At 60.5% G+C, this 115,343-nt stretch carries 102 protein-coding genes, 2 pseudogenes and 1 other annotated feature (1 of these 105 running past the window's edge); of the genes and pseudogenes, 77 read left to right on the top strand and 27 right to left on the bottom strand.

All coding sequences use genetic code 11. The features are described from left to right. A protein-coding gene (locus tag H9Q75_RS05290) for a hypothetical protein (RefSeq protein ID WP_186565140.1) crosses the window boundary here: on the top strand, positions 1–103 show its 3' portion. The gene continues 644 nt to the left of window position 1, outside the view; only the last 103 of its 747 coding nucleotides appear in the window; the start codon falls outside the window, past its left edge; it ends in the stop codon at positions 101–103. Positions 104–134: 31 nt separating this feature from the next. Further along, complete coding sequence (uvrA, locus tag H9Q75_RS05285) at positions 135–2,957, top strand: excinuclease ABC subunit UvrA (protein ID WP_186565139.1); 2,823 nt, start codon at positions 135–137, stop codon at positions 2,955–2,957. Positions 2,958–3,062: 105 nt separating this feature from the next. Here the strand turns inward: uvrA and murC are convergent, their stop codons facing one another. Next, on the bottom strand, positions 3,063–4,439 hold the full coding sequence (murC, locus tag H9Q75_RS05280) for a UDP-N-acetylmuramate--L-alanine ligase (protein ID WP_186565138.1): 1,377 nt from the start codon (positions 4,437–4,439) through the stop codon (positions 3,063–3,065). A 225-nt stretch (positions 4,440–4,664) separates the two neighbouring features. Between murC and H9Q75_RS05275 the strand changes: the two are divergent. The 5 genes and pseudogenes from H9Q75_RS05275 to ybeY all read left to right on the top strand — a co-directional run bounded on the left by H9Q75_RS05275 (position 4,665) and on the right by ybeY (position 8,071). Further along, positions 4,665–4,932: pseudogene (locus H9Q75_RS05275) on the top strand (DUF1905 domain-containing protein). A gap of 129 nt (positions 4,933–5,061) precedes the next feature. Next, positions 5,062–5,331, top strand: a complete 270-nt coding sequence (locus H9Q75_RS05270) for a YabP/YqfC family sporulation protein (RefSeq protein ID WP_186565137.1) — start codon at positions 5,062–5,064, stop codon at positions 5,329–5,331. A gap of 14 nt (positions 5,332–5,345) precedes the next feature. Further along, on the top strand, positions 5,346–6,563 hold the full coding sequence (locus H9Q75_RS05265; RefSeq protein ID WP_186565136.1) for a sporulation protein YqfD: 1,218 nt from the start codon (positions 5,346–5,348) through the stop codon (positions 6,561–6,563). Positions 6,564–6,605: 42 nt separating this feature from the next. Continuing rightward, positions 6,606–7,577, top strand: a complete 972-nt coding sequence (locus H9Q75_RS05260) for a PhoH family protein (protein WP_186565135.1) — start codon at positions 6,606–6,608, stop codon at positions 7,575–7,577. Then, positions 7,577–8,071 carry an rRNA maturation RNase YbeY gene (gene ybeY / locus H9Q75_RS05255; RefSeq protein WP_186565134.1) on the top strand — a complete coding sequence of 165 codons (495 nt, stop codon included), beginning with the start codon at positions 7,577–7,579 and terminating at the stop codon, positions 8,069–8,071. Before H9Q75_RS05260 ends, ybeY begins: the two co-directional genes overlap by 1 nt. Positions 8,072–8,339: 268 nt before the next feature. Here the strand turns inward: ybeY and H9Q75_RS05250 are convergent, their stop codons facing one another. Continuing rightward, positions 8,340–9,344 (bottom strand): electron transfer flavoprotein subunit alpha/FixB family protein, encoded by a 1,005-nt coding sequence (locus tag H9Q75_RS05250; RefSeq protein WP_186565133.1) that lies wholly within the window; start codon positions 9,342–9,344, stop codon positions 8,340–8,342. A gap of 14 nt (positions 9,345–9,358) precedes the next feature. Next, the gene (locus H9Q75_RS05245) at positions 9,359–10,162 is read right to left on the bottom strand and encodes an electron transfer flavoprotein subunit beta/FixA family protein (RefSeq protein WP_186565132.1); all 804 of its coding nucleotides are present in this window, start codon (positions 10,160–10,162) and stop codon (positions 9,359–9,361) included. 425 nt (positions 10,163–10,587) lie between these two features. Between H9Q75_RS05245 and H9Q75_RS05240 the strand changes: the two genes are divergently transcribed. The 9 genes from H9Q75_RS05240 (at position 10,588) to H9Q75_RS05200 (ending at position 21,696) form a co-directional block, all read left to right on the top strand. Then, positions 10,588–12,339 (top strand): acyl-CoA dehydrogenase family protein, encoded by a 1,752-nt coding sequence (locus H9Q75_RS05240; protein WP_186565131.1) that lies wholly within the window; start codon positions 10,588–10,590, stop codon positions 12,337–12,339. 18 nt (positions 12,340–12,357) lie between these two features. After that, positions 12,358–13,335 (top strand): enoyl-CoA hydratase/isomerase family protein, encoded by a 978-nt coding sequence (locus H9Q75_RS05235; protein WP_186565130.1) that lies wholly within the window; start codon positions 12,358–12,360, stop codon positions 13,333–13,335. A gap of 29 nt (positions 13,336–13,364) precedes the next feature. Further along, entirely contained in the window at positions 13,365–14,504 is a 1,140-nt protein-coding gene (locus tag H9Q75_RS05230; RefSeq protein ID WP_186565129.1) for an acyl-CoA dehydrogenase family protein, read from the top strand. Positions 14,505–14,531: 27 nt separating this feature from the next. After that, positions 14,532–15,317, top strand: coding sequence for an enoyl-CoA hydratase/isomerase family protein (locus H9Q75_RS05225; protein WP_186565128.1), 786 nt, complete (start codon positions 14,532–14,534; stop codon positions 15,315–15,317). A 48-nt stretch (positions 15,318–15,365) separates the two neighbouring features. Then, entirely contained in the window at positions 15,366–16,577 is a 1,212-nt protein-coding gene (locus tag H9Q75_RS05220; protein WP_186565127.1) for a CaiB/BaiF CoA transferase family protein, read from the top strand. 107 nt (positions 16,578–16,684) lie between these two features. Further along, the gene (locus H9Q75_RS05215) at positions 16,685–17,545 is read left to right on the top strand and encodes a 3-hydroxyacyl-CoA dehydrogenase family protein (RefSeq protein ID WP_186565126.1); all 861 of its coding nucleotides are present in this window, start codon (positions 16,685–16,687) and stop codon (positions 17,543–17,545) included. Between the two features lie 17 nt (positions 17,546–17,562). Next, positions 17,563–18,789 carry a thiolase family protein gene (locus H9Q75_RS05210; protein WP_186565125.1) on the top strand — a complete coding sequence of 409 codons (1,227 nt, stop codon included), beginning with the start codon at positions 17,563–17,565 and terminating at the stop codon, positions 18,787–18,789. A gap of 54 nt (positions 18,790–18,843) precedes the next feature. Then, a complete protein-coding gene (locus tag H9Q75_RS05205; RefSeq protein WP_186565124.1) occupies positions 18,844–20,154 on the top strand; it encodes a GntP family permease in 1,311 nt (436 codons plus the stop codon). 102 nt (positions 20,155–20,256) lie between these two features. After that, positions 20,257–21,696 (top strand): sodium:solute symporter family protein, encoded by a 1,440-nt coding sequence (locus H9Q75_RS05200; RefSeq protein WP_186565123.1) that lies wholly within the window; start codon positions 20,257–20,259, stop codon positions 21,694–21,696. 55 nt (positions 21,697–21,751) lie between these two features. Here H9Q75_RS05200 and H9Q75_RS05195 read toward each other — a convergent pair whose 3' ends face one another. After that, positions 21,752–23,128, bottom strand: a complete 1,377-nt coding sequence (locus H9Q75_RS05195) for a sigma-54-dependent transcriptional regulator (protein ID WP_186565122.1) — start codon at positions 23,126–23,128, stop codon at positions 21,752–21,754. Positions 23,129–23,177: 49 nt separating this feature from the next. Beyond that, positions 23,178–24,629 carry an ATP-binding protein gene (locus tag H9Q75_RS05190; protein WP_186565121.1) on the bottom strand — a complete coding sequence of 484 codons (1,452 nt, stop codon included), beginning with the start codon at positions 24,627–24,629 and terminating at the stop codon, positions 23,178–23,180. Positions 24,630–24,783: 154 nt separating this feature from the next. Here H9Q75_RS05190 and H9Q75_RS05185 point away from each other — a divergent pair, with 154 nt between their 5' ends. The 13 genes from H9Q75_RS05185 (at position 24,784) to H9Q75_RS05125 (ending at position 35,842) form a co-directional block, all read left to right on the top strand. Beyond that, on the top strand, positions 24,784–25,140 hold the full coding sequence (locus tag H9Q75_RS05185) for a helix-turn-helix domain-containing protein (RefSeq protein WP_186565120.1): 357 nt from the start codon (positions 24,784–24,786) through the stop codon (positions 25,138–25,140). A 178-nt stretch (positions 25,141–25,318) separates the two neighbouring features. After that, positions 25,319–26,212: a GTPase Era gene (era, locus tag H9Q75_RS05180; RefSeq protein ID WP_186565119.1), complete on the top strand. Its 894-nt coding sequence runs from the start codon at positions 25,319–25,321 to the stop codon at positions 26,210–26,212. 12 nt (positions 26,213–26,224) lie between these two features. Further along, positions 26,225–26,782 carry a hypothetical protein gene (locus H9Q75_RS05175; RefSeq protein WP_186565118.1) on the top strand — a complete coding sequence of 186 codons (558 nt, stop codon included), beginning with the start codon at positions 26,225–26,227 and terminating at the stop codon, positions 26,780–26,782. Positions 26,783–27,022: 240 nt separating this feature from the next. Continuing rightward, the gene (gene recO / locus H9Q75_RS05170) at positions 27,023–27,775 is read left to right on the top strand and encodes a DNA repair protein RecO (RefSeq protein ID WP_186565117.1); all 753 of its coding nucleotides are present in this window, start codon (positions 27,023–27,025) and stop codon (positions 27,773–27,775) included. Positions 27,776–27,923: 148 nt separating this feature from the next. After that, a complete protein-coding gene (locus H9Q75_RS05165; RefSeq protein WP_186565116.1) occupies positions 27,924–28,370 on the top strand; it encodes a GNAT family N-acetyltransferase in 447 nt (148 codons plus the stop codon). Between the two features lie 161 nt (positions 28,371–28,531). Then, positions 28,532–28,740 (top strand) — a binding site (T-box leader). 46 nt (positions 28,741–28,786) lie between these two features. Next, complete coding sequence (locus H9Q75_RS05160) at positions 28,787–31,435, top strand: valine--tRNA ligase (protein ID WP_186565115.1); 2,649 nt, start codon at positions 28,787–28,789, stop codon at positions 31,433–31,435. A gap of 170 nt (positions 31,436–31,605) precedes the next feature. Next, the gene (locus H9Q75_RS05155) at positions 31,606–32,355 is read left to right on the top strand and encodes a hypothetical protein (RefSeq protein WP_186565114.1); all 750 of its coding nucleotides are present in this window, start codon (positions 31,606–31,608) and stop codon (positions 32,353–32,355) included. 97 nt (positions 32,356–32,452) lie between these two features. Continuing rightward, a complete protein-coding gene (locus tag H9Q75_RS05150; RefSeq protein ID WP_186565113.1) occupies positions 32,453–32,758 on the top strand; it encodes an STAS domain-containing protein in 306 nt (101 codons plus the stop codon). Between the two features lie 16 nt (positions 32,759–32,774). After that, positions 32,775–33,218: an anti-sigma F factor gene (gene spoIIAB, locus H9Q75_RS05145; RefSeq protein ID WP_186565112.1), complete on the top strand. Its 444-nt coding sequence runs from the start codon at positions 32,775–32,777 to the stop codon at positions 33,216–33,218. Beyond that, positions 33,215–33,928 (top strand): sigma-70 family RNA polymerase sigma factor, encoded by a 714-nt coding sequence (locus H9Q75_RS05140; RefSeq protein WP_186565111.1) that lies wholly within the window; start codon positions 33,215–33,217, stop codon positions 33,926–33,928. The genes spoIIAB and H9Q75_RS05140 overlap by 4 nt, the downstream gene beginning before the upstream one ends. 250 nt (positions 33,929–34,178) lie before the next feature. Further along, positions 34,179–34,529 carry a hypothetical protein gene (locus H9Q75_RS05135; protein WP_186565110.1) on the top strand — a complete coding sequence of 117 codons (351 nt, stop codon included), beginning with the start codon at positions 34,179–34,181 and terminating at the stop codon, positions 34,527–34,529. Next, positions 34,492–35,457: a glycosyltransferase family 2 protein gene (locus tag H9Q75_RS05130; RefSeq protein WP_186565109.1), complete on the top strand. Its 966-nt coding sequence runs from the start codon at positions 34,492–34,494 to the stop codon at positions 35,455–35,457. Before H9Q75_RS05135 ends, H9Q75_RS05130 begins: the two co-directional genes overlap by 38 nt. Then, positions 35,441–35,842 (top strand): GtrA family protein, encoded by a 402-nt coding sequence (locus H9Q75_RS05125; RefSeq protein WP_186565108.1) that lies wholly within the window; start codon positions 35,441–35,443, stop codon positions 35,840–35,842. Before H9Q75_RS05130 ends, H9Q75_RS05125 begins: the two co-directional genes overlap by 17 nt. A gap of 557 nt (positions 35,843–36,399) precedes the next feature. Here the strand turns inward: H9Q75_RS05125 and H9Q75_RS12960 are convergent. The 9 genes and pseudogenes from H9Q75_RS12960 to H9Q75_RS05080 form a co-directional block, all read right to left on the bottom strand. Continuing rightward, positions 36,400–36,873: pseudogene (locus H9Q75_RS12960) on the bottom strand (collagen-like domain-containing protein); the annotation flags it as partial. 224 nt (positions 36,874–37,097) lie between these two features. After that, complete coding sequence (locus H9Q75_RS05115) at positions 37,098–38,057, bottom strand: branched-chain amino acid ABC transporter permease (RefSeq protein ID WP_186565107.1); 960 nt, start codon at positions 38,055–38,057, stop codon at positions 37,098–37,100. Continuing rightward, positions 38,054–38,917: an ABC transporter permease subunit gene (locus tag H9Q75_RS05110; protein WP_186565106.1), complete on the bottom strand. Its 864-nt coding sequence runs from the start codon at positions 38,915–38,917 to the stop codon at positions 38,054–38,056. Before H9Q75_RS05110 ends, H9Q75_RS05115 begins: the two co-directional genes overlap by 4 nt. After that, positions 38,914–39,747, bottom strand: a complete 834-nt coding sequence (locus H9Q75_RS05105; RefSeq protein ID WP_186565105.1) for a phosphoenolpyruvate hydrolase family protein — start codon at positions 39,745–39,747, stop codon at positions 38,914–38,916. The genes H9Q75_RS05110 and H9Q75_RS05105 overlap by 4 nt, the downstream gene beginning before the upstream one ends. Before the next feature lies 1 nt (position 39,748). Then, positions 39,749–41,002, bottom strand: coding sequence for a Tm-1-like ATP-binding domain-containing protein (locus H9Q75_RS05100; protein WP_186565104.1), 1,254 nt, complete (start codon positions 41,000–41,002; stop codon positions 39,749–39,751). A gap of 106 nt (positions 41,003–41,108) precedes the next feature. After that, on the bottom strand, positions 41,109–41,942 hold the full coding sequence (locus H9Q75_RS05095; RefSeq protein WP_186565103.1) for a phosphoenolpyruvate hydrolase family protein: 834 nt from the start codon (positions 41,940–41,942) through the stop codon (positions 41,109–41,111). Positions 41,943–41,995: 53 nt separating this feature from the next. After that, positions 41,996–42,697 (bottom strand): ABC transporter ATP-binding protein, encoded by a 702-nt coding sequence (locus H9Q75_RS05090; RefSeq protein ID WP_186565102.1) that lies wholly within the window; start codon positions 42,695–42,697, stop codon positions 41,996–41,998. Next, positions 42,694–43,404 (bottom strand): ATP-binding cassette domain-containing protein, encoded by a 711-nt coding sequence (locus tag H9Q75_RS05085; protein ID WP_207720772.1) that lies wholly within the window; start codon positions 43,402–43,404, stop codon positions 42,694–42,696. The genes H9Q75_RS05090 and H9Q75_RS05085 overlap by 4 nt, the downstream gene beginning before the upstream one ends. Before the next feature lie 103 nt (positions 43,405–43,507). Continuing rightward, on the bottom strand, positions 43,508–44,842 hold the full coding sequence (locus H9Q75_RS05080; protein WP_186565100.1) for an ABC transporter substrate-binding protein: 1,335 nt from the start codon (positions 44,840–44,842) through the stop codon (positions 43,508–43,510). A gap of 484 nt (positions 44,843–45,326) precedes the next feature. Between H9Q75_RS05080 and H9Q75_RS12855 the strand changes: the two genes are divergently transcribed. The 5 genes from H9Q75_RS12855 to H9Q75_RS05055 all read left to right on the top strand — a co-directional run bounded on the left by H9Q75_RS12855 (position 45,327) and on the right by H9Q75_RS05055 (position 50,260). Then, positions 45,327–47,513 carry a LacI family DNA-binding transcriptional regulator gene (locus H9Q75_RS12855; protein ID WP_186565099.1) on the top strand — a complete coding sequence of 729 codons (2,187 nt, stop codon included), beginning with the start codon at positions 45,327–45,329 and terminating at the stop codon, positions 47,511–47,513. Beyond that, on the top strand, positions 47,510–48,319 hold the full coding sequence (locus H9Q75_RS05070; protein WP_186565098.1) for an MBL fold metallo-hydrolase: 810 nt from the start codon (positions 47,510–47,512) through the stop codon (positions 48,317–48,319). The genes H9Q75_RS12855 and H9Q75_RS05070 overlap by 4 nt, the downstream gene beginning before the upstream one ends. A 58-nt stretch (positions 48,320–48,377) precedes the next feature. Next, positions 48,378–48,833, top strand: a complete 456-nt coding sequence (gene rpiB / locus H9Q75_RS05065) for a ribose 5-phosphate isomerase B (RefSeq protein WP_207720771.1) — start codon at positions 48,378–48,380, stop codon at positions 48,831–48,833. A 12-nt stretch (positions 48,834–48,845) separates the two neighbouring features. After that, positions 48,846–49,628, top strand: coding sequence for a triose-phosphate isomerase (locus tag H9Q75_RS05060; protein WP_186565097.1), 783 nt, complete (start codon positions 48,846–48,848; stop codon positions 49,626–49,628). A gap of 227 nt (positions 49,629–49,855) precedes the next feature. Further along, positions 49,856–50,260 (top strand): serine proteinase, encoded by a 405-nt coding sequence (locus H9Q75_RS05055; RefSeq protein WP_243200699.1) that lies wholly within the window; start codon positions 49,856–49,858, stop codon positions 50,258–50,260. A 122-nt stretch (positions 50,261–50,382) separates the two neighbouring features. Here H9Q75_RS05055 and H9Q75_RS05050 read toward each other — a convergent pair whose 3' ends face one another. The 5 genes from H9Q75_RS05050 to rpoB all read right to left on the bottom strand — a co-directional run bounded on the left by H9Q75_RS05050 (position 50,383) and on the right by rpoB (position 60,817). After that, positions 50,383–51,291: a C40 family peptidase gene (locus tag H9Q75_RS05050; protein ID WP_186565096.1), complete on the bottom strand. Its 909-nt coding sequence runs from the start codon at positions 51,289–51,291 to the stop codon at positions 50,383–50,385. Between the two features lie 51 nt (positions 51,292–51,342). Beyond that, the gene (locus H9Q75_RS05045) at positions 51,343–51,633 is read right to left on the bottom strand and encodes a hypothetical protein (protein ID WP_186565095.1); all 291 of its coding nucleotides are present in this window, start codon (positions 51,631–51,633) and stop codon (positions 51,343–51,345) included. 222 nt (positions 51,634–51,855) lie between these two features. Then, positions 51,856–53,226, bottom strand: a complete 1,371-nt coding sequence (locus H9Q75_RS05040) for a conjugal transfer protein TraL (protein WP_186565094.1) — start codon at positions 53,224–53,226, stop codon at positions 51,856–51,858. A 90-nt stretch (positions 53,227–53,316) separates the two neighbouring features. Continuing rightward, positions 53,317–57,090 (bottom strand): DNA-directed RNA polymerase subunit beta', encoded by a 3,774-nt coding sequence (gene rpoC, locus H9Q75_RS05035; protein ID WP_186565093.1) that lies wholly within the window; start codon positions 57,088–57,090, stop codon positions 53,317–53,319. 22 nt (positions 57,091–57,112) lie between these two features. Beyond that, complete coding sequence (gene rpoB, locus H9Q75_RS05030; RefSeq protein WP_186565092.1) at positions 57,113–60,817, bottom strand: DNA-directed RNA polymerase subunit beta; 3,705 nt, start codon at positions 60,815–60,817, stop codon at positions 57,113–57,115. Between the two features lie 538 nt (positions 60,818–61,355). Between rpoB and H9Q75_RS05025 the strand changes: the two genes are divergently transcribed. From H9Q75_RS05025 to H9Q75_RS05000, 6 genes are all read left to right on the top strand, one after another. After that, complete coding sequence (locus H9Q75_RS05025; RefSeq protein ID WP_186565091.1) at positions 61,356–61,601, top strand: ribosomal L7Ae/L30e/S12e/Gadd45 family protein; 246 nt, start codon at positions 61,356–61,358, stop codon at positions 61,599–61,601. Between the two features lie 240 nt (positions 61,602–61,841). After that, on the top strand, positions 61,842–62,264 hold the full coding sequence (gene rpsL / locus H9Q75_RS05020; protein WP_186565090.1) for a 30S ribosomal protein S12: 423 nt from the start codon (positions 61,842–61,844) through the stop codon (positions 62,262–62,264). 196 nt (positions 62,265–62,460) lie between these two features. Then, positions 62,461–62,931 carry a 30S ribosomal protein S7 gene (gene rpsG, locus H9Q75_RS05015; RefSeq protein ID WP_186565089.1) on the top strand — a complete coding sequence of 157 codons (471 nt, stop codon included), beginning with the start codon at positions 62,461–62,463 and terminating at the stop codon, positions 62,929–62,931. A gap of 15 nt (positions 62,932–62,946) precedes the next feature. Next, positions 62,947–65,052: an elongation factor G gene (gene fusA, locus H9Q75_RS05010; RefSeq protein WP_186565088.1), complete on the top strand. Its 2,106-nt coding sequence runs from the start codon at positions 62,947–62,949 to the stop codon at positions 65,050–65,052. Positions 65,053–65,204: 152 nt separating this feature from the next. Then, on the top strand, positions 65,205–66,407 hold the full coding sequence (gene tuf / locus H9Q75_RS05005) for an elongation factor Tu (protein WP_186565087.1): 1,203 nt from the start codon (positions 65,205–65,207) through the stop codon (positions 66,405–66,407). 68 nt (positions 66,408–66,475) lie between these two features. Further along, a complete protein-coding gene (locus tag H9Q75_RS05000; RefSeq protein WP_186565086.1) occupies positions 66,476–67,354 on the top strand; it encodes a mechanosensitive ion channel domain-containing protein in 879 nt (292 codons plus the stop codon). 49 nt (positions 67,355–67,403) lie between these two features. On the opposite strand, the gene H9Q75_RS04995 is transcribed toward H9Q75_RS05000, so the two are convergent. Beyond that, entirely contained in the window at positions 67,404–67,880 is a 477-nt protein-coding gene (locus H9Q75_RS04995) for a DUF4830 domain-containing protein (protein WP_186565085.1), read from the bottom strand. Positions 67,881–67,977: 97 nt separating this feature from the next. Here H9Q75_RS04995 and H9Q75_RS04990 point away from each other — a divergent pair, with 97 nt between their 5' ends. The 7 genes from H9Q75_RS04990 (at position 67,978) to H9Q75_RS04960 (ending at position 75,667) form a co-directional block, all read left to right on the top strand. Further along, positions 67,978–68,688: a pseudouridine synthase gene (locus H9Q75_RS04990; protein ID WP_186565084.1), complete on the top strand. Its 711-nt coding sequence runs from the start codon at positions 67,978–67,980 to the stop codon at positions 68,686–68,688. A gap of 173 nt (positions 68,689–68,861) precedes the next feature. After that, a complete protein-coding gene (locus H9Q75_RS04985; protein ID WP_186565083.1) occupies positions 68,862–69,953 on the top strand; it encodes a PucR family transcriptional regulator in 1,092 nt (363 codons plus the stop codon). 72 nt (positions 69,954–70,025) lie between these two features. After that, positions 70,026–70,718 carry a cell division ATP-binding protein FtsE gene (ftsE, locus tag H9Q75_RS04980; RefSeq protein ID WP_186565082.1) on the top strand — a complete coding sequence of 231 codons (693 nt, stop codon included), beginning with the start codon at positions 70,026–70,028 and terminating at the stop codon, positions 70,716–70,718. Then, positions 70,702–71,592: a permease-like cell division protein FtsX gene (gene ftsX, locus H9Q75_RS04975; protein WP_186565081.1), complete on the top strand. Its 891-nt coding sequence runs from the start codon at positions 70,702–70,704 to the stop codon at positions 71,590–71,592. Before ftsE ends, ftsX begins: the two co-directional genes overlap by 17 nt. A gap of 19 nt (positions 71,593–71,611) precedes the next feature. Beyond that, positions 71,612–72,874, top strand: coding sequence for a murein hydrolase activator EnvC family protein (locus H9Q75_RS04970; protein WP_341480904.1), 1,263 nt, complete (start codon positions 71,612–71,614; stop codon positions 72,872–72,874). Positions 72,875–73,030: 156 nt separating this feature from the next. Continuing rightward, a complete protein-coding gene (locus H9Q75_RS04965) occupies positions 73,031–74,167 on the top strand; it encodes a S41 family peptidase (protein WP_186565080.1) in 1,137 nt (378 codons plus the stop codon). A gap of 57 nt (positions 74,168–74,224) precedes the next feature. After that, positions 74,225–75,667 carry a MerR family transcriptional regulator gene (locus H9Q75_RS04960; RefSeq protein WP_186565079.1) on the top strand — a complete coding sequence of 481 codons (1,443 nt, stop codon included), beginning with the start codon at positions 74,225–74,227 and terminating at the stop codon, positions 75,665–75,667. A 13-nt stretch (positions 75,668–75,680) separates the two neighbouring features. Here the strand turns inward: H9Q75_RS04960 and H9Q75_RS04955 are convergent, their stop codons facing one another. The 4 genes from H9Q75_RS04955 to H9Q75_RS04940 form a co-directional block, all read right to left on the bottom strand. Further along, positions 75,681–76,829, bottom strand: coding sequence for a YibE/F family protein (locus H9Q75_RS04955; RefSeq protein ID WP_423788633.1), 1,149 nt, complete (start codon positions 76,827–76,829; stop codon positions 75,681–75,683). A 96-nt stretch (positions 76,830–76,925) separates the two neighbouring features. Next, positions 76,926–78,497, bottom strand: coding sequence for an alkaline phosphatase (locus H9Q75_RS04950; protein WP_186565077.1), 1,572 nt, complete (start codon positions 78,495–78,497; stop codon positions 76,926–76,928). A gap of 206 nt (positions 78,498–78,703) precedes the next feature. Next, the gene (locus tag H9Q75_RS04945) at positions 78,704–79,354 is read right to left on the bottom strand and encodes a hypothetical protein (RefSeq protein ID WP_186565076.1); all 651 of its coding nucleotides are present in this window, start codon (positions 79,352–79,354) and stop codon (positions 78,704–78,706) included. Further along, positions 79,351–79,887: a zinc dependent phospholipase C family protein gene (locus tag H9Q75_RS04940; RefSeq protein WP_186565075.1), complete on the bottom strand. Its 537-nt coding sequence runs from the start codon at positions 79,885–79,887 to the stop codon at positions 79,351–79,353. Before H9Q75_RS04940 ends, H9Q75_RS04945 begins: the two co-directional genes overlap by 4 nt. A 119-nt stretch (positions 79,888–80,006) precedes the next feature. On the opposite strand from H9Q75_RS04940, the gene H9Q75_RS04935 reads away from it, so the two are divergent. The 13 genes from H9Q75_RS04935 to rnc all read left to right on the top strand — a co-directional run bounded on the left by H9Q75_RS04935 (position 80,007) and on the right by rnc (position 93,976). Further along, on the top strand, positions 80,007–80,759 hold the full coding sequence (locus H9Q75_RS04935; protein ID WP_186565074.1) for a hypothetical protein: 753 nt from the start codon (positions 80,007–80,009) through the stop codon (positions 80,757–80,759). Between the two features lie 116 nt (positions 80,760–80,875). After that, positions 80,876–81,349 carry a transcription elongation factor GreA gene (gene greA, locus H9Q75_RS04930; protein ID WP_186565073.1) on the top strand — a complete coding sequence of 158 codons (474 nt, stop codon included), beginning with the start codon at positions 80,876–80,878 and terminating at the stop codon, positions 81,347–81,349. 57 nt (positions 81,350–81,406) lie between these two features. Next, positions 81,407–82,906: a lysine--tRNA ligase gene (gene lysS, locus H9Q75_RS04925; protein WP_186565072.1), complete on the top strand. Its 1,500-nt coding sequence runs from the start codon at positions 81,407–81,409 to the stop codon at positions 82,904–82,906. Between the two features lie 73 nt (positions 82,907–82,979). Next, entirely contained in the window at positions 82,980–84,362 is a 1,383-nt protein-coding gene (locus tag H9Q75_RS04920) for a TrkH family potassium uptake protein (protein WP_186565071.1), read from the top strand. A gap of 16 nt (positions 84,363–84,378) precedes the next feature. After that, positions 84,379–85,032, top strand: a complete 654-nt coding sequence (locus tag H9Q75_RS04915) for a potassium channel family protein (RefSeq protein ID WP_186565070.1) — start codon at positions 84,379–84,381, stop codon at positions 85,030–85,032. Between the two features lie 9 nt (positions 85,033–85,041). Next, the gene (locus H9Q75_RS04910; RefSeq protein WP_186565069.1) at positions 85,042–85,800 is read left to right on the top strand and encodes a TrmH family RNA methyltransferase; all 759 of its coding nucleotides are present in this window, start codon (positions 85,042–85,044) and stop codon (positions 85,798–85,800) included. 19 nt (positions 85,801–85,819) lie between these two features. After that, a complete protein-coding gene (dprA, locus tag H9Q75_RS04905; RefSeq protein WP_186565068.1) occupies positions 85,820–87,046 on the top strand; it encodes a DNA-processing protein DprA in 1,227 nt (408 codons plus the stop codon). A 23-nt stretch (positions 87,047–87,069) separates the two neighbouring features. After that, a complete protein-coding gene (topA, locus tag H9Q75_RS04900; RefSeq protein WP_186565067.1) occupies positions 87,070–89,403 on the top strand; it encodes a type I DNA topoisomerase in 2,334 nt (777 codons plus the stop codon). Next, entirely contained in the window at positions 89,400–90,017 is a 618-nt protein-coding gene (locus tag H9Q75_RS04895; RefSeq protein WP_186565066.1) for a flavodoxin family protein, read from the top strand. The genes topA and H9Q75_RS04895 overlap by 4 nt, the downstream gene beginning before the upstream one ends. Before the next feature lie 19 nt (positions 90,018–90,036). Next, a complete protein-coding gene (gene trmFO, locus H9Q75_RS04890; RefSeq protein ID WP_186565065.1) occupies positions 90,037–91,353 on the top strand; it encodes a methylenetetrahydrofolate--tRNA-(uracil(54)-C(5))-methyltransferase (FADH(2)-oxidizing) TrmFO in 1,317 nt (438 codons plus the stop codon). A 516-nt stretch (positions 91,354–91,869) separates the two neighbouring features. Further along, complete coding sequence (gene plsX / locus H9Q75_RS04885) at positions 91,870–92,907, top strand: phosphate acyltransferase PlsX (protein ID WP_186565064.1); 1,038 nt, start codon at positions 91,870–91,872, stop codon at positions 92,905–92,907. Between the two features lie 91 nt (positions 92,908–92,998). Then, positions 92,999–93,232: an acyl carrier protein gene (gene acpP, locus H9Q75_RS04880; protein WP_186565063.1), complete on the top strand. Its 234-nt coding sequence runs from the start codon at positions 92,999–93,001 to the stop codon at positions 93,230–93,232. Between the two features lie 72 nt (positions 93,233–93,304). Further along, positions 93,305–93,976 carry a ribonuclease III gene (rnc, locus tag H9Q75_RS04875; protein WP_186565062.1) on the top strand — a complete coding sequence of 224 codons (672 nt, stop codon included), beginning with the start codon at positions 93,305–93,307 and terminating at the stop codon, positions 93,974–93,976. Positions 93,977–94,268: 292 nt separating this feature from the next. Here rnc and H9Q75_RS04870 read toward each other — a convergent pair whose 3' ends face one another. Continuing rightward, positions 94,269–95,102, bottom strand: a complete 834-nt coding sequence (locus H9Q75_RS04870) for a 4Fe-4S binding protein (RefSeq protein WP_186565061.1) — start codon at positions 95,100–95,102, stop codon at positions 94,269–94,271. A 162-nt stretch (positions 95,103–95,264) separates the two neighbouring features. Between H9Q75_RS04870 and H9Q75_RS04865 the strand changes: the two genes are divergently transcribed. The 10 genes from H9Q75_RS04865 to rsfS all read left to right on the top strand — a co-directional run bounded on the left by H9Q75_RS04865 (position 95,265) and on the right by rsfS (position 107,889). Further along, on the top strand, positions 95,265–96,671 hold the full coding sequence (locus H9Q75_RS04865) for a transglutaminase domain-containing protein (protein WP_186565060.1): 1,407 nt from the start codon (positions 95,265–95,267) through the stop codon (positions 96,669–96,671). Positions 96,672–96,789: 118 nt separating this feature from the next. Next, positions 96,790–98,154 carry an MATE family efflux transporter gene (locus tag H9Q75_RS04860; protein WP_186565059.1) on the top strand — a complete coding sequence of 455 codons (1,365 nt, stop codon included), beginning with the start codon at positions 96,790–96,792 and terminating at the stop codon, positions 98,152–98,154. Between the two features lie 150 nt (positions 98,155–98,304). Next, positions 98,305–101,874 (top strand): chromosome segregation protein SMC, encoded by a 3,570-nt coding sequence (gene smc, locus H9Q75_RS04855; protein ID WP_423788632.1) that lies wholly within the window; start codon positions 98,305–98,307, stop codon positions 101,872–101,874. Positions 101,875–102,168: 294 nt separating this feature from the next. Continuing rightward, on the top strand, positions 102,169–103,068 hold the full coding sequence (gene ftsY / locus H9Q75_RS04850) for a signal recognition particle-docking protein FtsY (protein WP_186565057.1): 900 nt from the start codon (positions 102,169–102,171) through the stop codon (positions 103,066–103,068). Between the two features lie 170 nt (positions 103,069–103,238). Further along, the gene (gene rph, locus H9Q75_RS04845) at positions 103,239–103,961 is read left to right on the top strand and encodes a ribonuclease PH (protein WP_186565056.1); all 723 of its coding nucleotides are present in this window, start codon (positions 103,239–103,241) and stop codon (positions 103,959–103,961) included. Further along, positions 103,958–104,557, top strand: a complete 600-nt coding sequence (locus tag H9Q75_RS04840) for an XTP/dITP diphosphatase (RefSeq protein WP_186565055.1) — start codon at positions 103,958–103,960, stop codon at positions 104,555–104,557. The genes rph and H9Q75_RS04840 overlap by 4 nt, the downstream gene beginning before the upstream one ends. Next, positions 104,541–104,864, top strand: coding sequence for a ribosome assembly RNA-binding protein YhbY (gene yhbY, locus H9Q75_RS04835; protein ID WP_186565054.1), 324 nt, complete (start codon positions 104,541–104,543; stop codon positions 104,862–104,864). Before H9Q75_RS04840 ends, yhbY begins: the two co-directional genes overlap by 17 nt. 24 nt (positions 104,865–104,888) lie before the next feature. Further along, positions 104,889–106,085, top strand: coding sequence for a nicotinate (nicotinamide) nucleotide adenylyltransferase (nadD, locus tag H9Q75_RS04830; protein ID WP_186565053.1), 1,197 nt, complete (start codon positions 104,889–104,891; stop codon positions 106,083–106,085). 3 nt (positions 106,086–106,088) lie between these two features. Then, positions 106,089–107,510 (top strand): LCP family protein, encoded by a 1,422-nt coding sequence (locus tag H9Q75_RS04825; RefSeq protein ID WP_186565052.1) that lies wholly within the window; start codon positions 106,089–106,091, stop codon positions 107,508–107,510. A gap of 19 nt (positions 107,511–107,529) precedes the next feature. After that, complete coding sequence (gene rsfS / locus H9Q75_RS04820) at positions 107,530–107,889, top strand: ribosome silencing factor (protein ID WP_186565051.1); 360 nt, start codon at positions 107,530–107,532, stop codon at positions 107,887–107,889. Between the two features lie 62 nt (positions 107,890–107,951). On the opposite strand, the gene H9Q75_RS04815 is transcribed toward rsfS, so the two are convergent. Beyond that, on the bottom strand, positions 107,952–109,337 hold the full coding sequence (locus H9Q75_RS04815; RefSeq protein ID WP_186565050.1) for an alanine/glycine:cation symporter family protein: 1,386 nt from the start codon (positions 109,335–109,337) through the stop codon (positions 107,952–107,954). A gap of 208 nt (positions 109,338–109,545) precedes the next feature. Here H9Q75_RS04815 and H9Q75_RS04810 point away from each other — a divergent pair, with 208 nt between their 5' ends. From H9Q75_RS04810 to H9Q75_RS04780, 7 genes are all read left to right on the top strand, one after another. Further along, positions 109,546–109,764: a helix-turn-helix domain-containing protein gene (locus H9Q75_RS04810; RefSeq protein WP_186565049.1), complete on the top strand. Its 219-nt coding sequence runs from the start codon at positions 109,546–109,548 to the stop codon at positions 109,762–109,764. Then, positions 109,757–112,090: a DNA internalization-related competence protein ComEC/Rec2 gene (locus tag H9Q75_RS04805; protein WP_186565048.1), complete on the top strand. Its 2,334-nt coding sequence runs from the start codon at positions 109,757–109,759 to the stop codon at positions 112,088–112,090. The genes H9Q75_RS04810 and H9Q75_RS04805 overlap by 8 nt, the downstream gene beginning before the upstream one ends. After that, positions 112,065–113,102, top strand: a complete 1,038-nt coding sequence (holA, locus tag H9Q75_RS04800) for a DNA polymerase III subunit delta (protein WP_186565047.1) — start codon at positions 112,065–112,067, stop codon at positions 113,100–113,102. The genes H9Q75_RS04805 and holA overlap by 26 nt, the downstream gene beginning before the upstream one ends. Positions 113,103–113,106: 4 nt before the next feature. Continuing rightward, positions 113,107–113,700, top strand: a complete 594-nt coding sequence (locus H9Q75_RS04795) for a DUF4093 domain-containing protein (RefSeq protein ID WP_186565046.1) — start codon at positions 113,107–113,109, stop codon at positions 113,698–113,700. 94 nt (positions 113,701–113,794) lie between these two features. Next, entirely contained in the window at positions 113,795–114,175 is a 381-nt protein-coding gene (locus H9Q75_RS04790) for a helix-turn-helix domain-containing protein (protein WP_186565045.1), read from the top strand. 22 nt (positions 114,176–114,197) lie between these two features. Continuing rightward, positions 114,198–114,335 carry a hypothetical protein gene (locus H9Q75_RS04785; protein WP_186565044.1) on the top strand — a complete coding sequence of 46 codons (138 nt, stop codon included), beginning with the start codon at positions 114,198–114,200 and terminating at the stop codon, positions 114,333–114,335. 189 nt (positions 114,336–114,524) lie between these two features. Further along, positions 114,525–115,070 (top strand): NADH peroxidase, encoded by a 546-nt coding sequence (locus H9Q75_RS04780; RefSeq protein WP_186565043.1) that lies wholly within the window; start codon positions 114,525–114,527, stop codon positions 115,068–115,070. Between the two features lie 142 nt (positions 115,071–115,212). On the opposite strand, the gene H9Q75_RS04775 is transcribed toward H9Q75_RS04780, so the two are convergent. Further along, entirely contained in the window at positions 115,213–115,341 is a 129-nt protein-coding gene (locus tag H9Q75_RS04775; RefSeq protein WP_186565042.1) for a 3-keto-5-aminohexanoate cleavage protein, read from the bottom strand. Positions 115,342–115,343 lie beyond the last annotated feature (2 nt).

Genomic DNA, 115,343 nt, shown 5'->3' with positions numbered 1-115,343 from the left:
CGAGCCCTCGGAGTGGGAGCTGTTCGGACGCAGGGCGGGGTGGATTTTTCTGACTGCCCTGACGTTTCTTATCTATCTCTACGGCGCAAGCTTCCTTTTTTAAGCGCCGCTGAATTTCAAAGGAGTCAAACGCGATGCTCGACCATATTTCCGTCAAAGGCGCCCGCGCCAACAACCTGAAGAACATTGATGTGGATATCCCACGGGATAAGCTGGTGGTGCTTACCGGCCTGTCCGGCTCGGGTAAGTCCAGCCTGGCCTTTGACACCATCTACGCCGAGGGACAGCGCCGGTATGTGGAATCTCTGTCCTCCTATGCCCGGATGTTCCTGGGCCAGATGGAAAAGCCCGATGTGGACTACATTGACGGCCTTTCCCCCGCCATCTCCATCGACCAGAAGACCACCAGCAAGAATCCCCGCTCTACCGTGGGCACGGTGACGGAGATCTACGACTACCTGCGCCTGCTCTGGGCCCGGGTGGGCACCCCCCACTGCCCCATCTGCGGCAAGGAGATCAAGCAGCAGACCATCGACCAGATTATCGACCAGGTGCTCACCCTGCCTGAGGCCACACGCATCCAGGTGATGGCCCCGATCATCCGGGGCAAGAAGGGGGAGCACCAGAAGATCTTTGAGGACGCCCGTAAGTCCGGCTATGTCCGGGTGCGGGCGGACGGCTCTTTGTACGACCTGTCCGAGGAGATCAAGCTGGACAAGAACAAAAAGCACAACATTGAGGTGGTGGTGGACCGGCTGGTCATCCGGGAGGACATCGCCCGCCGCCTCACCGACAGCGTGGAGACCGCCTCCGCCCTGGCCGGGGGCCTGGTGGTGATCAATATTGTGGGGGAGGACCGGGATATCCTTTTCTCCCAGAACTATGCCTGCGAGGACTGCGGCATCTCCATTGAGGAGCTCACCCCCCGCATGTTCTCCTTCAACAACCCCTTCGGCGCCTGTCCCACCTGTACCGGTCTGGGCAGCCAGCTCAAGGTGGACCCGGCCCTCATCATTCCCAATAAAAAGCTGTCCATCCTGGACGGGGCCATTACCGCCTCCGGGTGGAGCAACATCAAGGGGGACGGTATCTCCCGGATGTACTTCGAGGCCCTGGCCAAGCGCTATGGCTTTAAGCTCAACACCCCGGTGGAGGACCTGCCCCCGGAGGTGCTGGATATCATCCTCTACGGCACCAAGGGGGAAAAGCTCAAGCTCACCTACGAGCGGGGGGAGGGCCACGGCACCCTGTACCAGGCCTTTGAGGGCGTGGTCAACAACCTGGAGCGCCGTTATCGGGAGACCCAGTCCGATGGGGTGCGGCGGGAGCTGGAGGAGTGCATGGCCGAGCGCCCCTGCCCGGACTGCGGCGGCAAGCGCCTGCGGAAGGAGTCCTTGGCGGTCACCGTGGGGGGCATCAACATCGACGAATTCTGCCGTAAGTCGGTCACCGACGCCCTGGCGTTTGTGGAACATCTGGAGCTCTCTCCCCAGAAGATGCTCATTGCAGAGCGCATTTTGAAGGAGATCAAAGAGCGGCTGGGCTTCCTCCAGTCCGTGGGACTCCAGTATCTGACCCTGAGCCGGGCCGCCGCCACCCTCTCCGGCGGCGAGAGCCAGCGCATCCGCCTGGCCACCCAGATCGGCTCCTCCCTGATGGGGGTGCTCTATATCCTGGACGAGCCCTCCATCGGCCTGCACCAGCGGGACAACGACATGCTGCTGGAGACCATGAAGCACCTGCGGGATCTGGGCAACACCCTGCTGGTGGTGGAGCATGACGAGGACACCATGCGCGCGGCGGACTATATTGTGGACATCGGCCCCGGCGCCGGGGTCCATGGCGGACAGGTGGTGGCCTGCGGCACCGCCGAAGAGGTGATGAACACCCCCGGCTCCATCACCGGCGACTACCTGTCCGGCCGGAAAAAGATCCCCGTGCCCGCTCAGCGGCGGAAGGGGAATGGGAAGGTCCTTACGGTCCGCGGGGCGGAGGAGAACAACCTGCGCCGGGTGGACGTGTCCTTCCCCCTGGGGACCTTCACCTGCGTCACCGGCGTGTCCGGTTCGGGCAAGTCCTCCCTGGTCAACGAGATCCTCTACAAGCGCCTGGCCGCCGACCTGAACCGGGCCAAGACCCGGGCGGGAAAGCACGAGGCCATTGAGGGCGAGGAATATCTGGATAAGATCATCGCCATCGACCAGTCCCCCATCGGCCGCACCCCCCGGTCCAACCCGGCCACCTACACTGGACTGTTCAACGACATCCGGGACCTGTTCGCCTCCACCCAGGACGCCAAGACCCGGGGCTACGGTCCGGGACGCTTCTCTTTCAACGTCCGGGGCGGCCGGTGCGAGGCATGTCAGGGCGACGGCCTTTTGAAGATTGAAATGCACTTCCTGCCCGACATCTATGTGCCCTGCGAGGTGTGCAAGGGCAAGCGCTACAACCGGGAGACCCTGGAGGTGCGCTATAAGGGCAGGAACATCTATGAGGTGCTGGACATGACGGTGGAGGAGTCCCTGCCCTTCTTTGAGCACCTGCCCCGGCTGTACAATAAGCTCCACACCCTCTACGAGGTAGGGCTGGGCTATGTGAAGCTGGGCCAGCCCTCCACGGAGCTCTCCGGAGGCGAGGCCCAGCGGGTCAAGCTGGCCACCGAACTGGCCAAGCGCTCCACCGGCCAGACCATCTATATCCTGGACGAGCCCACCACCGGCCTGCATACCGCGGACGTGCACAAGCTGATCGAGGTGCTGCAGAAGCTGGTGGATGCGGGGAATACGGTGGTGGTCATTGAGCACAACCTGGATGTGATCAAGACCGCCGACCACGTGATCGACCTGGGCCCCGAGGGGGGCGACGGAGGCGGCAATGTCGTGGTCACCGGTACCCCGGAGGAGGTGGCTGCCTGTCCGCAGTCGTATACGGGGCAGTATCTGAAGCGGATGCTTTGAAAGAATGGAAAATGTCCCCCTGTGGGAGGCCCCCTAAAAAACCAATCCCCCTGTGGAGCAGCTCACTACTCCACAGGGGGATTTTTCAAAGACAACGATGGCCCCTCACACCTGGCTCCCGACCAGAGCCTCGCCCACGGTATAGATGTCGCCGGCGCCTACGGTGAGGATCAGATCGCCGGGCCGGGCAAGTTCCTTCAGATACGCGGTCAGCTCCTCCAGAGAGGCAAAGTAGCGGGAGCCAGGGATCTCCCGGGCCAGGTCCCTGGAGGATATGCCGATTTCATTGGTCTCCCGGGCGGCGAAGATCTCGGCCAGCAGCGTCACATCCGGCTTTTGCAGCACCTGCACAAAGTCGTCAAAGAGGGCCTTGGTGCGGGAATAGGTGTGGGGCTGGAACGCGCAGATCACCCGCTGGTAGCCCAGGCTCGCAGCGGTGTCCAGCAGGGCGCGCAGCTCACCCGGATGGTGGGCATAGTCGTCGTAGACCTCCGCGCCGTGGAAGGAGCCCTTGTGCTCAAAGCGCCGGCCCGCGCCCCGGAAGGCGGCCAGACCCTCCTCCACCGCGTGGGGGGGCACTGCCAGGGCGATGGAGGCTGCTGCTGCGGCCAGGGCGTTGCGCACATTGTGCTCGCCGGGCACGCTCAGCCTTATATGGGCAAATTGGGCGTCACGATAGATGATGTCAAAGGAGGGCAGCCCTTTCTCCCAGGTGAGATTAGCCGCATGCACGTCGCCCTCGCTGAGGCCGAAGGTGAGGATGGGGCGGGTCTCCCCACGGAGGGTATCCATGGTGTTGGCGTCGTCCCGGTCGGCTACGATGAGGCCGCCCTCGGGCACCAGGTCGGCAAAGGCGCGGAAGGAGTGCTCCACGTCCTGCAGATCCCGGAAAAAGTCCAGGTGGTCAGCCTCAATATTGAGAATTACCGCCACGGTGGGGAAGAAGGAGAGGAAGGAATTGCAGTACTCGCAGCTCTCCAGGATGATGGTGTCCCCGTGACCTACCCGGTGGCCCGCCCCAAGCAGGGGCAGGGTGCCGCCGATCATGACCGTGGGGTCCAGCCCGGCGGCCATAATGATGTGGGTGCACATGGAGGTGGTTGTGGTTTTGCCGTGGGTGCCCGAGATGCACAGGGCATTTTTGTAGCTGCGCATAATAGAGCCCCAGGCCTGGGCACGCTCAAAGACCGGAATGTCCAGGGCGCGGGCGGCGGCGATCTCCGGGTTGGAGTCATGGACGGCGGCGGTGCGGATCACCAGGTCCGCACCCTGTACGCTCTCAGGCACATGGCCGATCACCACCGGGATTCCGAGGGAGCGCAGATGGGCCACCGCGGCGCTCTCATGCTGGTCAGAGCCAGTGATCTCCATCCCCATCCCCTTGAGTACCTCGGCCAGGGGAGACATGGACACGCCGCCGATGCCAACCAGGTGGGCGCGGCGTCCGGGGACGATATAGTCATGGATATTGGTAACCTCCATGGGAGTCAATCACCCTTTTATGAAAGAATTAAGATTTCGTCCTATTTCAGAGACGCTTTAAGGCATTTGGCTACGAAATTATAATACGGACCGGCAGAAATAGCAAGAGCCGTTTTGCCCATCCGGTGCTTACGTACGGTGTGCCGCTGGGGGGATATATGGTGTCTGATGCTATTATAGCTTCCAAATCCGGGAAAGATACCAAAAAGGGAGGAGAAAGCGCATATGAATACCCGTATCTATGAATTTGAGGCAGTACTCCGAAAAGTGCCGGATATTGATGGAGCGTATGTGGAGTTCCCTTATGACGTACAGCGTGAATTTGGGAAGGGCAGGGTAAAGGCATGCCACCTTTGATGGGGAGCCCTATGACGGCAGCTTGGTACGGATGGGGACGCTCGGGCATATCATCGGCGTACGCAAGGACCTGCGTGCAAAACTGGGAAAGGGTCCCGGAGAGCGCATCCGGGTAACCATCCGGGAGCGAAGCTAGGCGTTTTCCGCCGGGACAGGCAAACATCGGCCCTTCGCCGCATAGGCATTAGGGAGCCGCTGGCGGACATTCCGCGGGATCTCCCGCAGGGGGTCTGACCAGTGCTTTCCTGGACGAGGAGGGCGGACCATGGAACGAAAAGGATTTTTGGAAAAGACAGCCGAGGTGTTTGACCTGCCGGGCGATGTGGTGGCTGGACTGCCCCGGATCGAACTGACCGGCAGCCGGGAGCTGCGCATGGAAAACCACAAGGGCATTCTGGCCTATGGCAGTCAGGAAATCCATATCTCCGGAGGCAAGCTCATTATCAAGGTGCGCGGTGAGGGGCTGGAGCTGAAGTCCATGAACGCCAGTCAGCTGCTGATCACCGGCAGCATCACCGGCGTGGATCTGACCTGAAGGGGGGCGGAGGAATGCTGCGGAGAACCGTCAATTTCTTTCGGGGCAGCGTGCGCCTGGAGGTGTCCGGTGCCTTTCCGGAGCGCTTTTTGAACCTCTGTGCCCAAAACGGCGTGGTGTTCTGGGCGGTAGAGTGGCAGGACGAGCACTGCCTGCGCTTGACCGTCACCCGCAGCGGGGCGCGCCGGGCAGCCCCGTTGGCCGAAAAGGTGATGTGCACCGCCGTGCCCGCCCGGACATCGGGGGTGCCTTTCTTTTTGGGGCGCTTTCGAAGACGCTATGCCCTTCTGGCAGGGCTGGCGCTCTCTCTGCTGGCGGTATGCGTGTTTTCCCGTTTTGTGCTCACCGTGGATGTACAGGGAAATCAGAACGTGTCCACGGCGGAGATTCTCACGGCCCTGCGCAGGCAGGGCCTGCGCCCCGGGGTATACGGGCCCGGACTGGACGAACAGCAGATTATCAATGAGACCCTGCTTCAGCTGCCGGAGCTGTCCTGGATGAGCGTCAACCTGTATGGTACCCGTGCGGAGGTGCTGGTGCGGGAGGCGGTGCCCAAGCCGGAGCTGGTGGATGAGACGGTTCTGGGGGATGTGGTGGCCGAGTCGGGCGGCATCATCACCCATATGGAGGTGCTGGAGGGTGAGGCCGCCCGGGCGGAGGGAGACACGGTGGTGGCTGGCGAGGTGCTCATCTCCGGAAATGTGAAGCTGGAGGGGCCCAAATATGGGGGTGGCGTGGATCTGGGCTGGCAGCAGGTCAGGGCGGCCGGACGGATCTGGGCACGGACCTGGCGCACTCTGACGGCTGAAATTCCCCTGCAGGTCCAGGTGAAGGAGCTCACCGGCGAGGAACAGAGCCGTTGGAGTCTCATTTTCCTGGGACAACGGCTGAATTTTTGGGGAAAGAGTGGAATTTCCTATGAACAGTATGATAAAATAAACACGACCTGGACCGCGCGGCTGCCTAGCGGGCGGGAGATGCCCCTGGCCTTAAGCCGGGAGACGCTGCGGGAATATACCACGGCTGCTGCGCAGGTGGACCGGGCGGCTGCGGAACAGCTGCTCCGCGACCGGCTGGCCGAGGCCCTTGCGCTGCAGCTGGGGGATGGGGAAGCGGTGCGTACCGATTATACGGTCCGGGAGCGGAACGGCGTGCTGGAAGTAACCCTCCTGGCGGAGTGCCGGGAGGAGATCGGCCGCTTTGTCCCATGGGAGGGCGTGCAGCCCCAGTGACCGGCCGGCGCCCGTCACCAAGGATAAAAGGAGCGTTTGCATTTGACGGAACAGACGATCAGCGTGGAGCGCATGGAGGACGCCATCGACGTCTTTGGGTCCTTTGACGAGAACATTAAGCTCATCGAGCATGAGCTGGGCGTGAGCGTGGTCAGCCGCGGCTCGGATTTGAAGATCTCCGGCGAGGCGGAACAGGTGCTCTACGCGGTGAAGGCCTTGGAGGGCCTGCACTCCCTGGCCGCGCGGAAGGAGAGCATTACCGAGCAGAACGTGCGCTACATCATCAACCTGGTGCGCGCCGGGAACGAGGCGCACATCAACGATATTGCCCGGGATGTGCTGTGTGTGACGGCCAAGGGAAAGCCCATTAAGGCCAAGACCCTGGGGCAGAAAAAATACGTGGAGGCCATCCAGAAGAACACGGTCACCCTGGGGGTGGGGCCGGCGGGCACCGGCAAGACCTACCTGGCGGTGGCCGCGGCGGTGTCGGCGTTCCGGGCGAAGGAGGTCAACCGCATTATCCTCACCCGCCCGGCCGTGGAGGCGGGGGAGCGGCTGGGCTTCCTGCCCGGCGACCTGCAGAGCAAGGTGGACCCCTATCTGCGGCCCCTGTATGACGCTCTCTTTGAAATGCTGGGGGCCGAGACCTACCAGAAGTATTTGGAGCGGGGAAATATTGAGGTGGCCCCCCTGGCCTATATGCGGGGGCGTACCCTGGACGACTCCTTTATCATTCTGGACGAGGCCCAGAATACCAGCCGGGAACAGATGAAGATGTTTCTCACCCGGCTGGGCTTTGGCTCGAAAATTGTCATCACCGGCGACATCACACAGATTGACCTGCCCCGGGACACGGTGTCCGGCCTGAAGGAGGCCATGCGGGTGCTCCAGAATGTGGAGGACATCGCCATCTGCCGCCTGGGGGAGGCCGACGTGGTCCGGCATGTGATCGTCCAGCGTATTATCAAGGCCTACGAGGCCGATGAGGACCGGCGGAACAGGGGGAAAAAGTGATGGCAAAAACACACTATATTCCGATTACCGCCGACGTGCCGGGGGTGTCTGGTAAGGAGAACTGTGCCTTGATCCGCAGGGTGATCCGCACAGCCCTGGAGGCGGAAGGAATGGCGCTTCCGTGCGAGGTAGATGTGCTTCTGACCGGAGACAGCGGCATTCAGGCGATCAACCGGGAGATGCGGAATGTGGACGCAGCCACGGATGTTCTGAGCTTCCCAGAGTTCGAACTCAAGCCGGGAGAACTGCCCGGACCAGAGGTTGCGGACCCGGCCACCGGCCTGATTCCGCTGGGGGATATGGCCATCTCGATGGAGCATGTGGCGGCACAGGCCAGAGATTACAACCATCCAAAGCGGCGGGAACTGGCCTATCTGGTGACCCACTCGGTGCTCCACCTGCTGGGATACGACCATCTGGACGAGGGGCCCCAAAAGGCCCGGATGCGCGCCCGGGAGGAGGCCATCCTGGGGAAGCTGGGAATTGAGCGGTAAGGACAGCTTGAGCAATACAGAAAAGGGTTCAAAGAAGTCCTGTCACACATAAAGTGTGACAGGACTTCTTGTGCATAGAAAGGGCAGGGGCCCCGGACGCAAAGCGTCCGGGGCCCCTGCCCTTTCTAAACCTCTCCGGCTGGGGGCGGCCTCTTTGCCACGAAGGGAGGAGACGGCCCGGCGACCCTGTCCGTCGCCATGCAGCGCATAGGGCGGCCGTTTCCGGTCCCATAGGAGCGGAGGCGGCAGCGGGGAGAGCGGAAAGGACCTATCCCTTCGTTTTGCGAAGCATCTCAATGAGGGCAGGGACCACCTCAAAGATATCTCCCACAATACCGTAATCAGCCACATCGAAGATGGGGGCTTCCGGGTCCTTGTTGATGGCTACGATGACCTCGGAACTGCTCATACCCGCCAAGTGCTGGATCGCACCGGAGATACCGCAGGCGATGTACAGCTTGGGGCCCACAGTCTTTCCGGTCTGTCCCACCTGGTGGGCATGGGCAATCCAGCCCGCATCTACAGCGGCACGGGATGCGCCGACAGTAGCGCCCAGAATGTCTGCCAGTTCACGGATGGGAGCAAAGCCCTCCGGGCTGCCCACGCCCCGTCCGCCGGACACGACGATTTCTGCACCCTCCAGGTCCACCAATTCACTGGCCGTCTCCTGGATGACCTTCAGCAGACGGGTGTGGATCTCTTCGGGACACACGTGAAAGGATTCCAGGATGACTTCGGCCCGATTCTCGCCGGGCTGGATCCTTTTGAATACGCCGGGCCGCACCGTGCCCAACTGTGGCCGGTGGTCCGGGCACAGGATGGTGGCCATCAGATTGCCGCCGAAGGCTGGGCGGGTCCAGGCCATATTGCCGCTTTCCTCATCCACATCTAAGCTGGTACAGTCCGCAGTCAGGCCTGTCTTAACCCGGCAGGCCAAGCGGGGCCCCAGATCTCGGCCGGTGGGAGTAGCGCCGATGAGCATAGTGGTGGGGCCATATTTCTCAATCAGGTGATACAAGGCGGCTGTGTAGGCATCAGTGGTATATAACCGGTACTCCTCACCCTCCACCAGAATCACCTTATCTGCGCCATAGACGCCGGCGGCCTCCACTGCGGACTGGGCACCGCAGCCAATGACTACGGCCACCAGGGCTCCGCCCTGCTTGTCCGCCAGCATGCGGCCTGGGTTCAACAGCTCTAGTCCGACATTTTTGGCGGAGCCGTCCGCATTGGTTTCTACAAATACCCATAAATCCTTTGTCTTTGCTTCCATTGCTGCATCCTCCCTTAAATGATATGCGCTTCGCCCAGCAGGATTGTCAGTTTTTGGGCAGCTTCAGCGGCGGATTCCTCCTGAATGAGGACACCGCCCTTTTTGCGCTGGGGCACAAAGGTCTTTTTCACTTTTGTGGGGGAGCCTTTTAGGCCGATGCGGCTGGTGTCGATATCTGGGAAGGCATCCTCTCCAAGCGTGGGAATTTCCGCCCGATTAGCCGCCATTTTGCGTTTAATTGTGGGGTAACGGGGATCCCAGGATGGTTTGGTGAAGGTCACCACGCAGGGGAAGTCAATCCCAATGATCTGGTTGCCGTCGTCGCCCTCTTTGACGACCTCCAAACCATCCTCCACAGCCTCGGCGGACAAGCCGTAGGTCACTTGGGGACAGCTCAGCCATTCGGCAATCTCTGGGCCAACTTGGGCGGTATCTCCATCAATGGCCTGCTTGCCGCAGAAGATAGCGTCAAATCTGCCCTCAACCTCTTCGATTTTGCGTATTGCACGGGAGAGGATGTAGCTGGTGGCCAGGGTGTCTGAGCCGCCGAAGGTTTGGCCGGAAACCAGGTAGGCTTTATCCGCCGCAATGGCCAGGCACTCCTTCAGTGCGTTTTTTGCCTGCTCCGGGCCCATAGATACCACAACTATTTTGGTATCCGGAGCCTGATCCTTTATCCGGGCCGCCGCCTCCAGGGCATAGCCGTCGAAAGGGTTGACCACGCTGGGAACTCCGTCGCGGATCAGGGTATTGGTCACCGGATCAATTTTAATCATCGTCGTATCGGGTACCTGTTTGACACAAACCAAGATGTTCAAAACGATTCCTCCTGTTTAACTATTTGGCATTTTCTCTGCCTATGCAGTTAGTAAGGAAAGCAAAAAGAATGCCAACTCTGCCTCGGGAAAGTGGTGAAAGCACTGAAGGGCCTGATATGGCTGGGAAAGGGGAGGAAGAGACCCATAGCTGTGTGCAGAGCCCAAGGCAGCAGGGGTGCAAAGGTTTGCGCGGAGGAAAATGGAGGCGTTTGCACGGTCTGCACAAAGCTGGATGTAAAAGCACTTTGAAGTAGCCTAAAAGGTTCGAATAAGTAGAATAAAATGGACAAAAAATGAGCGTTTTACACGAAAAAAGCGGAAAAGCTGAGTTGGCACAGCGCTTGCTAAAAAGAGAAGTCAGAAGACGTCTGCCACCGTACGGCAAAAAAGCGGGCGGATATGTGAGACAGAAAAAGGAGAGCGCTATGAAAAAGAACTTATTGCTCAACCCCCAACAGATGGCACAGGTGATGGGGGATCCCAAGACACAGGCTCTGCTCAACCAGACAGTAGCATTTTTTGAGCACAAGGGCAACTACTCCATGAGAATCGACTCCAAGGCACGCAGGCTGCCCAGCGATTGGTACCAGTTTATTAAGGAATCCGGACTGTTTGCCACTATGCTTACCCCGGCGGGCTATGGTGATGATCCGGATGCCCGTTGGGATCACTATCGGATTTCCGCTACCAGTGAACTGTTAGGGTTTTATGGACTCTATCAGTACAACTATCAGGTATCGGTACTGGGCGTGGGGCCCATCTGGATGTCGGACAATGAGGTGCAAAAGCGTGAACTGGCTCAGTTGCTTAAGGAGGGGCATGTGTTTGCTTTCGGCATGTCCGAGCGCAACCACGGCGCGGATCTGTACAGCAACGAGGCAAATATCAAAAGAGTAGGTGAGGGCCGCTATGTAGCCAACGGGGAGAAGTACTACATCGGAAATTCCTCCCGGGCTCCCAAGATTTCCTGCCTGGGCCGGGATGCGGATACCGGGGAGTTTGCATTCTGGGTAGTGGACTGCCGGGACCGACACTGTAAATACTGCGGCGACATTGATGTGGTGGGTATGTTCACCGGGCAGCTGGGTACGTTCGATATGATTGAGTACCCCATTGCGGAGAAAGACATTTTGGCCCGGGGGGATAAGGCGTTTGCCCTGGGACTGTCCACCATCAACATCGGAAAGACCCAAACCAGCATCAAGGTGGTGGGCATGACCACCCATGCCCTCTATGAGTGCATCAATCACTCTCACAACCGGTATCTCTACGGCAAGCGTGTGACCGATATGCCGCATATCCGCCGCAGTCTGCTGGAGGTTTGGTCCCGCATCGTTATGACCCGCATGTACGCCTATCGGGCGGTGGATTATTTCCGCCAGGCCAATAAGGAGACCGACCGCCGCTACCTGCTCTTTAACCCGCTCCAGAAAGGATACGCCACCACGGAGTCGGAACGGGCGGTGATTATGATCCACAATATTATGGCAGCCAAGGCCTACGAAACCGATACCTATGCCGAGACGGCAGTGCGGCAGACGGGCAACAGCATGCGCCTGGAGGGAACGGCCCATGTAAACATGTCTCAGGTGGTCAAATTTATTCCCAACTACTTTCACAGCCATGTGGACTATCCTCCGGTTCCCGATGGGAAGATGGTGAAGGACGATACGGCCAATTGCCTGGATCAGGGCTTTGGAAGGGTACGGGAGATCAAGTTTGCCGACTACCGTCGATCCTTTGCTGGGTGCGAGCTGCCCAACGTAATGATTTTCCTGGAGCAGGCCGCAGACTTTGGACGGTTCAGCGATGAGACCCCCATGACCAAAGCCCAGAGCGCCAACCCGGACTTTATGCTCAATGTGGGCAACATCTTCGGCGCTATCGTTTACGGCCAGCTGGTGTATGAAAAATGCCGCATTGAGGGAGTGGAGGATCTGGTGATCGATCAGCTTTTCAGCTACCTGGTCAAGGATATCAATGGCTATGTGACCCGTGCGGTGAGTGAGTATGCCGGATATTTTGAGCCTGGACAGCAGGAGAACCTGCAGCGCATTTCCCGGCTTCCAAGAAATGATTTCGACCGGGAGGAGCAGATTTTGAAGGACTATGTGTTTGCCCTGGACGGCGCCTACAAGAGCTCTTACGGCGTGGTCATCAACGGCGAAAAGAAATAAGACTGCGGAGGTGAAAACGTGATTCAGCTTAGTGATCTGCGGACCGTTTACTCCAATGAGGAGGCCGCCCTGCTGGATATGGGCGACGGGATCGGGTGCCTCCAGTTCCGGTCCAAGGGGAACAGCATTTCGGCCCCGGTACGTGAGTTTATCGTGGAACTGCTGGCCCATAACCTGTATGAATTTGACGGTATGGTTATCGCGTCCCAGAGCAAGCACTTCTCTGTAGGGGCCAACCTGGTCAACATGAAAAACAACATTGACGCCAAAAACTTTACCGCTATGGAGAACAACGTGCGATCTTTCCAGAGCATGACCGCGGGAATCAAATACAGCAAAAAACCCATTGTGGCGGTGCCTTATCGAATGACCCTGGGCGGCGGCCTGGAGGTGGTGCTCCACAGTTCCGCACGGGTAGCTTTGGGTAAATGCTATATGGGCCTGGTGGAGACCGGCGTGGGTCTGCTCCCGGGAGGCGGGGGCACAAAATGCACTGCCATGCTGCTGGACGGACTTACTGGTCAGGCCCTGGAGGAGACGCTGATCCGCCTGTTTGACAAGCTTATCTTTGGCAAGGTCTCCAAAAACGCCCAGGAAGCCAGAGAGATGATGTATCTCTACGAGGACGACATCATTGTGGAGGAAGAAGAGGACTTGATTGCCGTGGCAAAGGCGCGGTGTCTGGATCTCATCGCCGAAGGCTATCAGCCCCCGGCTGCCGGGGCGGCAGTGCTGCCGGGCAAGGCGGGCTACGATCTGCTTCTGCGCCATAGTGAGGCGCTGCAGGCAGAGGGGAAGATTACGGCCTACGATTTTGAAATCGGCAAAAGGATCGCCCTGATTCTGGCGGGCAGCAGCACAGAGAACGCCAGGGAGTATACCGAACAGGAGATTCTGGACCAGGAGAGGCGCTGCTTTGTGGAACTGACCCAGAGCGAGGGGACCTATCGGCGGATCGACCATTTCCTGCGTACCAACGAGAAACTGAGAAACTGAACAACTATCGGCAAAAAGGAGGAAGGTAAATGGCGAAGAGTTATCTGTTGACCGATGAGCAGCTGGAGCTGCAGAAACTGGCTCGAGAATTCATGGAGAAGGAGATTAAGCCCTATGCGGCCGAGTGGGACGAAAAGGGCGAGTATCCGGCAGCAGCCATTCGCAAGGGCATGGACGTGGGCTTTCACCTGATGGGCATCCCGGAGGAATACGGTGGCATGGGGCTGGATAATGTAACCAGCTACATCATTCGGGAAGAGTTGGCCAAGGGTGATGCGGGCTACAGTGTATCCATCGGGGCCAATGGCTTGGGGTTTACCCCCCTAGTCCTGGCGGGCAACGAGAAGCAGAAGCAGCTGCTGGCTGACATCGTGATCCCCGGTGCCCTGACGGCATTCTGCCTTACTGAGGCCCAGGGCGGATCCGACGCCGTCAACAGCCGCACTACTGCGGTAAAGGACAGGGAGGAGTATGTCATCAACGGCGCCAAGGCGTTTATTACAAACGGCGGCGTAGCTGGGCTGTACACCGTGTTTGCCATGACAGACCGGGAGAAGGGCGCCCGTGGCATGTCTGCCTTTATGGTGGAGGCCGGCCGGCCTGGCCTGTCTGCGGGCAAGGAGGAGAACAAGATGGGGATCCGGTCCTCCAATACCACCGAGGTGGTGTTTGACAACGTGCGGGTACCTGCCGACCACCTGATCGGTAAAGAGGGCGAGGGCTTCAAGATTGCCATGCAGACCCTGGACCGTACCCGTCCGGCCTCCTGCGCCGGAGCCGTTGGCATTGCCCAGCGGGCCATTGATGAGTGCGTCAAGTATGCACAGGAACGTGTGGTGTTCGGTAAGCCCATCAGCAAGTTCCAGGGCATCTCCTTCATGATTGCCGATATGGAGATTCAGACACAGGCGGCCCGACAGCTGGCCCTTTATGCCTGCCGTCTGCTCGACAACGGAATTATCGACTCGGTGGTGGCCTCCGCAGCCAAGACCTTCGGCGGCGACAATGCCATGAGGGTGGCCACCGACGCAGTGCAGGTACTGGGCGGCTTCGGTTACAGCCGGGAGTATCCGGTGGAAAAGCTTATGAGGGACGCCAAGATCTATCAGCTCTTTGAGGGCACCAATCAGGTGCAACGGCTGGTCATTGCCGGCAATCTGATGAAATAAGACGCAGGACAGAAAGGGAGGTACAAGATGTATACCACAATTCTTACCAAGGTGGAGGATAAAATCGCCACCATCACCATTAACCGGCCGGAACAGAGCAACGCCTTTGCCCAGGAGACCTACATAGAGGTGCGGGACGCACTGCTGGCCTTTGGCAAGGACCAGGATGTGGGGGCCATTGTGATTACCGGTACGGGCAAAAACTTTTCCGCTGGCGGTAACATCGCCAATATGAAGAAGTACATTGACGACAAGACCTATATGTCCGAGCGGGGCCCAATGCTCACCGGCATGATGTCCGTGGCCTGCCGCCGCTGCCCCAAGCCGGTGATTGCCATGGTTAACGGCGCGGCAGCCGGAGCGGGGGCTGGTCTAGCCCTGGCCTGTGATTTCCGTATTGTCAGCCCCCGCTCCAAGCTGATTATGGCATTTATTAACCTGGGGCTGCCCGGCGACACTGCGGGCATGTACCACGTGGGTAAGCTGGTGGGAACCGCCAAGGCTATGGAGATGATGATGCTGGGCGAGCCCATTGGCGGCGAGCAGGCCTATGGCTGGGGACTGGCCACCCGTTTGGCCGCAGACGATACCCTGGAGGAGGAGACCTATCAATTTGCTAAAAAGATTGCCCATCGGGCCACCTACGGCTTTGCCAAGCAGAAGATGATGATGAACAAGTATTTTTATCCCGAACTGGACGCCTTCATCGTGGACGAGACCGCAGGTATGTGTGAGTGCTCCCGCACTGAGGACCACGCCGAGGCGGTCCACGCCTTCCTGGAAAAGCGTGCCCCTGTATTCAAAGGAAAGTAAGAACCGGATCAGACGATGAAAACTGAATTAGAATTGGAGGAGACAAGTATGAGCAGTATTTTTGAAGGCCTGAAGGTTCTGGATTTTACCAATAATGCCGCCGGGCCCCTGACCTGTTCCCTGCTGGCCGACTACGGCGCGGATGTCATCAAGATTGAACGCCCTGTGGTAGGCGACGACGTGCGGGGCTTTGCCCCACGGCTGGAGGGTGAATCCCTGCCGTTCCTGTGGCTTAACCGTGGCAAGCGCTCTGTGGAGATCGCCCTGGATGACCCCGAAGGCGTGGAGATGGTCAAAACGCTGATTAAGGGAGCCGACGTGATTGTAGAGGCGTTTAAGCCCGGCGTTATGAAGAAATTTGGCCTGGACTATGAAAATGTGGCGGCCATTAAGCCGGATGTAATCTATTGCTCCATTTCGGCGTTCGGACAGAGCGGTCCCTATTCCAAGAAACCTGGCTATGACCTGATTGCCCAGGCCCTCAGCGGACTGATGGATATTACCGGCGACCCCAATGGGGAGCCGGTCAAGTCCGGATCTATTCTGGGCGATTATGTGGGCGCCATTAACGCTTTCGGTTGTATCTCCGCCGCCCTGTACCACCGGCAGAATACCGGCGAGGGCCAGCATATCGACGTGAGCCTCTGTGACGGCTTGGTGGCGCTCAACAACTGTGTGGAGCCCTCCTTTACGGCAAAAAAGCCCATGACCCGCATGGGCAACCACAGCTTCTCCCTGTGCCCCTACGGGGTATACCCCGGCAAAAACGGCCAGAGCATGATCATCTGCGCTCCGGCCAATAAGCTGTGGTTCAAGCTGTGCGACCTGATTGGAAAGCCGGAGCTGGGCCAGGAGCTGAATACTGCGGCCCTGCGCATCGCAAATCTGGATAGGATCATTGGGGAAATTCAGCAGTGGGCCTCCCAGTATGACGATATCGCCGAGGCGGTAAAAGTGTTGGATGAGGCAGGAATTCCCTGCTGCAAAGTGCAGACCACGGCGGAAGTGATTCAGGACGAGCACTTCCGCAGCCGCGGTTCTATCTGCGATATGCCCACCACGGCAAGTCTTCAGGCGCACGGTGTACCCACCATCCCGGCCAGAGGTCCCTGGAACCACTTCTCCAAGACTCCGGCTGTCTACAAGGGCGCTCCGGTGTTAGGGGACGGAAACTTCGAGATTTTGGAAGGCTGTGGCTATTCACATGAATACATTGAGTCCCTGGAAAAGAAATGGGCTGAGCAGGTAAAGTCGAAATAAGCGGTCCTCTTTCCTAAGATTTGTCCTTGGGCCAGGTGCGGGATAACGGTATCCCGCACCCGGCCGGGGCACATGGGAGAGTAGCAGCATAAGGAGGCAACAAGGAATTGAAAGAGATTAAAAAGGTATGTGTGGCAGGCGGCGGCCAGATGGGTAAGCAGATTGCACTGTGCGCGGCTATCAATGGATTTGATGTCTGGATTACCGACACACTGCCCCAGGTGGCAGAGAAGCTCCAGCCCTGGGCGGAGGAGTACCTGGCAGGGCGGGTGGCCAAGGGGAAGCTGACTCAGGAAGCGGCTGCGGCTGCCGACGCGCGTTTTCATGTGGCTTCCTCCCTGGAGGAGGCTGCCGAAGGTGCGGATCTGGTGATTGAGGCAATTTTGGAGGACCAGCAGATCAAGGAAGATTTTTTCCGCAAGGTGAGCGCTTTGGTAAGCGAGGATACGATTATTGCCACGAATTCCAGCTTTATGGCCTCGTCCTTGTTTGTCCACTGTGTGACAAACCCCGCACGGCTGGCAAATTTCCACTATTTCAATCCTGCACTGGTGATGAAGCTTATTGAGGTGGTCCAGGGTCCCCATACCAGCCAGGATACGATAGATTCTCTGATCGCCTTTGCCAAGGCCAACGGCAAGACCCCCATCTGGGTAAAGAAGGAGATTGAGGGTTTCATTGCAAACCGAATTGCCAAAGCGGTGAGCGTGGAGGCCTTCTGGCTGGCGGAGCAGGGCTACGCTACGCCGCAGGATATCGACACGGCGGTGGAAAACGGCCTGAATTATCCCCTTGGGCCCTTTAAATTGCTGGACTTTGCAGGCATTGACATCGCATTCAACACCCGCAAACGGGAGTATGAGGCTACCGGAAAAAAGTCCGTGGGGTATGACCTGCTGGAAGCCAAGGTTAAGGCAGGCAAACTGGGGCGCAAAACCGGAAAGGGCTTCTACGAGTATCACAAATAAGAACTGAGGGAGAAAACATGAACGGATTAAACGAAGTTGTGGTGGCCGCCTACGGCCGCTCCGCTGTGGGGCGGGCCCGTAAGGGCGGGCTGGCATTTGCGCACCCGGTAGACTTTGGCGCCCAGGTGCTTCGAGGCGTGCTGGACCGGGTACCCGCCCTCGATCCCGCCGATATTGACGACGTAGTGGTGGGGTGCTCCAATCCCAGCGGCAAGCAGGGCTCGAATATAGCACGGCAGATCGTTCTGCGGGCCGATCTGCCGGTCAGTATTCCGGCGGAGACCGTGTGCCGCTTTTGCTCTTCCGGTCTGCAGGCGATTTCCATCGGTGCTAACGCCATTATGACCGGTCAGGCCCAAGTGGTGGTGGCCGGCGGCGTGGAGTCTATGTCGGCCCTGCCCATCAATATGGGGCTGGACGACCGCAGCCCCTGGCTAGTGGAGCACAAGCCAAACTCCTTGGTGCCGATGGGAGGTACGGCGGAGAATGTGGCTGAGGCTTATGGCGTGACCCGGGAAGAGATGGATGCCCTAGCGGTAGAGAGTCACAAGCGGGCCGCCGCTGCCCAGGCCGCGGGGAAATTTGACGGTGAAATCATCCCTGTGGAAGTACCGGATGCCGAAGGAAGCACCGTGGTCTTTTCACGGGACGACGGAATTCGCCCGAATACTACCATGGAGAGTCTGGCCGGGCTAAAGACCGTGTTTAAAGAGAATGGCACGGTAACTGCCGGAACCTCTTCTCAGACTAGCGACGGAGCCGGGTTCCTGGTGCTCATGTCCCGGGAAAAGGCGGACGCCTTGGGGATTGAACCCATTGCCCGCTTTCTGGCCTACGCTGTGGCGGGGGTGGAGCCCCACCTGATGGGCATCGGGCCCATCTATGCGGTTCCAAAGGTTATGAAGCTCACCGGACTGAAAATTGCAGACATGGATGTGATCGAACTAAACGAGGCCTTCGCCGCACAGGCAATCCCCTGTATCAGGGAACTGGGATTGGATATGGCCAAGGTCAACCCCAACGGCGGCGCTATGGCCCTGGGCCATCCGCTGGGCGCCACTGGTGCCATATTGAGCTGCAAAGCCCTGGCTGAACTGGAGCGTACCGGCGGTCGGTATGCACTGATCACGATGTGTGTGGGCGGCGGTATGGGCGCAGCCGGAATTTATGAAAGGTTGCCCCAAAAAAGAAAACTGCTTACAGAGTCTGATCTACCCAATGGTTTCTGCTGTGGGACAATCTAATCCTGCACCGAGCCTAAAAGAGAGAAGAAAGCGTATTTTGAGAGGAGAGAACATATGGAAATTGTCAGTCTGATTGGTATTGCCGCCGGCCTGGTGCTCTTTATCTTCTGTTGTGCCAAAGGCGTAAACCTGGTGGTGTCCGGCTTCCTGGGGGCACTGGTCATCATCGTAACCTCTGGCAACCCCATTCTGGAGGGAATTACCTCCACTTGGGCCGCCGGGTTTTCTGGCTTTATTAAGTCCTATTTCCTGATCTTTATTTTGGGCGCCCTGTTCGGCAAGACCCTGAGTGCCAGCGGGGGCGCCAAACGCATCGCCATCGCCGTCTATCACCTGTGTGGAAAGAGCAAGAAGAACGCTAGATTCCTGGCCGCCCTCTTTGTGCCCATTATGTATGCCATTCTCAGCTATGTGGGCGTCAGCGGCTTTGTGATTGTATACACGGTTATGGACATCGCCATCGAGGTGTTCCGCCGCAATAATCTGCCCTGGAGAATGTACTGCTACGGCGGCGCCACCTGCCTGTTCACCATGATGATTCCGGGTAACCTGCAGCTGGTTAATATTGCGGCTGCCAATATCTGTGGCACAGATATTTCCTCTGGCGCCGTCATGGGCATCGTCAGCGGCGGCCTGTGCTTCCTGTTTGAAATCCTTATTATCTTCTGGGATGTAAAGCGTTCCGAAAAGCGGGGCGAGGGCTTTATGGATACTGGGGCTGCGATTGCTGCCTCCCTGGAAGGTGGCATTGACGACGACGTATCCAAACTGCCCAGCCTGATTCAGTCCATTATTCCCATCCTGGTTATGGTCATTACCGCAGCTGTGCTGAAGTGGAATATTATCATCTGTGTGGCCTTGGGCATCCTTCTGTGCTTTGTAGCCATGCCCGGCCGGATCAAAAAACCCTGGGAGGTTATCACCGCGGGTGTCAGCAGCGGCTTTACCCCTATTCTGGGCGTATCTGCGGCCAGTGCTGTGGGAACCTGCCTGAAGGCCTCCCTGGGCTACACGGTGCTGACTGAGTGGCTGCACCAGATCCCCTCCCTGTACGGCGGCTGCATCATGATCATTGTACTTAGCTTCTGTACCGCCTCCTCCACTGGCGGCATCAACGCTATCGGGCCTGATGCTTTTGCGCTCTTTACCGAGGCGGGGCTCTCCCCGGCCACCTCTCATCGCCTGATGATGAGCAGTATCTTTACCAGTATCCCACCCCATTCTTCCGGTCCAGTCAACTGCATGAATGTGTGCAAGATTCGCTATGGCGCCGGTATCTGGTGTTATATCCGGACCAACTTCATCGGCTGCGGCGCAGCATTTCTGATTACCCTTCTCCTGGTCAAGTTTGGCGTATTTGTGTAACCTCCGACATCAAAGACCTCCAAAATGATATGAGCTGCGGCCGGGCATATGCCCGGCCGCAGTGGATAATACAAAATATGAGAATGGTCAGGTGATAAGGTTATGGCAAATCTGCCTTTGATCATGGTAGTTGTCTATCTGGCGGTTACTATGGCGATCAGCTTCTACTTTGTCAAAAAGAATAACGACTCCAAGTCTTTTTCCGTAGCTGGCGGTGCCCTCACCCTTCCGGCGGTGGTGGCCATGTTGTTTTCCGAAATGATTGCCGGCTCCGGCACCATCGGCAATGCCACCACGGGGTTTACCACGGGGTTTTCCTCAGTGTGGGCCAATTGGGGCATGTGTCTGGGGTGTATTTTCTTTGTCGTATTTGTAGGCCGTTTTTATAAAGCGATGGGTACCCGTTACGGCGTCATGTCCGTGCCGGAGGCCTATGAAAAACTGTTCGATTTCCGATGCCGTATGGTGCTGCTGGTGGTCATCGTATTGGTATATGGCATCCTCTTTTCCACTCAGGCTAAAGCGGCAGCCGCTATCCTGGCTCCTATGCTGGGGGTGAGCACCACTGTGATGACACTCATTGTGGCAATACTTTTTGTAGTGGTCACGGTAGTGGGAGGAATGAAGGGGATCGCCTCGATGAATCTGCTGCACTCCTTCGTCATGTACCTGGGGGTTTTTATCATCGCCTTTCTGGCGCTTCGCCTGGTAGGCGGACCGCAGGTGCTGGTGGATACGCTGCCCAGCACGTATTTCAGTTTTGGACAACCGGACTGGCTGACCACCATCGCCTCTGCCATTGGCACAGCGTTCTCCTATCTGGCAGCGGCAACTACCGTGAGCGCGGTCTTTACCGCCAAATCCGTGAAAACAGCCAACCGCGGCTGCATTATTGCCGGGTTCCTGATTGTGCCCTTTGCCATGGCGCCCTCCCTTATTGGCATCTGCGGAAAGGTGCTTCTGCCGGACGCGGCTGCAGGCAGCATTATTTATACTGTAGCAGCCCAGCTGGGGCCCTTTTTCAGCGGGCTGATCAGTATGGCGATTCTGGCGGCAATCTGGTCCACCGGGCCGTCTCTACTGTTGATTGTGAGCACTACCATTACCCGGGATTTCTATCGTGGGGTGATCAATAAAGACCCCACCGACCGGCAGGAGCTCAACTGTACCCGTCTGGTAGCGGTTATCGTGGGTATCGGGGCCAGTTTGCTGGGCATGGGCGCCGGATCTATCCTGGGCTCCATGTTGGGGGCCTTCCAAATCCGCTCTGTCGTGGGGCTGGTATTGGTGGTGGCTCTGTTCTGGAAGCGGGTCAACTCCCGTTCTGCGTTCTGGGCCATGCTCATCGGCGGTATCGTGGCGGCGGGCTGGTTTTTCGGCGGAAACCCCTTCGGTATCTCTGCTTTCTGGCCTGCTGCGGCTGTCACCCTGATTGTCCTGATTCCCCTCTCCCTGACAAACAGGGAGCCGGTTTCCCAAGAGCATCTGCGCTATACTGAGGCGCTGGAATATACAAGGAAACAGGAGCAGGCAAAGGTCTGAGCGCTCCCAGTAGAAAAATGGGTTCTGTACGGAGAAAAGGTACAGAGCCCATTTTTCAGCTCTGACGAAAGGAAGAACCCAGCACGCGGGGCGTCAGCAAACCGTATTTTTTCAGTTTATACTGGAGGGTACGCCGGGAGATGCCCAGTAACTTGGCTGTGCTCTCGCGATTTCCGCCGCACTGCTCCAAGGCGGCAGTGATGGCGGATATTTCTGAGCGTTCTGTGGCCCGTTGCATAAGGGCGGCCTCCTCGCCTCGTGAGGAGGCATTGCCATAAATGCGCAGAGGAAGGTCGGAAGGCTTCAAATATCTGCCGTCACAGAGAATCAGAGCACTCTCAAGAGCGTTCTCAAGCTCCCGCAGATTGCCCGGCCAGTGGTAGCCGCACAGTGTGTCAAAAAAAGCCGGTTCCACTTCGGGAAGTGGAACCCCCAGGGCCTGGGCGCGGCGCCGGAGGATATCTTGGGATAGTGGAGGAATGTCCTCCCTCCTCAGGCGGAGAGGTGGGATTTCAATACGGACCACGTTCAGGCGGTAGTACAGATCCTCGCGGAAGATACCGTTTTTGACTGATTCCTCCAGATTCTCATTGGTGGCCGCCACAATTCTCGCGCGTACGGGGATACGTTCTGTACCCCCAACCCGGAAAAAATACCTCTCTTGAAGTACGGTGAGCAGCCGGGTCTGGAGGTGATGGGGAAGCACGCCGATCTCATCCAAAAAGATGGTGCCTGCGCCCGCCTGTTCGAATTTACCCTTTTGGCGGCTGACAGCTCCGGTAAACGCCCCCTTTTCATAGCCAAAAAGCTCGCTTTCCATAAGGTTCTCCAGCATTGCGGCACAGTCTACCAGCATAAACGGCTCCTTGGCGCGGTTGCTGGAGTAGTGGATCATCTTGGCGGCAACCCCTTTTCCGCTGCCGTTTTCCCCGGTAATCAGCACTGTAGCACCAGTATCCTTTACCCGGTCTATCGTGTGGGCCACCAAGGTCATAAGCCGGTTGTTGGAAGGCGAAAGCCGGGTGATGGCATCCGCCGCAGCTGCGGAACCCTGTCTGGGCGGGAGATGCTCAGAGGATTTGGCCAACTGGGCAATTTTATCCATCAAAATTTTGAGGGCGAAGGGCTTTTGCAGATAGTCGTTGGCTCCAAGCTTCATCCCCTGCACGGCACCCTCAATGGAGGCGTAGGCGGTAACCAGAATGATATTGCAGCGCTGATCGCGGCGGCGAATTTCCTGTAGAATATCATAGCCGGATTTGTGGGGCATGTTGATGTCCAGAATTACCATGTCGAATTGGAGCCTGCAGAAATGATCCATGGCTCGGCTGCTGTCTGACTCTGCCACCACTTCATAGCCCTTCAGCTCCAGTTCCTTTTTCAGAATACGCAGGAAGACGATTTCGTCATCTATCAGTAAAATGTGAAACATAGTGCGCTCCTCTCTGGGATAATTGGTGGAAGGAATGAGGAAAGAGGGCCTATCGGACGGGGAAAGACAGGGCGAAGGTGGTTTGTACCCCGGGGTCAGACCTTACCTCAATTCCAGCATGGTAGTGCTGGAGGAGCCGATGGCTCAGATAAAGCCCTACACCCGTCCCCTGAGGCTTTGTGGTATAAAAGGGGGAAAAGATATCCTGGAGGTGCTCCGGTGGGATACCAGGGCCGTTATCGGAGATATCCACCAGCAGGGTGCGATCCTGTTCCGACAGGCGGGTGGAGATGGTGATGACACCGCTGCTTTCGATGGCCTGCACGGCGTTCAGGATGATATTGAGAAACACCTGATACAGGTCGCCGCTTTTGGCAGTCAGCGGCGGGAGGTTTTCCGCCAGATCAGCGTGGATGGAAATGTCCTTGTAGAGCTTCTGGCGGGAGATGACCTGGATGCAGGTGGACAGGATGTCGTTGATGTTCACAAAGGAGGAGGTGTCCTCTGTGGATACGCTGCAGTAGGAGAGCATTTGATTGAGAATAGCGTTGATGCGGTCGACCTCCAGGCCGATATCCTGCAGAAGCTCATCCTGTTCCTGGGAGCCGGGTCTGTGCTGGAGCAGGTATCCAGTACAGCTGCGGATGTTCATTAGAGGATTTTTGATATCATGAGAGAGTCCCAGAGCAATATCACTGATAAATTTATATTTTTCAATTGACTCGTTTTGCAGCTGCACCAGGTAAGATTTGGACATGTCGTTGCAGATGAGAATTACACCGCAGACGGCCTTCTTGCTGTTGTGCAGGGGGGAGACTGCAATAGAGAAAATTTTGTCCTGCTCAGGCGGGCGAAGGGGGATACCGTTTAAAAACTGTCTGCGCTCCGTGGAAATGGCGCGCTGAATACAGGCCCGCAGCTGCTCCATTCGTTCAAAGCGGAGCATGGAAAAGCTATAGCGATCAGTTTGTACATCCCGGGCAAAGAGTTGCTTGCACTTGGCATTGTAGGAGATGACAATTTTATCCAGATCCAGCACCAGAACATAGGAGTCAATGCCATCAATGACGCTGGACAAGTACTCATGTGTCTGGATCAGCTCGTTGTTTACCACCAGTGCGCTATAACTTTTTTTATTGTATATCTGGAACCATTGCAGATCACTGTCAGAAAAGTTTGCTCCCTTTTTGGCAAAATAATAGTAGACGTTGTAGGAGGTATCCCGTCGAATCAGAAAATAGGCGAAGTGGACATCTTCATAGAAAAGTGTACCGTAATGATTATCCCGGCGGAGCAGTTCGGCCCTGTGTGCCTCCAGTGCTCTGGAGGGCAGGTCGTGCCCCAGCCCTCCGCAGTCATTTTCAGCCTCGATAATGGTTCTGCCGGAGTGGAGCACCACTACGATGGAAGCCCAGGATAAGCCAAGCAGACGGTAAATTCCAGAATTTTCTAAAATCTGAACAGAGTTTCTGGAAATGCAGCTGTAATCACTAAATAGCACAAAGAACACCTCGCTTTTTATTTTCTAACAGGTTGGAAGCTTAAGGAAAATTTGGCCAAAAAATTAATTTAAGACCTAATCGGATATATAAAATATTTTAACATAACCTAATCGGATATACAATAAATTTAAAAAATCCGATTAGGTGAATTGTATGAAATTGGACTATCAGGCAATTGGCAGACAGATTCGTCGCTTAAGGAAGAAACATGGCTGGACTCAGCAGAGGTTGGCGGAGTTGGCCGGTCAGGAGCCATCCAATATTTCTCACATTGAACGTGGTGCAACTAAGCTGGGGCTGCCCACACTGGTCAGCATCGCCAATGCGCTGGGAGTGACTGCGGACAATCTGCTGTACGAAAGCCTCGAAAAGTCCAGACCGTTTTTTGAGCAGGAGATTGCAGATATGCTGTTAGACTGCTCTGATGAGGAGATACGACTTTTCTTTTACACGATTAAGTCGCTTAAGGAGAGCCTGCGTACTTGCGGTTATTACGCTTCCAAACCATAATTTGTCTAGGCTGCGCATGCGTGGCCTAGACGTTCTGTTTGATTGGGACAGTAAGAGGGCGTTCCGCGCATCTTGCATTCTATTGTAGCTATTTACCTGAAAATATGGTATGCTAAACAAAATATAGAACAACGGGGATCGTAGAGGACAAATGGTTCAAGAAAGTTGAGGATCACCTATGGAAGTGAAAAAAAGCGGCATGATTACCATCTGTGGCCGGCCGAATGTGGGAAAGTCTACCCTGACCAACGCCCTGGTGGGAGAAAAGATTGCCATTGTCACCAATAAGCCCCAGACCACCCGCAACCGCATCTGTGCCATCCTGAACCGGGGAGAGTGCCAGTTCGTCTTTCTGGACACGCCGGGCCTGCACAAGGCCCGCACCCGCCTGGGGGACTATATGGTCAAGGTGGTGCAGGAGAGCGTGGCTGACGTGGACGCGGTGGTGCTGCTGGTGGAGCCCATTGCCAATATTGGCGCGCCGGAGGCGGAGCTGATTGCCCGCATCAAGGCCCTGAAGGTGCCGGCAGTGCTGTGCATCAACAAGATCGACACCGTCCGGAAGGACGAGCTGCTCTCCGTGATGCAGGTCTACGGCCAGGCCCACGAATTTGCGGCCATCGTGCCCATCTCGGCCCGGGCAGGAGAGGGCGTGGAGGAGCTGCTGGGCGTGCTGGCCCAATTCCTGCCAGAGGGGCCCCAACTCTTCCCGGAGGATATGATTACCGACCAGCCGGAGCGGCAGATCTGCGCGGAGATCGTGCGGGAGAAGCTGCTGCTGTGCCTGGATAAGGAGATCCCACATGGGACCGCGGTGGAGATCACCCGGTTTTCCGAGCGGGAAAACGGGATGCTCGACCTGGACGCCACCATTTACTGTGAGAAGGAGAGCCACAAGGGCATCATCATCGGCAGAGGGGGCGCCATGCTGAAAAAGATATCCACCCTGGCCCGGGAGGATATGGAGCGCTTTATGGGCACAAAGGTCTATCTGCAGACCTGGGTAAAGGTAAAGGAAAACTGGAGAGACAATCTCAACCTGATCCACAACTTTGGCTACCGGGACGAATAGGGGAGACAGAGTATGAGCGAGACGAATGAAAAGAGCGTGCCGGTCAAGCGCAACCGGCTGGGGATGATTTTGGTGCTGGCGGTGATTGCGGTCATCGGCACCGTCATGCAGGGCAGGGGCTACCAACCCGCCGTCTGGGAGGGGGACACCATCGCCAGCAGCTTTTTGGGGATTCAATTCACGCTGCCGGAGCAGTGGGAAAAGGTGCTGGACGAGCAGGAGATCCGTGCGGTTGAGGAGCAGTCCAAGGTCCGGGAGCGCTATTGTCAGTTCATGGCGCGCTCGGACGACGGCGCCTCCTCCATCGCACTCCTGGTGGAAAAGACGGACATCACGCCGGATGAGCGGATGGAGTCGCTGGCCGGGGAAGGGGACGAGCGGCTGGAGGCCTTGATGGTGGCCGGAGCGCCCTTCCAGGTCCTGCGGAGCAGCGGCGGAACAGAGGACGCCTACACCCTCTGCTGCACGGCCCAGGGCTACCTGGTAAGCATTCTGATCCACGTTCCCTCCGGGGAGGACATACAGTCCCTGCTGGGCTGCTTTGCGCCCTACACGCCGGAAAAAAAGTGACGTAAATTTTACCGTTCATAAAGGGCTGCCGCCTGTGCCAAGCTAAAGACGGAAGGGAGGCGGCAGCAGATGGAAGCGCACAACCTGTGGAAGCTCTTTTTGCAGACCGGCCTGCCGGAGGCATACAGCCTGTACCGCCTGCTGATGCGGGCGGAGCAGGAGGAGAACGGCGAAAAGTCAGCGTAAACAACGGGGCGGACCGCAGGGTCCGCCCCGGAACGGTACATAGGGAGTGTAAGTATGCATATCAACGCCAAGGGCCTGGTGCTGCGGGCGGTGGATTATAAGGAGACGGATAAAATCCTCACCGTGCTCACGGATGAGGGGGGCAAGCGCACGGTAAAGGCCCGGGGCTGCCGCCGGAGGGGCAGCCGGCTGGCCGCCGCGGCGCAGCTGCTGGTCTATTCCGATATGACCCTCTTTGAGTACCGGGACTACTATACCCTCAACGAGGCGGAGACCCTGGAGCAATTCCTGGGGGTGCGCACCGATGTGGCGCTGCTGTCCCTGGGCTCCTATTTCGCCGAGGTGATGGAGGCCGTGGCCGAGGAGGGGCGGGGAGAGCCGGCGCTCCTGTCCCTGATCCTCAACTGCCTGTACGCCCTGGATAAGCTGAAAAAGCCCCCCGCCCTGGTGAAGGCGGCCTTTGAACTCAAGCTCATGTGTCTGGCCGGGTACCAGCCGCTGCTGGACGCCTGCGCCGTGTGCGGCGCGCCGCAGCCGGATGAGCCCATGTTCCATCTGGGCGAGGGGGTGCTCTGCTGCCGGCGCTGCCTGGAAGGCGCCGGGGCGGGCCAGGTGCGCCCCCTGGACCAGGCGAGCTTGGCCGCCATGCGCCATGTGGTGTACGGGGACCCCAAGAGGCTCTTTTCCTTTCCCATCGGCCCGGCGGGGCTGGAGCGGCTAGGCAGCGCCTGCGAGGATTTTATGCTTACCCAGCTGGACCGGGGCTTCCGCACCCTGGAGTTCTACCGCCGGATGGAGGGAGGCTAGGCGGACAAAACATGTAGGAAAAGCCGGCGCCCTTTTGCCTTTTGGAGTGATGAGTGATGACCTCGTCAATTTTACTATACGTTGATTGAAGCAAAAAAAATGATAATGTAAGTAAAGAAATAAATTATGGTTTGTGGAGGTGAAGAACATGAAGATTATAGTGGTAAAAAACAGAACCTCATTTTTGATTGAACAATTGTTAAAAGTGTGGGAAAGTTCTGTTAAAGCAACTCATTTGTTTTTATCAAGTGATGAAATGAACAATGTGAAGCAGTATGTGCCACAAGCATTAAATGGTGTTCCTGTTTTAATTGTTGCAGAAAATGAGCATGGAAATCCAGTAGGATTTATGGGAGTTGCAGAAAGAATACTTGAAATGTTATTTGTTTCAAATGAAAGCAGAGGACATGGGATAGGGAAACAACTATTACAATATGGTATTGAAGATTATTCAATAAATGAACTTGCTGTCAATGAGCAAAACCCTGCTGCAAAAGGATTTTATGAGCATATGGGATTTGAAGTTTATAAAAGAACAGAATTGGATGAACAAGGAAATCCTTATCCGTTATTGTATATGAAAAGAAATTGGTAAACTGGGATTGATCGAGCAGTTGTTATCTGTGATATACCTCCTTTCGTTACTTCGACGAAAGGAGGTTATTTATAATCTGAATCAGTCCAAAAGGTAAAGGGGAAAAAGCTGGCACCCCTTGACATTTCCCGCATCTTTGCATATACTTATCAGCGTTATCGACAACGGCTTGGATGGGAAAGAGTACCCACGCGCGGGGTGCAGAGAGAGGACGGCTGGTGAAAGTCCTCCCGCGTGCGCGGAGAACGTGATCCCGGAGCTTCGCCCCCGAACGGAGAGTAAGGGGCGGCGGGTCCTCCCGTTACAGAGGCAAGAGTGCCCCGCAAGGGGAATTCAGGTGGTACCGCGGACAATTTTGTTCGCCCTGAGCAAATGCTTGGGGCGAATTTTTATGCCCCGAAAAGGAGAGAAAGACGTTGAACAAAGAATTGCCAAAGGTCTATGAGCCCCAGGAGGTAGAGGGCCGCATCTATGAGATGTGGGAGAAGAACGGCTGCTTTGTGGGGCGCCGGGACCCTGAGAAGAAGCCCTTCACCATCGTCATGCCGCCCCCCAACGTCACCGGCCAGCTGCACATGGGCCACGCTATGGACTGCACCCTGCAGGACATCCTGACCCGCTTTAAGCGTATGCAGGGCTATGCCGCCCTGTGGGTCCCCGGCACGGACCACGCGGGGATCGCCACCCAGATCAAGGTGGAGGAGGACCTGCGGGAGAACGAGGGCAAGACCCGCTACGACCTGGGCCGGGAGAAATTCCTGGAGCGGGTGTGGGAGTGGAAGAACAAGTTCGGCGACCGCATCGTGGCGCAGCAGAAGAAGATGGGCGCCTCCTGCGACTGGTCCCGGGCCCGCTTCACCATGGACGAGGGCCTGTCCAACGCGGTGCGCCACGTGTTCGTTTCCCTGTATGACCAGGGCCTGATCTACAAGGGCAGCCGTATCATCAACTGGTGCCCCCACTGCGTTACCGCCCTGAGCGACGCGGAGGTGGAGTACAAGGAGAAGCCCAGTCACCTGTGGTACCTGAAATACCCCATCGTGGGCGAACCCGGCCGCTTTGTGGTGGTGGCCACCACCCGGCCCGAGACCATGCTGGGCGACACCGGCGTGGCAGTCAACCCCAATGATGGGCGCTATCAGGACTTGGTGGGTAAAAAGTGCCTGCTGCCCCTGATGAACAAGGAAATTCCCATTGTGGCCGACGAGTATGTGGACCTGGAGTTCGGCACTGGCTGCGTGAAGATGACCCCCGCCCACGACCCCAATGACTTCGAGGTGGGCCTGCGCCACAACCTGGAGTCGGTGCGGGTGCTGGACGACAACGGCAGGATTAATGAAAACGGCGGCAAATATGAGGGCCTGGACCGCTATGAGGCCCGCAAGGTCATCCTAGACGAGCTGACCGCCCTGGACCTGGTGGAGAAGATCGAGGACCTGAACCACAACGTGGGCACCTGCTACCGCTGCGGCACCGATGTGGAGCCTATCATCTCCGCCCAGTGGTTCGTGAAGATGGAGCCCCTGGCCAGGGAGGCCCTGCGGGTGGTCAACGACGGGAAGGTCAAATTTGTTCCCGACCGCTTCTCCAAGACCTACACCAACTGGATGGAGAACGTCCACGACTGGTGCATCTCCCGGCAGCTGTGGTGGGGCCACCGCATTCCCGCCTGGTACTGCGACGACTGCGGTCAAATGACCGTGGTCGAAACCGATCCGACGGAGTGCAGGCACTGCGGCTCCAGGCGCATCCACCAGGAGGAGGACGTGCTGGACACCTGGTTCTCCTCCGCTCTGTGGCCCTTCTCCACCCTGGGCTGGCCTGAGGAGACCGAGGATTACAAGTATTTCTACCCCACCGACGTGCTGGTCACCGGGTACGACATCATCTTCTTCTGGGTGGCCCGGATGATCTTCTCCGGCTGTGCCCACACGGGGAAACCGCCCTTCCACACCGTGCTCATCCACGGCCTGGTGCGGGATGACAAGGGCCGCAAGATGTCCAAATCCCTGGGCAACGGCATCGATCCCCTGGAGATGGCGGAGAAGTACGGCGCGGATGCCCTGCGCTTCAATCTAATCACCGGCAATTCCCCCGGCAACGACATGCGCTTTTACACCGAGCGGTGCGAGGCCATGCGCAATTTTGCCAATAAGATCTGGAACGCCAGCCGCTTCGTGATGATGAACCTGACCATCACAGAGAACACGCTGCCCGAGCGTCTGGAGCTGGAGGACAAGTGGATTCTCTCCAAGCTCAACAGCCTGATCCCCGACGTGACCGACAACATGGAGCGCTATGAGCTGGGCGTGGCCGCCCAGAAGGTGTACGACTTCATCTGGGACTCCTACTGCGACTGGTATATCGAACTGACCAAGACCCGCCTGCAGGGGGACGACGAGGACTCCAAGGTCCGGGCCCAGCAGGTGCTGTGCTATGTGCTCACCGAGACGCTGAAGCTGCTCCACCCCTTCATGCCCTTCATCACCGAGGAGATCTGGCAGGCGCTGCCTCACAGCGGCGATTACCTGATGCTCCAGCAGTGGCCGGAGCACCACGCCACGCTGGACTTCCCCGAGGAGGAGCGGGCCATGGAGCTCATCATGGATGCCATCCGGGCCGTGCGCACCCGCCGGGCGGAGATGAACGTGCCCCCCTCCAAGAAGGCCCACCTGACCGTTGCTACCCTGGAGCAGGCGGTGTTTACCGCCGGCATCCCCTTCCTCAAGCGCCTGGGCTACGCCAGCGACGTGACTCTGGAGGGCATGGCAGAGAGCGGCTCCAGCGCCGACGCGGCCGCCCGGGGCATGGTGGAGGTCATCACCCACGCCGCCCGCCTGTTCATGCCCCTGGCCGACCTAGTGGACCTGGACAAGGAGCGCGCCCGCATCGCCAAGGAGCTGAAAAAGAACCGGGAGGAGCTGGCCAAGCTGGAAACCAAGCTGGGCAACCCGGGCTTTGTAAACAAGGCCCCCGCCAACGTGGTGGAGGCCGAGCGGGAGCGCTGTGAAAAGCTCAAGTCCTTCATCGCCAAGCTGGAGGCCTCCGAGACTTCTTTGAACTGATCCGGGCAAGAAACGCCGCCAACCAGGACGGTTGGCGGCGTTTCTCCGCGCCTTTCGGCGCTTTTTGGCCCAGTTTGCCGATTTGCGTCCCATGGCTCCGGTTGTGAAAAGGGACAAAGAGGGATACAATAAAAAGAAATGAAATTTCGAATGAGAAAGGGGGGCAAGCTTTGAAGCGACTGATTCCGTTTGTGGCGGTGCTGATGCTGCTGGCTGGCTGTGCTCAGGCGGGGGTGACCGGGACCGGGGCTCCTGCGGCATCGCCTCTGGCGCCGGAGGAGACGGAGGATTCTTCAACTTTTTCGCCGGCGCCGGAGCAGACCCCGGAGACAGAGGCCACGCCGCTCCCCACCCCGGTGCCCACACCCGCCGCCACACCCGGGCCGACTTCTCCCACCGCGGCGCCTGAGCCCTCTCCGGAGGAGAGCCCGCAGCCCGAGGAGGAGGGGCCGGATGACGAGACCGTGCTGGCCTGCTATCGCCGGGCGGTGGAGGCCTACCGCTGGTTTCAGGCGGAGAGCATGCCCTATGACCCGGCGGACAGCCGGACGGAGGGGGATGTGGTCTATTACCGGGTGGACTATCCCGGCATTGCCGCCCTGTCCGATCTGCGGGGATATCTGAAAAGCCTGTTTTCCGATGAGCTGGTGGACCAGCTGCTTCCGGCAGCGGGAAGGCAGTATGTGGATCTGGACGGCGTCCTGTACGTGAGTCCCGGCGCGCGGGGGGACGATCTGACCAAGGGGGCGGAAACCCGACAGGTGCTCCGGGACGGCGCGGAACGCAGGCTGGTCCAGGTAACGGTGGAACAATTGGATCCGGAACAGGATTTTGCCGTGGTGGGGAGCGAGACCTACGAGTTTCCCTACGAAAAGGTGGGGGAGACGTGGATCTTTACCGACTTTTCCCTTGTTCGGTAGCCCGTTCGACAGAATGGGACCGCGAAATTGCGCTATAATCGCTGTATTCCAGAAAATGGAATACAGCGATTTTTTTATGCAGACGGAGGGACAAGCCATGGCAGTGACCTGTACAGGGGAGAACCGGGTAATGACGGCGGCTATTTCCGGCGAGGTGGACCACCACCGGGCCAAAGAGATTATGGATGAGCTGGACCGACAGATTGGGGCGGGTCTGCCCCGGGTGCTCACCGTGGATCTGGGGGGCGTGACCTTTATGGACAGCTCCGGCATTGCGGTGCTTTTGCGCGCCCACCGGCATCTGGCCGCTTTGGACGGCCGGATCCGGGTGGTCAACATCCCGCCTCAGGCGGCCAAGCTGCTGAAAGCGGCGGGCATCGACCGCCTGATGAGTTTTGTATAAGGAGGAACTACATAAGATGAAACCGACCAATGAAGCGGCCATTACCTTCCTCAGCCGCTCTGCCAACGAGGGCTTTGCCCGTACCACGGCGGCCTGCTTTGCCGCGCAGCTGGATCCCACCCTGGAGGAGATCAACGATATCAAGACCGCCGTCAGCGAGGCGGTGACCAACTGCATTGTCCACGCCTATCCGGACCGGCTGGGCAAGGTGTCCATGCGGCTGCGCCTGTTTTCCGACCAGCTGCTGGAGATCCAGATCAAGGACTGGGGCGTGGGGATCGCCGACGTGGAGCAGGCCCGTGCTCCGCTGTTCACCACCGGGGGCGAGGAGCGCTCGGGCATGGGTTTCACCATTATGGAGAGTTTTATGGATGGAGTAAAGGTGCGCTCCACCCCTGGAAAGGGGACCACGGTAACCCTGCGCCGGCGCATTTCCATCCGCTTGGGGGGAAGCGTGTGAGCGTGGCGGATACCCCTGAGCTGCTGGAGGAAGCCCGCCGGGGGGATAATGACGCCTGCGCGCAGCTCATGGAGGAGAACGCGGGGCTCATCTGGAGCATTGTGCGCCGTTATTACGGGCGGGGCGTGGACCCGGAGGACCTGTATCAATTGGGCTGTCTCGGCTTCCTGAAGGCGGTGCGGGGGTTCGAGCCAGGATTCGGCTGTCAGTTCTCCACCTATGCGGTGCCCAAAATTGCCGGGGAAATCCGGCGCTTTCTCCGGGACGACGGGGTGGTCAAGGTCAGCCGTACGCTCAAGGAACGGGCCGGGATGGTCCGGTCCGCCCGGGAGCGGCTGGCGGCCCAGTTGGGCCGGGAGCCGAGCCTGTCAGAGCTGGCCGCCGAAACCGGCCTGGAGCCGGAGGATATTGCCGCCGCCGAGGAGGCCAGCCAGCCGGTGGCCTCCCTGCAGATGGAGACCGAGGATGGCTTTACCCTGGAGAGCGTACTGGGCACCGAGGGAATGGAGGAGGGTATGGTGGAGCGCCTGGCCCTGCGGGGGGCGGTGGAATCTCTGCCCGAGCGAGAGCGGCAGGTGATCGCCCTGCGCTATTTCCGCAGCCTGACCCAGGAGCGGGCGGCCAGGGTGCTGGGGGTGAGCCAGGTGCAGGTCTCCCGCCTGGAGCGCAGGGCCGTGGAGCACCTGCGGCAGAAGCTGATGGATCGGTAAAACGGGGAATCCGGACCCTGGGCTGATATGTTAAAATAAAATGCAGAAGTCCCGGGACTTCTCTTATCTGGATGCGCCAGATAAGAATTCCTTTGGAGACAGGAGCTGGCCGGGGTACACACACTTTTGGGAGTTTGATATCCTCGGCAGCCCTCTGCGTGCAGACGTGCCCGGAATACAATTCAGGTGCGTTGCACACTTTGTTGGAACTGAGAGGTTCCTTTTTTCGTCTAAAAGGGGTATAATGACTATGCTGTGTGAGATCGGTGCCCGACGCCTGACCCGCGTGATGTTGGCGCTTTTTATCGTGCTGTGTGCTGTGGCGCTTGGGAGGGGGCTCACCAAACAGGCGCTGTGCTTTGCGGCCTTTGCCCTGGCTCTGGGGGTTCTGGCACTGATGCGCCTAGCGTTTCCACCGCTGGTGCGCCTTGGTCCGGGCCTGACCGCCGCCCAGCTGCTGGTAGAGGTGGCGGGGCGATATCATTATTCCATCATTCCCATGCTTCTGCCCATGGGGCAGTATACTTGGATTGGACCGATTAAAGAGAAAGAAGGAACGAGAAATGCCGGACATCCTTTACGTTGTGGTCCCGTGCTATAATGAGGAAGAGGTGTTGCCCGAGACGGCGCGCCGCCTGCGGGCCAAGCTGGAGGCGCTGATGGCGGCGGACAGAATCGCGTCGGCCAGCCGGGTGCTTTTGGTCAACGACGGCTCCAGGGACCGGACGTGGGAAACCATTGAGGCCCTGCACCGGGACTGCGCGCTTTTCTCCGGCGTCAACCTGACTCGAAACCGGGGGCATCAGAACGCCCTGCTGGCCGGGCTGATGACCGCCAAGGACCGCTGTGACATGGCCATCTCTATGGACGCGGATCTGCAGGACGATATTAACGCGGTGGACGCCATGCTGGACCAGTATTATGCCGGGTGCGACATCGTCTACGGCGTCCGTTCCAGCCGGGAAAAGGATACTTTTTTCAAGCGCTTTACCGCCGAGGGCTTTTACCGCGTGATGAACAAGCTGGGGGCGGAGACCGTGTTCAACCACGCCGACTACCGCCTGATGTCCCGCCGGGCCCTGGAGGGGCTGGAGCAGTTTAAGGAGGTCAACCTCTTCCTCCGGGGCATCGTGCCAATGATCGGTTACACCACCGCCACGGTGGAGTATGAGCGGGGGGAGCGTTTTGCCGGGGAGAGCAAATACCCGCTGAAGAAGATGCTCGCCTTTGCCATGGAGGGCATCACCAGCCTGTCCACCAAGCCCATCCGGTACATCACATTGCTGGGGGTGCTCATTTTTCTGGTGAGCCTTGTGATGCTGGTGGTGTTTATCGCTCAGTGGGCCCTGGGGATGACCGTGGCCGGCTGGGCCAGCGTCATCTGCTCCGTGTGGGCCATCGGGGGGCTGATCCTGCTCTCTCTGGGCGTCATCGGGGAGTATATCGGAAAGATCTATCTGGAGACCAAGGGGCGGCCCCGCTTTTTGATCCGCCAGGTGCTGGAGGATGAAGATGGCCAAGCTGATTGATAAAAGCATCCCCAAGTTTCTGCTGGTGGGGGTGGGCAATACCCTGCTGTCCATGGTGCTCATGTTTCTGCTGGAGGGGCTGGGCTATTGGCCCTCCACCGCCATTGCCTATGTGGCCGGCGCGGTGATGAGCTTTTTTCTCAACCGCTCGTTTACCTTCAAGAGCGAGGAGACCCTGAAGCGCTCGGCGGTGAAATTCGCGGTCAATGTGGCGGTGTGCTATGTGCTGGCCTATGCCCTGGCCCAGCCCATCGCGGGCTGGGTGTTGGGACGCACCAGCCTGTCCCGCCTTTGGCAGGAGCGGCTGACCAAGCTGGGCGGCATGTGCCTGTATACAGTGCTCAACTATTTTGGACAGCGCTTTTTCGCCTTTCGCAAGGGGTAGGGCGATTTCTAAAGAGACGGCATTGGCCGCCCGAAAGGGCGGCCAATGCCGTTTTTTGCAGATTTGGATCAGGCGACCGTGAGGGATACATCGTCCAGGTCAATGGACTGAGAACCCTGGGCCGCGACGGTGAAGCGGATTCTCACACTGACCGTGTCGTTGGGCGCAAGCCCCGTGATGCCGCGGTAATAGGCGAATTCGCGGTTGTCGTTGGGCAGGTCCTGGGCGCGTATGGCGATGGTGAGGCTGTCGGTGACCGCGTCCTCCGCATTGAGGAAGGAGACCGTGGCGGTCAGCGCCGCGTTGGCCCCCTCGCTCCTGGCAAAGAAGGAGAAGGCGTAATAGCATCCGCCGTTGATGGAGACACTCTGGCTGAGCACCGTGCCGTCCTCCAGGTTCACGGCGGAATTGCCGGAGTGGACACGCCCCTGCTGGGTGACCTGGCTCACTTGGGTGGCGATGTTGGCGCTCCAACCGGTGGGCACGGTGCCGGAGAAGGACTCCATACCGCCATTGACGGTCAGCTCGCCTCTGGAACGGCAGGGACAGCAGCAGAAACCGGTTGCACCGGTAGCTCCGGTGGCGCCAGTAGGTCCAGTAGGGCCGGTAGGTCCAGTCGGCCCGGCCACACCATCCGAGCCTGTGGCGCCCCGGGGGATAACAAAGTCCAGAATATGATTCGGGCTTCCGCTTACATCGGTAACCGAGGCGTCAGTACCCGGCTCGCCGGTGGTGGTGTTGCGTACCGTAATTGTATCCGCAGTGCCTTCAGAGCCGGTCGCCCCGGTAGGCCCTGTGGGCCCGGTCGGCCCCGTGGGACCAGTAGGTCCGGTCGCCCCGGTAGCGCCGGCTGCCCCAGTAGTCCCGGTTGCGCCAGTGGGCCCGGTCGGTCCGGTAGCGCCGGCTGCCCCAGTAGTCCCGGTTGCGCCAGTGGGCCCGGTTGGCCCGGTGGGACCGGTAGAACCTGTTACACTGGGCCCAGTGGGTCCGGTAGGTCCGGTAGGTCCGGTGGGCCCGGCCGGTCCAGTAATCGAGCACACGGTTACCGTGGCGCACTGAGGCGGCGATGGGGGACAGCAGGGATTGCAGGAGTTGCTGGAGAAAGGAGCAAGGCCTTTGCCTTGGTAGATATTCATAATGGCATAACCTCCAGCACATCGTATGCCGCAGGGCGGGCCGGTGTGCACGGACGAAAAAAGGGGAGACCTCTCTGTTTTGAAGAGAGGTCTCCCCTTCCTGCGGATATGTGATAGGGTCATGGCGCGGCGCCAGCCTTCTTGGTTCTGCGGCCGCGAAGCTTAAGGCCCAGGAAGCCCTGGGGCAGGCAGAGCACCACGATGATGAAGAATACGCCGATGATGATCTGGTAGCGCTCGGTATACTGGCTGACAAAATCCTGCATGACCAGATAGATGGCCGAGCCCAGCAGCGCGCCTTCCAGCTTCTTGGAGCCGCCCACCAGCACCATGAACATAATCATAATGGAGTTGGTCATCACCAGGGTATTGGGGGAAATCATCGTGTAGAACATGACGGAAAGCATTCCGGACAGTCCGGCCATCAGGCCGGAGAGCAACATAGCCACATAGCGCAGCAGCTGGGTGTTGAAGCCCAGCGCTGCCATCTTGGCGGGGTTGTCCCGCACACCCTGGAGTGCGATGCCGAAGGAGGAGACGGTTACCCGCTTTAGAAACAGGTAGCAGGCCAGCACTACGGCAAAGATCATATAGTACATGGGGGTGCGGGTGGAGAGGAAGGACCAGACTGGGATGGCGGTGGTGCCGCTGAAGCCGCCGGTGAGCTCCACCCACTGGAGAGCCGCCAGATAGAGCATCTGTCCAAAGGCCAGGGTGATCATCAGAAAGTAGTTGCCGGAGGTGCGGATGGCGATCAGGGCGAAAACCGCCGTCACCACCAGAACCATAATAATGCCGAAGACAATGCCCGCGCCGAAGCTCCACCCCAGCTTGGTGGTGGTGATGCCGATGGAGTAGGCAGTCACGCCGAAAAAGCCCATCTGGGCGAAAGAGAGCATACCGCCCAGGCCCATAAGGACATACAGGCTCATGGCCGCCAGCCCCATAAACAGGATGCGGGAGAGCAGGAACACGGAGAAGCTGGACAGGCCCAGGGGAGCCAGGGCCAGCAGCACGATCACGATCAGAATGATCCAGGTACCGATGGGGCGCTTCTGCCGCAGCAAAGGATTGCTCATCGTTTTGCCCCCTTTCCCAGCAGGCCGTTGGGCCGGAAGGCCAGCACCACCATGAGGGCGCCGAAGATGCTGATCATGGACAGGTTGGGGATGAGCGCCTTGGTGATGCTGTCGATGAGACCCACCATCAGCGCGCCCAGAGCCGCGCCGCCCAGACTGCCGATGCCGCCGATGATGACCACCACCAGGGAATAGGTCAGAATCGTGGCGTCAAAGCCCTGGGTAAAGGACATAAAGGTACCGCCCAGCACACCGCTGGTGCCGGCCAGAAAACCGCCCAGAATAAAGACGAAGGTAAAGACCAACTTGATGTTTACGCCCAGGGCGGAGGTCATGGCCTTGTTGTCCACACCGGCGCGAATGTACTGCCCCATGCGGGTTTTGCGGATGAGCAGAAACAGAAGAATGCCCTCCGCGATGGCGATGGCCAGGATGATGATACGGATGAGGGGGTAGCGGGATATGCCCAGATTGATGCTGGTGCGGATGGTGTCGGGTGCCACCACGTTGCGGGGGGTGCCCCCAAAGGCGGCCAGCAGCAGATCGCTGATGATCAGATTGATGCCCAGGGTGAGCAGCGTCTCACGCTGGCTGTCGCCCAGCACCCGCTCGAACAGGGAGATCTTCAGCAAAAGGGCCACCACGGCGGTCACTACGCCGCCGGCGAGGATGCCCAGCAGCCAGCTGCCCGTGCCCTGCTGGACTGTCAGGCCAATGTAGGCGCCCACCAGGTAGAAGATGCCGTGGCTCATGTTGACCACCTGCATTAGGCCAAACACCAGGGTCAGACCGCTGGCGCACATAAAGAGCAGGCCGCCGTAGGTGATGCCGTTCATTGCGATGATAAACGCCTGATTCACCCGGACACCCCTCTCCGTATGGCCTTGAAGGCCACGATCTTTTCCCGCACAGCGCGCTCAGTGGGCACACGCTCGCCGGTGGAGCCGGTGACGTAGCCCATGGCGCGGGTGCGGCGAAAGACCTCCTGCACCGGCGCCACATCGTTCAGCGGTCCCCCGTGAGGCAGCACGGGGATCCGCCGGCCGGTGCGGTCCAGCGCGTGGATGATGCGCTCAATGGTACGGATGGCATCGGACAGGTCAATGGTGGCGGCCCCGCCGGCGCTGCCGCCGCTGGTCACACCGCCTACCATGGCGCCGATCAGGTCCACGCCCGCGTCTGCCATGGCCACGGCCTCCTCCGGGGTGAACACATAGCCCAGCGTGGTCAGGCCCTTGCGGCTGGCAATGCGGATCAGCTCCACCTCGCGGCTGAAGCCGAAGCCGGAGGCCTCCATCTGGCGGCGCAGGTCGCCCTCGTACATGCCCAGGAAGGGCTCGTTGGTGACGCCGGCCGCGCCCAGCTCCACGGCCTGGTCCACCAGGCGCTCCAGGTCCCGGCGGGGGTCGTGGGCGCCCAGGCCCAGGGCCACTGGAATGCCCCCGGCGGCGGCGACTACCTGGGGCGCGATGGAAAAGGCAAGCGCGTTGCAGTCGTCGTAGGGGAGGAAGGCCAGCGCGGTGGGCAGGCCCTGGATGCGGTAGGACGCGGTGTTGTAGGCGCACAGCAGGTCGGCCCCGCCGCCGACTGCGCCCTTGGCGGTCAGGCCGCAGCCTACGCCCGCCACAATGATGCATTCGCCCTGGTCGGCCCGGGCCAGAAGCTGGCTGATATACGTTTCTTTTGTCATGTCAGGCACCTCGGTTCGTGTCGCCCCACAGCCGCAGGAAGGTGTCTACCGCCGCCTCAGAAAAGACCGGGTCGTTGATATTGCCCTCCAGCTCGCGGACCGGAACCGCGCCGTCAACGGCCCTGTGGATGGCGTCAAAGAGCACGCGGTCGCTCTCCTCGCTCTCCCAGGGGCCGCCTGGTGCCTCATACTTGTCCAGGCCGCCCAGGGGGAGCAGGACTTCGGTGGGACCCTTGGCCCTGGCGGCCTTGCTGCCCAGCTCCGTGCCGAGGGCCGTCAATTCCTCGTCGGTGGCCTTGACGGCGCACACAGTGGGGTTGTGGATGATGAGTTTCCGGCTGGGGATGTTTTTGTCCGGGGGCACACAGGCCACGCCGTTGAAGTTGAGCACCTCAAGGGCACCGGGGACAATGACCTGGGGGATGCCCCGCTCGCCCGCGGCGGTCAGCCGGTCAGGGCCGGCGCTGAATGCGCCGCCGTAGTTGTAATCGCACAGCTCGGTGGTGGTGAAGTCAATGACTCCGTCAATAAAGCCGTGGCGGATCATGTCCTCCATGGCCATGCCGCCCGAGCCTGTGGCGTGGAACACGATGGTCTCAAAGCCCTTTTCCTCCAGCAGGTCCCGCATGTGCAGCACGCCGGGGGTGGTGATGCCGAACATGGTGATGCCCACCAGGGGCTTTTTCGCGCCTTGGGACTTCTCCAGGGCGGCGGCGCGGTAGCTGGCCATGCCCGCGGCGGCGTGGGCGGCGTTGGCCAAGATCAGGCGGGAGAAGCTGTTGAGTCCGGCGATATCGGTCACGGAATACATCATCGCCATATCGGTGCCGCCCACATAGGGACGCACGTCTCCGGACATCATGGTGGACAGCAGCAGCTTGGGCATGCCCAGGGGCAGGGTTTTCATGGCCGCGCTGAGGATGTTGGTGCCGCCGGAGCCGCCCATGCCGAAGACGGCGTCGCAGCGGCCCTCGGCTACCAGTTTGGCCAGGCAGACCTCCAGCCCGCGGCTCATGGCCTCAATGGCCACGGCGCGGGTATCGCTGCCCTCCCGGCCGTAGCGGATGCTCTGTAGGTCCACGCCCCCCATCCCCACGACCTCTGCGGCGGAAATGTCCGGCGGGAAGGGGGGCTCCCCCAGAACGCCGGTATCCACGACGATGACTTCACAGCCGGTCTCCTGGATGCATTCCTTTACAAAGCCGTACTCCACGCCCTTGGTGTCCAGGGTGCCGACCAAAACGACAGTTGCCATTGTGCATTTCTCCTATCTTGGGGGATTTTTGCGGCGGGTTCCGAATGCGTCCGGAGCGGACGCCCCAGGGTTCGGTCCGGCGTCCGCTCCGCGTTAAGGGCTTATTTTATTTCATCTTCAGGTTCTGGAACTGCTGAATGCACTCCCGGATGGCCTTCTCCACGGGCAGGCGCTCCACGCTGGAGGCACCGATGAAGCCGTTGACGTCGGTCTTGTCGAAGCAGACCTGGACATTTTCGGGGTAGTCAAAGGGGCCTCCGTGGCAGACCACGATGATGTCGGGGTTCTCGCTGCGGGCCGCCTCCAGGATCTTCTGGGTACGCTCGCAGGCCGCATCCAGCTCCAGCGCGGAGCCGGCGCCGATGGTGCCGCCCAGGGTCAGGCCCACATGGGCGCCGATCAGGTCGGCGCCAGCGGCGGCCATGGCCTTGGCCTCTTCCTCGTTAAAGGCGTACACGGCGGTGAAGATATCCCGCTTGTTGCAGTTCTCCACCAGCTTGACCTCCTCGGGGTAGCCCAGGTTGGTGGCGTCGATCTGCTTGCGGAAGATGCCGTCGTAGAGGCCGGTGGTGGGCACGTTGGTGATGCCGGAGAAGCCCATGTCCATCATGCGCTCGATGAGCTGATCAATGTCCCGGTAGGGGTCGGCCGCGCCGATGCCGCCGATGAGGGGGGTGTCCTTGATGACCTTCAGCAGGTGCTCGCCCAGAATCAGGGTCATCAGATTGGAGTCGCCGTAGGCCAGATAGCCGGACAGGGAGCCGTGGCCGTCCATGCGGAAGGGGCCGGTGTTGTAGCCCATGATCAGGTCGATGCCGGTCTGGTCGGCGATCTTGGCCACCAGGCCGATGCCGGCGCCGCCGATGACGATGGGCTTCTTGTCCGCGATCTTTTTGCGCAGGCGCTCGTTGATCTCCTTACGGGTGAACTGACGTACCATAAAACATCCTTCTTTCAAAAAATGTGTTGTTTTCTCATTCATAGTGGGCGGGCTCAGCCTACGCCGATGAGCTGATGGGTCAGCTCGTGATCGGCCATAAGGGCCTCAAAGGAGTCCTGATAGGCGAAGCGGCCGGTGAGCATCACATTGACGTCCTCTGATACAGTGCGGGCAAAGGTGAGGTTTTGTTCCACCAGCACCAGCGCCATGTCGGTCTGCTTAAGCTTTTGGCAGAAGTCGATGAGCTGGTCCACAATGACCGGGGCTAGACCCTCGGAGGGTTCGTCCATAATCAGCAGCTTGGGGTTGGTCACCAGCGCCCGGCCGATGGCCAGCATCTGCTGCTCGCCGCCGGACAGGTTGGTGCCGCTCTGCTTCCAGCGCTCTTTCAGGCGGGGAAAAAATTCGTAGACCTTCTCTGCGTCCCAACCGCCGGAAACAGGGCGGGCGGCAAAACGCAGGTGTTCATCCACAGTGAGTGAGGGGAAAATTTTGCGGCCCTGGGGGACATAGCCAATGCCCTTGCGGGCCACCTGGTAGGGCGGCAGACCGGTGAGGCGCTCTCCGGCCAGATATACGCTGCCCTGGCGGGTGGGCACCAGGCCCATGATGGCGTTGACCAGGGTGGTCTTGCCCATGCCGTTGCGGCCGATGATGGCGGTCATGCCGGACTCCAGCTCCATGGACACGCCCTGGAGCACGTGGCTGCCGCCGTAATAGACGTGGAGGTCCTCCACCTTCAGAATGGGCGTCATTTGTGGCTGGCCTCCCCCAAATAGATTTGCTGTACCAACTGGTTCTGCTTGATCTCGTCCACGGTGCCCTCGGCCACCACCTCGCCGTCGAACATGACCACCACATAGTCGGCGATAGCAAAGGCCAGCTCGATGTCGTGCTCGATCATGACAATGGTGATGTCCCGGCTCAGGGACTGGATCAGCTTGAGCATGATCTGGCGCTCCTCTGCGGACAGGCCGGCTGCGGGCTCGTCAAAGAGCAGCAGCTTGGGTTCGGTGATAATGGCCAGCCCAAACTCCAGCTGGCGGCGCTCCCCGTGGGAGAGGGACTCCACCTGCATATCCAGCTTGTCGGTCATGGCGATGACTTCGGCGGTGTGCTGGATCTTAGCCTCAAACGCCTTGTTCTTCCGGTGGTGGGCCAGCATATTCAGGTGATGGGCGGTGCCCTTGTCGCCCAGAAGCGCCAGGTACAGGTTCTGACGGACCGTCAGGCCGTCAAAGAGTGCGGAGGTCTGGTAGGTTCTGCGCATGCCCATCTTTACACGCTTGCGGACCGGGAGGCGGGTCACATCCTCCCCGAAGAGCTTGATGGTGCCCGAGGTGGCCGGAAAGTCCCCTGCGATCAGGTTGAACAGGGTGGTCTTTCCGGCCCCGTTGGTGCCGATAAACAGCCGGCGCTCGCCGTAAGCAATGTCTGTGGTGACATTGCTTACGGCCTGCACGCCGCCGAAGCTCTTACAAACGCCTTGTAAAGAAAGGACAGGTGCGGATGTGTTGCCTTGCATTCCATTCGTTCCTTTCTTTGGCGAGAGCGATCACGGAAGCTTACTGGGCCAGCTCCGCGCTCATAATGGAGTCGATGGTGGGATTCTCGCGGTCGAAAGAGGGCTGGGACTGATACCAGTCGGGATCATAGGGGCCGAACTGAGTCTGGTTCTCGTAGGTCTCCACGACCACGTTGCGCAGCTCGCCGTCAATGTTCTGCACTTGGGTAATGTACACATTTTCAATCACGTTGTGGTACTCGTCAAAGCTGAAAGGGCCGCGGGGGCTGTCGTACTTCACGTCCAGGATGGCCTGGTGGAAGGCGTCAGCGTCGGAGATATCGCCGTTGACCGCCTCCAGAGCCTGGATGGCGACCTGGGCGCCGATGTAGTAGTCCGCGGCAAACAGGGAAGAGGCTCGGCCGTAGCGCTCGGAGAAGTCGCTGTCGAACTGCTCGAACTCGGGGTAGGGAAGCACCTGGGCGTAGTGGGAGCCGGCGTACACGCCCTCCAGCAGGTGGCCGGCCTCAGAGGCCAGAATGGTGGTGTCGATGGTGATGGAGCCGCCCAGGATGGGGATATCCATGCCATAGTCGTGGAACTGGTTGATAAAGTTGATGGCGTCCGAGCCGCCCAGGGCCACATAGATGGCGTCGGCGTCCGCAGGAATCTGGGCGATGATGGAGCTGTAGTCGGTGGTGCCCACGTTGACCCACAGGCGATTCAGGCACTCGCCGCCCTTGCGGATGTAGTTGAGCAGGAAGCCGCCTACCTGGGAGAAGGGGAAGTCATAGTCCTCGGCCAGAGTGACGATCTTTTTGTAGCCAAGCTCGTCATACACATAGTCGCCGAAGGTAAACATGGTCTGCGCGCCGGTATAGGCGGTGCGGAAGATGTTGTCGGGTACGCCGCGCATGGTCACGTCCTCAGAGGCGGCGCCGGCCACGATGATGGTGGTGTCGGGGATCTGGGGCGCGTAATCCTTCAGGGCAACGGCCTCGCCGCCGGACAGGGGGCCAAGGATGATGTCCACGCCCTCGCGCTCCACAAGACGGCTGGTCTTCTGGATGCACAGGTCGGGGTCGGCGGCGGTGTCCTCAAAGAAGAGCTCCACGGTCTTTCCGCCGATCTGATAGTCGATCTGCTCGAAGGCCATCTTGGTGCCCTCCATGCCATCCACGCCCAGGGCTGCAAATGCGCCGGTCAGGGGAACCAGAACGCCGATCTTGATGGTCTCGCCGCTATCGGCGGTAGGGGAGGGGGTCTGGGTCTCGGTGCCGCCTGTGGGGGCGGGGGACTGGGTGTTGCCGCTCTGTCCGCTGCTGTTGCCGCAGCCGGCCAGAAGGGACAGCGTGAGCGCTGCTGTCAGCAGGATGCCAAGAAACCGTTTCTTCATGTTGTTGCCTCCATTTCAAAAAATGTTGTGCTGAATCCTTTTGACGCGAATCTGTGTTTTGCTTAACATGGTTTTTGGAACGCTAAGAAAATGCTAGAATCATATGAACCGCCATTCGTGACCCCCCACAAATGGTTGCAGGACCATTATGACTATCATTAATCTGAAAAACAACTGTAACTTTTTAAAACAATTCAATTCTGTACTTGGGAGTCCAATTTTGCTAAAGTTTGTCCGGAAAAGGAAGAAAAAATAAAACGATTCAAAACAAGAGAATTGTGCAAAACGTCAAAAAATAACAAAAATATTTGGAATAGATTATATGATACATAAGGTTGAAAAAGAAATCTGCCTAATATATACTATTAAAGGAAAAGCAACATGCATGATTTTGCACAGAAAAAATCTGGATTCGTGGATTTGCTGAAAATGAGAGAAAAATAAAAATGAAACGTTTTAATAAGATGGACGGGAGGACACGGCGGTGACGACAATCAAGGATATTGCGCGAGAGGCGGGCGTTTCCTGCGGAACGGTATCCAATGTGCTCAACCGCAAGGGAAACGTGAAAGCGGACAAGATCAAGCGGGTGGAGGAGGCGGTAAACCGACTTGGCTATGAGGTGAACGAATCGGCCAAAACCCTGCGCAAGCAGGTAAAGCGGACCATCGCGCTGCTGGTGCCCAATATGCGCAGCCGTCACTATATTGAGATGTACGAAGCGCTGTGTGCCAATCTGCGGGTTTACGACTATGATGTGGAAATCTATAGTACAGACAACCTCTATGAGCATGAGAAAAGCCATATCCGCAGAATGATTTCCGCCAATGTGACGGGGATTGTCTCCTTTCCCACGTACATTGATTCAGGGGAGCTCTACAACAAGATTCCGGAGTCCATCTATCTGACCCTGGTGGGTCCCCGGCCCATGGGGATGGCCCGCCCCTATCTCCATGTGTCCTTTGATTACGAACAGATTGCCAACGATATCTCCGACCATGTCCTCTCCAACCGCTACCGGAATGCGGCCATTTTCATCGACAGCGTGCGCTTTTCCGATACGTTTAAGTACATCATTACCCAGCGGCTGACCAAGAGCGGCGTTCACGTGTCTGCGTTTGACTCCACCAGCCGCACCGCCATTGTCCGGGCCTTTGAAATCCTTGACCAAGGGGCTCCCTATGACGTAATCATTACCTCCAATACCCAGCGCGCCCGGGCGGTCCGGCAGGCCTATGCCTCTTTCCTGCCATCCAAAATGCCGGAGGTCATCACGCTTTCTGCCTCGAACACGATTTTTGAGGACGAGTATACCAGCGTGTTCCTCAACTACCACAAGCTGGGCAACCTGGTGTCGGATATTCAGATCAACGCCATGGTCAAGCACAAGGAGATGAACAACTCCTTCATCCTCAACAGCGAGGGCATCAGTAAAAAGACCCTCAGCCTGCCGCATTTTTTGCCCAAGCGCACCATATATATTCTGGCGGCAGAGGACTCCTGCACCGGCGTGCTGCCTAAAATCCTGCCCCAGTTTGAACGGAGGACCGGCCTGCGGGCGGAGGTGTCCTTTTACCCCAAGTCCATGCAGCGTCAGGCGCTGACCGAGGGCGCGGCCGGGGACTGCGACGTGCTGATTGCCGACCTGAACCGTATGGGCGGCCAGCCCAACCGCCTTTTTTTGACCCGGGAGCAGGCGCCTGAACTGTGGCAGCGGCTGCACGAGGCAGTGGACCCCTCCCAGCCCTATTTTCCGGATATAGGGCAGGAGCACCTGTGCGTTTCCTTCAACACGGCCTGCCAGATGCTCTTTTACCGAAAGGATTGGCTGAGGGAGCAGAGCGTCAAGCGGCAGTACTACGAGCGCTTTTACCGGGAATTGAAGGCGCCGGACACCCTGGAGGAGTTTGACGATATCGCCCGCTTTTTTGCCCAGGAGTACCATACCGCGCCGCAGCAGCTCTATGGCGCATCCATGTCCTCCTTCCAGTCACCGGGCTTCTGGCCGGAGTTTTTTGGGTGGCTTCAGGCGGCCGGCCTGTCGATTCTGGATCAGAATGGAGCGCTGGACCTGTGCCAGGCCGGGCTGCTGAAGGAAATCCTCCGCTATTTTCAGCTGCTCCAGATCTCCAACGTGAAGAATACCAAGCACGCCTGCAGCGGCATTGACGAGTTTGTCCGCGGCACCAGCGTGATGTCCATCTTTTCCACCGCCAGCGCCCATATGTTCAACGACAATCAGTACGGCCCCATTGTGGACTGCGTGGCCTGCCATGACGTGCCGGGGCAGAGGCCGGTGGTGGACGCCAACGTGATTGGGATTACGGTGGGCACGCAGCGCAGGGAGGAGGCGCAGGCCTTTCTCCAATGGGTGTACCATGACTCCATCTGCAACATTCTCACCCTGCTCAGCGGGCAGCCGATCTGCCGGGCCTCCACCCAGAATACGGAGATCCTGGAGCTCTACCCCTGGCTGAAATACTTTAACCGCAATGTGGAGGCGGGGAGCCTGCTCAGCGAACGCTTTTCCGGCCTGGCGGTGGACCTGGAGTTCCAGGGCAATCTGCTGACGGCGCTGACCAACGGGTACATCAATCCGGATCAATTGGAGTCCGCCATGCGCCGGCTCCAGGAGAATTGGCGCGGCGCCGGAGAGGGGGCGGGGCGATGAGCCGGCGGCTGTATGTGTTCGGCACAGGCCATGCCATGGTGACAAGGCTGTACAACAGCTGCTTCGGCCTCGAGGAGGGCGGCTGGTTTTTCTTCCTGGACGCCGGCGGCGGAAATGGAATTCTACAGGCCATGGAGGCCATGGATGTGTCCGCCGCCCGGGTGCGCGGGATGTTTCTGACTCATACACACACCGACCATATCCTGGGCGGCATTTGGGTGGTGCGGGCGGTGGGCCACGCCATTTTGGCGGGAGAGTACCAGGGGGATTTCTGCGTCTGGGGCCACCGGGAGCTGATCGGGGCGTTCCGGCAGATCTGCATGGCGGTGCTGGCGCCCGATATTCTCGCACAGCTGGACGGGCGCATCCGGCTGCTGGAGGTATCGGACGGCCAGACCTGCGCCACTCCGTTCGGCCCGACCACCTTTTTTGACACCGGCTGCGCCCTGGTGCGGCAGTTCGGCTGCGCCATCCGTGCGCCGGACGGCGCAAGGATGGCCTATCTGGGCGACGAGCCCATCCATCCCCAGGTTTACCCCTATGTGCAGGGCTGCGGCTGGCTGATCGCCGATGCCCTCTGCCTGGAGGCTGAACGACAGATTCACCACCCGGAGCACTCCTTTCACAGCAGTGTGAAGGAGACCTGCCAGCGGGCGGAGGAGCTGGGCGTTCAGCGCCTGATCCTCTGCCATACGGAGGATACCCACGGACCCCTGCGCAAAGCGCTCTATACCCGAGAGGGGCAGAAATACTTCCATGGAACCCTGCTTGTCCCGGACGACCGGGAGATCCTTTCCCTTCAATGACCCCCCACAGATGAACCCCCACAGATGGTTGTAAGACAATCAAAAGGAGCGGTTCATTATGAACATTGTAATTGGCTGCGACAACGCGGCGGTTCCTCTGAAAAATACGCTGATTCAATTCCTGGAGTCCAAAGGTGTGACGGTGGAGAATATGGGGTGCGACAGCGCCGGCGACCCCACCTATTACCCCGCCATTGCCAAACGGGTATGTGAAAGCATCATCGCCAGCGGCTATACCAAGCGGGGCGTGCTGGTGTGCGGCACGGGCGTGGGCATGTGTATGACGGCCAACAAATTTAAGGGGATTCGGGCCGCCGTGGGGCACGACTGCTTCTCTGCGGAGCGCTCCATCCTCAGCAACAACGGCAACGTACTCTGCTTCGGCGAGCGGGTAATCGGGCCCGAGCTGGCCAAAAAAATCCTGGGCGAGTGGATTACCCTCACCTTCAAGGACGGCTCCTCCACCCCAAAGGTGCAGGAGATGATTGACATCGAAGCGGAAAACCTGAAGTGACGGGAGCGCGCCATGAAGGAATTAGGCAAGGTGTACTTTGGCACCAATACCAAGATGTACAAGAATATTGCTCAGACCGTAGATTTTCTGACGCGTCTGGACACACTCACCACGGACCTGAGCCGGGAGACGCTGGAGCTGTTTGTGATTCCCTCCTTCACCGCGCTGGAGTCGGCCCGCCGCTGCGTTCCCCCGGAGCGCATTGCCCTGGGGGCCCAGAACATGGGCTGGGAGGATGAGGGACAGTTCACAGGCGAGATCTCCCCGCTGATGCTCAAGGAGGTGGGAACGCAGATCGTAGAGATCGGCCACTCGGAGCGGCGCCATGTGCTGGGGGAGACCGACTGGATGGAGAACCAAAAGGTCCGCTGCGCCCTGCGCCACGGCTTTACGCCCCTGCTGTGCATTGGGGAGACCGGAGAGCAGAAGGCGCTGGGCCTGTCCGACGAGGTGCTGCGCACCCAGCTGAAGGCCGGGCTCCACGGGGTCACAGCGGCGGAGGCCGCCCGGCTGTGGATTGCCTATGAGCCGGTATGGGCCATCGGGGTGTCCGGCGTGCCGGCCAGCCCGGCCTACGCGGCAGAGAAGCACCGGGTCATCCGGGAATGTCTGGTGGAGCTGTTCGGAGCGGCGGGGGCGCGCATTCCCCTGCTCTACGGCGGCAGCGTCAACCCGGAAAACGCGCCTGAGTTGATCCCGCTGCCCAATATTGACGGTCTGTTTATCGGCCGCAGTGCCTGGGAGGCGGAGAAATTTGACCGCATCATCCGCAGCTGCCTGGCTTTGCTGGAGTGACGTAAAAAATCCCGGGAGGAATCCATCCTCCCGGGATTTTCTGTATAACCAGCGTTTAAGTATCTCTGAGAATGAAAAAAAGTCAAACGGGGAAAGAATTTATTAATAGGTGCTGTAGGGGTTGTTAAAATCCTATTAAATCCTTCCGGCTGCCCTTGCACAGGAGGAAAAAAGAGTATAGAATAGGGCCAGATTCCAAAGGAAGCACAACTAAGGAGGTTGTATTTATGGCATTTTTTGATGAATTAAAGGAAAGAGCGGCGGATCTGGGACGGGCAGGGGTCGCCAAGTCCAAGCAGGTGGCGGAGATCACCAAGCTGAGCCTCAACAACGCCGGCGAGGAAGACACGATCAAGAAGGCCTATACAGAGATCGGCCGGCTCTACTATGCAGAGCGGGGCATGGCTCCTGAGGCCGCCTATGTGGCGCTGTGCGAGAAGATTACGGCGGCAAAGACCAATATTGAGGAGAATAAGGCGCGCATCGCCCAGTTGAAGGATGACGGCAAGAGCGTGGAAGAAGAGGTCGTCCCGCCTGTGGAGACCGAGGTGCCGGCGGAGGAGCCTGCCTGCACCTGTACCTGTGAGACTGAGACCTGCACAGAGGAGTCTGACGATACCCCTCAGGAATAAACCGTTCTTGTAAAAAAGAAGTCAGCAGGGGTCGGCAATGCCGGCCCCTGCTGACTTCGAAAAAAGAAAAATGCGCGGAGCAGCCTGCTCCGCGCATTTTCAGATCAGATGGAAGCCGCACCTCAGAAAATGCGGCGGGCGGTTAAGTACACGTTGGAGTAATGACCGGAGAGCAGGGTATCAATGCGCACCTTGTAGTTGTTGGTGGAGGCGTGGATAAACTGGCCGCCGCCGATGTAGATACCCACGTGAGAAGCGGGGTAAGAGGTGTTGTAGCGGAAAAATACCAGATCGCCGGGCAGCAGCTCGCTCTTGGAGACTGCGTAGCCATTGGACAGCTGGGTGGAGGCGGTGCGGTTGATGGTGTAGCCAAAATGGCGGTACACATAGCTGGTAAAGCCGGAGCAGTCAAAGCTGTTGGGTCCGTTGCCGCCGTATACATAGGGAACGCCCAGGAACTGCTGCGCATAAGTAGCCACCTGCTGGCCGAGGCTGCTGGTGGAGGCGGCCGCGGTATCATTGCCGCGGGACCCGGCGGAGTCCTTGCAGGTGGACATGTAGTCGCTGCTGACGTAACCGGTAACGCCGTTATAAGTAATCTTGTACCAGCCGTTGTCAATCCCCACAATACTGACCACCGTACCGCTGGAGAGTGAGGTGACTTTGGAGTAGCTGGTACCGGGACCGCTGCGCACGTTGAGTGTGGAGCCGTCCGTATCCACCAGGCCGTAGCCGATGTTCACGTCAGCTTTCTGAGAAACTGTCAGGTATTCCCCGGACATATAGCCCTCGACGGTCTTGTAATCGACTTTATACCAGTTGTTGCCGGCGTCCTCCAAAATGACTACGGTATCGCCCTTGGCGGCAGTGGCCAGAATGGTGGACTCGGTCGTGGCCTCTTCCCGCAGGCGGAGCGCGTCGGCATCCACAGTGCCCACACCCAGACTGGCGGCGGAAGCGCCCACCACACACAGGGCGGACAGGGCTGCGCTCAGAAAGGCGACGCGCAGGAGCTTTGCTGGCTGAATCATCGGCTTTATCCTCCGTTTTAATCGTTTCTTTCGTAAGGCGAATGGAAAAAATTATTTGTTGGCAAGCGCACGGGCCAGCCAGACGGAGGCCACGTCAATCGCGGCGTAAAGGCTGTCCTTCTCGGTTTTTTTTACCACCCGGTCCCGGCTTTTCAGATCGGGGTCGGTCAGCTGAAGCTGAACGGATACCTTTGTGGCCACATCCAGGTCCTGTTCCTTCTTGCTGTCCAGAACCTGAAGCATGATAATATATTTCTCGGCCATGCTGCCGTAATAAATCAGACTGTCTTTGCGGCGCAGGGGATGACCTTTATAGGTCAGCGGGATCTTTTCGTTGGCCATGTTTGCCTCCTTCTCGAGATCAGTAACAATCCATTAAATTCTGTAACCAAATTGTAACACATCGTTTCTAAGTTGTCAAACAGATTCCAAGGGAAAAACAAGGAAATTTCTGCCGTCTTGTCCAAAGCGCTTGTACGGCGGCGAAGGGGGGCGCAGAGCATTGGAACAGGCGGAAAAGCGGCGCCCGGCAAAGATATGACGGGCGCCGCTTCCTTTGGAAATTCAGCATTTTGACGGATGGAGAGCCGCGGGGGGACGGCGCAGCAGCTGCAGGAGAAGCAGCCACAGCCACACAGCGGCTGCGGCCATCATCAGGGCCTCCAGCCCCATCACCACATACCAGCGGCCCAGCCGCAGGGGAAGGGTGTATTCCAGACGCAGATAGGTGGAGTAGCAGCTCAGCGAGGAGCCCTCCACCAGGACGGCGCTTCCCCAGGCACAGCGGGGAAGCACGCACAGGAGCACAAGGGTCAGCAGGTCCGCCAGATAAAAATAGCGGTCATGCATATTGGGCAGCAGGAAGGGAATTCCGACCGTCAGCACCGTAGCGGAGACCAGCAATACCAGGCGGTCCACGCGCTTACGGAAGACCAGCAGCACGGCCAGAAGCGCGGCTGTCATGGCAAAGGCTGCGAGAATCCCCAGCCGGGCCGCCGGAGAGGAATCCACCGCAACACCGTAGGGGATAAACGCATAGACGGAGGGGGCATTGAGGGTGAGGTAGGCGGCATATTCACCGGTCTGGCCAATATAGACCCCTAATATGTCAGCCAGGGGCTTGCCCAGCAGCAGGGCGGGGAGAATGGTAAAAAAGTAGGTGAGCGGGAATAGGAAAAAATGCCTTAGGCGCACCCGTCCGGTGAACCACAGGGCGCACCACAGGGGGAGCAGAAAGACGGTCTGCAATTTAAAGGAAAAGGCGATGGCCAGCAAGACCACCGATCGCCCTGGCCGACGGTCCAGCGCGCTGGCCAGGGCGTGCAGGCACAGTGCGCCGTACAGGGCGTCGCACTGTGCCCAGCAGGACCCGTTGAGCACCACGGTGGGCAGCAAAAGCAGCAGGCAGAAGGCCAGTAGCGGGCGGCTGGGGTCATTGGGGAGGAACACCCGCACCAGCCGCAGGCCGCCCCAGGCCAGCAGCACGTCGAACAGGATGGAGAAGAGCTTGATGAGATACAGGTCGGGCACGGGCAGATAGGAGATAGCGGCCAGGAAATAGAGATAGGGGGCGTTGTAGTTGCCGATGGGGAGCTTGACCGCGGCAAATCCGCCGTTGTCCCGGAAGAAGGCCGCCCACTGGGCCAAAAAGTCATAATAGTCATAGGTGGTATGGTCCAGCAGCAGGGCGCGCAGGAACAGCGCCAGACCGATGGGGACCAGGGCAACCGGCAGACGGCTCCAGCCATAGCCCTCCAGGCGGAGGAGGAGAAGGGCCAGAAATGCCAGGAGCAGGAGAAGCAGGAGTACCAGGAGGCGGGCACCGGCAGAGCCTTGGGACAGTGAGAGGGTCCGCAGCCCGGTGCCGGCCAGCGCAAGCGCCCCGCCTGCCATGCAGAGCAGGGTCCGCCCACTGGGAAAAAGAGCGCGATTCATAGCGTTACCTCGTGTTGAAAAACCGGGCCCGGAGCGTACGCTCCGGGCCCTTGTGCTTATTCTGTGCAGCTGTGTGCCGGGGGTGCCGGATTACAGCTCGATGAGTTCAGAGGAGTCAGCGGCTTCGGCGGCATCGGTCTGCTCCGGAAGCACTTCGTCCTCCTGCACAGCAGCCTCCTCGTCCCGCTTATCATACTTGCGGTACAAAGACAGGCCGGAACCGGCGGGGATCAGCTTGCCGATGATGACATTTTCCTTCAGACCCAGCAGGTGGTCCACCTTGCCCTTGATGGCCGCCTCGGTGAGCACCTTGGTGGTCTCCTGGAAGGAGGCGGCGGACAGGAAGGAGTCGGTGGCCAGGGAGGCCTTGGTGATGCCCATGAGGATGCGGGTGGCGGTGGGCAGCACCAGGGGGATGCCGTCGTTGGTCTCGCCTGCGTCAATGCGGGCCTGGACAGCGGCCTTGGCATCCTCAAACTCAATGAGGTCGATGGTGGAGCCGGAGAGCAGGTCGGAGTCGCCGGAATCCTCCACACGGACCTTGCGCATCATCTGGCGCACGATAACCTCAATGTGCTTGTCGTTGATGTCCACGCCCTGCTGACGGTAGGGCTTTTGAACCTCTTGGATCAGGTAGTCGTACACCGCGTGCACGCCCCGGACCCGGATGACGTCCTGAGGATAGAGGGCACCGTCGGTGAGGGCGAAGCCCTTTTCCACCTTGTCGCCGTTCTGGACACGGATGCCCGCGGCGTAAGGGAGGGCGTAAGTGACCACCTCGCCGTCGTCGGCGGTAATAGTGACGTTGCACATGGAGTTGCGCTTGGCCTCCTCCAGGGTGACGGTGCCGCCGATCTCGGCCAACTGGGCCATTTTCTTGGGCTTGCGGGACTCGAACAGCTCCTCAACACGGGGAAGACCCTGGGTGATGTCGCCGCCGGCCACACCGCCGGTGTGGAAGGTACGCATGGTCAGCTGGGTGCCCGGCTCGCCGATGGACTGGGCGGCGATGATGCCCACCGCCTCACCGGCGCCCACGGGCTCGCCGATAGCCAGGTTGATGCCGTAGCAGCGGGAACACACGCCGCTCCTGGCCCGGCAGGTGAGCACAGAGCGGATCTTGACCTCGTGGATGCCGTGGGCCTCCAGCAGCTTGGCATCGTCGGCGGTCATCATGCGCTCCTTGGAGATGAGCACCTCGCCGGTGGCGGGGTCGCACACGTCGCTGACCGGATAGCGACCCTTGAGCCGCTCGCCGAAGGTCTCGATCACCTGGCCGTTCTCCACAATCTCATGGACCAGGATGCCGTCGTCCGTGCCGCAGTCCTGCTCGCGGATGATGACCTCCTGGGACACGTCCACCAGACGGCGGGTCAGGTAACCCGAGTCGGCGGTACGCAGAGCCGTGTCGGCCATACCCTTTCGGGCGCCTCTGGAGGAGATAAAGTACTCCAGCACGGACAGACCCTCACGGAAGTTGGACTTGATGGGGATCTCGATGGTGCGGCCGGAGGTGTCGGCCATCAGGCCGCGCATGCCGGCCAGCTGACGGATCTGAGCGGAGGAGCCGCGGGCGCCGGAGTCCGCCATCATCCAGATGGGGTTGTAGCGGTCCAGGCCCTTCATCAGGGCGTCTGTCACGTCCTTGGTGGTGCGCTCCCAGGCCTCAACGGTCAGACGGTAGCGCTCGTCATTGGTGAGGAAGCCGCGCTTGTACTGGCGGTCGATCTTGACGATCTCCTTCTCGGTGTTGCCAATCAGGTCGTACTTCTCGGGGGGGACCGTCATGTCGTAAATGGAGACGGTGAGGGAGCCGCGGGTGGAGAACTTGTAGCCGCGGTTCTTGATGATGTCCAGCACCTCAGCGGACTTGGTGAAGCCGTGCTTGAGGATGCACTTGTCGATGATCTTGCCCAGCTGCTTCTTGCCGACGATGAAGTTGACTTCAGGCTCGAACAGCTGCTCGGGATCGCTGCGATCCACAAAGCCCAGGTCCTGGGGAATGCCGTCGTTGAAGATCAGGCGGCCCACGGTGGTGCGCACCAGCTTGTGGCGTTTGACGCCGTCCACCTCGGCCTCCCGGCGGACCAGAATGGGCACATGCAGCTCCAGCTCCCCCTCGTCGTAGGCCAGGCGGGCTTCGATGTCGTCGGCAAAGACGTGGAGTACCTCCCGGGGCAGCGCGCCGTCCTCGGTCTCGGCGCAGATGCCGGCGTAGGTGGGAATGTCGTCCAGGGAGCCGGGGTTCTTCACCCACACATAGGAGTCGGGGATGATGGTCCCTGCGGCCAAGGCGGACTTCACCGCCGCCACGTCGTCGTAGGTCTCCTCTGCGGTATGCTCGGGATACTTCTCATAGGTCAGGTAGTAGGAGCCCAGCACCATGTCCTGGGTGGGCACGGTGACAGGGCCGCCGTCCTGGGGCCGCAGCAGGTTGTTGGCGGAGAGCATGAGCACCCGGGCCTCGGTCTGGGCCTCGGCGGACAGGGGCACGTGGACGGCCATCTGGTCGCCGTCGAAGTCGGCGTTGAAGGCGGTACACACCAGGGGGTGCAGCTTGATGGCCCGACCCTCCACCAGCACGGGTTCGAAAGCCTGAATGCCCAGACGGTGCAGGGTGGGGGCGCGGTTGAGCATAACGGGGTGGTCCTTGATGACGAACTCCAGGGCGTCCCACACCTCGGCGCGTCCCTTGTCCACCATCTTCTTGGCGGACTTGATGTTGTTGGCCAGGCCGTCCTCCACCAGCTTCTTCATGACGAAGGGGCGGAAGAGCTCGATGGCCATCTCCTTGGGCAGGCCGCACTGGTAGATCTTCAGCTCGGGGCCGACCACGATGACGGAACGGCCGGAGTAGTCCACGCGCTTGCCCAGCAGGTTCTGGCGGAAGCGGCCCTGCTTGCCCTTGAGCATGTCGCTCAGGCTCTTGAGGGCGCGGTTGTTGGCGCCGGTGACGGCGCGGCCGCGGCGGCCGTTGTCGATCAGGGCATCCACCGCCTCCTGGAGCATCCGCTTCTCATTGCGCACGATGATGTCGGGCGCGTTGAGCTGGATCAAACGCTTCAGGCGGTTGTTACGGTTGATTACCCTGCGGTACAGGTCGTTCAGATCGGAGGTGGCGAAGCGGCCGCCGTCCAGCTGCACCATGGGGCGCAGCTCCGGGGGGATCACCGGCAGCACGTCGATGATCATCCACTCGGGCTTGTTGCCGGAGATGCGGAAGGCGTCCACCACCTCCAGGCGCTTGACAATGCGGGCCTTCTTCTGGCCGGAGGCGTCCTTCAGCTCGGCGCGCAGCTGGGCGGAGAGCTCCTCCAGGTTGATATCGGAGAGAAGCTTCTTCACCGCCTCGGCGCCCATGCCGGCCTCGAAGTCATCCTCGTACTTCTCCCGCATGTCGCGGTACTCCTTCTCGGAGAGGATCTGGTTCTTGGCCAGGGGGGAGAAGCCGGGGTCGGTGACGATATAGCTGGCGAAGTAGAGCACCTTCTCCAGAATGCGGGGGCTGATGTCCAGCAGCAGGCCCATGCGGGAGGGAATGCCCTTGAAATACCAGATGTGGCTGACCGGGGCGGCCAGCTCGATGTGGCCCATGCGCTCACGGCGCACCTTGGCCCGGGTGACCTCCACGCCGCAGCGGTCGCAGATCTTGCCCTTGTAGCGGATCTTCTTATATTTGCCGCAGTGGCACTCCCAGTCCTTGGTGGGGCCAAAGATCTTTTCGCAGAACAGGCCGTCCCGCTCCGGCTTCAGGGTGCGGTAATTGATGGTCTCGGGCTTCTTGACCTCGCCGTAGGACCACTCGCGGATCTGTTCCGGGGAGGCGATGCCGATCTGGATGGCGTCGAATTCAGCGTAACTCATAGTGTCAGTCGTCCTCCCTTTATTATTCCATATCCTCGCCGTCGTCGAAATCGCCGTCGAAGTCCTCTTCGCCGTCGCTCTCTTCCACGGCCAGGTCGTCATCATCGCTACCCTCCTTGAGGGTGTAGCCCGCGGCGGCGAAGTCGGACTCCTCGCCGGTGCTGTAGCCGTAGAAGTCGTCGTCCTCGTCGCGGAAGCGGCCGGGCTGGTACAGGTCCTCTTCATCGTCCTTGAGCTCAATTTCAGCGCCGTTCTCGTCCAGAACCTTCATATCCAGACACAAGGCCTGCAGTTCCTTGACCAGCACCTTGAAGGACTCGGGCACGCCGGGCTTGGGTACGTTGTGGCCCTTGACGATGGACTCGTAGGTCTTGACGCGGCCAGTGGTGTCGTCGGACTTGACGGTGAGGATTTCCTGGAGGGTGTAGGCCGCGCCGTAGGCCTCCAGGGCCCACACCTCCATCTCACCGAAGCGCTGGCCGCCGAACTGGGCCTTGCCGCCCAGCGGCTGCTGGGTGACCAGGGAGTAGGGGCCGGTGGAGCGGGCGTGAATCTTGTCGTCCACCAGGTGGTGCAGCTTGAGGAAGTAGACGTAGCCAACGGTGACGCGGTTGTCGAACCGCTCGCCGGTGCGGCCGTCGTACAGCCAGCTCTTGCCGTCGGGAGACAGGCCGGCCAGCTGGAGGGTATCTTCGATGTCCTTCTCGTCGGCGCCGTTGAAGACGGGGGTGGCCACCTTCCAGCCCAGGGCCTTGGCTGCGTAGCCCAGGTGGACCTCCAGCACCTGGCCGATGTTCATACGGGAGGGCACGCCCAGGGGGTTCAAAACAATGTCCAGGGGGGTGCCGTCGGGCAGGAAGGGCATATCCTCCTGGGGCAGGATGCGGGACACAACGCCCTTGTTGCCGTGACGGCCGGCCATCTTGTCGCCCACGCTGATCTTGCGCTTCTGGGCGATATAGACCCGGACCACCATGTTGACGCCGGGGGAGAGCTCGTCGCCCGCCTCCCGGGTGAAGACCTTCACGTCCACGATAATGCCCGCCTCGCCGTGGGGCACCTTCAGGGAGGTGTCGCGCACCTCCCTGGCCTTCTCGCCGAAGATGGCCCGGAGCAGCCGCTCCTCGGCGGTCAGGTCGGTCTCGCCCTTGGGGGTGACCTTGCCCACCAGGATGTCGCCGGCGCGGACCTCGGCACCCACGCGGATGATGCCCCGCTCGTCCAGATCCTTCAGGGCGTCCTCGCCCACATTGGGGATGTCCCGGGTGATCTCCTCGGGGCCCAGCTTGGTGTCCCGGCTCTCGGTCTCGTACTCCTCGATGTGGATGGAGGTGAACACATCGTCCTTCACCATCCGCTCGTTGAGCAGGATGGCGTCCTCGTAGTTGTAGCCCTCCCAGGTCATGAAGCCCATGAGGATGTTCTTGCCCAGGGCGATCTCGCCGTTGGAGGTGGAGGGGCCGTCCACGATGACCTCGCCCTTCTCCACCCGCTGGCCGGCGGATACGATGGGCCGCTGGTTGATGCAGGTGCCGTGGTTGGAGCGCAGATACTTGGTCAGCTTGTAGGTCTTTTCACCCAAGTTGTCGTAGCGCACGGACACATACTGGGCGGAGACCTTGGTGACCACGCCGTCCTCCTCGGCCAGAATGGCCACCACGGAGTCGATGCAGTTCTTGTGCTCTTGGCCGGTGGCCACGATGGGGGCCTCGGTGGTGAGCAGAGGCACCGCCTGGCGCTGCATGTTGGCACCCATCAGGGCGCGGTTGGCGTCGTCGTTCTCCAGGAAGGGAATCATGGCCGTAGCGATGGAGAACATCATTTTGGGGGACACGTCGATATAGTCTACCTGATCCCGGTCCACATCGATGATCTCGTTGCGGTGGCGGCAGGTGATACGGGCGTTGAGCAGGCAGCCGTTCTCGTCCACCGGCTCGGTGGCCTGGGCGATCACATAGGCGTCCTCTACGTCGGCAGTCATATACTCCACCACGTCGGTGAGCTTGCCGGTGGCCTTGTCCACCTTGCGGTAGGGAGCCTCGATAAAGCCGTAACGGTTGATACGGGCATAGGAGGCCAGATAGGAGATCAGGCCGATGTTGGGACCTTCGGGGGTCTCAATGGGGCACAGGCGACCATAGTGGGAGTAGTGCACGTCGCGCACGTCGAAGGAGGCACGGTCACGGGACAGACCGCCGGGGCCCAGGGCGGACATACGGCGCTTGTGGGTCAGCTCGGCCAGGGGGTTGGTCTGGTCCATGAACTGGCTCAGGGGGGAGGAGCCGAAGAACTCCTTGATGGAGGCGGTGACGGGGCGGATGTTGATGAGGCTCTGGGGGGTGACGATATCCAGATCCTGGATGGTCATCCGCTCCCGGATCACCCGCTCCATGCGGGAGAAGCCGATGCGGAACTGATTCTGGAGCAGCTCGCCCACGCAGCGCAGGCGGCGGTTGCCCAGGTGGTCGATGTCGTCGGCGGTGCCCACGCCATGGGCCAGGCAGTTAAGGTAGTTTATGGACGCCATGATGTCGTCCACAATGATGTGTTTGGGGATGAGGTCGTCAATCCGGTCGGCCACGGCCTCCTTGAGTTCCTCGCCGGAGTAGTTGGACAGCAGCTCCTGCAGCACGGTGAAGCGCACCTTCTCGGTGACCCCGCACTCCTCCGGGTCGAAGTCCACAAAGTGCTTCATGTCCACCATGTGGTTGGAGAACACCTTCACCTGAACGCCATCCAGGTCGATGACCGCCTCGTTGACGCCCTTGTCGTCCAGCTCGTGGGCCCGCTCCCGACTGAGCACTTCGCCGGGCTCGGCGATAATCTCGCCGGTGGAGGGGTCCACCACGGGCATGGCCAGCTTCTGTCCGGACAGCCGGGACCAGATGGCCAGCTTCTTGTTGAACTTATAGCGGCCCACTGCGGACAGATCGTAGCGGCGGGGATCGAAGAACAGCGCGTTGATCAGGCTTTCGGAGGAGTCCACCGTGGGGGGCTCGCCGGGGCGCAGCTTGCGGTAGATCTCCAGCAGAGCCTCCTCATAGGTCTTGCAGGTGTCCTTCTCCAGCGTGGCCACAATGCGGGGATCCTCGCCGAACATCTCCAGAATCTCTGGGTCGGTCTTGGGGCCCACGGCGCGGATCAGGCAGGTGATGGGCAGCTTGCGGTTCTTATCAATGCGAACATAAAAGGTGTCGTTCAGGTCGGTCTCATACTCCAGCCAGGCGCCCCGGTAGGGGATGACCGTGGTGGCGTAGGTGACGTTGCCCGCCTTGTCCTCGGTGCGGGCGTAGTACACGCCGGGAGAGCGGACCAGCTGGGAGACGATGACGCGCTCGGCGCCGTTGATGACAAAGGTGCCGGCCTCGGTCATCAGAGGGAAATCTCCCATGAAGATCTCCTGCTCCTTGATCTCCTCGGTCTCCTTATTGCGCAGGCGCACCCGCACCTTGATGGGCGCGGCGTAGGTGGCGTCCCGGGCCTTGCACTCCTCTACGTCATACTTGGGGGCCTCGTCCATGGAGTAGTCGATGAAGGAGAGCTCCAGATTCCCGGCGTAGTCGGTAATGGAGGCCACGTCCTTGAATACCTCCCGCAGACCCTTGTCCAAAAACCACTGGTAGGAGTTCTTCTGCACCTCCAGCAGGTTGGGCATGCTCAGGATCTCCTCATGGCGGGCATAGCTTTTGCGCAGGGTCTTGCCGTAGTGCACGTCCTTGACCGTCATCGTAGAAAAAACACCTCGTTTTCTTTGTTCGCTGAAGCTTTTTGCCCGGATGAGCGGGAGAAAAAGCCCTTTTCAGCATTTTAGTCCGTCAAATCTTACAAAAGGGCAAAAATAAATGGATAACAAACGCCCGGGTGCGTGGATAAAATGTATTCCTGCCCGCTTGCACTGGCGGCCTTCCCGTGGTAAACTAAGCGCAGACTGGGGAGAAAGTGGAAAACGCTGCCAGAGCATATGAGCGTTTTAGTATACCATGTGTCCGTGCCAAAGTCAATGTTTTTATACACAAAATCCGGAGAAATCCGGATTTTTTTCTTGTCCGGCTTCCCGGCCGGACGGCGGAGAGGGACGCTTCGGGCAGATTGACCGGGAAAAGGGCGGAAACCCTTGCGAATTCTAGCGATTCCTCTGCGGATTTTGCTTGACTTCAAATACCGCCTATGCTATAATCTCAAATTGCGCAGGTGTGCCTGCCAAAGGGAAAAACCGAGAAAGCGTCCGGTTTCTACCACGTTTTGAGAGAAGGGAGGCATGCCGTATGCTGAAGCAGCTCAACCAAAAGGCCCATGTAGTCGGCGCCAAGCAGACCAAACGGGCTGTGGAAGGCGGCAATGCCCAACGGGTCTTTCTGGCGGAGGATGCAGATCCGCGGGTGACCGAGCCTTTGGAGGCCCTCTGCTCCGGAAAAGATGTGCCGGTGACCAAGGTGCCCTCCATGAAGGAACTGGGCGCCGCGTGCGGAATTTCTGTGGGCGCCTCCGTGGCCGCGCTGCTGCGGGGCTGACCGCTCCCGGCTTCTCCTCGCTTCGGCGTCACGCTGCGAAGCCTCCGCGACGGCGTCTAAGCCCCTGCGACTGTGCAAGCCGGCCTTCGGCGCTTACGCGCCTGCGGTCCGTTTGCTCCGCTCTGGGTCTTACCCGCCTGCTCCCGGCTTCTCCGCGCTTCTTTGTTGCTTTTAACAGGAATAACCTGAGGTTATTTTTGTTAAAATAAAATTTGTATTTTTTGAGAAAGGAGGAATACCATGCCTACGTTTAACCAGCTCGTCCGGAAGGGACGCCAGGCCGTGACCTACAAGTCCAATTCTCCTGCCATGCAGAAGGGCCTGAACACCCTGAAGAACCGCGAGACCGACCTGCCTTCTCCTCAGAAGAGAGGCGTGTGCACCGCTGTTCGTACCTCCACCCCGAAGAAGCCTAACTCCGCGCTGCGTAAGATCGCCCGTGTGCGTCTGACCAACGGCTACGAAGTGACCGCCTATATTCCCGGTGTGGGCCACAACCTGCAGGAGCACTCCGTGGTCATGATCCGCGGCGGCCGTGTCAAGGACCTGCCCGGCGTTCGTTACCACATCATCCGCGGCACTCTGGATGCCCAGGGCGTCAACGGCCGTATGCAGGGCCGTTCCAAGTACGGCGCCAAGCGGCCCAAGGCCGGCAAGAAGTAATTTCTTCTGCAGACCCAATTTAAGAGACTTTATGCGCATACGCGCAAGGCAGTTGTCCTTGCGGAGGCGCTTACCTATATAATATAGGGGGCGTTTTCTGTGGGGCACTGGACAAGCAGGCACTTGTCTTACACGGGGGCTTTCGTGAAAAGCCTTCGAGTACCTATGAAATCATACTATGAAGGAGGGAAGCAAAGTGCCCAGAAGAGGAAACGTACCCAAGCGGGAGATCCTGCCCGACCCGCTTTACAACTCCGTCCTGGTGACCAAGCTGGTCAACAGCATCATGCTGGACGGCAAGAAGGGCGTAGCCCAGAAAGTGGTTTACGGTGCTTTCGACATTATTAAGGAGAAGACCGAGAAGGACCCCCTGGAGGTCTTTACCACTGCGCTGGAAAATATTATGCCTTCCCTGGAGGTTAAGGCCCGCCGTGTGGGCGGCGCCACCTACCAGGTGCCCATCGAGGTTCGGCCCGAGCGCCGTCAGACCCTGGGTCTGCGCTGGCTGACCAATTATTCCCGCGCCCGCAGCGAGAAGACCATGAAGGAGCGGCTGGCTGGCGAGATCATGGACGCCGCCAACAACCTCGGCTCCGCGGTCAAGAAGCGCGAGGACACCCACAAGATGGCCGAGTCCAACAAGGCCTTCGCGCACTACCGCTGGTAATAAAGGAGAGCAGTTATGCCTAGAAAAGTTTCTCTGGAGAACACTCGGAACATCGGCATCATGGCCCACATCGACGCGGGCAAGACGACCACCACCGAGCGTATCCTCTATTATACCGGCGTCAACTACAAGATCGGCGAGACCCATGACGGCACCGCCACCATGGACTGGATGGCTCAGGAGCAGGAGCGCGGCATCACCATCACCTCCGCCGCCACCACCTGCTACTGGAAGGGAACCAAGGATCAGTTCCCCCAGACCCGAATCAACATCATTGACACCCCGGGCCACGTGGACTTCACCGTGGAGGTGGAGCGATCCCTGCGCGTACTGGACGGCTCTGTGACCGTCATGTGCGCTAAGGGCGGCGTGGAGCCCCAGTCCGAGACTGTGTGGCGTCAGGCGGACCACTACAAGGTCCCCCGCATGATCTACGTCAACAAGATGGATATCATGGGCGCCGACTTCTATCATGTTCTGAACATGATCCACGACCGTCTCAAGTGCAATGCCGTGCCTATCCAGCTCCCCATCGGTTCTGAGGATACCTTCAAGGGCATCATCGACCTGGTAGAGATGGACGCGGACATCTACTACGACGATTTGGGCAAGGACATGCGGGTGGAGCCTATTCCCGAGGACATGATGGAGCTGGCCCAGGAGTACCGAACCAAGCTCATCGACGCCTGTGCCGATCTGTCCGACGAGATCATGGAGCTGGCTCTGGAGGAGCAGCCCATCCCTCAGGACCTGATCCGCAAAGTGATCCGCCAGGGCACCATTGACAACCAGTTTGTCCCCGTGACCTGCGGGACCTCCTACAAGAACAAGGGGGTGCAGAAGCTGCTGGACGCCATCGTGGACTATATGCCCTCTCCGGTGGATATTCCCGCCATCCAGGGCGTGAATCCCGAGACGGAAGAGGAGGACTCCCGTCCTGCTTCCGACGAGGCGCCTTTCTCCGCCCTGGCGTTCAAGATTGCCACCGATCCCTTCGTTGGCCGTCTGTCCTTTGTGCGCGTGTACTCCGGCACCCTGAATACCGGCACCACCGTGCTCAACTCCACCAAGAAGCAGAAGGAGCGCATCGGCCGTATCCTGCAGATGCACGCCAATCACCGTGAGGATATTGAGACCGTGTACTCCGGCGATATCGCCGCCGTCATCGGCCTGAAGAACTCTACCACCGGTGACACCCTCTGCGACGAGAAGCACCCCATCATCCTGGAGTCCATGGAGTTCCCCGAGCCCGTGATCCGCGTGGCTATCGAGCCCAAGACCAAGGCCGGCCAGGAGAAGATGGGCATTGCCCTGATGAAGCTGGCCGAGGAGGACCCCACCTTCAAGACCTACACCGACGAGGAGACCGGTCAGACCATCATCGCCGGTATGGGAGAGCTCCATCTGGAGATCATCGTGGACCGTCTGCTCCGCGAGTACAAGGTGGAGGCCAACGTGGGCGCTCCCCAGGTCGCCTATAAGGAGACCATTAAGAAGTCTGTGGAGCAGGACACCAAGTATGCCCGTCAGTCCGGCGGTAAGGGCCAGTACGGCCACGTCCGCATCACTGTGGAGCCCAACGAGCCCGGCAAGGGCTATGAGTTCCTCAATGAGATCACCGGCGGCGTGATCCCCAAGGAGTATATCCCCGCCGTGGACGCCGGTATCCAGGGCGCCATGCAGGCCGGTGTTCTGGCCGGCTATCCCGTGGTCGACGTGAAGGTCCACCTGACCTTCGGCTCCTACCACGAGGTGGACTCCTCCGAAATGGCCTTTAAGATCGCCGGCTCCATGGCCTTCAAGGAGGCCTGCCGCAAGGCCAATCCGGTGCTGCTGGAGCCCATGATGAAGGTCTCCGTCATCGTTCCCGACGAATACCTGGGCAATGTCATCGGCGACCTGAACGGCCGCCGCGGCATGATCCAGGGCCAGGAGAGCCGCCCCGGCGCCACCCAGATCGACGCGCTGGTGCCTCTGGCCAACATGTTCGGCTACGCCACTGACCTGCGTTCCAGCACTCAGGGCCGCGGCCAGTACTCCATGGAGCCCCACAGCTATGTGGAGATCCCCAAGAGCATCGCTGAGAAGATCATTGCCGAGCGTGGCCGCAAGGGCGAATAAGAAGCGCGGACAAGCCGCCGCAGCGTAGCAGCGCAATGTCTCAGGGAGAACGCCAACAAAGGTATTGCAATTTTTCCCGTAATGCTATAAAATAGCATCGCATTTATTGAATCAAAAACATGTAATATGTGATTTAAGGAGGAACATTCAAAATGGCTAAGGCTAAATTTGAGCGTACCAAGCCCCATGTCAACATCGGCACCATCGGCCACGTTGACCACGGCAAGACCACTCTGACCGCCGCTATCACCAAGTATCTGGCCCTGAAGGGTCAGGCCCAGTACGAGGACTACTCCAGCATCGATAAGGCTCCCGAGGAGCGCGAGCGCGGCATCACTATCAATACCGCCCACGTGGAGTATGAGACCGACAAGCGCCACTATGCCCACGTTGACTGCCCGGGCCACGCCGACTATATCAAGAACATGATCACTGGCGCTGCTCAGATGGACGGCGCCATCCTGGTCATCGCCGCCACCGACGGCCCCATGGCTCAGACCCGTGAGCACATCCTGCTGGCCCGTCAGGTGGGCGTGCCCGCCATGGTCGTGTTCCTGAACAAGTGCGATCAGGTCGACGACGAGGAGCTGCTGGAGCTGGTCGAGATGGAGGTCCGCGAGGTTCTGTCCAAGTACGAGTTCCCCGGCGACGAGATCCCCATTATCAAGGGTTCCGCTCTGAACGCCCTGACCTGCGAGTCCGGCGACGTGAATGATCCCGACTTCGCCTGCATCAAGGAGCTGATGGACGCTGTCGACTCCTATATCCCCACTCCCGACCGCAAGGCCGACCAGCCCTTCCTGATGCCCGTGGAGGACGTGTTCACCATCTCCGGCCGCGGCACCGTGGCTACCGGCCGTGTGGAGCGCGGCCAGCTGAAGGCCGGCGAGACCGTGGAGATCGTGGGCCTGACCGACGAGAAGAAGTCCACCGTCGTCACCTCCATGGAGATGTTCCGCAAGACTCTGGACTACGTCGAGGCCGGCGACAACGTGGGCTGCCTGCTGCGCGGCGTGGCCAAGAACGAGGTGGAGCGCGGCCAGGTGCTGTGCAAGCCCGGCTCCATTCATCCCCACACCAAGTTCAAGGGCCAGGTGTACGTGCTCTCCAAGGATGAGGGCGGCCGTCACACCCCCTTCTTCAACAACTATCGTCCCCAGTTCTACTTCCGTACCACCGACGTGACCGGCGTCATCACCCTGCCCGAGGGCACCGAGATGTGCATGCCCGGCGACAACGTGGACATGGACGTGGAGCTGATCACCCCCATCGCCATCGAGAAGGGCCTGCGCTTCGCTATCCGCGAGGGCGGCCGTACCGTTGGCTCCGGCGTGGTCATCGAGACCGCCGAATAATCGGTCCAACCTAAAAAGGACCCGCCGCATAGCGGCGGGTCCTTTTTTCAGACAAGGGAGGGAGATTCGTGCCGGAAAATGTGACGGAAACGCTTCAGGAAAATGTGACCGGGACCCTGGGAGAGCTGGCCGATCAGACCGGGATCGCAGACGTATTTGCCCCGATTTTTCAGGGATTTACCCTGCAGAAGCTACTGTATATCCTTGTGCTGATTGTGGTCTGTGTGACAGTGGTCAAGCTGCTGCTGCGCCTGGTGGACCGGTTCCTGGCCAGGGGAAAGATTGATCTGAGCCTGCATACCTTTATTCGCACCATTTCAAAATTTGTGCTGTGGTTTTTGGCCATTATCATTATTGTGGGAGCCCTGGGGGTGCAGATTACCTCTCTGGTGGCAGTCCTCAGTGTGATCGGTCTGGCGGTCTCCCTGGCCGTCCAGGGGGCACTCTCCAACCTGGCGGGCGGTGTGCAGGTGCTTACCGCAAAGCCTTTCAAAGTGGGCGATTATATTGCCGCCAGCGGTGTGGAGGGCAAGGTGCAGGAGATCACACTGGTTCATACAAAACTCGTGACAGTGGACAACAAGCTAATCTTTGTGCCCAACAGTGAGATGTCAGCGGCCAAAGTGACCAACTATACCGCAGAGCCGAGGCGCAGGGTCGACCTGGTGTTCAGCACCTCCTATGAGGACAGGGCGGAGCAGGTGATTGCCTGTATCAAAGGCGTGATTGCGGCCCATCCCAGGGCCCTGGCCGAGCCGGAGCCCTTTGTGCGGGTGTCCGCTTATAAGGAGAGCTGTGTTGACTATACCGTGCGGGTCTGGTGCGAGACGGAGCATTACTGGGATCTATATTTTGACCTGCTGGAACAGGTCAAGGCCGCCTTTGACCGGGACGGCATTCAGATGACCTACAATCATTTGAACGTCCATATGATTTCCGGACAATAAAGGACGGTTCAGCACAGCGCGGCGCTCATATGAGCGCCGCGTTTTTCTTTCAGGTGGGCAGTTCCAGCCCGTGGATGAAGCCGCCCAGCTGGCTGGAGAGCACATCGCCGCCGATGACTGTGTTTTTGTAGATCAGCAGCCCGGCCTGTACGCCCTCCTCGCCGGTGGGATAATTGGTGATGGCGTAGGTGTACCGTTTGACCCGCTTTCCGGCATACTTCTCCAGGTCAAAGCCCTGGCTGGACTGCAGCTCCAGGTATTGTGTGTAGGTATCGTCGAACTCCTCCGGGATGACCAGCTCCTCCACAGAGATGGGCTCGGCCGACACACTCCAGCCATAGCTGGACAGATAGGAAATTCGGTCCTCATTAGACCGGATTCCCTTGGGACTGGCGGCGGTGGAGACGGCGGCACTGCTGGCGCCCGGCAGGTCCACAGTCGCGGCCAGCACGCCGCAGACGACAACCACCGCCGCCAGAACGGCCGCGATCCGCCCACGGTGAAGCTTGGCGGTAAAAATAAACACAGCGCAACGCTCCCTTCGAAAACAATCGTGTTAATTTCTATGCACAGCGGCATAGAGATATGATAAAATAGCAGAAATGGACAAGAGGAGGGCGAATATGGAGCGCTTGGACAAACGATTGGCCAATACCGGCCGCTGGTCCCGACGGGAGATCCGGGAGCTGATCCGGGCGGGGCGGGTATGCGTGGACGGAAGGGTGGTCCGAAGCCCGGAGGAAAAATGCGCCTCAACCTCCACCTTTCAGGTGGACGGGATGGTCGTGGCCGGGGAAGCCGTGGTCTATCTGATGCTCCACAAGCCCGCCGGACTGGTCTCGTCCACCGAGGACCCGCGGCAGCCAACCGTGTTCTCCCTGCTGCCTGAGCACCTGCGCCGGGCAGGGCTTTTTCCGGCGGGGCGCCTGGACAAGGACACGGAGGGGCTGCTCCTGCTCACCAACGACGGCCTCCTGGCTCACAGCCTGCTCTCCCCCCGCAGGCATGTGGACAAGACCTATTTTGTCCGGGTGGACGGGGTGCTGGACGAGGGGGATGCGGCGGCGTTTGAAGCGGGGCTGACTCTGGCAGACGGGTATACCTGCCTGCCCGCGGGGCTGGAGCTGCTGGAGGCCTCGGACACCGCCGTGATTACTCTGCGGGAGGGGAAGTACCACCAGATCAAACGGATGCTGGCCCAGCGGGGCAAGCCGGTGATTTATCTGAAGCGGCTGACCATGGGGCCGCTGAAGCTGGACCCGAGCCTGGGCCCCGGGGAATGGCGGCCTCTGACTGGAGAGGAGATATCAGCTCTGCGAGGAGGCAGCCCCTGACGGCACAGCCTCTTTTCCCAAGTCGGCCTGCCCACTTTTGGTTCGGCAATTTGACCAAAAAACTTTTCAGAAGCTATTGAAAAGGGAGAAAAAAACCGGTATAATAAAAAGCGATTCATGTAAATATCTCAGATATGAGGGAAATTCAAGTAGAAGAAAGGGAGGCTAACGCCATGTCCAGCAGAATTTTTCAAAGCGTTGTCTTGCAGATGAAGGACAGCACGGATCGAGCCATTGGTGTGATTGATTCTGAGGGAACGGTGGTGGCCTGTAACGAGCTGACCTGCATCGGGGAGCACTGGCCGGGCGCCGTGGACGCGATCAACAACAGCAATGGGGATGTGGCCCTCTATGAGGGGCGCACCTTCAAGGTGCTGGCCGGCTGGAGCGCCCAGTTCGACTACGCGGCCTTTGCCGCGGGCGAGGACGCCGAGGCACGGCTGGTGTGCACCATGGCCACAGTGGCTTTGAACGGGGCCAAAAGCTACTATGAGGAGAAGCACGACAAGGCCACCTTTGTCAAGAACATTATTTCAGACAATATTCTGCTGGGGGACATCTATGTCCGCGCCAAGGAGCTGCATTTTGTGTCCGAGGTGCCCCGTGCGGTGTTCCTGATCCGCCAGATGGACGCCTCTGACGTGTCTGCCATTGATGTGGTGCAGGGACTGTTCCCGGATAAGCAGACCGACTTCGTGATCTCCATCAGCGAGACGGATGTGGCGCTCATCAAACAGCTCAGCGACACGGCGGAGAGCAAGGACCTGTACAAGATTGCCAGCCAGATCGAGGATGCGATCACGGAGGAGCTGCATATCAAGGTCGTGATCGGCATTGGCACCATTGTGGGGCATATCCGGGAGCTGGCGCGGGCCTACAAGGAGGCCCAGGTGGCCATTGATGTGGGCAAGGTGTTCGATACCGAGAAGTCCATTATCAACTATGAGAATCTGGGCATCGGCCGGCTGATCTACCAGCTGCCCACCACCCTGTGTGAGATGTTCCTCCAGGAGGTCTTTAAGAAGAACCCTATCGACGCGCTGGATCAGGAGACCCTGTTTACCATCAATAAGTTCTTTGAAAACAACCTGAATGTGTCCGAGACCGCTCGCAAACTCTTCGTCCACCGCAATACCCTGGTGTACCGCCTGGAGAAGATCAAGAAGCTGACCGGCCTGGATTTGCGGGAGTTTGACGACGCCATTACCTTCAAGGTGGCTTTGATGGTGAAGAAGTACTTAGTTTCCAGAGGAATTGACAATTAATCCAACCAATACCGACTGCAAGGGACGGGCCGACCGTCCCTTGCAGTGATGTTTACATAAGGGGTAGCAAGCGTGATACGTCTCATTGACATTCAAAAGTCCTATGACAACGGGACCAAGGCCCTGAAGGGAATCAGCCTGCGCATTGACGACGGTGAATTCGTCTTTCTGGTGGGTCCCTCGGGCTCCGGCAAATCCACGATTATCAAGCTGATCACCTCCGAGATCGTCCCCACCGGCGGGCGACTGATGGTCAACGGCTACAACCTCAATAATATCCGCCCCCGGCAGGTGCCATATATGCGCCGTACCTTGGGGGTGATCTTCCAGGACTTCCGCCTGATCGAGAAAAAGACGGTGCGGGAGAACCTGACCTTTGCCATGCGGGCTGTGGGGGCCTCCCCCCGGGAGATCCGCAAGCGGATCCCCTATGTGCTGGAGCTGGTGGGGCTGGACCGCAAGGGGGATCGGCGGCCCAACGAGCTCTCCGGCGGTGAGCAGCAGCGGGTGGCCATCGCCCGGGCCCTGGTGAACAATCCCCAGACCATTATCGCCGACGAACCCACGGGCAATCTGGACCCCCAGCGCTCCCTGGAGATCATGATGCTGCTGGAGCGCATCAACGAATTGGGCACCACCCTGCTGGTAGTGACCCATGAGAAGGAGTTGGTCGACCGCTTTTCCAAGCGGGTAGTGGCCATTGAGAACGGCAGGCTCATCAGCGACGAGACGGGCGGGTATTACGACAATGAAACAACGATATAATTTCGGCTATTTCCTCTCCGAGGGGCTTCACAGTATCTTTACCCACGGCTTTATGTCCTTTGCGGCCGTATGCATGATTGTATGCTGCCTGCTCATCATGGGGTCCTTTTCCCTGGTGGCGGTCAATGCCGAGCATATGTTCAGCGACCTGGAGCAGGAAAATCAGTTTACGGCCTTTATAGACGAGAGCTATTCCCAGGAGGAGGCGCGGGCGCTCCAGAGTGCGCTGGAGGCGGTACCTAATGTGGCCAGGGCGGAGTTTATGACCAAAGAGGAGGCCCAGACAGAGTTTGAGGCCGATTATCAGGACAATCCGCTCTTTGAAGGACTTCCCTCCACTGTATACCGAGACCGCTTTCACATCTATCTGGACGACATCAGCAAGCTTGCGGAGACCGAGGCGAAGGTAAAGCAGGTGGCCGGCGTGGCGGGTACCCAGTCCGCGCCCGAGATTGCGGAGGGCTTCACCGTGGTGCGCAATGTGGCGGGCGCGGTGGCGGTGATTTTGGTGGTCATCCTGTTGGCGGTGAGCCTGTTTATCATCTCCAACACCATCAAGCTGGCCACCTTCAACCGGCGGGAGGAGATCGCCATTATGAAGATGTGCGGCGCCACCAACGGCTTTATCCGCTGGCCCTTTGTATTTGAGGGCATGCTCCTGGGTCTGACGGGAGCTCTGGTGGCGTTTTTCCTCCAATGGGGGGTGTACACCCTGGTGGGCAACGCCATTTCCACCTCGGACACCATTTCTCTGATCACCATCCTGCCCTTTCAGCCCATGGCCCTGAACGTACTGGGCATCTTTGCCGGGGTTGGGCTGGTGATCGGCGCGGGCGGCAGTGTGCTGGCCATCCATAAGTTCCTGCAGGTCTAGAAAGGAAAAGGAGAATACCGTGGCAAAGAAAAAGCAAAACCCGCAATCCCAGAAAAAGAAGCAGAGGACGGACCCACGCCGGGTTCTGGTGGCGGTTCTGGCCGGTGTGATGGCCCTGCTGCTGATCCTGCCCATGGTCACCATGATTATGGGGGGCGCCGGCGCGGTGACCCAGGCGGAGATTGACGCGCTGAAGAGCGAACAGGCGGAATCCCGCCTGCGCCAGCAGGAGCTTAAAGAGCAGCTCGACGCGGTAAAGGACGATCAGGCGGCGGCCCAGCAGAAGCGGAATATCCTGACCCAGCAGCTGGAGGCTATCAATTCTGAGATTGAAAATATTGATGCCCAGATTGCCTACTACGACGGGGAGATCGCCCAGAAGGAGAGCGAGCGGGTGGAGGCCGTGGCCCGGGAGGAGGAGCAGTATCAGCTCTTCTGCGAGCGGGTGCGGCTGATGGAGGAGAACGGAACGGTCTCCTATTGGTCCATCCTCTTCAACGCGGAGAGCTTTTCCGATATGCTGGACCGGCTGACGGACATTGACGCGGTGATGGACTATGACAATCAGGTCATGGACCAGCTGGTGGAAACCCGCAGGCAGATTGAACAGCTGAAGGCCGACCTGGAGAGCGCCCGGGCGGGCCAGGAGACGGCGAGGGCGGAACAGGAGGCCAAGAAAGCGGAGCAGCAGGCAAAGGTGGCCGAGGCCCAGAAGCTGCTGGACCAGATCAACGCCGATGTGGCCGAGGTAAACCGCCAGCTGGAAGCGGAGAGCGCGGCCGCCAAGGAGATCCAGGCGGAAATCGCAAGGAAGCAGAAGGCCCTGGAGGAGGAGCGGCGGCAGAACAACATCACCATCGACTCGGAGAGCAGCTACCTCTGGCCCCTGCCGGGCTATTACAAACTGAGCTCTCTGTTCGGCTACCGCATTCACCCCATCACCGGAAAGGCCCACAGCCATACGGGAATCGACGTCCCCGCGCCCGGGGGCACCCCGATTCTGGCGGCCAAGAGCGGGCAGGTGGTCACCTCTGCCAGTCACTACTCCTATGGCAACTACGTGGTCATCGACCACGGCAACGGCGCCTCCACCCTGTACGCCCACATGTCCTCCCGGGCGGTGAGCGAGGGACAGATGGTCACCCAGGGTCAGGTGATCGGCTATGTGGGCACCACGGGCAGCTCCAACGGAAACCATCTGCATCTGGAGGTGCGGGAGAATTATACCCGTGTGGACCCGGAGGGTAAGTATAAGAGCCTGAATCTGGTGCACCCCTGGTAATCCGTGGGGTGGACACGCTTCAATTTTAAGGCCGTGCCATCGGGGAGGGCACATGGCTATTTCGCGTTTGCACAGCAGAATGGAATCGGCGCAGCGAGGGCGGGGGACGGCGGTCTCCCGCCCGTCTGTATTTGGGCGGCCGGAAAGGAAGTAACGATGAGAAAAAAGCGGTTTTGTCTTTGGCAGCTGCTGCTGGTGGCGGCGCTGGCCGCCGCGGTGGCGCTGGGCGCGGGCGTTCTGGCCCTGCGCGCTGTGACGGGAATGGGCGGACTCTCACTCCTGGAGGCCATGGCGCTGGTCAATACCCGGTTTGTGGGGGAGTATGACGAGAGCGAGGCGGTGGATGCCGCCCTCTCCGGCCTGGTGAGCGGCCTAGGGGACCGCTGGAGCTACTACCTGACAGAGGAGGCGTATCAGGCGCAGGAGGAGCGCCGGAAAAACCAGTACGTGGGAATCGGCGTGACCGTGAGCTATGAGCGGGAAGAGGGCCTGCTCATCCTGGAGGTCACCCCAGGCGGCCCAGCGGAGGAGGCGGGCCTCACGGCCGGGGAGGTGATCACCGCCGCGGATGGGCAATCCCTGGCCGGGGAGGCGCGCTATGAGGGCGCCGACCGGATCCGGGGAGAGGCGGGCACCACGGTGACGCTAGAGGTGACGGGGACGGACGGCGCCGTCCGCTCGGTGGAGGTGAACCGCAGGGCGGTGGAGAGCAATCCGGTGACCTATGAGCTGCGGGAGGACGGGATCGGCTATGTCAAGCTGTCCAATTTTTATGAGCACAGCGCTGAGCGTCTGGAGGAGGCTGTAGCAGAGCTCCAGGCACAGGGGGCGGCCGCGCTGATCTTTGATATGCGCAATAACGGAGGCGGCTATCTCAGCGAACTGACCCATATGCTGGACTTCCTGCTGCCCGAGGGCCCCATCTTCATCAGCCGGGACCGGGCGGGGCATGAGACGGTGACCCAGTCGGACGAGGCCTGCGTGGACCTGCCCATGGCGGTGCTGGTCAATGGGGACACCTATTCCGCGGCTGAATTTTTTGCCGCTGAGCTCCAGGAGCAGGGGGCGGCCGTGATCGTGGGGGAGCCCACCAGCGGAAAGGGGTACTCCCAGCAGACCTTTGCCCTGCCCCACGGGGGGGCGCTGGCCATCTCCACCGGGGCCTATTTCACGGGCAGCGGAGTGTCCCTGATCGGCACCGGGCTCACCCTGGACCGGGAGGTGGCGCTGACCGGAGCGGGGGACGCCCAGCTGGAGACCGCGGCGGAACTTTTGCAGGAGAATCTGACCTGAAACCCTTGACTGTAAACCTGCTTGATACCTTACTATGAGGGAAAAGGGGGCGGTACCATGACCATTGGCGAGCTGGAACGGGAACTGGGCATGACCCGGGCCAATATCCGTTTTTACGAGCAGGAGGGCCTGCTCTCCCCCCACCGGGGAGAAAACGGCTACCGGGACTACGCCCCGGAGGATGTGGAGACCCTGCGGAAGATCAAGCTGCTGCGCCAGCTGAGGCTTCCCGTGGAGGAGATCCGCCGCATCCAGCGGGGAGAGCGCGCCCTGGCAGATGCGGCGGCGGAGCAGGGGGAGCGACTGCGGGAGGAGGAGAGCGGCTTGGCCCTGGTAGGAGAGCTGTGCCGGGAGCTGCGGGCCGAGGGGGTCAGCTATGCCGACCTGGACGCGGGGCGCTATCTGGCCCGGCTGGAGCGCCCCCCGGCACGGCCCTCCTACTTCAGTTTGCAGCAGGACCGGCTGCGCACCGTGGCCCACCCCTGGCGGCGGTATTTTGCCCGGAATCTGGATCTGGCCCTGTACGGACTGCTCTGGGGCGCGGTGCGGCTGCTCCTGCTGCGGTGGGACCCCTTTCCCGGCTTCTGGACCACCCTGCTGGAGAACTACATCACCTGCGGGCTGATGCTGCTTCTGGAGCCAACCCTGCTGAGCACCTGGGGGTATACTCCGGGCAAATGGCTCTTTGGCCTGACGGTGCGCTACCCCGGCGGGCACAAGCTCTCCTGGGGGGATGCCTTCGCCCGAACATGGGGCGTGTTTGGCCGGGGCTTTGGCTGGGGCATTCCCATTTACAACCTGGTGCGGCAGGTCAAATGCTGCGTGGCCTGCGGCCGTGGGGAGGCCATGGAGTGGGAGCAGGACGCGGACAACGTCTATACCATCCGGGACACCCGCGCCCTGCGCTGCGTGGGCTATGCGGCGGCCAGCGCTGTGGCGGTTGGGCTGGGCATGCTGGTCTCCCTTCAGGCCAGGATGCCCATCCACCGGGGGAACCTGACCCCGGCACAGTACGCGCAGAACGTCAACGACGCCATAGCGTTCCGGAATCTGAGCCAGGATTTTCGTATGGAGGCGGATGGAAGCTGGACGGAGGATAGATCTCCTGTGACCGCTGTTGTCAGTGCGGCTAGGGACTCCGCAACCCCGCCGGACCACGCCCTCACTGTGGATGGGGAGGGCCATGTCACCGGGGTGCGGCTGGAGGTTACGCGGACGATCACCGGATTTACCCGCTTCCCCGTGGTGCAGGAGCAGCTGGCGGCCCTGGCCTTTGTGGCCGCCCGGCCGGAGTATACCTGCCTTACCTGGGCGTCCAGCGACGTGTTGGAGCGGATCGAGCGCCAGTCGGAGGAGAATTATACCTTCCAGGCGGGCGGTGTCACAATTGCCCAGTGTATTGAATATAGGGGCTACACAAACGGGTCGGGCTTTTTGTTCGCCGAAGATTCGGAGCCGGTCTTTTACCACCTGATCTTTACCCTGGAGATAACTGAATAGAAGAGGCGGCAGCTTACGCTGCCGCCTCTTTTTTGGGCCGGGCCAGGAGAAACCCGCTGGTCAGGGCGGTAAAGGGGGCCACGGTGACCAGACCGAAGGAGCCCACGATGGTGTGAATGATCTCGGAGGAGACATATTTGTAGTTGAGAATGCTCACCAGCGGTGTGCCCTGGGCCATAAAGACCATGAGCAGGGCCACATATCCGCCGGAGTAGGCCAGCAGCAGCGTGGTGGTCATGGTCCCCATGGCGGCCCGGCCCACATGGAAGCCGGAGCGCACTGCCTCCCGCCAGGGAATGTCCGGGCGCTGGACCACAACCTCGTTTACCGCCGAGCAGATGTCCACGGCCAGATCCATCACAGCCCCGGAGGAGCCGATGAAGATGGAAGCCATGAAGATGCGGGTCAGGTTCAGATCCTGATAGCCGCTGTACAGAAGGCTCTCGGAGTAGGACATGACCGCGCCGTGGATCTGGAACAGGTCTGTGAAGAGCGCCCCCAGCACGCAGGTGACCAGCACGCCCAGAAAAGCGCCGGATACGGCGGCGGCACACCGGCGGTCGAAGCCGTATACCAGAGCGATAATGAGCAGCGTGAGGGTCAGCGTGATGCCCAGCCCAATGAAAATAGGGCTGTACCCCTTCAAATACAGGGGAACCAGAACCTTCCACAGCATGAGCACGGTCAGCACAAAGGAGAAAATGGCCCGCAGGCCGGTTCTTCCGGCAAACAGGACCAGCAGCAGGGCAAAGGCGGCGGCCAGAAGGGCCTCCTTGTTGAGCCGGTAATGGTCCACCATGGTGACCGAACGCACGGAATCCTCCTGATAGCTTACCATCACCAGGGCCTTGTCCCCGGGGGAAAAGAGCTTGTCATTCTCCAGGGAGCCGTTGAGCAGATTGACCCCGGTCAGAGCCTGCCCTTTGAAGCGGCCGCTCAGGATTTCCAGGGCGCAGGTCTGCTCGCCGGATCGCACCAGGCCGGTGTCCACAATGGCGGAGTTGTCCACGGCGGTTACCCGGGCCGTCACCCGGTCGGCGCCCTGGTAGTTCTCGGCGCCCTCATACCCAGTGGGAATCAAAAGCAGTGCCACAATGAGCAGCGCGCATACCACGGCGGGGGCATAATAACGGCGTCTGGCGCCATCCTTCCAAAAATGCAATCCATTCATCCTTTCCGGAAATCTGGCACAGCGGACGGCATTTTGTGCCGTCCGCTGTACCGCTTGGAAACAAAAGAGAGAACAGGAAGATCCGCTCTACCGGACATCCAGCATGTCCGCCAGCTTGTTGTAGATATCAGTGTTGTCGTAGTAGCCGTTGAACGCCTCGGCGTTTACGCCGTCGGCCAGTACGGCCACAGGCAGGCCGGTGTGGCTGTAAGAGGTGAAGGAGATGCCGGATTTGTTGTTGAGGATATGGGTAATGGTGACCGTCAGGGGCTCGTAGGTGCCGTACATCACGTACTCCTGCTGCTCGCTGACGCCGGTGGCGGTCTCGTGGACACTCTTCTCATAAGCGGTCTTGAGCTGGCTCATCTCGTACTCGGTGAGCACCAGCTTGTCGCCCTCCGCACCGGAGGCCTTCAGGCCGAACAGCTCCTCCACGTCCTTGAGCACGTCCTCAAAGGAGGTCTGGTTCTCCTTATAGGCGGCGACATAGTCGCTGTCGAACTTGGCGTAGGAGATCTTCTGGGACTTGAGCAGGGTGAGGTAGGTGTCGTAGTCGGTGCCGGCAAAGCCGATGGTCAGGCCGCCGGTCTCGTGGTCGCCGGTGACCAGAATGAGGGTCTCGTCCGCGTGCTCTTTGGCAAAGTCAATGGCCACCTGCACCGCGTCGGCAAGGGCCTGTGTGTCATGAATAGTGGAGCCGGCGTCATTGGCGTGGCAGGCCCAGTCGATCTTGCCGCCCTCGCACATCAGGAAAAAGCCCTTGTCGTTTTCCAGCACCTCGATGCCCTTCTCCACATAGTCGGCCAGAGACCACATGTCGTCGGCGCGGTCCAGCTCATAGGCCATGGCATCGGAGTCAGCCAGGTGCTCGTCGATGAGAATGACCTTCTCGTCGGCGGCGGAGACCGCCTCAGCCTCGGCCTGGGTCTTGGTGACCTTGTAGCCGGCGGCTTCCGCCAGATCATAGAGATTCTCAGAGGGGTTCTCCGCGTCATGGCCGTCGGGCTTCAGCAGGCCGCCGCCGGCGAAGTACTCAAAGCCGGAGTCGATCAGCTCCAGACCAATGTCATAATAGCTGGAGCGACTGGCCTGGTGGGCGTAAAAGGCGGCGGGTGTGGCGTGGTTCAGGTTGACTGAGGAGATTACGCCGATCTTCCAGCCCTGCTGGTCTTTGAGCTTTTCCGTGATGGTCTCGTAAGCGGTAGTGCCGGTCTCGTCCATGTTGATGGTACCGGAATAGGTCTTGTGGCCGGTGGAAAGAGAGGTGGCCGTGGAGGCGGAGTCGGGCGCGAAGGAGTTGGAGTCATAGGTCACAGCGCTTCCGGCCGCCTCAAAGTTCATAAAATTCAGATATTCGGGCCCGTCCAGAACAGCGCCCTGGTTGTCGTCCAGACTGGGCTGAGCCATAAAGTAATCCTCGTCCTGGAGCGCACCCAGGAAGTCGGAGGTGGACTGGATCTGGGGATAGCTCATACCGTCGCCGACAAACAGGAACACGTACTTGGGGGATTGGACGGATTTGGGGGCGCCGGACAGGGCCTCCACAATGGGAGTAGCGGCGGGCGTGGGGTCGGCGGCCGTCGGGGTAGAGCAGGCGGTCAGAGCGCCGGCCAGGGACACGGCGGTCAGAGAGAGGGCCAGGGGACGCTTCCAATTCATGTAATTTCCTCCAATTAACTTGCAGATTTCGGATCAGGCTTGCGACAAACTCAGCATACCCGAAATTTGCGCGCAGCCGCTACCAATCTCCGGTAAAAAGGTGAAAAGAGTTGGTAAGCGGCGGTAAAGTTTTCGAAAAGACGACTCCGGCCCACCGAGACGGCAGAAAGCCCCGCCGGCGGGCACCGGCGGGGCCGTTGAGGGCGCTATGTGGAAGCTCCGCGCTTCACACAGCGAAGGTTGTAGAAAAACGCGGGGAGGGAGGCAAGCACGGGGATCATCCAGATGGCCGCAAAGATACCGTTCCAACCCACTAGGGAACGAATGAGCGCGTCCTGTATTGTTTCATAGTGCGGGTTGAAGTCTGTCAGGCGGCTCAACGCAAGCAGCGCGATCAACACCCCCTGGATCACAAACCACAGCACACAGTTTCGGGTCCCGCCGTATGGGCGGTCGTGCCACCACAGGGGCAGGGCGTAGATGGCCGCCGTGGGGAATAAAAACAAGGGGTCCAACATGCTGGGGGAGAAGGGATTTCCGGAGCAGACCACACCCGCAAGGGCCAGAGGGGCGAAGCCCGCTGCCGCCAGGGCCGCCCAGGTCCACCAGTTCGCCCCCCTGGCGCGCAACAGTCCGTCCACGGCGCAGCCCAAAGGCACCGACATGGGCGCGACGTAGTAGAAGCCATCAACGATTTTGCCCTGGGCAAGGGCCAGATAGAGGGAGAGCACGGCCAACTGTACTGCCAGGGCAATCAGCGGATGCCCCCGCCGGGAGAGCGCGGCGTAGAGCAGCAGCCCAGCCGCGCTCAGCAATACTGCGACCCAGCAGATGGGACTGGTGATGATTTCGATCATGCGGTCACCGCTTGATGAAAGTGGTATAGAACAACTGCTGTATATTGCATTGCAAATGGCACTGTATTATCGCCGGCACGAAGCCAAGGCTCATAAGTAGTTAGATCATCAATTGATATTGCATCACTTAGACGGTTTTTCGCATTTTGAGCACAGATAACGGGAAGGGAAGTAATTGCTGTATTGTACTTAGTACCTGCTGAGGTTGCGGAGTATCTGGTACGGTTGTGGTCTATTTGCTCTTCAAATGCTACATGATTTGACCCAGGTGCCGGCAAATTTGCAGCATGATGAGGTGTGTTCATATCCCCAAGATAGTGGATAGCACGGCCTAACCGTTCCCATGCCTGTGTATAGTTGCCTGCGTTGAATGCCGAAATTGCATTTTGGTAATGGGTAAAAAACCAATACCTTGCGCAATTTGAATTGTTGCGGTAGTTTAAACCAGTTGTAGGGTCGTAAAAATGTCTCTCATATAGATTTTCGGTTTCATCCTTATCCGGCAGATGCTGGGTGATATTTCCTGATTCCACAATATACTAAAATGGTATATATATGTAAAGAAAAAACGAAATTATTCGATATTTTCTTCAAAATAACAATAAAAGCATATTGGAGGCACTGGGGCATATCTTTGGGACGAGGTGAGAATATGGTGGGCTGGCTGGTCCCGGAGGTGGGAAGAGGGCGGCTGAGGCTGGAGCAGATACGGGTGCGGGGAATGCCCCTGCTGCGGGCCGGGGTGCCCATGGGATGGAGCACCCGCGGGGGGCTCCGCCGGCTGCGGCGGGCGGCCCGAGGCCTGCGGGAGGCAGGGGTGCGCCGCATCCTGGTTCCAGAGGGCTTTGCCGGCTGGCCCCAGGTGGTGGAGGAGGGGCTTTTCCCGGTGGATCCGGTTCCCCTCTGCCGGGTGCTGGCCCCCAGGCTGGCGCTGGCTATGCTGGAGTCGCGTGGTGTGGAGCCGGGGCGGGCCGCTGTGCTCCTGCGGGGAAGGCGGGTGGACCGGGCGCTGTTTGAGACGGCGCACGCCCTCTGTCCCCGGGTGCGTACCCTGGCGCTGGCCGTTCCAGATGGAGGTGCGGAGCTTTGCGTTTTGCTCCGGCAGGAATATGGAGCTGCGGTTCCGGAGACACTGGGCGGAATGAGGGCGGATGTGGCGGTGGACTTTGCGCCGGTTCTGCCCGACATGCCCGGCAACCTAGTGCTCTGCCCGCCGGCGCCCTGCCTGTCCGGGCTGGAGCTGCGCGCCCGGTCGGTGGAGCTGCCCGGCGTAGAGAGCCTGCCCGTGCTGGCGCTGCTGTGGGAGGAGGGACGGCTGCCCCTTGGAGAAATAGAAATATTTACCACATATCAGGGACAAATTAGCTTGACAGACGAGGGAAAAATACCTATAATATCGAATTAACGTGGGTTAATCCCACCTTTCACAGAACAAATAACGACCGGAACCGTCGAGTTTTATGAATAAATTACTTTATATAAAGGATAAGCAGCAAAAAAAGAAAGGTGTGCGCAGCAACTATGGCGAAGGAATTCAAGCTGAGCGCTGAGCGCTTGGAAGAGCTGAAGCAGGAGCTCAACTACTTGAAAACAGTGCGGGAGCGGGAGGTGGCGGACCAGATTAAAGAGGCCCGCTCCTTTGGCGACCTGTCCGAAAACAGCGAATATGACGAGGCCAAGAACGAGCAGGGAAAGCTCTACTCCCGCATCGCAGAGGTGGAGAATATCCTGGCCAACTATGTGATTATTGAGGAGCATGAGGAGGCCCCCAACTCGGTGCGCCTGGGCTCCAAGATCCGTGTGCTGGATCTGGAGTTCGGGGAGGAGGAGAGCTATGAAGTCGTGGGCTCCCAGGAGGCGGACCCCATGAACGGCCGCATCTCGGAGGACTCCCCCTTCGGCAGGGCTCTGCTGGGCAAGGCCGTGGGGGAGGAGGTCCATGTGGAGGCCCCCGCCGGCATGGTGCGCTATAAGGTCCTGGATATCCAGAAATAGACCGGCTTTTACCGCCTGTTCCGGGGAATGGGCAGAACAGATAAAGGATGGATAACGATGGCAGAAGAGAAGAAGGTACCGCAGGAGCAGCAGTCTCTGTCCGAGCTGCTGAAGATCCGTCGGGATAAGCTCAAGGCGCTCCAGGACGCGGGAGAGGACCCGTTCCAGCGCACCCGCTTCGCATGGGATACCACCTCCCAGCAGATCAAGGACAACTTTGACGCTTTGGAGGGAAAGGCGGTCAAGGTTGCGGGTCGGCTGATGTCCAAACGGGGTATGGGTAAGGTGAGCTTCTGCGATCTGCAGGACCGGGATGGCCGCATCCAGCTGTACGCCCGTCAGGACGAGATGGACGAGGCGGTCTATAAGCAGTTCAAGAAGTATGACATCGGCGACATTGTGGGCGTGGACGGCGAGGTGTTCCGCACTCAGCGGGGCGAGATGAGCGTGCGGGCAAAGAACATTGTGCTGCTCTCCAAGTCCCTGCTGCCCCTGCCGGAGAAGTTCCACGGCCTGCAGGACAAGGAGCTGCGCTACCGCCAGCGCTATGTGGATCTGATTGTCAATCCGGAGGTGAAGCGCAACTTCATCATCCGCTCCAAATTCATCAAGCACGTGCGTGATTTTATGGACAGGCGGGGCTACATGGAGGTAGAGACGCCCGTTCTCAACACCATCTCCGGCGGTGCCACAGCCCGGCCCTTCATCACCCACCACAATACTCTGGACATTGACATGTACATGCGCATCGCCACCGAATTGCCTCTGAAGCGGCTGATTGTGGGAGGCATGGACCGGGTATATGAGATCGGCCGCATTTTCCGCAATGAGGGCATGGACCCCAAGCACAACCCGGAGTTCACCACCATTGAGCTCTACCAGGCCTATGCCGACTTCAACGACATGATGGACCTGTTTGAGGATCTGCTCTCCTCCGCGGCTCAGAAGCTTCTGGGCACCTATCAGGTGGAGTGGCAGGGGGAGCAGATTGACCTGACCCCCGGTTGGCCCCGCATGCCCATGCATGAGGCGGTGAAGCACTACTGCGGCATCGACTTCATGGCTATCTCCTCTGACGAAGAGGCGGTCGCGGCCGCCAAGTCCATCGGTGTGGAGCTGCCCGAGACGGCGGACAAGACCTGGGGCAACGCGCTCTACGAGTGCTTTGACCAAAAGGTGGAGGAGAAGCTCATCCAGCCCACCTTTATCACCATGCACCCGGTGGATGTCTCCCCCTTGGCCAAGCGTTCTCCCAAGGATCCCCGGCTTACCGAGCGGTTCGAGCTCTTCGTCTGCCACAGTGAGATGGGCAACGCCTTCTCTGAGCTCAACGACCCAATTGACCAGCGCGCCCGCTTCCAGAAGCAGGTGGAGCTGCGGGACAAGGGTGACGACGAGGCCGGCATGATGGACGAGGATTTTATCACCGCCCTGGAGTATGGTATGCCCCCCACGGGCGGCCTGGGGATCGGCATCGACCGCTGCGTCATGCTGTTGACCAACTCCGACTCGATCCGGGATGTGATTTTGTTCCCCACGATGAAGCCTCTGGACTGAGTAAAACGGCATACCGAAGGGGCGCTTCTCCTTCGGTATGCCTTTCTGCGTTCTTTAGCTGGGAGGTACACGCTTGTTCAAACGAATCGCGTTTTGGCTGCGCAACCGCCTGATCAGAAGCAGGAGCCTGAACGCCACACGCATTGTGGCGGGATCCTTTGCGGTGATCATTCTGATAGGGGCGCTGCTGCTCACGCTGCCCATTGCCTCCAGAGACGGGCAGAGTGCCGGATTTTTTACCGCGCTGTTTACGGCTACCTCAGCCACCTGTGTCACAGGGCTTATCCTGGTGGACACGGCCGTGCAGTGGTCCCTGTTCGGCCAGGTGGTGATTCTGGCGATGATCCAGCTGGGCGGCCTGGGCTTTATGACGATTATCACCCTGCTCTCGTTTGCGCTGCGCCGGCGCATCGGTCTATCGGAGCGCCTGATTATGGTGTCTACCCTGAACCTCAACGATATGGACGGCGTGGTGCGGGTGGTGCGCCACGCCCTGATGGGAACCTTTCTGATGGAGGGCATTGGGGCTGTGCTCCTGGCGCTGCGGATGGTGCCGGAGTTCGGCGTGCTCAGGGGAGTCTGGCATGCCATATTCCATGCGGTTTCCGCTTTCTGCAATGCGGGCTTTGACCTGATGGGGGTGAAATACGGCGCCTTCTCCAGCCTGACGGGGGTGAGCGACAGCCCCCTGGTGTTGGGGGTCACCGCCGCGCTCATTGTTGTGGGCGGCCTGGGCTTTTTTGTCTGGGAGGATATCCTGACCAAACGTAGCTGGCGCAGGCTTACGGTCTACAGCAGGATGGTACTGCTCATCACGGGCGGGCTGATCCTGGGAGGGGCACTGTTCTTCTTTGTGGAGGAGTCCCGGAATCCGGCCACCCTCGGCGGGATGCCCCTGGGCCAGAAGGGGCTCAACGCCCTCTTTCAGTCCGTCACTCTGCGCACAGCGGGCTTTGATGCCATCGGACAGGGCGGGCTGCATGACAGCAGCAAGGCGATGTCGTCCATTCTGATGCTCATCGGCGGATCCTCCGGCTCCACGGCCGGCGGACTGAAGACTGTCACGGTGGGGGTGCTGCTGCTGGCGCTGCGCTCCGGCCTGGCGGGGCGGGAGCAGGTGACCTTCCGGGGCCGGGCCATCCCCATGCAGCGGGTGCTCAATGCCATGACCCTGACCCTGGTGATGCTGCTTTTGTTCCTGTGTGGGTCCATGCTGATTGCCACCATAGAGAATTCACCCTATCTGGACTGCGTGTTTGAAGTGGCCTCCGCCATGGGGACCGTAGGCCTGACCACCGGAATTACCACGGCGCTCAGCCCCTTCTCCCAGGGGTTGCTGATTGTGTTTATGTATCTGGGCCGCGTGGGCATTTTGTCCTTCTCTGTGGCGTTCATGATACGAAAGAAAACAAAGGCGAAGGTACGCTATCCGGAAATGAATCTGATGATCGGCTGAGGAGGATGCGCTGCAGATGAAAACTTTTGTTGTGATCGGACTGGGCCGGTTTGGGACCGCGGTTGCCACAGAGCTGTCAAATCTGGGGCATGAGGTGCTGGCGCTGGACGGCTCGGAGGAGAACGTGCAGAAGGTCGCTGACCGGGTGACCCACGCGGCGGCGGGAGATGCCAAGGACCCGGCTGTTCTCAGGGCTCTGGGAATCCGCAATTATGACTGCGCCATTGTGGCGGTAGGGGATGATGTGGGGACCTCCGCGCTTATTACCCTGAACCTGAAGGAGCTGGGAGTCAAGCGGATCATCTGCAAGGCCCAGAGCCATGTCCACCGCAAGGTGCTGGAGAAGATCGGAGCCGACCGAGTGGTGTTTCCGGAGCATGAGATGGGTGTCAAGCTGGCCCAAGGCCTGTCCAGCTCCAATGTCCTCAATTTCATCGAGCTGTCCGACGACTACGGCATTGTGGAAATCGCCATTCCAAAGGAGTGGCAGCATAAGACGATCCAGGAGCTGGACGTGCGCAAGCGCTATCATGTCAACATCATCGCCATGCGCAAGGGCGGCTCAGGAGAGCTGAACGTGGCCCCCGGCGCGGCCTATGTGATGGAGCCGGGGGACGCGGCGGTCACATTGGGCCGGACGGAGGACATCAACCGTCTGCAGGACCTATAGGTGAGCGCCATGGAGCGTATTACAAGCCGTCAAAACGCCCTGTGCATGCGCATACGCAGGCTGAGCCGCGCCCGGGCGGCCCGCCGGGAGGCGGGGGAGTTCCTCATTGAGGGGCCCAAGCTTCTGGGGGAGGCGGTGCGCTGGGGGGCGGAAATTCGCACCGTGCTGGCCACCCCCAAGGGGCTGGAGGGGCTGCCCCCTCTGCCCGGGGTGCGGCTGGCGGAGGTGCCGGAGGACCTTTTGAAGAGCCTGTCCGACACGGAGAGCCCCCAGGGGGTGCTGGCCCTGTGCGCCCTGCCCCCTACTGCCCCGCCGGAGCGCCTGCCCGCCGGGCGGTGGCTGGTGCTGGACGGCGTGCAGGACCCTGGAAATGTGGGCACCATCTGGCGGACGGCCGACGCCTTTGGGGCGGCGGGGCTCATGTTGGTCAACCACTGCGCCGACCCCTTTTCCCCCAAGACGGTCCGCGCCACCATGGGGGCCTGCTTCCGCCTGCCGGTGTGGGAGACGCAGCTGGACGCCCTCAAGCCCCTGCTGGACGCGGCGGGGGTGCCCCTGTACGCCACCGCCCTGCGGGAGGACACCCGGGATGTGCGCTCGGCCGACCTGTCCGCCGCCGCCGTCATCATCGGCAGCGAGGGCCGGGGGGTGTCCAAGCAGGCATTGGAATTATGTAAACAAACCTTAAAGATCCCCATGACCGACCGCTGTGAGTCCCTCAACGCCGCGGTGGCGGCCGGCGTAGTGCTCTGGGAGATGTTTCGATAACCAGGAAGGAGGTCCCGCCATGGCGGCGCTGCACTATCTGATTTGGCTCACCACCCGGCGGAGCCTTCGGCCGGAGCAGGCCGCGGAGCTGATCCGCCGTTTCGGCTCGGCGGAGGCGGTGTACTTTGCCGGGGAGGAGGAGTACGGCGAGGTGCCCATTGCGCCTCTGACCCGGGCGGATTTGTCGGACAAGTCCATGGACGGGGTGGAGCGCATCCTGGCCGACTGTGACCGGCTGAACCTGCGTATCCTGACGAGCCAGGACGCGGAGTATCCGGAGCGGCTGCTTCAGCTGCCCGACTACCCCCTGGTGCTCTATGTGCGGGGGAGACTCTTCCGCTTTGACGAGGAGCTGGCCATCGGCATGGTGGGCTCCCGCAAGTGCTCAGAATACGGAAAGCGTATGGCGGGTAAGCTTGCTTTTGACCTGACCCGCGCCGGGGCGCTGATCGTCTCCGGCATTGCCCAGGGGATCGACGCGTGCAGCCTCAAGGGCGCGCTCCAGGCGGGCGGAGCGGCCGTGTCGGTGCTGGCCGGCGGGGTGGACGTGGTCTACCCCAGGGAAAACCGCTGGCTGTACGAGGATGTAGCCTCCGCAGGTGCCCTGATCAGTGAGGCCCCGCCGGGGACCCGGCCGGACGGCTGGCGCTTTCCCATCCGAAACCGCATCATCAGCGGCCTGTCCGTGGGCGTGGTGGCGGTGGAGGCGGAGCGGGGCAGCGGCACCCTGATCACGGCGGAGCGGGCCCTGGAGCAGGACCGGGATGTGTTCGCCGTGCCCGGTCCGGCGGACGCGCCCATGAGCACGGGCACCAACGGGCTCATCTCCAAGGGATGCGCCAAGCTGGTCCGGGGCGCGGGGGATATTCTGGAGGAGTACACCCTCCGCTTTCCCCATAAGCTCCGCCGGGCGGAGGCAGTGCCCGAGGAAGAGCGGCAGGCCCGCCTGGCGGTGGAGCCCGCGCCGCTCCCGGCGGAAACCGTGGACAGGCCCGCCTCTGCCCCGGAACGCCTGGAGGAGAAGCCGGCCGCCGACGGGGCCGTGCTGGCTGCCCTGGCGGACCAGGAGAAGGAGATCCTCTCCCTGCTCTTCCAGAGCGCGCTGACGGCGGACGAGCTGATCGGCCGCACAGAGCTCCCCGCCCGCCGGGTCAATTCGGCCCTGACTGTGCTGCAGGTGCGGGGACTGATTCAGGAAATTCCGGGCCGGCGCTTTGAGGCCGCGGTCCGGTTTGCGGAAGTATGACGACGAATAGGAGTAAATGTGCTGTGGCGAAATCAAATCTGGTCATTGTAGAGTCCCCGGCCAAGGCCAAGACCATTGGAAAATACCTGGGTCCGGGCTATGAGGTCAAGGCGTCCATGGGCCACGTGCGCGACCTGCCCAAGAGCAAGCTGGGTGTGGACGTAGAGCATGGCTTTGCGGTGGACTATCAGCCTATCAAAGGCAAGGAGGAGGTCATTTCCGACCTGAAGAAGGCGGCCAAGGGCAGCGAGAAAGTGTTCCTGGCCACCGACCCGGACCGGGAGGGGGAGGCCATATCCTGGCATCTGAAGGAGCTTTTGGGCATCCCGGACGACAAGACCTACCGGGTGACCTTCAACGAAATTACCAAAAAGGTGGTCAATGACTCCATCGCCTCTCCCAGGTCCATTGACATGGACCTGGTGGACGCCCAGCAGGCACGCCGGGTGCTGGACCGCATCGTAGGCTATCAGATATCCCCGCTGCTCTGGAAGAAGATCCGCCGGGGCCTGAGCGCCGGGCGGGTGCAGTCGGTGGCCACCCGCCTGGTGGCCGAGCGGGAGGCGGACATCAAGGCCTTTGTGCCCCAGGAGTACTGGTCCATCGATGTGGATCTGGAGCGAATCGCCCCCAACCTGGGCAAGTTCAAGGCCGCGTTTTACGGAAAAGAGAAAAAGATGGAGCTGCACAGCCGGGCGGAGGTGGACCAGGTCCTCTCCGCCGTGCAGGGCGCGCCCTTCTCCGTGGTCGGGGTCAAGCGGCAGGACAAGCTGCGCAATCCCGCGCCCCCCTTCACCACCTCCACCCTGCAGCAGGAGGCCAGCCGCAAGCTGAACATGACGCCCCGGCGCACCATGTCCATCGCCCAGCAGCTCTATGAGGGCGTGGACATCGCCGGAGAGGGCGCCGTGGGCCTGATTACCTATATGCGTACCGACTCCCTGCGCCTGTCCGACGAGGCCACCGCCGCCGCCCGGGACTTCATTCTCGGCCGGTACGGCAAGGACTATTACCCCGGCAAGGCCAGGGTATACAAGACCAAGTCGGGCGCTCAGGACGCCCACGAGGCTATCCGCCCCTCCGACGTGACCCTTACCCCGGAGGACATCAAAAAGGACCTGACCGCAGAGCAGTACCGGCTCTACAAGCTTATCTGGAGCCGTTTTCTGGCCTGCCAGATGGCCTCCGCCGTGTATGACAGCGTGTCCATCGACGTGCGCTCCGCCGGGTACACCTTCCGGGCCAACCACTCGGCCCTCAAGTTCTCCGGCTATACCGCCGTGTATGTGGAGGGCAAGGACGAGGAGGAGGAAGTGAGCCAGTCCCCCCTGCCAGACCTGAAGGAGGGGGAGCCACTCGCCCTGAAGGAGACCAGCCCCGAGCAGCACTTCACCCAGCCCCCGGCCCGCTATACCGAGGCCACCCTCATTAAAGCTCTGGAGGAGAAGGGCATCGGTCGCCCCTCTACCTACGCCCCCACCATCTCCACCATCCTGGACAGGGAGTATGTGGTCAAGGAGGGCAAATACCTGCGCACCACCCCTCTGGGAGAGGTGGTCACCGACCTGATGAAGGACAAATTCACCGACATTGTGGACACCGCCTTCACCGCCCATATGGAGGAGCAGCTGGACGAGGTGGAGGAGGGCAAGGTGGACTGGAAGAGCCTGCTCGGCCAGTTCTACGGCGGCTTTGAAAAGGAGCTGAGGGAGGCCGAGCAGGATACCGAGCGCATCAAGGTGCCCGACGAGGTGTCCGACGTGATCTGTCCCCTTTGCGGACGCAACCTGGTCTACAAGTCCGGCCGCTTCGGCCGCTTCCTGGCCTGCCCCGGCTGGCCGGAGTGCCCCCATACCCAGCCCATCGTCATCGAGATGCCAGGCAAGTGCCCCAAGTGCGGCGGCAGGATCCTCAAAAAGACCTCCAAGAGGGGTTACGCCTACTACGGCTGTGAGAATAACACCAACAAGGACGAGGCCAAGCGCTGTGACTTTATGACCTGGGACGTGCCCGTGAAGGACAACTGCCCGGAATGCGGACATACCCTGTTTAAGAAATCGGGGCGGGGCTTCAAGCGCCCCTTCTGCATTAACCCGGACTGTCCCAACTTCCTGCCCGAGGACCAGCGGGGCTATAAGAAAAAAACCACGGCCGAGACCCCGGCGGAGGGAATGCCCCCCGAAGAGGAGAAGAAGCCCGCGGTCAAGAAGGCGGCTGCAAAAAAGACCACCGCGAAGAAAGCCGCCTCCAAAGAGACCGCTGCTGTGAAAAAGACGGCACCGGCCAAGAAAACGGCTGCAAAAAAGCCAACCGCGAAAAAAGCTGCGGGTACCCGGAGCGGGAAGGAGGAGCCATGAAAATTCTGATGCTGAACGGAAGCCCCAGAGCCAACGGGAACACAGCCCTGGCGCTGGGAGAAATGGCGGAGGTCTTTGCCCGGGAGGGGCTGGAGACCGAACTGATGCAGGTGGGGAACCGGGACATCCGCGGCTGCATCGCCTGTCGCCGGTGCAAGGTGCTGGGCCGGTGCGTTTTTGACGACCTGGTGAACGAGCTGGCTCCCAAATTCCAGGCCTGCGACGGCCTGGTGGTGGGCAGCCCCGTGTACTACGCCTCGGCCAACGCCACCCTGGTGGCCCTGCTCACCCGGCTGTTTTACAGCACCCCATTCGACAAGACCATGAAGGTGGGGGCCAGCGTGGTGGCCGCCCGGCGGGGCGGCCTGTCCGCCGCCTTTGACGAGTTGAATAAATTCTTTACCGGCAGTGGGATGCCTGTGGCGTCCAGCCAGTATTGGAACAGCATCCATGGCGAGCTGCCTGGAGAGGCTGCGCAGGACGCGGAGGGATTGCAGACCATGCGTACCCTGGCCCGCAATATGGCCTTTCTGGTCAAGAGCATCGCCCTGGGCCGGGAAACATACGGCCTGCCGGAGCGGGAGGAGCCCCAGCGGACCAATTTTATCCGCTGAGGGCGGCAAGGAGGAAGCAATGGAACCAGTGATCGTAATCGGCGCGGGGCTGGCGGGCTCGGAGGCCGCATGGCAGCTGGCCCGGCGGGGCATCCCCGTGGACCTGCGGGAGATGAAGCCGGCCAAGCGCACCCCCGCCCACCACACGGACGACTTCGGGGAGTTGGTGTGCTCCAACTCCCTGCGCTCCGACCAGCTGGAGAACGCGGTGGGCCTGCTGAAGGAGGAGCTGCGGCGCATGGGCTCCCTCATCCTGACCTGCGCCGACGCCCACCGGGTGGAGGCGGGAGGTGCTTTGGCGGTGGACCGCTATGGCTTTTCCCGGACGATTACGGAGCACCTCAGAAGCCACCCCCTCATCACCGTGACAGAGGGAGAGGTTACGGCCATTCCGGAGACAGGGAATGTGATCATTGCCTCCGGCCCCCTCACCTCGGACGCCCTGGCGGCGGCCATTCAGGGACTGTTCCCCGAGAGCCGTCCCCTGAATTTCTACGACGCGGCCGCCCCTCTGGTGACCTTTGAGAGCGTGGATATGGACAGCGCCTTTTTTGCCTCACGCTATGACAGGGGCACCCCGGACTATATCAACTGCCCTATGACCGAGGACGAGTACGACGCCTTCTGGAGCGAGCTGTGCGCTGCCCAGGAGGCCCCGGTCCACGGTTTTGAGGACAGAAATGTGTTCGAGGGCTGCATGCCCGTGGAGGTCATGGCCCGGCGGGGAAAGCAGACCCTGTGTTACGGGCCCCTGAAGCCACGGGGTCTGAAGGATCCCAGGACCGGAAAGGAGCCCTTTGCCGTGGTGCAGCTGCGCCGGGATAACGCCCAGGGCAGCATTTACAACCTGGTGGGCTTTCAGACCCACCTGAAGTGGCCGGAGCAGAAGCGGGTGTTTTCCATGATCCCAGCCTTGCACAGCGCCCAGTTTGTCCGCTACGGGGTGATGCACCGCAACACCTATCTGGACTCCCCCCGGCTGCTGGACCGCTATTACCGGGTCAAAAAGGAGCCTCGCCTGTGCTTTGCCGGGCAGATGACCGGCGTAGAGGGGTATGTGGAATCCGCCGCCTCCGGCTTCCTGGCCGCCGTGGAGCTGGCCCGCCGGCTGGAGGGCAGGCCGCCGGTGGACTTTCCCCAGGAGACCGCGGTGGGGGCCCTGGCGCTCTACATCAGCAACGGGAGCGTGGCGGATTTTCAGCCTATGAATGTGAATTTCGGCATTATCCCACCCCTGGACCACCGTGTCAAGGGCAAGCGGAATAAAAATGCTGAACTGTCCAGGCGGGCGCTGGAGACGTTGGATGGATTGGATGTCAGTTTGGATTTGTTGTAAATTTTGCTAGAATATCTGCCACCGCAGAGGACGGAAAGCTTTGCGCTCCTGCGCGGGGTTCGGCTCCCTACGAGGGCCCAGACCATTTTCATCGGCTGCGCCGGTATAGAGAGCTTCTAAGCGGCAGACCCCGGTCCTGCGAGCCTCGCACAGTGCCCGCGCAGCGCTGCGGAAGGGGGCGTTTGGGCCGCAAGCCTGAACACGGCGCAAAGCGCCAGCGGCGGCTCGTTGGCGCCCCTTCCAGCGCAGCAGCTTACAAGCCTTGCAGGGAAATCGGCCGAGGGATGTTGCTCCCTCAGGTGCCTGACCGAAAACGAGCCGCAACTGCTTTCAAGCCATACCCGCCTCTACCCAAAGCTCTGCCGCCCGATCCTGAGGTCCGGGGGGCGAAGATCCTGGTTGTTTTCTCCCGGCTTTTGCAGCTCAAAAGCCGGGCCCCGCGCGGGAGCGCGACCCACTTCCCCCGGTGGGGGAGGAAAGCCCACCGATCAGCAAGAAGGAAAGAAGGAATGACCCATGAAGATTATCGTAGACGCAATGGGCGGCGACAACGCCCCCGTCTCCAACGTGCGCGGGGCGCTGGCCGCCGTGCGGGAGCTGGGAGTGGAGGTGGTCCTGGTGGGCCAGGGGGAGGAAATCCTCAAGGTCCTCCAGGCCGAGGGGGTGGACGACCTGCCCCCCGGGCTGGAGATCGCCCATGCATCCGAGGTGGTGGAGATGTGCGACAACCCCGCCACCGCCTTTAAGGAGAAGAAGGACTCCTCCCTTACCGTGGGCCTGAACATGCTCAAAAGCGGCGGCGGGGATGCCTTTGTCTCCGCGGGCAGCACCGGGGCCATTCTCTCCGCGGCTACTCTGCTGGTCAAGCGGGTGCGGGGGATCCGCCGGGCCGCCTTGGCCCCGGTGGTGCCCACCGGCGGTGGCGGCGCGGTACTCATCGACTGTGGAGCCACGGCCGAGTGCACCCCGGAGTACCTGCTCCAGTTCGCCTTTATGGGCTCCTATTACGCCGAGCGGGTGCTCAAGCGCCCGGAGCCCCGTGTGGGCTTGCTCAACATCGGCGCGGAGGAGTCCAAGGGAACCGATCTGCAGCGCGCGGCCTACACCCTGCTCAAACAGGCGGATGCGGCGGGGCGCATTCACTTCGTGGGCAATGTGGAGGCCCGGGAGGCGGTCTATGGCCAAGTGGACGTGATCGTCACCGACGGCTATTCGGGCAATATTTTTCTCAAGACCATGGAGGGCACGGGCGGGTTTATGGCCAAGCAGCTCAAGGCTATGTTCAAGAAAAATATCTGCACCAAGTTGGCCGCCGTGCTGGTGTCCGGCGGGCTGAAGGAGTTTAAAAAGCTTATGGATGCCGGGGAAATCGGGGGCACTGCCATGCTGGGCATCTCCAGACCGGTGATCAAGGCCCACGGCTCCTCTGATGACTTTGCCATCAAAAACGCCATCCGCCAGGCGGTCACCTTTGCATCCTCTGGGATCATTGAGGATATTGCCGAAAACATCGAGCACATGCGTCTTCCGGTGGGCACAGCGGAAAAAATTTGATTTACCCTATTGACAGGCAACTAAATCTTGCCTATTATCATAATGCAAAGACGCTGCCGAAGCTGACAGCAACGATTAGGAGTAGATTAGTATGATCTTTGATAAGATTGCCGCCTTGCTGGCCGAGCAGTTCGGTGTGGAGCAGGATACCATTACCATGGATACCTCCTTTGAGGATCTGGGCGCCGACTCCCTGGACATTGTGGAACTCTCCATGGCTGTGGAGGAGGAGTTTGGCGTGGAGGAGATGGAGGAGGACGACCTGTCCGGCATCTCCACCGTGGGCGACCTGATCAATTACCTGAAGAATAAGCTGGGCGACTGAGAAAAAGAGAAGTTGAACAGAGGCCTCGCTGGTGCAGCGGGGCCTCCGTTTCCATTCAGAAAGGAGTAGGCCATGACGGAGCTTGAGGAGCGGCTGGGCTACCATTTTGAAAACCGGGCGCTGCTGGAGAACGCGCTGACCCACAGCTCCTACGCAAACGAGCACAAGGCGGACGGCTTGGGGAGCAACGAGCGCCTGGAATTCCTGGGCGATTCGGTGCTGGGGATGGTGACGGCGGACTATCTATTCCGCACCCATCCGGACCTGCCCGAGGGGGATTTGACCCGCACCCGGGCGGCGTTGGTATGCGAAGGAAGCCTGGTGGAGGTGGCCCGCGCGCTGGAGCTGGGGCGCTATCTGAAACTGGGCAAGGGAGAGGATGTGGGCGGCGGCCGGGAGCGCCCCTCCATCCAGGCCGACGCGGTGGAGGCTGTGCTGGCGGCGGTGTATCTGGATGGGGGCATCGGCTCGGCCCGGAAGATTATCCGCAAGTTCATCCTGGACAGCGAGGAGGAGAAGAGCGCCAGCCGGGACTATAAGACCGCCCTGCAGGAGCTGGTCCAGCGGGAGAGCGGTCAGGTGCTGGGCTATCGCCTGATTGGCGCGGAGGGGCCCGACCACGCCAAGATATTCTCAGTGGAGGTAGACCTGAACGGCGCGGCCATCGGCCAGGGCAAGGGCCGCAGCAAAAAAGAGGCGGAGCAGAATGCGGCTAAGGCCGGGATGGATAAGCTGAAGGGCTGAGCGCCGCATGTTGCAGAGCCTCTTTGCGAGCAGGAGCGAGCCGCCGCCAGCGGCGTCCAAGTGTTTTGCGCAGCAAAACCTTGATGCGGAGGCGGATTCACTCCGCCCCGCAGATATAAGGAAGCCAGGGTCCCCGAAATGCGGAGCATTTTGGGGGATGGAGCAGAATGCGGCTAAGGCCGGGATGGATAAGCTGAAGGGCTGAGATGCCCGGAGATGATAACAAAGGCGGAGCCTGGAACGGCTCCGCCTTTGTTCATAAAAAGAAATCTATTTTGCAGCAGGACGCATATTATAGTTTCAGTGCGTTGGTGGGGCAGGCCTCTATACAGCGGCCGCACAGAATGCACTCGGTACCGTTGGCGCGGCTGCGGCGGTTGTCAGTCATATCCACATCCATGGGACATACCTGTCTGCATTTGCCGCAGGAGACGCATTTGTCTTCATCGCAGGTTACGCGCAGGCGGGCGAAGTAGCTGGCCGGCTTCAGAAACACCGCTACGGGACATAAGTACTTGCAGAAAGCGCGGTTGTCCTTTAACCGGAAGGCCAGCAGAACGCCAGCGGCGTAATAGGCCAGATTCCCCGCGACAAAGCTGCGGAACATGACCTGCTCCAAATTGGGGAGACGCAGATGAAAGAGGAGGGCTACAAAGAGCAGGGCTGCGGCAAAGGTCGCCAGCCGCATCCAGCCCCACCGACGTCTGGGCTGAGCGGGAACCGGATAGGGCAGCAGGTCAAGCACCATGGCCGTCCAGCAGGCGTAGCCGCACCAGCCGCGCCCGAAGAAGAGCGGGCCGGCGATTTTCGCCACAGCGTAATGGATGGCGGCCGCCTCAAAAACGCCCAGAAAGAGATAGTACCAGAAGCCCTCGATCTGCATATTTTCTCCACGGATCAATCCCAGATAGACCAGCATGTAGCCGCCCACCAACAGCTGGGCCACCAGACGGGCGTGCCGGAATCCGCGGATATACAGGGCGATGGCCAGCGACAGACCGCCCCCAATGTAGGAAAAGTTGAACAGGTAAAAGGGGTTGTCCAGCCACAGCCAGAGCCCAACGGCGATCCCCTCAAAGAGCAGAAGGAAAAGCAGGGGAGCGCGGTATTTCTGCAAGAGCTTCATAGACGGCCTCCTTCCGCGTAGCTGTGTTCAGTATAAGGGATGCGCCGCGAAAGCGCAACCACAGCTGTGTAAAGCTTTGGTTGCGGGGAGCAGAAAAGCCTGTTATAATCATAAAAAACGAGGCAAGCGCTGTACAACCGGGCACCACAGGAGGTAATTTCGATGGGAAACTGGAAAAAAAGATGTTTGACCGGCCTGCTGATGTCAGCGCTGCTGTGCACCCAGCTGGTGCCAGGCGGGGCGGCGCTGACGCCGGACCGGCTGGAGGCGGGGAGGGCAGCGGCACAGGAGCTGTATGAGCTGGGGCTCTTCAAAGGCACAGGGACTCTGCCGGACGGCTCCCCCAACTTTGATCTGGAGCAGGAGGCCACCCGCGGCGAGGCGGTGACCATGCTGGTGCGCCTTCTGGGCGGGGAGCGGGAGGCACTGTACGCCCAATATGTCCACCCCTTCCAGGACGCGGGCTGGGCGGACGACTATGTAGGCTATGCTTACTATAAGAGCATCTCCTCCGGCATCTCGGCCACGGCCTTTGGAACAGCGGCCTCCATTGATCAGGCGCAGTTCCTGACCCTGGTGCTGCGGGCCTTGGGCTATGCCCAGGTGGATTGGCGCGACCCTTTCCCGACCGCGGATCAGGCGGGGCTGGACTATGTGCAGGGGGAGGACTTCTGCCGGGCGGATATTGCGGCGATCTGTCTGAGTGCGCTGGACTGCAGAGTCAATGGAAGCGGCGAGACGTTGCGGGAGCGGCTGGACCGGGCAGACGTCTTTGATGCGGACGGAGCGGGCGGCGCGGCAACGCCTCCAAAGGCGGGGCCAGTGAGCGCATCGGTGAAGGAGATCACCGTGAACCGTCCGGATGAGGTGATCGGAAAGCTGGCTGCGGCGGTGGAGGGCCGGGAGGCCGAGATCCTTCTCCACGTACCGGCGGGGCAGGAGGAGGCCTATAGCCGGCAGATCAGCAAGGACTTCAAGGGCCTGCCCGATGTGACCTGGGCCAATTTCAGCTGGTCGCCGGGATATGGCGTTCTCCGGGCCAACCTGACCTACGGCGACGGGGTGCGGGCCATGGCTTATCTGGAGGGCAAGGCGGACACCCTCTCCCAGGAGGATATGGCCACACTCAACCGGGCCAAGGAGATCTGTGCGGAGGTGACCGACTCCTCTATGAGCCCCTATGAACAGGTGAAGGCCTACCATGACTATCTGGTGAACAACAACACCTACCAGGAGACCGGGGACCGCAGCCACAACGCCTCCGGGGCGCTGATCGACGGCTATGCGGTGTGCGACGGATACAGCAAGGCGTTTGATCTGCTCTGCTACCTCAGCGGTATTGAGTGTGTCCGGGTATCCGGCACGGGCAACGGAGGCGGCCACGCGTGGAACAAGGTGAAGCTGAACGGCGTCTGGTATAATGTGGACGTTACCTGGGACGACCCTGTCAGTTCCCGCCCTATACTCCGCTACGACTATTTTTTGGTGAGCGACAGCACGCTGGCCAGGGACCACCAGTGGGAGGACTACAGCCACTGGCCGGAGGCGCCGCAGGATTACGGCAGATAAAAGACTGGAACATTGACAACGGTCGGGCATATGCCCGGCCGTTGTTTTGTTTGGTTTGCGCATTGCTATTTCCGGGGATTTCTTTATAATACGTCTGTTGTGAACAGGGAGGGCGGAAATGAAGACGAAACCCTTATGGCCCGGCGGCCAAAGCATCCTGCGGCTGACCTGGCCCATTTTTATTGAACTGGTGCTCCAAATGCTGGTGGGCAATGCCGACCAGATCATGGTGGGATGGTACAACAGTGACTCGGTGGGCGCCATCGGCAACGCCAACCAGATCACCAGCCTGCTCATCATCATTTTCTCCGTAGTGTGTACCGCCGCCATGATCCTGATCGCCCAGCACATCGGCGCAGGCGCCGTGAGTGAGCTGGGGGAGACCTATACGGTGGCCCTGCTGGCCAACACCATCTTCGGCCTGGTCGTCATGGTGCTGCTGCTTGTGCTGTGTGAGCCCATCTACCGCCTGATGCAGGTGGACAGCCAGATTTTCGCGGAGACCTGCGCCTATACCCGCATCATCTCGGTGGGGATGCTGCTCCAGGCGGTGTATCTCACCTTTACCGCCTTTTTCCGCAGCAACCAGATGATGAAGGAGAGCATGATGATCTCTGTGGCGGTGAATGCGCTCAATATCGTGCTCAACGCCATCTTCATCAACGGCGCCTTCGGGCTGCCGGCCATGGGGGCGGCTGGGGCAGCCCTGGCCAGCGATATCAGCCGCCTGATGGGCGTGGCCGCCATTGCGATTTTGTTCTGCCGGCGCTTCCCGGGTATGATCGCGCTGAAATTCCTGCGGCCCTTTCCCTTTTATCAGCTGCGTACCCTTCTGGCCATCGGACTGCCCACCGGGGGCGAGTCCATCTCCTACAACTGCAGCCAGCTGATGCTCCAGACCTTCTGCAACCTGCTGCCTCTGTATGTGGTCACCACCAAAGTGTATGCCAATATGTTCGCCATGCTCTCCTATATCTTTGCCTCCGCCATCGGCCAAGCGGCCCAGGTGGCCGCGGCCAATCTGATGGGCGCGGGCCGGCCGGACGAGGTGGACCGGACGGTGTGGTACACCCTGCGGCGGGCTCTGCTGATTTCCACCCTGGTGTCCGTCCTCCTATTTGCGCTGGCCCGGCAGGTGTACGGGATCTTTACCGGCAGTGAGCAGGTGCTGGCGCTGTGCAAATGGGTGATGCTGGTGGAGATACCTCTGGAGATCGGACGGGCGGTGAACATCGTCATGTGCCGGGCGCTTCAGGCCTGCGGCGACATCCGCTTTCCCATCACCATCTGCGTGATCAGTGCCTGGACGGTGAGCGTGGGCGGCGGTTTCCTCCTGAGCCAGGTGTTAGGTCTGGGCCTGGTGGGCCTCTGGATCGGACAGGCTGCGGACGAGTGCATCCGTGCCCTGCTTTTCCTGGCCCGCTGGAGAAGCGGCGTGTGGCGCACCAAGCGCCTGGTGCACGCCCCGGGGTGCCACACATAAGAAAGAAACCGCTCCGTGGACGGCCAGGCCCCCGCGGAGCGGTTTTTTCAGCACTTTGCCGGGGGAAAATGATTGCATTGCAGGCCGCGAAATGATACAATATTTTATCTATGAACCAAAATGTGCGGCATAGGCAGTGGGGTGCGTATTTTGTATTTAAAGGCACTGGAAATCCAGGGGTTCAAGTCTTTCCCGGACAAGACGGTCCTGACCTTCGGGGAGGACATCACGGCCATTGTCGGCCCCAATGGCAGCGGAAAATCAAATATCTCCGACGCCATCCGCTGGGTGATGGGGGAACAGTCCACGAAAGCCCTGCGGGGCGGTAAGATGGAGGACGTGATCTTCGGCGGCACCGCGCGCCGTAAGCAGACGGGGTTTGCTGAGGTCTCCCTCGTGCTGGACAATACCGGGCACTTCTTCAGCATGGAGGAGTCCGAGGTGATGGTCACCCGGCGCTATTACCGCTCTGGGGAGAGTGAATACTACATCAACCGGCGCTCAGTGCGCCTGAAGGACGTCAACGAGCTGTTTATGGACACCGGCCTGGGCCGGGAGGGCTATTCTATCATCGGGCAGGGCAAGATAGACGAGATCCTCTCCGTCAAGTCCGCCGACCGCCGGGAGGTCTTTGAGGAGGCGGCCGGCATTTCCCGTTACCGCCACCGCAAGGAGGAGGCCGAACGCAAGCTGGAGCGCACCCAGGAGAACCTGGTGCGCATCACGGACAAGATCGACGAGCTGGAACTCCAGGTGGAGCCCCTGCGGATCCAGAGCGAGAAGGCCAGGCAGTTTCTCATCTACCGGGACGAGCTGCGGGGGCTGGAGATATCCCTCTGGCTGGAGCAGCTGGAAAAGATTCGGGCGGGCGCCATCAAGGTGCTCTCCGACTACGAAAACGCCGTGCGTCAGAAGGAGGAGGCCCAGGCCCAGGTGGAGGCCCTCTACGCCGCGGCCGAGGACTACGCCGCACAGATGCGGGACAAGGACGTGCAGGCCGAGGGCGTCCGCTTCACCATAATGCAGCGGCAGGCCGACGCCAACGGCTTGGACAACGCCGTGGCGGTCTTAAAGACCAACATCCGGAATAACCTGGAGAACACCGACCGCATACGGCGGGAGTTGGAGGCCCAGGAGGGCCGGGCGGGCTCCATCGGCGCGCAGATTGACGAGCGGCGTGCCCGGTTGGAGCGGCTGCTGGCTGAGACAGAGCAGCTGAAGAGGGCCCTTACCGCCAGGCAGGCCCAGGCGGAGGAGGCTGCCCGCTCCGCAGGCAGCCTGGCCGGCGAGTTGGAGGCCCTGCGCCAGCGGCAGGCGGTGGAGGCCGCCTCGGCCTCCGAGGCCAAGGCCCTGCTCTCCGCCCTGGCCGCCGCCGCCCAGGAGCTCTATGACCGGGACGAGGCTGTGCGGCAGGAGCTCTCCGCCGGGGAGGAGCGCCTGCGCACCGCCCGGGAGGAGGCCGCTGCGGTGAAGCGGGAGCTGGAGGAGGCCCGGGAGAATCGGGACTCCCTGCAGAACATCATCAACGGCTACACCCTGCGTCGGGACTCCCGCCAGCAGAAGGCCGACCAGGCCCGGGACCGGCACGTGAAGCTCCAGATGGAGGAGAACGCCCTGCGCTCCCGCATCCACATGCTCGCCGAGATGGAGAAGGTCTACGAGGGCTACTCCAAGGCGGTCAAGCTGGTGATGGGGGAGGCCGGGCGCGGCCAGCTCCGGGGGGTGCGCGGTCCGGTGGCCGGGCTGATCCACGTGCCCGACCCCTACGCGGTGGCCATCGAGATCGCCCTGGGGGGCGCTATGCAGCACATCGTGGTGGACAGCGAGAACGACGGCAAGGCCGCCATTGCTTGGCTGAAGCGCCGGGACGGGGGCCGGGCCACCTTCCTGCCCGTGGACGCCATGCGGCCCGCCGACTTCCGGGACAGGGGCGTATTTGATGAGCCGGGCTTTGTGGGCCTGGGGGACGAACTGATTCGGTTTGAGCCCCGGTATGCCAACGTGTTTTCTAACCTGCTGGGGCGCACCGTGATCGCCGAGGATATGGACCGGGCGGTGGCCATGGCCCGCAAGTACGGCCGCCGCTTCAAGATCGTCACTTTGGACGGTCAGGTGATGAACCCGGGCGGCTCCATGACCGGCGGCTCCGTGTCCCGCAGTGCGGGCATTCTCAGCCGCGCCAACGAGCTGGAGCGGCTGAACGCCCAGCGCTCCGGCCTGACCGAGCAGCTCAGCCAGGCCGCCCGAGCCATGGAGGAGGCCCAGCGGGAGGCCACCGCTGCCGCCTATGAACTGGAGACCGCCCAGGCCCAGCAGCGGGAGCATGAGGATGCTGTTTTGCAGCTGGCTGAGCGCCAGGCACGCTTTGACGAACAGACGGCCGATCTGGCCCGCCAGCGGGACGAGCTGAAGGCCGAGCTGGAGCAGATCCAGGCCCGCTCCGCCCAGACCGAGCGGGACACCCAGGCCGCCCGCGCCCGCATCGAGGTGCTGGAGGGCTCTGCCGCCGCCCTGGAGACAGAGGCGCAGGGCAAGGCCCAGGGCCAGAACACCCTGCGGGAGCAGGCGGAGGCCATTGGCGGACAGATCGCGGATTTGCACATGAAGCTGGCAGCCCTGGACGCGGAGCGCCAGGCCTCCGAGCAGTCCCTGACCGAGTTGGAGGATCTGCGGCGGGACCTGAGCGGGGATCGGGCCGAGCGGGAGGCGCTCATGGCCCAGTTCCAATCCCAAAATCAGACCCTGGAGGCGGAGATCCTGGAGAAGGAGCGCCAGCTCCAGGCCATCCGGGAGGAGACCTCCGCCAGCCAGGCGGACATCGCCCGCATCAACCAGGAGAAGCTGGATCTGGAGGCGGAGCGCAACAAGGCCGACCGGGCGGCGCGGGATAAGAACAGCGAGCTGCTGGCCATGGAGCGGGAGGTCTCGATCCTGGAGCAGAAAAAGGTGTCCGCCGCCCTGGAGGAGAAGCAGCTCCTGGACAAGCTGTGGGAGACCTATGAGCTCTCCCACGAGGCAGCCCGGGCTCAACGCCTGGAGCTGGAGAGCGTGCCCAAGGCCCAGCGCCGGGTGGCCGAGTTGAAGCGCTCCATCGCGGGACTGGGCAATATTAACCTGGACGCCATCGAGGAGTTTCAGCGCATCAACGAGCGCTATACCTATTTTACCGAACAGAGGGACGACGTGCAGAAGGCCAAGCGGGAGCTGGAGAGCATCATTTCCGACATTACCGCCGAGATGCGCGCCATCTTCGCCCAGCAGTTCCAGGTGATCAACGAGGCCTTCCAGCAGACCTTTCTGGAGCTGTTCGGGGGCGGCAAGGCCACCCTGGAGCTGGAGGACCCGGAGGACATCCTCAACTGCGGCATCGAGATCAAGGTGCAGCCTCCGGGCAAGGCGCTGAAGATTATTACCCTGCTCTCCGGCGGCGAGAAGGCCTTTGTGGCCATCGCCCTCTACTTTGCCATTCTCAAGGTGCGGCCCACGCCCTTTGTGGTGATGGACGAGATTGAGGCCGCCCTGGACGACGCCAACGTGGTGCGCTTTGCCCGCTATATGCGCTCGATGGCGGATAAGACTCAGTTCATCGTCATCACCCACCGCCGCGGCACCATGGAGGAGGCCGACGTGCTCTACGGCGTCACCATGCAGGAGCAGGGCATCAGCCGGATGCTGACGATTAACCTGAACGATGTGGAAAAAGAGCTGCACATTAAGTGATATCTTACAGGCTGGTGGCTGATGCCCACCCGCCGAAGGCGGGGCGGCGCTTGCGCCGTCAAGTGTTTTGCCCTGAGGCAAAACCTTGAAATCGCCGGGATTCATTTCCGGCGATTTGAGTAAAATCAAGGGGTCCCCGCACAGCCGTGGCTGGGCGGGGTATCAGCCGGATGCTGACCATCAATCTCAACGATGTGGAAAAAGAGCTGAACATCAAGTGAGGGACTTGACGTCCCCCGCGGGAGCCGATTCCCCTGGAGGGCACCCCTCCAAAAACCAAAAGGAGCATTTAAAATGGGCTTTTTTGAAAAGATCAAGGCGGGGCTGTCCCGCACCAAGGAGAACATCGGCCATTCCTTTGACCAGCTTTTCGCCGGGGAGTTGGACGACGACTTCTATGACGGGCTGGAGGAGACCCTCATCCTGGGCGACATGGGGGTGGAGACCACCCTCAAGGTGGTGGAGGAGCTGCGGGATCGGGTGAAGCGGGACAAGGTCAAAGAGGCCGAGGGCGCCCGCGCCTGCCTGCGGGATATCCTCACCGAGCTGCTGGAGGTGGGCGAGCCGGAGCTGAAGCTGGACACCAGTCCCTCCGTGGCCCTCTTCATCGGGGTCAACGGGGTTGGCAAGACCACCACCATCGGCAAGCTGGCCTCCCGGCTGAAGGGGGACGGCAGGCGGGTGCTCATGGCCGCGGCCGACACCTTCCGCGCCGCGGCCGCCGACCAGCTGGAGATCTGGAGCGAGCGCAGCGGCGTGGAGATCGTCCGGCAGCACGAGGGGGCCGATCCGGCCGCCGTGGTGTTTGACGCGCTGACCGCCGCCAAGGCCCGCCGGACCGACGTAGTGTTGGTGGACACCGCCGGGCGGCTGCACAACAAGCAGAACCTGATGAATGAGCTGAACAAGATCAGCCGCATCATCGACCGGGAGCTGCCCGGCTGCGACCGGGAGACCCTGCTGGTGCTGGACGCCACCACCGGGCAGAACGGGCTGATCCAAGCCAAGCAGTTTAAGGAGGCGGCCGGGATCACCGGCATTGTGCTCACCAAGCTGGACGGCAGCGCCAAGGGAGGCATCGTCATCGCCATCGCCCAGGAGCTGCAGGTGCCGGTGAAATTCATCGGCGTGGGCGAGGGCATCGACGACCTGATGCCCTTTGAGCCAAGGGCATTTGTAGAGGCGCTGATCTAATTTCCAGGTGGGAGCGGCACAGCGTTTTGAGCCCCCACCCTCTCCCGCGCACGGCGCGGGAGGCCCCGGCCGCGGCGGCCGGGGGCAGCGGCGTCCTGCGCAGGCGCATGTCCTGCTTGGGACAGATTTCAAGTAAAAGTCGCCTGCGGCGATTTGGAACGGAGGAAACCATGGCGAGAATCGACGGACGGGCCGGCGATCAGCTGCGGCCCATTGAGATCATTCCCAATATCAACAAATTTGCAGAGGGCTCCTGCCTGATCCGCTGCGGCAATACCCATGTGCTGTGCTGCGCCAGCGTAGAGGAGCGCACCCCGCCCCATGTCCCCGAGGGGGAGGGCTGGGTCACCGCCGAGTACTCCATGCTCCCCCGGGCCAACCGGGAGCGCTCCAAGCGGGACATCTCCAAACTCAAGCTCTCCCCCCGCAGCGCGGAGATCCAGCGGCTCATCGGCCGAGCCCTGCGCGCCTGCGTGGATATGGCCAAGCTGGGGGAGCGCACGATTACGGTGGACTGCGACGTGCTCCAGGGGGACGGCGGCACCCGCACCGCCAGTGTGACCGGCGGATTTGTGGCCCTGTCCTGCGCCCTGCACAGGCTGGTGCAGGAGGGGGCGCTGGCCGAGATGCCCCTCAAGACCTGCGTGGCCGCCGTGTCCGCGGGGATTGTCAACGACGAGCTGCTGCTGGACCTGTGCTACGAGGAGGACTCCGCCGCCCAGGTGGACCTGAACTGCGTCATGACCGGCGAAGGGGAGCTGGTGGAGCTCCAGGGCACCGGCGAGGGCCGGGCCTTCACAGTGGCGGAGCAGCGCGCCCTGGTGGACCTGTGTCAGAAGGGAATACGGGAGATTCAGGCCATCCAGCGGGCCGCATTGGAGGGTGAGAGATGAAACTGGTGTTGGCCAGCAAAAATCCGGGCAAGCTGAGGGAGATGCGGGAGATCCTCCAGGGGCTGGGGATCGAGGTCATCTCCGAGACCGAGGCCGGTGTGGATGTGGAGGTAGAGGAGACCGGGAGCACCTTCGCGGAAAACGCCTGTCTGAAGGCCGGCGCTGTGGCAAAGGCCAGCGACCTGCCCGCCATTGCCGACGACTCTGGGCTGTGCGTGGACGCCCTCAACGGGGCGCCGGGAGTCTACTCCGCCCGCTACGGCGGGGAGGGCCTGGACGACGTGGGCCGCTATCGCCTACTGCTGGAGAATATGCGGGGCATGCTGGACCGGCGGTGCCGGTTTGTCTCGGCCATCTGCTGCTGCTTCCCGAACGGGGACAGGGTGGAGGCCGAGGGGGAGTGCCGTGGCACTCTGGCCTACGCGCCCAAGGGGGAGGACGGCTTCGGCTACGACCCTATTTTTTTCGTGCCCGGTCTGAAGAAGACCTTTGCACAGCTGACGCCGGAGGAGAAAAACGCCATCTCCCACCGGGGGGTAGCTTTGCGGAATTTTAAAGTAGAATTGGAGAACTATCTCAATGGAACTGACCAGTAAACAGCGTGCCCAGCTGCGCGGGCTTGCAAATTCCATCGACACCATTGTGCACATCGGAAAGGACGGAATCGGAGAGAACCTGACCAAGCAGGCGGACGATGCCCTGGAGGCCCGCGAGCTCATCAAGTGCCGGGTGCTGGAGAACTCCATGCTCACCGCCCGGGAGGCGGCGGACGCATTGGGGCAGGTGACCCGCTCCGAGGTGGTACAGGTGATCGGGACAAAGTTTGTCCTGTACCGTCCCAGCCATAAGAAGGATAAAAGCGATAAAATCGTCCTGGTGAGCGGGAACAAAAAGCGGGGTTAAAACGTCTTTAAGGGGGAACATAGCATGAAGCTGGGGATCTATGGCGGTTCCTTCAATCCGCCCCACAGGGGGCACCTGGCGGCGGCCCGTACAGCCATTGACGCCCTGGGCCTGGACAAGCTGCTGTTCATACCGGCAGCGCTGCCGCCCCATAAGGCGCTGCCGGCGGGGACGCCGCCGGCACAGGAGCGCCTGCGCCTGACGGAGATTGCCGCGGACACCCTGCTGCTCCCCAAACAGGTGGAGGTCAGCTCCCTGGAGCTGGAGCGCCCGGGCAAGAGCTACACGGCCGACACGCTGCGCCAGCTGCGGGGGCAATATCCCGACGCCCAGCTCTGGCTGTTGGTGGGGACGGATATGTTCCTCTCCCTTCAGACTTGGCGGGAGCCGGAGACGATCATGGCTTTGGCCGGAATCTGCGCCTTCTCCCGCGCCCATGCCGACCGGGACGCCGCATTTGCCGCGCAGGCGGAGCTGCTACAAAAGACCTATGGGGCGCAGGTGCGGGTGATCCACCAGCCGGAAATCGTGGAGATCTCCTCCACCCAGCTGAGGGAGCGGCTGGCAAAGGGGGAGGGGCAGGAATATCTGCCCCCGTCGGTATACGGCTACCTTCTGCGCCGGGGGCTGTACGGCGTTCAGGCAGACCTGAAGCGCCTGACAGACCAGCAGCTGCGGGCCTGCTCCTACTCCATGATGCGCGCCAAGCGCATCGCCCACGTGAAGGGGACGGAGGAAGAGGCGGTGCGCCTGGCGCAGCGCTGGGGGGCGGACGTGGAGAAGGCGCGCCGGGCGGCCATCCTCCACGACTGTACCAAATATTATGAGATGGAAGAACAGTTGAAAATATGCCGCCAGTATGGTATTGTACTGGATGATTTGGAACAAAAGGCGGTAAAGCTGCTCCACTCCAAAACCGGCGCCTGCATGGCGCGGTATGTCTATGGACAGGAGGACGACATATATGAGGCAATTTTCTGGCACACTACGGGAAAGGCTGATATGAGCCTGCTGGAAAAAATTCTTTACATTGCCGACTATATGGAACCGACCCGGGATTTTCCGGGGGTGGAACGCCTGCGGGAGCTGGCTGGTCGGGACCTGGACGCAGCTGTGCTGGCCGGATGTGAAATGAGCATTGCGGAGATGGCGGAGCGCGGCCTGCCCGTGCATCCGAACACCATCCGGGCGCGGGACTGGCTGAAGCATCAGAAAGGATAGAACATGAGTCCAAAAGAGAGAAATCACACAGAGGGCGGTTCCCGGCTTCCCAAGCCCGCCCAAAAGGAAAAAAGGCCGGCGGGCCAGCGTACACAGAAGCAGAAGACCCTGCGCGTTCTCTATATCGTCCTCACCGTGATCGCTGCGGTGATCGTGGTGGGCTTTCTCTTCTGGAACGTGTTCAGCGCGCCGCCGGGGGAGGGTGAGCTGGCCACCCGAAAGCCGCAGACCACCACGGTAATCGACGAGGAGGGCAATGAGGTCGAAGTGGAGATACCGGGCCTCTCCGCCGACCGGAAGGAGCAGTTTTATACATTCCTGCTGGTGGGACAGGATACCTATGGCGGCGGCAATACCGACACCATGATGCTGGCCGCCTACGACGTGCCCAACCAGAAGCTCAGCGTGATGAGCCTGCCCCGGGATACCTTTGTGAACTATAACGGCCGCAGGGTGCTGCTCAACTCCGTCTACAACCGGGCCGGCGGCGCGAAGGACGATCAGGGCATCACGGCCCTGAAGGATGCGGTGAGCGACCTCACCGGTGTGACGCCGGATTTCTATGTCATCATCCAGTGGGAGGCCGTGGGGACCCTGGTGGACGCCATTGACGGGGTGTACTTTGATGTGCCCCGCCGGATGTATTACAACGATCTGACGCAGAATTTCAAGATTGATCTGCAGCCGGGCTATCAGCTACTGGATGGAGACAAGGCCATGCAGCTTATCCGCTGGCGCCACAACAGCGACGACAGAGGGCATATCCTCAACAGCGGCTATGCCACCGGCGACATCGGCCGCATTGGGACCCAGCAGGAGTTTATGAAGGCGATCATCGCCAAGTGCCTGCAGCCGGAGGTGCTGCTCACCAACCTGACGGAGTATATCAGTATTTTCCAGAAAAATGTGGTTACAGATCTGACCGTGCCCAACATGGCCTATTTTGCAAAATCCGCCGTGGGTAAGCTGGATATGGACAGCGTGGCATTTATGACCATGCCCTATCAGTCCGCCGGGGACGGCGCCCATGTGCTGCCCGTGGGCAGCGAGCTTCTGGCGGCCATCAATGAGGGCTTCAACCCCTATCGGGACGATATACGGCTGAGCGAGCTGAAGCTGGTGACCAGCATCTCCAGCTCCGGCAGCTCGGGCTCCAGCTCCGGCAGTTCCGGGGGTATGAGCCAGACCGTTACGCCCACCCCCAGCCCCACGCCCGGGACCGAGATGCCTGTCACGTCCCCGGAGGGCGGCGAAGGCGGCCAGACCACGGCGCCGCCCTCTGAGAGCCCCGGAGCCAGTGAGCAGCCTGCCCCCTCTCCCACACCAACCCCCATGCCGACGCCTACGCCGGCAGCTACGCCGGCAGCTACGCCGGCGCCGTCGACGGCACCCACTTCCGGGCCGGGCATGGAGCCGGTAGAGTAAGCGAAAAGGAGAAATTGAGATGAATCCAAAGGAAATGGCACTGGCCGCCGCGCGGGCGCTGGACGCGAAGAAAGGCCAGGATATCCGCGTGCTGGAGACGGGAGACATCACCTCTCTGGCCGACTATTTTGTGATCTGTTCCGCCTCCTCCACCACCCAGATCAAAGCGCTGGCGGATTTCTGCGAAAAGACGCTGAAGGATGCGGGCGAGCCCCCTCATCACATCGAGGGCCATGGGGGCGGAACCTGGGTACTGCTGGACTTTTCCGCCGTGGTAGTCCATATCTTCAACGAAGAGGCGCGAAAATTCTATGATCTGGAGCGCCTGTGGGGCGACGCTGCGCCGGTGGACCTGAGCGGCATTCTCACGCAGGACTGAATGGAAAGAAAAAGAGAGCCGCGCGGAATATTCCGAGCGGCTCTCTTTTGTTCCGGAACCGGTTATTTATCCACCATGGGGATCTCGCTGCGGTCGATTTCATCCAGGTGATCCAGGTAATACCTGGTCTCCCTGGCAATGACGCCGGAGAGGAGCAGGACCGCGACCAGGTTGGGAATGGCCATCAGGGCGTTGAGGATATCTGCAATGGTCCATACCAGATCCAGGGCCAGAACCGGCCCAATGATCGTGACTAGGACAAAGAGAATCTTATAAGGCAGGATGGCCTTTTTGCCCCACAGATATTGGGCGCAGCGCTCGCCATAGTAGGACCAGCCCAGAATGGTGGACCAGGCGAAGGTAATGATGCCCACTACCAGAATGACGGGGCCCAGCACTGGGATCTGGCTGAACGCCGCGGTGGTCATCTGTCCGCCGTTGGCGATAGAATCCATATTGATGCTGGGATTTTTCATGATCGTGGAGACCAGCACCAGCCCGGTCATCAGGCAGACCACCACTGTGTCCCAGAAGGTGCCGGTGGCGGAGACCAGGGCCTGCCGTACCGGGTTGCGGGTCTGGGCGGCGGAGGCCACCAGGGGTGCCGAGCCCATGCCGGACTCATTGGAGAACAGCCCCCGCGCCACGCCGTAGCGGGCGGCCATCATGATGCCCTGCCCCACCAGACCGCCGGCCACCGCGCCGGGGGTGAAGGCCAGCCTGACGATCGTGGTAATGGCGGGACCGATAAAGTCGTAATTGATGCCCAGAATAATAATGCAGCCCACCACATAAAACGCGGCCATCAGGGGGACCAGCTTTTCGCAGACCGTGGCGATGGACTGGATGCCGCCGATGATGACAATGGCGGTGAGCGCGCCGCCCACCAGGCCGATGACAATGCGGGGAATGGGTATGGGGATATTGGTCTCAATGACCTCGGCAATGGCGTTGATCTGGGTGCCGCAGCCGATGCCGAAGGAGGCGATCACCGCGAATACGGCAAAGAGTACGCCCAGCCATTTCAGGTTTAGTCCCCGCTCCAGGGCGTACATGGCGCCGCCCTGCATTTTGCCGTCCGGGGTGCGCACCCGGTATTTCACCGCGATAAAGGATTCGGCGTACTTGGTGGCGATACCGAACACGCCGGTCAGCCAGCACCAGAGCACTGCGCCGGGGCCGCCCATAAAGATGGCGGTGCCCACACCGATGATATTGCCCGTGCCGATCGTGGAGGCCAGGGCGGTGGTGAGGGCCTGAAACTGGCTCACATCTCCGGGGGAATCCGGGTCCTTGGTGACGGACAGGCGGACGCCGGTAAAGGTCTTGCGCTGAATAAAGCGGGTGCGGATGGTCAGAAACAGATGGGTGCCGAACAGCAGAACGATCATGGGGATGCCCCAGATAAAATCGTCGACTGCTGTCATCAGCTCAGAAAACAGCTGCATAGTACGTTCACTCTCCCCTTTTTGATAAATTCCTCCCAGCAGAATGTAATTAATTTATTATACATTAAAGTATTAAAAAGGACAAGAACGAATATACGTGCGTGGTTGAGTTGCAACATCTGAAAAAAAGAGTTAAAATACATCCGTATAGTAGCATATTTTCCGGAGAATGCGACAATTTAGTAGCATTTCTTTGAGGTGCTGCTATATGTATTTCAGCCGCTTGGAGGACCTGCGGGTCGACCATGACAAAACACAGATTCAAATTGCCGCATATTTGAACCTGAATCGGGAAGTGTACCGCCGGTATGAAAAGGGGACGCGGGAGATCCCGGTGTGGGCCCTGATAAAGCTGGCGGATTTGTATCAGACCAGCACAGACTATATCCTTGGCCGGACGGATGATCCCGCCCCTCCCCATGCGTAAGCTGGCCATTTTTGCCGCCGCCTTTTCCGCGGCGGTCTTTCTGGCGGTGTATCTGCTGCCGGAGGGCTGGTGGTTTCCGGTGTGTGCGGTGTGCGCCCTGGCAGCGCTGCCAGGGCTGCTGTTTTCCGGAAAGCGCCGCCTGGGGTGGATGCTCTGCGCCCTGGGTCTGGCCGCCGGGATGGCATGGACGGGGGCCTATACCGCCTGGTTCCACGCCCCGGCCCGTGCCCTGGCGGGGCAAACCGCCCGGGTCTCCGCGGTGGTGTGTGACTGGCCGGAGGAGACGGGCTACGGCTATGGTGTGCTGGTGCGGGTGGAGTGCCCGGAGGGGCCGGATCAGAAGGCCCGGCTCTACCTGCGGGGTGAATCTCCGCCCCGGCTTCGCCCGGGGGACCGGCTTGCCTTTACCGGGGACTTCCGCCTGGCGGATACCATCGCCGGGGAGAAGAACGACTATTACTACGCCAAGGGAGTCACCCTGACCGCCTATATCCGGACGGAGGAGGAATTGACGGTTTCCCGCCCGGAGCAGGTGCCGCCCCGGCACTGGCCCGTCTATGTCTCCCGCGCCCTGAAGGACAGCGCGGCGGCGGTATTTCCGGCGGAGGCATCGGGCCTGGTCACCGCTCTGGTCACCGGGGACAAGTCTGCCCTGTGCGGCGGGGATTACTCCGCCCTGCGCCGGGCGGGGCTGGCCCACATGGTGGCGGTGTCCGGGCTGCACGTATCCTACCTGGCCGGGGCGCTGACCGTGCTGCTGGGCCGGGGAAGGCGGCGCACCGCTTTGGCGGTGGCCGCTCTGCTCTTTTCCTTTGCCGCCGTGGCGGGCAATGCACCGTCGGCGCTGCGGGCGGTGCTGATGTGCACGCTTTTGCAGCTGGCGCCCCTGACCGGGCGGGAGGACGATAAGCCCACCACCCTCGCCGCGGTGCTGATGGTCCTGCTGGTGCAGAATCCCTACGCCGCGGCCAGCGTGTCCCTTCAGCTCTCTTTTGCCGCTGTGGCGGGCATTACCCTGTTCAGCGGGCCCCTGCAGGCCCGGTGGACCGCCCGCCTGCCCCGGAGGGCGAAGCGCAGGGCGGGGAAGCTGGCGCTGCGGGCGGGCCGGGGCATGTGCGCCTCCCTGGCCCTCACCGTGGGGGCCCTGGTGTTTACCACGCCACTGAGCGCCTGGTATTTCAACTCCATCTCCCTGATGGCTCCTCTGAGCAATCTGCTGACGGTCTGGGCAGTGTCCGGCCTGTTCCTGGGCGGGATCGCCCTGGCGCTGCTGGGGCTGGCACTGCCGGGGGCGGCGGCGGTGCTGGCTCTGCCTGTGTCCCTGCTGGCCCGGTGGATTCTTTGGGCGGCCCGGGGAATCGCCCGGCTGCCCTTCGCCGCAGTGTCCGCCTCGTCGGTTTATTTCACCCTCTGGCTGACGCTGGCCTACGTGCTGCTGACCCTGTGGCTGCTGCGGGGAAGGCGCGGGGAGCGACGGCGGCCTCTGTTCCCCGTGTGCGCGGGGGCGGTATGCCTGTGCGCGGCGGTGCTGCTCAACACCTTCTCCCTGACCGGCGGGAGCCTGACGGTATCGGTGCTGGACGTGGGGCAGGGGCTGTCCGTGGCCTTTTACAGCCAGGGCCGCGCCATGCTGGTGGATTGCGGCGGCAGCGGACTGGAGGACCCGGGGGACGTGGCCGCTGACTATGTGCAGAGTTTGGGGCTGACCCGGCTGGACCTGCTGGTGCTCACCCATTGCCATACCGACCACGCCGGAGGCGTGCCCCAGCTGCTAGAGCGGCTGGAGGTGGGATTGCTGCTGCTCCCCGATGTGGAGGAGGAAGAGGATGACCCCCTGCGCCGGGAGATTCTGCGCCTGGCGGCGGAAAAGGGGGTGGGGGTGCGCCTCATCTCGGAGGATGCCCGCGTTTCCCTCGGCGGGGCGGAGGCCACGGTCTACGCGCCCCTGGGGGACGGGGGCGCCAACGAGGAGGGCCTGTCTGTGCTGTGCACCGCCGGGGACTTTGACGCCCTGATTACCGGAGATATGAACACCGTGGTGGAGGGCCGCCTGATCAAATACGGCCGTCTGCCGGATATCGAGCTGCTGGTGGCGGGCCACCACGGCTCCAAATACGCCTGCTCGGAGGAGCTGCTGCTGGCCGCTGCGCCGGAATATGCGGTTATCTCCGTGGGCTACAATACATACGGTCACCCGGCGCCTGAGACCCTGGAGCGCCTGGCCGCCGCCGGCTGCGCCATCTACCGCACCGACTGGCAGGGGACCGTGACCATTACCGCAACAGAAAGGGAGAATCGTCATGCCGCCCAAAGCGAAACCGGATAAAGCCGCCCTCCAGAAGCTGAAGCAGGACCTGAAGGGGAATACGCTGGGTCAGCTCTATGTGTTCCACGGGGAGGAGGCCTACCTGCGGGACTTCTACCTGGGGGAGATGAAAAAGAAGCTCCTCCCCGGAGGGGTGGAGGCCTTCAACCTGCACACCCTCAGCGGGAAGGAGTTCGACCTCAAGACCCTGGGTCAGTTGGTGGACTGTCTGCCCATGATGAGCCAGCGCACCCTGATCGTGGTCAGCGACTACGATATTTATAAAGGGGACAAGGAGGGGCTGACTCAGCTGCTCTCCGACCTGCCCGAGTACGTGTGCTTGGTATTCGTCTATGACCTGATCGAGTACAAGGCGGACGCCCGCACCAAGCTGGCCGCCCTGCTCAAGGCTAAAGGGAGCGTGGTATCCTTCCACCGGCAGGAGCAGGGGGATCTGGTGGACTGGATCTCCCGGCGCTTCCGCGCCCTGGACAGGGACATCGGCACCGAGGACGCCAAATACCTAATGTTCCTGTGCGGGGACCTGATGAACAACCTGATCTCAGAGATCGGAAAGATCGGCGCCTACGCCAAGGGGCACCGGGTCACCCGGTCGGACATAGACGCGGTGGCCACCCCCCAGCTGGACGCGGTGGTTTTTCAGATGACGGACGCCATCGCCGCAGGGAACTTCGACCGGGCGGCCGGCGTTTTAAGTGACCTGTATCACATGCAGGAGGCCCCCATCAAGATCCTGGCCGTTCTGGGCAAACAGCTGCGGCAGCTCTACTCCGCACGCCTAGCCATTGAGGCAAAGCAGGGCACGGCCTATCTGATGGAGCAGTGGGGCATGCGCTCGTCCTACCCGGCGGAGCGGCTGATGCAGTCCGCCCGGCGCTTTTCCCTGCCCTGGTGCCGCAGAGCGGTGATCCGCTGCGGAGAGACCGACCTGGCCATGAAATCCACCGGCGCCGACGGGCAGGAGCTGCTCACCGGTCTGCTCATGGAGCTGGCGGTCAAAAAGGGGGCCTGAAGCGGTGCTGCGTGTGAAGGAGGCCATTGTTGTGGAGGGCCGCTACGACAAAAACACTCTCTCCCAGCTGGTGGATGGGGTGATTCTGGAGACCCGGGGCTTTGGGATATTCAAGGACGGGGAGCGGCTGGCCCTGCTCCGCCGCCTGGCGGCGGAGCAGGGGCTGATCGTCCTCACCGACTCCGATGGGGCGGGCTTTGTTATACGGAACTATTTAAAGGGGGCCATCGACCCCGCTTTGGTCAAGCATGCCTATATCCCGGACCGGTATGGCAAGGAGCGGCGCAAGCGCGCCCCGGGCAGGGAGGGAAAGCTGGGCGTGGAGGGAATGTCCCCGGCGGTGCTGGAGGAGGCCCTGCGCCGGGCCGGAGCCACCCTCCTGGACGCCCCGGCCCCGGACGCGCCCCCCAGGCGGCCCATCACCAAGGCCGACCTGTTTGCCGACGGCCTCTCCGGCGGCCCCGGCGCGGCGGAGCGCCGACAGAGCCTGCTCCGGGCGCTGGATTTGCCCGGGCACATGAGCGCCAATGCTATGCTGGCGGTGCTCAATATCCTCTACACCTGGGAGGAATACCGGGCGACGGTGGACCGCCTGTAGCCGCGCAACCGCCGGTTGCGCAATTGCAAAGCCCGCTTTGTAGTGCGCAACCGGGGCGTCTGATAAGGTGAGGACAGAAAGGAGGTCGTCGAACATGACCTTGGGAGAACGGATTCAATCCTATCGAAAGAAAAACGGCCTGTCCCAGGAGCAGTTGGCCGAAGCGCTGGGGGTATCCCGCCAGGCGGTAAGCAAGTGGGAGCTGAACGACGCCCAGCCCGACCTGGACAAGGTACTGGCCCTGGCCCGGCTGTTTCAGGTCTCCACGGATACCCTATTGGGTAATGAGTCCCCTGAGCCGGAGGCGGCGGCTGCCGTCCCGCCGAGGGCAAAGCGGCCCCAATGGTATCTGCTGGGACTTATCCCGTTGGGGGTGGGGCTGTTTCTGATGGTGCGGGGCCTGATGTCCCTGGCCACAATTTACAGCTTCTTGCGCATGACGGAGCAGATCACACAGCAGATGGGACCTTTCTAGGGGAAAGGAGAGAACGAGGTATATGAGTATAAGCGGCGATTTGATTTCCGGTGCGATTTACATACCGATTATCGTAGAACTTGTGGTGGGCGGTGCGCTGACGGCGGCAGGGATTCTGATTCTGCTCCTGGGGCGCAGGCGCTGGAAGGCGGGACGCTGAGCATAGTCGTGGCTTTGGCCGGGTCGATCGACCCGGCCAAAGTTGCATGCGGCTAAAATTTTTCCAGAAAAAATAAAAAAATACTTGACGGAGCGGAAATGGTGTGCTATATTCTTATCAGAAACAGTAATTATTACTGATTAAGAACACAAACAAAATCATTAAATAAATTATGAGGAGGAAATTATTATGAAGAAAAAGTTTGTCTGCTCTGTCTGCGGTTATGTTTATGAGGGTGAGGCCGCTCCTGAGAAGTGCCCCATCTGCAAGGCTCCCGCGTCCAAGTTCGTGGAGCAGAGCGCTGAGCGCAGCTGGGCTGCCGAGCACGTGGTCGGCGTAGCCCAGGGCGCGCCCGAGGAGATTCTCCAGGGCCTGCGGGAGAACTTCAACGGCGAGTGCTCCGAGGTGGGCATGTACCTGGCCATGGCCCGTGTGGCCCACCGTGAGGGTTATCCCGAGATCGGTCTGTACTGGGAGAAGGCCGCTTACGAAGAGGCTGAGCACGCCGCCAAGTTCGCTGAGCTGCTGGGCGAGGTAGTAACCGCCTCCACCAAGAAGAACCTGGAGATGCGCGTAGACGCTGAGAACGGCGCCACCATGGGCAAGTTCGAGCTGGCCAAGAAGGCCAAGGAGCTGAACCTGGACGCCATCCATGACACCGTGCACGAGATGGCTCGCGATGAGGCCCGCCACGGCAAGGCTTTCGAGGGCCTGCTGAAGCGCTACTTCGGCTAAGCTGCGGCCATTCATAACCATAGAGATGCCTCAGAGGGAACCGAACATTCGGTTCCCTCTCTTTTTCAGTAAGAGGACATTCCAGATAAAAAACCGGTTCTGCCCGTAGACAGAACCGGTTTTTGGAGTAAATCTAAGGAAATTACTTGAGGCTGAGGATCTGACGGGCTTCATCCGGGGTGGCGACCTCACAGCCATACTCGCGGATGACGCGGGCGGCGCGCTCCACAAACTGGCGGTTGTTCTTGGCCAGCACGCCCTTGGAGTACATCA

Source organism: Lawsonibacter celer (assembly GCF_014281125.1).
Lineage (GTDB): Bacteria > Bacillota > Clostridia > Oscillospirales > Oscillospiraceae > Lawsonibacter_B > Lawsonibacter_B celer.
Note: the sequence above shows the minus strand (reverse complement) of the source record. Positions and strands in the feature narration are given on the sequence as shown.

Bases quoted from the DNA above. Each gene is read 5' to 3' on its own strand.
- uvrA (WP_186565139.1), top strand. From the start codon at position 135: ATGCTCGACCATATTTCCGTCAAAGGCGCCCGCGCCAACAACCTGAAG.
- murC (WP_186565138.1), bottom strand. From the start codon at position 4,439: ATGGAGGTTACCAATATCCATGACTATATCGTCCCCGGACGCCGCGCC.
- H9Q75_RS05270 (WP_186565137.1), top strand. From the start codon at position 5,062: ATGGAACGAAAAGGATTTTTGGAAAAGACAGCCGAGGTGTTTGACCTG.
- H9Q75_RS05265 (WP_186565136.1), top strand. From the start codon at position 5,346: ATGCTGCGGAGAACCGTCAATTTCTTTCGGGGCAGCGTGCGCCTGGAG.
- ybeY (WP_186565134.1), top strand. From the start codon at position 7,577: ATGGCAAAAACACACTATATTCCGATTACCGCCGACGTGCCGGGGGTG.
- H9Q75_RS05250 (WP_186565133.1), bottom strand. From the start codon at position 9,344: ATGGAAGCAAAGACAAAGGATTTATGGGTATTTGTAGAAACCAATGCG.
- H9Q75_RS05240 (WP_186565131.1), top strand. From the start codon at position 10,588: ATGAAAAAGAACTTATTGCTCAACCCCCAACAGATGGCACAGGTGATG.
- H9Q75_RS05230 (WP_186565129.1), top strand. From the start codon at position 13,365: ATGGCGAAGAGTTATCTGTTGACCGATGAGCAGCTGGAGCTGCAGAAA.
- H9Q75_RS05225 (WP_186565128.1), top strand. From the start codon at position 14,532: ATGTATACCACAATTCTTACCAAGGTGGAGGATAAAATCGCCACCATC.
- H9Q75_RS05220 (WP_186565127.1), top strand. From the start codon at position 15,366: ATGAGCAGTATTTTTGAAGGCCTGAAGGTTCTGGATTTTACCAATAAT.
- H9Q75_RS05210 (WP_186565125.1), top strand. From the start codon at position 17,563: ATGAACGGATTAAACGAAGTTGTGGTGGCCGCCTACGGCCGCTCCGCT.
- H9Q75_RS05205 (WP_186565124.1), top strand. From the start codon at position 18,844: ATGGAAATTGTCAGTCTGATTGGTATTGCCGCCGGCCTGGTGCTCTTT.
- H9Q75_RS05200 (WP_186565123.1), top strand. From the start codon at position 20,257: ATGGCAAATCTGCCTTTGATCATGGTAGTTGTCTATCTGGCGGTTACT.
- H9Q75_RS05195 (WP_186565122.1), bottom strand. From the start codon at position 23,128: ATGTTTCACATTTTACTGATAGATGACGAAATCGTCTTCCTGCGTATT.
- H9Q75_RS05185 (WP_186565120.1), top strand. From the start codon at position 24,784: ATGAAATTGGACTATCAGGCAATTGGCAGACAGATTCGTCGCTTAAGG.
- era (WP_186565119.1), top strand. From the start codon at position 25,319: ATGGAAGTGAAAAAAAGCGGCATGATTACCATCTGTGGCCGGCCGAAT.
- H9Q75_RS05175 (WP_186565118.1), top strand. From the start codon at position 26,225: ATGAGCGAGACGAATGAAAAGAGCGTGCCGGTCAAGCGCAACCGGCTG.
- recO (WP_186565117.1), top strand. From the start codon at position 27,023: ATGCATATCAACGCCAAGGGCCTGGTGCTGCGGGCGGTGGATTATAAG.
- H9Q75_RS05165 (WP_186565116.1), top strand. From the start codon at position 27,924: ATGAAGATTATAGTGGTAAAAAACAGAACCTCATTTTTGATTGAACAA.
- H9Q75_RS05150 (WP_186565113.1), top strand. From the start codon at position 32,453: ATGGCAGTGACCTGTACAGGGGAGAACCGGGTAATGACGGCGGCTATT.
- spoIIAB (WP_186565112.1), top strand. From the start codon at position 32,775: ATGAAACCGACCAATGAAGCGGCCATTACCTTCCTCAGCCGCTCTGCC.
- H9Q75_RS05135 (WP_186565110.1), top strand. From the start codon at position 34,179: ATGCTGTGTGAGATCGGTGCCCGACGCCTGACCCGCGTGATGTTGGCG.
- H9Q75_RS05130 (WP_186565109.1), top strand. From the start codon at position 34,492: ATGCCGGACATCCTTTACGTTGTGGTCCCGTGCTATAATGAGGAAGAG.
- H9Q75_RS05125 (WP_186565108.1), top strand. From the start codon at position 35,441: ATGGCCAAGCTGATTGATAAAAGCATCCCCAAGTTTCTGCTGGTGGGG.
- H9Q75_RS05115 (WP_186565107.1), bottom strand. From the start codon at position 38,057: ATGAGCAATCCTTTGCTGCGGCAGAAGCGCCCCATCGGTACCTGGATC.
- H9Q75_RS05105 (WP_186565105.1), bottom strand. From the start codon at position 39,747: ATGACAAAAGAAACGTATATCAGCCAGCTTCTGGCCCGGGCCGACCAG.
- H9Q75_RS05100 (WP_186565104.1), bottom strand. From the start codon at position 41,002: ATGGCAACTGTCGTTTTGGTCGGCACCCTGGACACCAAGGGCGTGGAG.
- H9Q75_RS05095 (WP_186565103.1), bottom strand. From the start codon at position 41,942: ATGGTACGTCAGTTCACCCGTAAGGAGATCAACGAGCGCCTGCGCAAA.
- H9Q75_RS05090 (WP_186565102.1), bottom strand. From the start codon at position 42,697: ATGACGCCCATTCTGAAGGTGGAGGACCTCCACGTCTATTACGGCGGC.
- H9Q75_RS05080 (WP_186565100.1), bottom strand. From the start codon at position 44,842: ATGAAGAAACGGTTTCTTGGCATCCTGCTGACAGCAGCGCTCACGCTG.
- H9Q75_RS05070 (WP_186565098.1), top strand. From the start codon at position 47,510: ATGAGCCGGCGGCTGTATGTGTTCGGCACAGGCCATGCCATGGTGACA.
- rpiB (WP_207720771.1), top strand. From the start codon at position 48,378: ATGAACATTGTAATTGGCTGCGACAACGCGGCGGTTCCTCTGAAAAAT.
- H9Q75_RS05060 (WP_186565097.1), top strand. From the start codon at position 48,846: ATGAAGGAATTAGGCAAGGTGTACTTTGGCACCAATACCAAGATGTAC.
- H9Q75_RS05055 (WP_243200699.1), top strand. From the start codon at position 49,856: ATGGCATTTTTTGATGAATTAAAGGAAAGAGCGGCGGATCTGGGACGG.
- H9Q75_RS05050 (WP_186565096.1), bottom strand. From the start codon at position 51,291: ATGATTCAGCCAGCAAAGCTCCTGCGCGTCGCCTTTCTGAGCGCAGCC.
- H9Q75_RS05045 (WP_186565095.1), bottom strand. From the start codon at position 51,633: ATGGCCAACGAAAAGATCCCGCTGACCTATAAAGGTCATCCCCTGCGC.
- H9Q75_RS05040 (WP_186565094.1), bottom strand. From the start codon at position 53,226: ATGAATCGCGCTCTTTTTCCCAGTGGGCGGACCCTGCTCTGCATGGCA.
- rpoC (WP_186565093.1), bottom strand. From the start codon at position 57,090: ATGAGTTACGCTGAATTCGACGCCATCCAGATCGGCATCGCCTCCCCG.
- rpoB (WP_186565092.1), bottom strand. From the start codon at position 60,817: ATGACGGTCAAGGACGTGCACTACGGCAAGACCCTGCGCAAAAGCTAT.
- H9Q75_RS05025 (WP_186565091.1), top strand. From the start codon at position 61,356: ATGCTGAAGCAGCTCAACCAAAAGGCCCATGTAGTCGGCGCCAAGCAG.
- rpsL (WP_186565090.1), top strand. From the start codon at position 61,842: ATGCCTACGTTTAACCAGCTCGTCCGGAAGGGACGCCAGGCCGTGACC.
- fusA (WP_186565088.1), top strand. From the start codon at position 62,947: ATGCCTAGAAAAGTTTCTCTGGAGAACACTCGGAACATCGGCATCATG.
- tuf (WP_186565087.1), top strand. From the start codon at position 65,205: ATGGCTAAGGCTAAATTTGAGCGTACCAAGCCCCATGTCAACATCGGC.
- H9Q75_RS04990 (WP_186565084.1), top strand. From the start codon at position 67,978: ATGGAGCGCTTGGACAAACGATTGGCCAATACCGGCCGCTGGTCCCGA.
- H9Q75_RS04985 (WP_186565083.1), top strand. From the start codon at position 68,862: ATGTCCAGCAGAATTTTTCAAAGCGTTGTCTTGCAGATGAAGGACAGC.
- ftsX (WP_186565081.1), top strand. From the start codon at position 70,702: ATGAAACAACGATATAATTTCGGCTATTTCCTCTCCGAGGGGCTTCAC.
- H9Q75_RS04965 (WP_186565080.1), top strand. From the start codon at position 73,031: ATGAGAAAAAAGCGGTTTTGTCTTTGGCAGCTGCTGCTGGTGGCGGCG.
- H9Q75_RS04960 (WP_186565079.1), top strand. From the start codon at position 74,225: ATGACCATTGGCGAGCTGGAACGGGAACTGGGCATGACCCGGGCCAAT.
- H9Q75_RS04950 (WP_186565077.1), bottom strand. From the start codon at position 78,497: ATGAATTGGAAGCGTCCCCTGGCCCTCTCTCTGACCGCCGTGTCCCTG.
- H9Q75_RS04945 (WP_186565076.1), bottom strand. From the start codon at position 79,354: ATGATCGAAATCATCACCAGTCCCATCTGCTGGGTCGCAGTATTGCTG.
- H9Q75_RS04935 (WP_186565074.1), top strand. From the start codon at position 80,007: ATGGTGGGCTGGCTGGTCCCGGAGGTGGGAAGAGGGCGGCTGAGGCTG.
- greA (WP_186565073.1), top strand. From the start codon at position 80,876: ATGGCGAAGGAATTCAAGCTGAGCGCTGAGCGCTTGGAAGAGCTGAAG.
- lysS (WP_186565072.1), top strand. From the start codon at position 81,407: ATGGCAGAAGAGAAGAAGGTACCGCAGGAGCAGCAGTCTCTGTCCGAG.
- H9Q75_RS04915 (WP_186565070.1), top strand. From the start codon at position 84,379: ATGAAAACTTTTGTTGTGATCGGACTGGGCCGGTTTGGGACCGCGGTT.
- H9Q75_RS04910 (WP_186565069.1), top strand. From the start codon at position 85,042: ATGGAGCGTATTACAAGCCGTCAAAACGCCCTGTGCATGCGCATACGC.
- dprA (WP_186565068.1), top strand. From the start codon at position 85,820: ATGGCGGCGCTGCACTATCTGATTTGGCTCACCACCCGGCGGAGCCTT.
- H9Q75_RS04895 (WP_186565066.1), top strand. From the start codon at position 89,400: ATGAAAATTCTGATGCTGAACGGAAGCCCCAGAGCCAACGGGAACACA.
- trmFO (WP_186565065.1), top strand. From the start codon at position 90,037: ATGGAACCAGTGATCGTAATCGGCGCGGGGCTGGCGGGCTCGGAGGCC.
- plsX (WP_186565064.1), top strand. From the start codon at position 91,870: ATGAAGATTATCGTAGACGCAATGGGCGGCGACAACGCCCCCGTCTCC.
- acpP (WP_186565063.1), top strand. From the start codon at position 92,999: ATGATCTTTGATAAGATTGCCGCCTTGCTGGCCGAGCAGTTCGGTGTG.
- rnc (WP_186565062.1), top strand. From the start codon at position 93,305: ATGACGGAGCTTGAGGAGCGGCTGGGCTACCATTTTGAAAACCGGGCG.
- H9Q75_RS04870 (WP_186565061.1), bottom strand. From the start codon at position 95,102: ATGAAGCTCTTGCAGAAATACCGCGCTCCCCTGCTTTTCCTTCTGCTC.
- H9Q75_RS04865 (WP_186565060.1), top strand. From the start codon at position 95,265: ATGGGAAACTGGAAAAAAAGATGTTTGACCGGCCTGCTGATGTCAGCG.
- H9Q75_RS04860 (WP_186565059.1), top strand. From the start codon at position 96,790: ATGAAGACGAAACCCTTATGGCCCGGCGGCCAAAGCATCCTGCGGCTG.
- ftsY (WP_186565057.1), top strand. From the start codon at position 102,169: ATGGGCTTTTTTGAAAAGATCAAGGCGGGGCTGTCCCGCACCAAGGAG.
- rph (WP_186565056.1), top strand. From the start codon at position 103,239: ATGGCGAGAATCGACGGACGGGCCGGCGATCAGCTGCGGCCCATTGAG.
- H9Q75_RS04840 (WP_186565055.1), top strand. From the start codon at position 103,958: ATGAAACTGGTGTTGGCCAGCAAAAATCCGGGCAAGCTGAGGGAGATG.
- yhbY (WP_186565054.1), top strand. From the start codon at position 104,541: ATGGAACTGACCAGTAAACAGCGTGCCCAGCTGCGCGGGCTTGCAAAT.
- nadD (WP_186565053.1), top strand. From the start codon at position 104,889: ATGAAGCTGGGGATCTATGGCGGTTCCTTCAATCCGCCCCACAGGGGG.
- H9Q75_RS04825 (WP_186565052.1), top strand. From the start codon at position 106,089: ATGAGTCCAAAAGAGAGAAATCACACAGAGGGCGGTTCCCGGCTTCCC.
- rsfS (WP_186565051.1), top strand. From the start codon at position 107,530: ATGAATCCAAAGGAAATGGCACTGGCCGCCGCGCGGGCGCTGGACGCG.
- H9Q75_RS04815 (WP_186565050.1), bottom strand. From the start codon at position 109,337: ATGCAGCTGTTTTCTGAGCTGATGACAGCAGTCGACGATTTTATCTGG.
- H9Q75_RS04810 (WP_186565049.1), top strand. From the start codon at position 109,546: ATGTATTTCAGCCGCTTGGAGGACCTGCGGGTCGACCATGACAAAACA.
- H9Q75_RS04805 (WP_186565048.1), top strand. From the start codon at position 109,757: ATGCGTAAGCTGGCCATTTTTGCCGCCGCCTTTTCCGCGGCGGTCTTT.
- holA (WP_186565047.1), top strand. From the start codon at position 112,065: ATGCCGCCCAAAGCGAAACCGGATAAAGCCGCCCTCCAGAAGCTGAAG.
- H9Q75_RS04790 (WP_186565045.1), top strand. From the start codon at position 113,795: ATGACCTTGGGAGAACGGATTCAATCCTATCGAAAGAAAAACGGCCTG.
- H9Q75_RS04785 (WP_186565044.1), top strand. From the start codon at position 114,198: ATGAGTATAAGCGGCGATTTGATTTCCGGTGCGATTTACATACCGATT.
- H9Q75_RS04780 (WP_186565043.1), top strand. From the start codon at position 114,525: ATGAAGAAAAAGTTTGTCTGCTCTGTCTGCGGTTATGTTTATGAGGGT.
- H9Q75_RS04775 (WP_186565042.1), bottom strand. From the start codon at position 115,341: ATGTACTCCAAGGGCGTGCTGGCCAAGAACAACCGCCAGTTTGTGGAG.